Raw genomic sequence first — 112,235 nt, forward strand, 5'->3', positions numbered from 1 at the left:
TTTCCCCTCGTCGGCGCCACGGGATCCGGTCGATGAGGATTGTGGCGCGCTGCCGCAAGTATGCGCTAGGTCTCCTCACCGCCACAAAGCTTCGGTTGAGACCGGCTGCAAGTCAACCCTTCATGATCCACTTTGGCACGGACGAAAGTGGCATTCCGGCCTTTCATTTTCCACCGCCAGTCCCTATATTCGCTTCGTCGGCTCGACCGACTATGGCGATAAACAGGCGATGAAATAAGCCGTTCGGACCCGGGGGCGGTACCCGGCGCCTCCACCAAAAACCGCTGCTCAGGAGCGGTTTTTGCTGGGGGCGAAATAGGATCGACGAAGGTGTAAAGATCGTACTTTTGCCCGGCATTGTACCACCGTTATCGGGCTAAACTTATAGTTGCCAACGACAACTATGCGGAAGCACGTCTCGCCGCGTAAGCGGTGCGATAGCTTCAATTCAAGCCCTAGTGGTTCGCACTTCTAGGCGGGGTTCGGAGGTACCTGGCAACAGAAACCTCCATTTCTCCCCCTTTTTGATATGCGCAGCCGCAGGCTCGCCCGATATGTGCGGCTGCGGGCTTCGGCTTTTTACGCCCTGATACGCCCTGGCGCCGCGGCGTTCATACCAGTCCCTGGCTGATCGTTTCGATCGCGCTGCCAAAGGTCTCGTCGGTAGCCCCATATGACAGAAGCATCTCATTGTGCGCCCTGCCCGTCCTGATCATCGGAAAACAATTGGCGAGCTTGGCAACACGACAGTCAAGGAGCACCGGCCGGTCCACATCGATCATTTCCTGGATCGCATCATCAAGGTCGGCTGGTTTGTCGCAGCGCAGGCCGACCGCTCCGAACGCCTCGGCCAATTTGACAAAATCGGGCAAAGCCTCGGAATAGGAATGCCCGAGGCGGTTGCCGTGGAGAATTTGCTGCCACTGGCGAACCATGCCCATATATCCGTTGTTCAGGATGAAGACCTTGATCGGCGCGTCGTACTGGACTGCCGTCGACATCTCTTTCATGGTCATCTGAACCGATGCGTCGCCGGCGATATCGATGACGAGGCTGTCCGGATGTGCGATCTGCACGCCCAGCGCCGCCGGCAGGCCGTAGCCCATCGTCCCGAGGCCGCCCGAACTCATCCAGCGGTTCGGCTTTTCCAAGCCGTAGAATTGGGCCGCCCACATCTGATGCTGGCCCACTTCAGTGGTGATGTATGTGTCGCGATCCTTCGTCAGCGCGTAGAGACGCTCCACCGCGTATTGCGGCATGATCACATCCTTGTTCATCTCATATGAGAATGAATTGCGTGCTCGCCAGCCGGCGATCCTTCTCCACCAGTCCTGGAGGCGGCCTCCATCCGGTTTCTGAGACAATGCGCGCCATAGACGAACCATGTCATCCAGAACATTGCCGACATCGCCTTGTATGCCGATATCGACGTGGACGTTCTTGTTGATCGAGGACGGATCTATATCGATATGGATCTTGCTGGAGTTCGGCGAAAAAGCGTCCACACGCGAGGTCACGCGGTCATCGAAGCGCGCGCCGACACAGATCATGACGTCGCAATCGTGCATCGCCATGTTCGCCTCATAGGAACCATGCAGACCGACCATTTTGAGCCAGTTCTTGCCGGAGGCGGGGTAAGCCCCAAGGCCCATAAGCGTCGAGGTGATCGGAAAGTCGGTCAGTTGAACCAACTCCCGCAGCAATCTCGATGCTTCCGGGCCGGAATTGACGATGCCGCCGCCGGCATAAATAACGGGACGGCTGGCATTGGCCATCAGTGCTATCGCCTGGCCGATCTTGCCGATATCGCCCTGCAGCTTCGGTCGATAGTTCTTCAGCGCGACAACGTCTGATGGCGGCGTGTACACGCCGGACGCAAACAGAACGTCCTTTGGCATGTCGACGAGAACAGGCCCCGGTCGCCCCGACCGGGCGATGTGGAACGCCCTATGGATTGCTGACGCCAGGTCATTGACGTCTTTGACCAAAGAGTTGTGCTTGGTGCAGGATCGCGTGATGCCAATCGTGTCACATTCCTGAAAGGCATCGGAGCCGATCAATGTTGTCGGCACTTGTCCGGACAGACAGACGATCGGTACTGAATCCATCAACGCGTCCTGCAGGGGCGTCACGGCATTCGTCGTGCCTGGGCCTGATGTGACCAGCATCACGCCGACCTTGTCCGTGGACCGGGCATAACCCTCCGCGGCATGGCCGGCGCCCTGTTCGTGGCGCACGAGGATATGCTTGATGTCGTCCTGCTGGAATATCTCGTCGTAGATCGGCAATATGGCCGCGCCGGGATAGCCGAAAATATGCTCCACACCATTGTCTTTGAGTGCGCGGAGAACGATCTCCGCTCCTGTCATGCGGTTGCTCGTATGCTGAATGGAATTATCGCTTGTCATGGTTCTGTCCCGTAGCGTGATGAGGATGGGTTGACGGGGCGTCGCCGAAATCGGGCGTAAGAAGAATTTCGGGCATAAAAAAAGGCCCCGTCGGGAGCCTGTTTGTCGCGCACGGGTGGCTGTCGCCGGATGGTTACACCATCCTGCCCGTGCGCTTTCCTACCACTGCAAGAACCATTGCGATCTTCATGATGATCGCTGCTACACAGAAAATCGCGCATCGTCAACGTCTCAGGCTGAGGCGTCTCAGGCTGAGGCGAAAGCCCAAGGGCCTCCCATCATCGGAACCTCCGATGGCAGTATTCGTTTCTTCCCGTTTCCCTTCTTCCACGCCTTTGCGGGACAAGGCCTCAGTTTCTCGCCGCGTGTGGTCATGCCCGGCGAGCTGCCTCATGGAGAGATAAGATGAACCAGGAAACCACACCAAAACACGAACGCATCCTGATCGTTGGCGGCAGTTCCGGTATGGGGCTGTCGCTTGCCGAACAGCAGCTTGCCGCCGGCGCCGAGGTTACGATCGTCGGCCGCTCCGAGGACCGGTTGTCGGCCGCACGGCAGCGCTTGCCTCACCCGGAAAGGCTGAGGACGATCGCAGCCGACGTCACAAGCGAGGACGAGGTCCAGCGCCTGTTCCAGGATGTCGGCACGCTCGACCACATCGTCTCGACCGCCGCCGACGTTACCGGCGTCTATGTGTTGCTTCCCGAGATGGATATCTCGGTGGCGCGCAAAGTGATGGATTCCAAAGTCGTCGGACCGCTTCTTCTTGCCAAGCATGGCGCGCCTCGTCTGACGCCTAGGGGATCGATCACGCTGACCTCGGGCATCGCCGCCTATCGTCCGGCGGCGAAAGGCTCGGTGGTGGCAGCCGTTAATGGGGCACTTGGCTCACTCGCCTACGCGCTTGCCGTCGAACTGGCGCCGATCCGCGTCAACGTCGTTTCGCCCGGCTGGGTCGACACGCCGATTTGGGATGCCGTCGTCGGCAGCGGAAAGACAGCCGCGCTGGACGCCATGGCAAAGCGTCTGCTCGTCGGCCGGATCGGCCAGGCAGCCGACATTGCCCAAGCCATCACGTCCCTCATGCACAACGGCTTCATCACCGGAACCGTGCTTCATGTCGATGGTGGCCAGCGACTGGTCTAGCGATGGCCAAAATTTCGCGGACCATTGCAAGGAACAGCCGCAGCACCGGCGCTTGAATGCGGCGGTGGCGCCATACCATGGTGACCGGCGTCACCGGGCTGCTTCCGACCCAGGGCAGCACGACGATATTGGCGTCAGCCGCGGAAGCCACGAGACGCGGGACCAGCGCGCATCCAAGACCGCCTTCAACAAGGCTCCGTATCGCGCCCATGCTGGCGAACTCGCCGACGAGTTTTGGACGGTCAGGCAATGTTGCGGCAAACGTTTCGTCGAACATCCGCCTATAGACGCAACCGGGCTGGGTGACGAGGAAGGCCTCGTCGGCCAGATCGTCGGGCGTTATGGCAGAATATCCAGCCAACCGGTGATTTGCCGGCATTATGGTGACGAGCTCTTCTAATGCCACTTGCTCGCTTCGCAGCTCCGGCGCCGCCGCCGGGACGGCTCCGAAATGGAAAGATACGTCCAGCGCCCCGCTTGTCACGCCGGCACGCAACCCACTGCTATCGTCCGCCCTGAGGTTCAGTTCCACATCGGGATGGCGCCGACGGAATTCCGCCAGCAGAGCTGGCAAGCGTGTCGAGCAAAGCGTCTCCAGGCCGCCGACAGTCAGGCGACCGGCAACCGTGCCGCTCGCGTCGGCGACTGCGGAACGGGCTTCGTCCGCGAGGTCGAGGAGATTGCTGGCGTAGTCCAGCAGGCGTTGTCCCGCCGCCGTCAGCTTCAAGCCACGCCGTGATCTGTCGAACAGCGACGTGCCTAGATCGCTTTCCAGTGCCTGGATCTGTTCGGTCACGCTCGATTGGGCAAGATGAACCCGCTCGGAGGCGCGTGTGATGTTCAAGGTGGTGGCGACCGCCACGAAGGTTTTGAGATATCGAAGCTGCATGTTCTGAACCCGTCATATAGGCATAGGCTGCTTTGAACCGGGACCGCAAACGTGAAAAGGCCGGGAACATCGCCCGGCCTTTTTGTCTCGATAGGCGAAGTTTACTCCGCCGGCGCTTCCGCGACGTCCCGGCTGCGGCCGAGCGTTATTTTGGCCAGTGTGAAGGAGATCGCCGCGCAGAGCGTGATGCCCGCCACCATCGGCAGCGGCGTGCCGTCGAAAAACACGCCGGCGACGCCCATGGCGACCGCGCCGATGGCGAAGTGCAGCGTGCCCATCAGCGCCGACGCGGTACCCGCGATCTCGCCATGCTCTTCCATGGCCAGCACCGACGTCGTCGGGATGACCAGGCCGAGAAAGCCGTAGCCGATGAACAGCAGCGCCGCCATCACGTCGAGCCGGTCGACACCCGATGCCATCACCGCGAACAGCACCACCATCGTCGTCGCATAGCCGGTCACCGCGACACGCACCACGCGCTGCAGCCCGAACCGCTCCGACAGCAACCCGGTCAGCTGCGACATGCCGATAAAGGCAACCGCATTGATCGAGAAGAACACGCTGTAGACCGAAGGCGACAGGCCATAATGGTCGATCAGGATGAAGGACGAGCTCGACAGATAGACGAAGAAGCTCGCAATGCCGAAGCCGGCGATGGCCGTCAGGCCAAGGAAGTTGCGGTCGCCCATCAGGAAGCGGTAGCCGGAAAGTGCCGTCCCGAAGGACGACCCGGCGCGCTCCTCGACCGGCCGTGTCTCCTTGAGCGAGGTCGCCAGCAGGATGGTGGCGAGCACGGCCGCGCCCGTCACCGTCCAGAACACGGCGCGCCAGCCGAAATTCTCGATGATCTGGCTACCGGTCAGCGGTGCCAGGATCGGCGACACCGAAAACACAAGCATCAGCAGCGACATCAGCTTGGCGGCCTCGGTGCCGGTATGCAGATCGCGCACGATCGCGCGCGGCACGGCCATGCCGGCGCTGGCGCCGAGCCCTTGCAGGAAGCGGAAGGCAATCAGCCATTCGATCGAGGGAGCCAGCGCCGAGCCGACGCCGCCGACCATGAACAGCGCCAGGCCGCCGTAGAGTGGCAGCTTACGGCCGACCATGTCGGAGATCGGTCCGACGACGATCTGGCCGAAGCCCATGGAAAGAAAGAAGATCAGCAGGCTCATCTGCACCGCGGCAGTGCCGGCATGCAGATCCTCACCGATTGAAGGCAGGGCCGGAAGATACATGTCGATGGCAAACGGGCCGATCGCGGACAATAGGCCGAGCACGACCGCAATGCGGAGGAATTTGGCGTTCATGGTAGCAGGCTCTTTCGAATTCTGGTTGCCGCCGAGGACCGGCGTGTAACCCTAGGACGTTCCATCCCGTGGAGTTCCGACTCTTCTGCGGAACGAAACCCCCTTCGTGCAAGTCCACAAATTTAGACAGGCTTGTCTAATTCGTCAACCACCTCTATATAGTTTTGCATGAAGGCCAACGTCTCTCCTGACATTTTCCCGCCGCGGGGCCACGAGGCCAAGCGCATATCGATTGTCGATGCCGCCGCCTCGGTCTTCTGCCGCGAAAGCTTTGCCGGTGCCAATATCGACATGATTGCCGCCGAGGCCGGCGTCTCCCGCCAGACCATCTACAATCATCACGGCGACAAGGAAAAACTCTTCGTTGCCATCGTCCGCGACCTCACCGAACGTTGCAATGCCGGCATCTTTGCCACGATTTCCACTTTTCCCGATCAGCCGAAGGATCTCGAGGCCGACCTCATCGCCTTTGCTGTGCGGATGAACCACAACTGCATCTGCAACCGCGACGGCAAATTCCTGCGCAAGCTGATCCAGACCGAGGGCGGGCGCTATCCCGAGTTGTTCGCCGAATGGCGCGAAGAAGGACCGGGCAGGACATGGCCGGCGATCGCCGCCCGCTTCGCCCGCCTCGCTCATGCCGGCTTCCTTGATATCGACGATCCCGATGTCGCAGCGCGCCAGTTCATGGCGCTTGCCAATGCCGAGTTGCAGACGACATTCATGCTCGGCGGTACACCGACCGAGGACGAGGTGGTGCAATCGGCGACAAATGGCGTGCGCACCTTCCTGCGCGCCTTCGGCAAGCGGCAGCCTATGGCCCGGGCGAGCAAACAGGGCGCGCTCGCCAGCGCTTGACGATCAAAGCTGTTTGACGATCAAATCGTCGCCAATGGGCTTCGCTTCCGCACGCCGGCGATCTATATCCGGTTTACGCCGCGCTCAAGCTTGATTACAGCTATCAGGACGATTCAACGGAACCCGACAGCCACATGGCCGACGACCACATCCGCTACGACATTCTGGCCCAGGAGGCGTTGCGCGGCGTCATGCGCAAGGTCCTGGCCGAAGTCGCGCGCACCGGTCTCCCGGGCAACCATCATTTCTTCATCACCTTTCTCACCGGCGCGCCGGGCGTGCGCGTGTCGTCGCGGCTGCGCGAGCGCTATCCCGAACAGATGACCATCGTCATCCAGTTCCAGTATTGGGACCTGAAGGTGAGCGACACCGGCTTTGAGGTCGGGCTGTCGTTTTCCGACGTGCCGGAGAAACTGGAAATCCCGTTCTCGGCAGTACGCGGCTTTTACGACCCGTCCGTCAACTTCGAGCTCGAATTCGACGTCAAGACCGATACCCCGGCGGAACAGGAGACAAAGGCCAAGCCTGCTCCCGAACCGCTGGCCATCGTCGCCGAGAAAAAGCCCGAGACGAAGAAGAAAACCGCCGAGGCGGAAAAGAAGCCTGCCGCGGCCGACGCCGGCGCCAAGGGCGCCGACGTGGTGTCGCTTGACGCCTTCCGCAAGAAGTGACCCGACGGGCGGCGTGACATGGCCGAGATCGTCAATCTCCGTCAGGCACGCAAGCAGAAGGCGCGAGCCGAGAAGGAGCGCCTGGCCGAACAGAACCGGGCGCTGCATGGCCGTTCCAAACCCAGCCGGGATCGCGACCGCCTGATCGCCGACAAGGCCGATAAATTCGTCGCCGGCCATCGCCGCGAAAATTCGGGCGATTCGGACAAATCCGATGCTTGAAGTGTGAGTAGGATCGTCTCGTGAGCCCGGTGGAAAAGCGCTCGGTCACCATTCGCGGCCACCGCACCAGCTATTCGCTCGAAAAGCCTTTTTACGACGACCTGGTCGCCATCGCGGCCGTGCGAAAACTGACGCTCGCCGCCCTTGTCGCCGAAATCGACGAGAGCCGCCCGCGGGATGCCAATCTCTCCTCGGCGCTCCGGCTCTATGTGCTGGATTGGGCCAAGCGCGGCAAGTTGTAGCCTTCAGGCAACGCTATCCTGTTTCCTGCGCCGGATACGGAAGCCCAGCAAAGCCGAACGGTCGCGTTCTTCGGCCTGCCAAGCGGCGTATCCTGCAGTTTCAGGTCGGCGAGCGTGAACTGGCCAAAATAGGCGATGTTCGTGGCAAGCCGGATCAGCTTCAAGAGGGCAATGCCGGCAAACAACCCCGCCGTCGCAACCACCACCGCTATGCCGGCAATGAGCAGCACCCGGGCATCGGTGGTAAAATCGCGCAGATGGCTGGGGTTGGCGTGATCGGACTTCATTTGCAGACCTTGCTTTCTGGCGGCGTGCCGGCTTGCGGATGGGTCGCCGGCCGTGCCACCGAAGATGGCGGGCACGAGCGATGTTGGTGACACCACGCCAGCATCAGGCCCTGCTTGCAATCAAAGGGTTCCCCGGCGGAGGGCCAGTGACCATTGGCGACCTCGCGGAGCGCCTGCGCATCCGCCATCACAGCGCAGTGGAATTGGTCAACCGTCTTTGCGAAGCCGAGCTCGTCGCGAGGGACCACGACGAGGAGGACCACCGCCGCGTGCTGCTGCGGCTGACCGAGCGCGCCGACGACAGTCTCGCCGATCTGTCAGCCGCTCATCTCGACGAACTCGGGCGGATCGAGCCGACGCTGAAGCGCTTGCTTGCTGGACGCGACACATATGGGATGCGCCGTCACCCGCCATTCAACGATTTCAGCAGATCGTCGATCGACGAGGGATCGAGCTTGAGCTTTGGCGGGGGCTGCACTGGCGGTGGCACGTTATTTGCGGCCGGTGGCGCCCGTTCCGCGCGCTCCGCCGCGGCCTTGCGTTCGGCGTCGAGCCTTGCCTTCTCTTCCGAGGCGATCCGCAACGCCTCTTCCGCCCTCTGGCGTTGCTGTTCTTCGGCCTGCGCTGCTTCCTCGGCAGCCTGTTGCGCCGCCTTGGCTTTGGCTTCGGCATCCGCTTCGGCCTTTGCAGCCGCCTCGGCTTTCGCCCTGGCCTCGGCTTCGGCTTTCGCCGCTGCATCCGCCTTTGCCTTGGCTTCAGCCTGCGCCCTGGCCTCCGCTTCGGCTTGGGCCTGCGCCTCAGCTTCGGCCTTTGCCTTGGCGTCCGCTTCAGCTTTCGCTTCGGCCTCAGCCTGCGCCCTCGCCTCCGCATCCGCCTGTGCCTTGGCGTCCGCTTCAGCCTTCGCCTTGGCTTCAGCCTGCGCCCTCGCCTCGGCTTCGGCCTGGGCCTGAGCCTCGGCTTCGGCCTTTGCCTTGGCGTCGGCCTCGGCCTTCAGCCGCGCTGCTTCCTGTTGCCTGCGCAGTTCCTCCGCCGCTCTTTCACGCTCGGTTTGCAGCGCAGCGTAGTATCGCACCTCACGCCGCAGCCTTTGTTTCTCGAGCAGTGCGGCTTGCATGGCTTCGACCCGCTGCTGCTCCTTTTCCAGCGCACGCTGGGTCAGGAACTGTGCCAGCGGCTCGCTGTCGAACTGCCGTTTGGTGGCGCCAAACGGCCCGTCGACGCTGAAATTCAAAATCGGTTCGGAGCCGACCAGCGCCTCATCGCCGGGCCGGTAGGCGATCTCGCCCTTGGCATCGACGGTGCTGGTGTTCAGATCGGCGGTGATGTCAGCGGACAGCGTCGCGCCCGGGCTTTCGAATTTGACCGGCGGCGCCCTTAGCGTGCCGCCGGCGATGGTGAAGGCAATATCGGTGTCCTGCGCCGGAAAACTGCCCGCCGCGGCGATCTGCGGCACAAAGCCGGCAGTCTTCGAGGCGTCGATATCGCGCCCTATCGCATCGGCCTTGGCGATGAATGCGCCAAAGGCATCAGGATTGAAGCCGGCAATAGTCATGCCCTTGAGCGTTGCCGTGCCGGAACCGGACAGCGCCGCAACCATCGCGTCGACCGATTTGCCGCTGGTCGAAAGCGCCGTCGAGAACTCGCCGCTTCCGCTGATGCCGGCCTCCGGCAGTACGGCTGCCAGATCGGCGCCGGCGAATTTCATCTGACCGGAGAAAAGCCCGGTGCCGTCATTGTTCTTGAGCTCGAACAGGCCACTCAACGCGCCGCCGAGGAACTTTGCCTTGAGGTCAGACACGCGGATGCCCTCCTGGTCGAGCTGCAGCGACAACGCAGCGTCATAGGCGGTGGCAAGCGGGCCGGCGGCAAGCGACGCCGCCGTCAGATCGAGATCGGCGGTAAATGGCAGACTGGATTTCTGGCTGAACGGTGCCGTCGGCCAGGTCCTGTCATTGACAAGGAAGGCCTGGTCGCCGAACAGCATCACCGCCATCGGATCGAGGTCCAGCTCGTCCAGCGACAGCGCGCCGGCAAGATGCGGCAGCCCCTCTTTGATGTCGATATTTACGTCACCGGAAACCGCCGCTTCGTTGACGGCGCCGCTGAGGCCGCTCAGCACCAGGAGACCATTGCCGTAATCGGCATCGGCTGCAAGCGACGTCGACATGCCGGTGCCCATGCCGGGCAGGCCGACCCCGGTCGTCATCAGCCATGGCTCGATGTCGGCCGTTTCAAGGCTGACCTTGCCCTTGGCGGCCGCGCCTTGAGGCGTGTCGGCAATTGTCCCGTCGAAACCAGCTTTGAAGTCATTGCCGGCCAGGCTGAATCGTGTCGCCAGGCCGCCGCCAAGCGTGCCTTTGGCCGAGACCTCGGTGGTCGCCTCGCCGAGCATGCCGAGTGGCAGCGCCGGCAAACCGTAAAGCGCCAGCAGCGCCGTGGCGTCGGCATTCCTTGCGTTGAAGGTCAGCGTCACCGGCGCTTCGAGAGGCCGGTCGAGCGCCCCTTTGCCGGATAACGACGCCGAAAAGGCCGAGCCACCGGCCTTGCCCTGTGCGCTCATTGCCAGTCCAGTCGTACCATCGCCATTGTCTGCGGCACTCGTGACCGCATCGATACGCGCATCCTGGAACAGCTCGGGATAGGCAGCAGCACGCTCCGCCAGGCCCTTCAGCACTGCATTGCCGGGATAATGCTGGACGGCGACGTCGATCAGCGGCTTGAGGTCGACGGCGACTACCGAGGCGTCGAGCTTGCCGGTCGGGCTCGCCGGGAAATCCTTGATTCGACCGGTGGCGCTGATCGAGGCGCCGGCAAGTCCGCCGACCGACAGTCGGTCGATCTCAAGCAGCCCCTCGCGCAATCTAAGCGCGGTGTCGACGCTATCGGCGGTCAACCCGCCGGCGCTGACCGGCCCGGCCTTGATCTGGAAATCGAGGTCGCGGTCGGAAAAGCGGTTGGCGCCCTTGTCGCTGACGAAGATCGAGGCGAAGGCAGCGAGCCCATCGACATCGAGTTCGCCACCTTCCAGTTGCATAAGCACCGATGGCCTTGTGTCGTCGGGCTGGCTGGAATCGATGCGGCCGGAGAACTTCGCCTTGCCGAGGATGAGTTCGAGATCGCTGAATGCCTGGTGCTTCTCGCTCAAATCCACCTTGGCCTTGAAGCCGGCGGCCGGCAAGCGGCGGATCGCCTCGTCGACGTCCTTCGACAGCCATGCGGCGAAGCCGGAGGGCTGCGCCACCGCCAGAAGCAGCGATCCGGTGAAACCGAAATGGTCCTCGACGCTGACCATGCCGTTGGCTTCCAGCTTGGCGCGGCCGGGCAGCGTGGCGGCCAGCGATTTTACCGACCAGCCGCCCTCGGCTGGCTCGGCGGACAGGTGCACGTCGCGAACGGTGGTATCGCCTGCCACCACCGCCGGCAGTTTCACCTCGACCGTGCCCGGTATGGTCGGCTTCGGCAGATCGAGCAGCGCCTGCTCCAGCGCCGCCACCCGCTCGGACAGCGTCAATCCTTCACCGGCCGCCGCCCCCACGGCCTCGTCGAACTGCACCTGCGCGCCATTGGCCTCGATCGAGAAATGCGGCTTCAGCCCAAGGTCGACCGCAGCCTTGCCGTCGGCGGTGTAGGGATTGTCGCGTGGCCCGGTCTCGAAGCGGAATTCGTCGACGCCGAGCTTCTGGTGGTCGAGCGAAAACTTGCCGTTCAGCCTGAAGCCCGGGTCCGGTTTGCCGGCGCTGACTTTCAGCGCCTCGCCGCCGGTGCCCAGCTGCCGCGCCGCAGTCTGGTCTGCGCCCGATATCTTGAACTGGCCCGAATAGACGGCGGCGCCCTCGACGAGGCCCACATTGCCGTCGGTCTCGATGACCAGCGGATAGGCGTCCGGATCGGCCTTGAGCCTGAGCCGCATTTGCCCGTCCGGTTCGGCCTTGCCGGTGGAAGCGGCGATCGTGGTCCGCAACCCGTCCAGCAACAGCGAGCCGTCCAGCCGCCAGGGGCCGGCCAGCGACTTGGCCGAGATCGTCGAGTTGATCTCGGAAATAAGATGGCTGCGCCCGCCGGCGGCGTGGCTGAGCGCGATCTGTCCTTCCGTCACCGTCAGCTTCTCGATGGAGATCTGGCCGGGATCGAAGGGCGAGGACGGCCGTATCGTCCAGTCGACCGTGCCGTCGGCGGCGATGTCAATCGTCGCCTTCGGCCGCACTAGGCGCATGTCGAAGATCAGCACCTCGCCGCGCAGGAATGGCGCGAGTTCTGCATCCATCGAAAAAGTTTCGACGGTCATCGCCGGCTGGCCGTTAGGGCCACCGGCAACGGCGACGTTGGAAAAGGTCACCGAGGGGAATGGCAACAGCCTTGCCGTCGCATCGCCTCGCACGGTCACCTTGCGGCCCAGGACGGCACTGGCCTCGCGCTCGAAATCGGCACGGTAACCTGTCCAGTCGACAAAGTACGGCACCACCAGCGCCGCACACAGCACCAGCACGAGAAGCCCACCGAAGATCACGAACAGGCGTGCGAGCATAAACTCCTGGATAGTTGATTGAAAGTCAGTGGCACTCTACCCGCATCAGCGTGTCGATAAAGAGGCAATTCCCGCCAGACTGGGTCCAGAGCAAAAGAAGGTAGCCAAGAAACTCAGCGCGCGTCGCGCTTTGCTTGCGCCACCTTTGCCGCCTGCCGCTGCCGGCCGCGTTCCATCGGTCGGATCAGATTCTCTGGCCGCCGGCTCACGACCGCGCGCATGCCTTTGTGCGCGGTACGCGTGTTGAACTCGGGACCGTCCGCGGCAGCGCCTTGCTCATGGACAGCGCCTTGCGTGCATTCTCGACCAGCGAAACACGCGCCAACAGTTGGCGGCGGCGTTCGGTCTCGCCATTGAGCCGTCGCATGGCCATCGCCAGCACTGCAAGCTTCAACTGCGAGCCGCCATCAGCTTTGAGGCGGCAGTCCCCTTCGGCGAGCCTTTGCCGCGTATTTCGCGTCGGCGCCGATGCGCCTCGGTCTGCGCCTCGTCGCGCCGTTCTCTCAGCAGCTTGACCAGGCCGGCAAGCTCGGCGTCGGCATGACCCTGCACCGCCGGATGGTGCGATTCTGGACCAGACCGTGCTCGTCGGCGCTCAGTGCCCGAGCCTCTTCCTTGCACGAAATCGCCATGACACCGCTCCTCCGTTGGTGAAGACCGCTTCTTCCCGGTTCTCTTGGGCCGAAGTCTGCGACCAAACGGCGATGCGATCAAGACACATGGAAGTCTCGGCGATCAACCGCGTCTCAAAAGCCGTGTGAAAAATCCAGTTGGTTTGACACGATGCGCTGGAACAGAATGGCCAACGCTCTCCATCAGTGCGCTCAACACCGCTCCCTCGCGAACACTAGTCGAGAAACTCTTAGCGATGAATTCCAGCGTCGAATCTTGAAACGTCAGGATGAAATGGCGACAGCCTGAAAACAGCTCAGGGGGATGGGATGGGTGAACCCGATTTGCCCTTTGCAGAGAAGCGATCCAGGACGAGTTGAAAACTTCGAACGCGGAATATGGCTTCAACCCGAGCCCATAAAGCCGATGCCCGTTGATGGCTTCGTCATTCGGCGGGCCGAATTGCAGTGCCAGATAAGGATCCGCCGTCAGGATTGCGATGGGCTGGTTATCCGTTGCCGGCGAAACCGAACGCGGATTCGTGCCATCGAATGACGGCTCCGGCCTGTTGGCGAGGTAGGCGATGAGCAGCTTGCCTTCATCCGCAAAGACGTGAGGCAACGGTGCACCGGCGGACGACGGTGGCACCTCGATTGGCAGAAGTGTCTCAAGGGCGGCCATACCCCTTACTTCCCCACGCCCGGCAATATCTTCCCCGGGTTCATGATGTTCAGCGGGTCGAGCGCCTGCTTGATCGTGCGCATGATGTCGACGCCATGGCCGAGCTCATGCCGCAGGAAGCCGATCTTGCCCTGCCCTATGCCATGCTCGCCGGTGCAGGTGCCGTCCATGGCGATGGCGCGCAAATTGAGCCGCGCCACGAATTTTTCGGCCAATGCGATCTCTTTCGGGTCGTCCACGTCCATCAGCACCAGCACATGGAAATTGCCGTCGCCGGCATGGCCGACGATCGGCGCGATCAGGCCCATCTCGGCGATATCCGCCTCGGTCTCGGTGACGCATTCGGCAAAGCGCGAGATCGGCACACAGACATCGGTCGACAGGCCCTTGGCGCCCGGCCGTAGCGTCAGCGACGACCAGTAGGCATCGTGCCGGGCTTTCCACAATTTTGTCCGCTCTTCGGCGACGCTGGTCCACAGGAACGGACCGCCGCTATTTTCCTCGGCGATCATGCCGAAGGTCTCGGCCTGTTCGGCGACACTGGCATCGCTGCCGTGGAACTCGACGAACAGGCACGGGCTCTCCGGATAGTCGAGCTTCGAATAGGTCTTCATCGCCCGCATCTGCAGCGCGTTGACCAATTCTATGCGCGCCACCGGAATGCCCATCTGGATGGTCGCGATCACCGCGTTGCACGCCGCCTCGAGGCTGGGAAACGGGCAGACGCCGCCTGAAATCGCCTGTGGAATGCCCTGCAGCTTCAAGGTCAGCTGGGTGATGATGCCAAGCGTGCCTTCCGAACCGATCAGCAGCCGCGTCAGATCATAGCCGGCCGAGCTCTTCTTGGCGCGCTTGCCGGTCGTCACTGCCTCGCCATCGGCCATCACCGCCGTCAGCGACAGGACGTTCTCGCGCATCGTGCCGTAGCGCACCGCGTTGGTGCCCGACGCTCGTGTCGCAGCCATGCCGCCGAGCGAGGCATTGGCACCCGGGTCGATCGGAAAGAACAGGCCGGTGTCGCGCAGGTGCCGGTTCAGATCCTCGCGCGTCACGCCGGGCTCGACGGTGCAGTCGAGGTCCTGCGGATTGACTGCAATGATGCGGTTCATGCGTGACGTATCGAGCGAGATGCCGCCGCCCGGCGCATTGGTGTGGCCTTCCAGCGAGGAGCCGACGCCGAAGGCGATCACCGGCACGCGATGCGCCGCGCATGCGCGCACGATCTCCTGCACCTCCTCCGTCGTCTCGGCAAAGGCGACGCCGTCCGGCGCCTGCGTCGGAATATAGGTCGTGGTGTGCGCGTGCTGGGCCCGGATCGCCTGGCCGGTCTGGAATCGCTCGCCGAGCCGCTGCTTGAGGATGCCGAGTACGGCGGCAATGCCTTCTTCGTTGCGCTCGACCGGATTGAGGTCGCTTAGAGCCATCGATTCCTCCGCGAATGGACCAGCGTCCACCCTTGTTCTGCATCTACGGATGCGTAGTCTCACCAACCACGCTCTGTCCAGTCCACGCTCATCCCGGCATGACGAGAAGGAAGTTTCCGATGCCCATCCCCGCCCCTTTCGTCTCCCGCGCCATGGACATCGAGGAGGCCTGGATCGACTACAACGGCCATCTCAACATGGCCTACTACAACGTGCTTTTCGATCGTTGCTCCGACGAAGCCTTCGAGATGATGGGGATGGGGCCGGATTACGTGAAAGAACGACGGCTGACCATCTACACGGCGGAAGTCCATGTCTGCTACGTCCAGGAGTTGCATCTCGACCACAAGGTCACCGTTTCGTTCCAGCTGCTGGACCATGACGAGAAGCGGCTGAGGGCCTATCAGGAAATCCGTCATGTCGACGGTTGGCTCGCCGCCACTTCAGAAACATTGTCGCTGCACGTCGACATGGCTGGCCCGAAGGTAGCGCCCTTCCCCGCCGACGTCCTGGCCAGGGTGGAAGCGATGCGCGCCGCCCATGCCGCCCTGCCGATGCCGGAGCGCGCCGGCCGCTCGATCGGTATTCGTCGTAAGCCGGCTTGAACCGCAACCCAACCGCCGTTAACCTTACCGAGGTTTTAACGTGAACAAGCCGAATTGAGACGTTGAACGACTCAGCGCGGCGTTGGAAAACCGTCCGCATCGAATTGCGATACGGGCGGCGGAGCAGCAGCGGTTCGGGGAACGTGCATGAAAACCGACATCAAGGTCGAGGCGGACAGGCTGGCGGCTGATCCACGCATCACCGACTATGATTTCTGGCGCTCGCTGAAGAACCTCAACAACGAGATCTTCCACATCGCCAACAACAACGAGCCGATCCCCTTCGCCATGATCCGCTGGCGCGCCATCCTGAAGCAGGCGCGGATGAAACGCGGCCACGCCTGAACGGTGGGGGAAGAAACAGATCGGCCGTCCGGTTTGCATTTCTGACGACGTGCTGACGAACGATCCCAAGTGTCAAGGCAGCCGCTTCACCGCCCCCAGCGGCGAACGCGCCACGACAGGCGACGACTGGATAATCGCCGTATTGGTCATCGCGAACGGAATGATCCGGTCGATCACCCGCTCGAGCTCGGCCACCGAGGCGACATGCGCCAGCGCGATGAAACAGTCTTCACCGGCGACCCGGTCGCATTGGGCGATTTCCGGTAGGTCGCGGATGATTTCGGCCACGACAGCGAGCTGGCCCGGCACCGGCCTGATCCGCAGCCACGCCGACAATTTCATGCCGAGCGCGGCCGGATTGATGCGCACCGTGTAGGCCTCAATCACGCCGCTTTCCTGCAGCCGCTTGATGCGCTCGGCCACGCTCGGCGCCGACAGGCCGACCGACCGCGCCAGTTCGGCGGTGCTGGTGCGCGCGTCCTTTTCCAGCAGGCGCAGGATTTTCAGGTCCGCCGGATCCAGATCGCTATTTTCATTTCGAAGGCGTTTCAGCGGAATACTCCTTGCTTTCGGAAAGGAAATGGCCGCAATGCCCGGCCATCATCCATATCAATGGCAAAAATCGCCTGCGATACTGATCCCATGCAAGATCGGACGCAAGCCCCAGCGGCAAGTCCGGCACTCGCCGGCCCCGCCTTTACCTTGGCAAACGCGGTCCCGCCGCATCTCTGGTTCGGCGTCAGCGCCGTGTTCCACTATCTCGGACCGGCCTTCGCGGTGCTGCTCTTCCCGCATGTCGGCGTGCTGGGCATGGCTTGGCTGCGCATCGCCACCGCGGCACTCGTCTTTGCCCCATTGACCCGGCCATGGGCGGTCTTCGCCCGCGCCGATCGCTCGACGCGGTTGTTGCTTGTGGCTTTCGGCGTCTGCCTTGGGGTGATGAATTGCTCGTTTTACCTGGCGCTCGACCGGCTGCCGATCTCGCTGGTGGCGGCGATCGAATTCGTCGGCACCATCGCCGTTGCGCTTGTTGGCCTCAGAAGCCCGCGCAATCTCGCCGCCCTCGCAATCGCTGTCGCCGGCACCCTGCTGCTGATCGACGTCAAATGGTCGAGCGATCCCGTCGGCCTGTTCTGGGCCTTCCTCAACGGCACGCTGTTCGTTGGCTACATCGTGCTCGGCCACCGCGTCGCGCGCGGCGGCGCCGGCGATGGCATCGCCGGGCTGGGTGCCGCCATGGCGGTCGCCCTTCTCGTCGTTCTGCCGATCGGTTTCGCCGATGCTCTGCCGGCTTTCTCGGCGCCGCCGCTGCTGCTTGCGGCGGTCGGCGTCGGCATCTGCTCGTCGGTCATTCCCTATATTTGCGACCAGCTTGCCATGTCGCGGCTGCCGCGCTCCAGCTTCGCGCTGATGCTGTCATTGCTGCCGGTTACCGCAACGTTGATCGGCGTCATCGTGCTGCGGCAGGTGCCGAGCCTCACCGACTGCCTTGGCATCGCCCTGGTGGTGGCCGGCGTGGCGTTCCATAAGCCGGCGCCGGACTGATCAGGCCAGCTTCTCCTTGAGGAAAGCGATCGTCCGGCCCCATGCGAGGTCAGCCGCCTTCTTGTCGTAGCGGGCCGCCGACGTTTCGTTGTTGAAGGCATGGTTGGCGCCTTCATAGACATAGACCGAGTATGCGACATGGGCCGCGTCGAGTGCCTTCTTGAAGGCATCGATGCCGGCATTGGTGCGGGTGTCGAGCCCGGCATAGTGCAGCATGAGCGCGGCCTTGATCTTCGGCACGTCCTCGGCCTGTGGCTGCATGCCGTAATAGGCGACGGCGGCGGCGAGGTCCGGCGCGTTGACGGCCAGCATGTTCACCGTGCCGCCGCCCCAGCAGAAGCCGACAGCGCCGACCTTGCCGTTGCCGTCCTTGTAGCCTTTGAGGTAGGCGACGGTTGCCACGGCATTGGCGGCGACCTGTGCTGGATCGAGCTGGGAAAACAGGTCACGTGCCCTGTTTTCATCGTCCGGCGTGCCGCCGAGCGGTGTCATGAAGTCCGGCGCAAGCGCCACGAACCCTTCCAGCGCCACGCGCCGCGCCACATCGCGAATATGCGGGTTGAGACCCCTGTTCTCGTGCACCACGATGACCGTGCCAAGCTTGCCGGTCTGCTCCGCCGGCCTGACCAGATAGCCCTTCATCTCGCCGGCGCTGCCGGGATAGCTGATGTCCTCGCCTTTCACACGCGGATCGTCTTCCGCCACGATTGCCGCCTGGGCCGAGTTCGCCGCCAGCAGCGGCGCGATCGCGGCAGCTGCCGCACCCGATCCGGCAAGCCTGGTCAATTGCTCCATGAAGCGCCGCCGGTCGAGCGTCAGATGCGTGTATTCGTCATAGGCGTCGATCATCGCCTGGGTAATGACAGGCTCGGCGGCAGTGGGTTCGGCAGGTGTTGTCATGGCGCGCTCCTCGTCGGCGCCCCCCGCGGCAACATAGAGCCGAAGCTTGCCTGGTCCAGTCACGGCTGAGTGAGGCTGCCGTAAGTCCCTGCACGACGCCGTGATGCCGCGCGCCGCACTGTCGTTAAATTTTGGTCCTTTGTGGCAATGCTAAATGCACGCACCACAATGTAAAAAGAAGGGCTATGCCTCACTCGGGCCATTTGGCGAACGACAATGGCCATTTGGCGGGAAAAGAATGCCTGATTGACGACGAAGGAATACGCCCATGACCTTTCCCTCCCCGCTTCTGGCAAGTGGGTTCGCCCTCGCCGCTATGGCTTTGCTGGCGCTGCGGTTCACTGCCTTCACCGCATTCAAACGATCGTTGATCAAAATCCGCGCCAACCGGCACCCGCCCGCAAACACCAAAGCCTGAGGAAAGGTCATGGACGTTCAGGACATCATCAACACCGTCTCCCAGAAATCTGGTCTCAACCAGGCTTTGACGGAAAAGATCGCCGGCACGATTTTCTCGGTGCTCGAACACGAGGCGGAAGGCACGACCCTGTCCAGCTTCTTCGCCAAAATCCCGGGAGCCGACGCCCTGGCCAAGCAATATGATGTCATGGCTCCCGGCGCAGCTTCCGGTGGTGGCCTCCTGTCCTCGCTGGAGGGCGCGCTCGGTGGCGCTCTCGGCGAAAAGACCGGCGCGCTGATCAACGGCGTCGCCATACTCAAGGCATCAGGCCTCACGCTCGCACAGATCAGCCAGGCCGGCACAATGCTGGTCCAGCAGGCCGAGACAGCCGCCGGCCCGCATCTGACCAGTGAGGTACTTGCATCGGTACCCGACCTGAAAGGGCATCCCGGGCTCTGAAGGAACTTCTCTATTTCGGCAGCGTGTAGGCCATCACATAGTCGCCCGGCTTGGTACCGACCGAGCCGTGGCCGCCGGCAACGATGACGACCAACTGGCGTCCGTCGGCTACCGTGTAGGTCATCGGTGTCGACTGCCCGCCGGCCGGCAGCCGCGCCTGCCAGAGCTGTTTGCCGGTCGTCAGGTCATAAGCGCGCACATAGTCATCGACCGCCGCACCGAGGAAGGCGACGCCGCCGGCAGTGATCATCGGCCCGCCAATGCCGGGCACGCCGACCTTGAACGGCAGCGGCAGCGGCGTCATGTCGTAGACGGTGCCGTTGCGATGCTTGTAGACGATCTTGCCGGTCCGAAGGTCGGCACCCGCCACATAGCCCCAGGGCGGCGCCTGGCAGGGAATGCCGAGCGGCGACAGGAACGGCTTCAATATCACTGCGTAAGGCGCACCGTCATTGCGGTTCAGGCCTTGTTCGCTGCCCTTGGTGTCACCGGGCGGCGGCACGTCGGCGCGCGGCACCAGCTTGGAGATGAACGCCAGGTATGTCGGCATGCCGAACATCACCTGCCGGACCGGATCGACTGCCACGCCGCCCCAATTGAAGGTGCCGAAATTGCCGGGATAGATCAGCGAGCCTTGCAGCGACGGCGGCGTGTAGCGGCCCTCATAGCGCAGCTTCCGGAGCTCGATCCGGCAGGCCAGCTGGTCGAACATGGTGATGCCCCACATGTCGGCACCGGTCAGCGGTTTCGGACTGAAGCTCAGGTCCGAGACCGGCTGCGTCGGCGAGGTATGGTCGCCCTCGATCGCGCCGCCCGGTGCCGGCACTTCCTTGACCGGAACGATCGGCTCGCCGCTGCGCCGGTCGAGCACATAGAGGTCGCCCTGCTTGGTCGGCCCGACCAGCGCCGGCACCACGCCACTTTCCGTGGTGATGTCGACCAGCGTCGGCTGCGCCGGCACGTCCATGTCCCAGAGATCGTGGTGCACGGTCTGCCGCACCCAGCGCAATTGTCCGCTGTTGAGATCGAGCGCGGTGATCGACGAGGAGAATTTCTCGTCATTGGCGCTGCGCCCGGCGCCGAGCTGGTCCGGCGTCTTGTTGCCGAGCGGCACATAAAGCAGGCCGAGCTTCTCGTCGGCGCTTGCCGTCGACCACATGTTGGGCGAGTTGTTGGTGTAGGTCTGGCCCGGCGGCAGCGGCGTCGTCTGGTCCGGATTGCCGGAATCCCAGTTCCACAACAGCGCGCCGGTGTCGGCATCGTAGGCACGAATGACCCCGGACGGCTCCTGCGTCGAATAATTGTCGTTGACCGCGCCGCCGACGATGATCTTGTTGGCGACGATCAGCGGCGCCGAGGTCGAATAATAATAGCCCGGCTTCGGATATGGCATGTTGGCGACCAGGTTCAGCGTGCCGCCTTCGGCGAAAGTCGGGCAGACCTGGCCATTCGCCGCATCGAGCGCGATCAGCCGGGCGTCGGATGTCGGCAGGTAGATGCGTGTGGCGCAGGGCTGGCCAGCGGCGACCCTGGCATCGGCATAATAGGACACGCCGCGGCAGGTCTGGTGCTGGCGGTCCTTGTTGAGCTTGACCTGCGGATCGAAGCGCCATTTCTCCTTACCGCTCGCGGCATCGATGGCGATGGCGAAATTATGCGGCGTGCAGATGTAGAGCGTGTCGGCGATTTTTAGCGGCGTCACCTGATAGGTCGTCTCGCCGATGTCGTCGGGCCCTTTCACGTCGCCGGTGCGATAGGTCCAGGCCGGCTGCAGATTGGCGACGTTTTCGGCGGTGATCTGGTCGAGCGGCGAATAGCGCTGGCCATATTGCGTGCGACCGTAATAGTGCCATTCGCCAGCCGGCACGTTGCCGCCGAGATCGGCCGTCGGCGTCACCTTGTCGGTGTTGAGTTCACCCGCAATATCCTTTGGATCGGTCGTCATCGAATAGCCGGCGACCGCAAGCGAGGCCAGCACGGCGAGGATCAGCGGCGCGCGTCCGTCGGGACCGGTAAGCCCGCGCCGCGCCCATGGCGTCAACAGCCATAGCGCGACAAGCACGATGATGCCGCCGCGCGGGCCGAGCTCCCACCAGTCGAAGCCAATCTCCCAGACCGCCCAGGCGAGCGTGCCGAGCACGATCGCCGCGTAGAGCCACAGCGCCGTGGATCTGCGCCTGTAGAGCAGCCAGGCCGCGACAAGGAAAGCTAGACCGACGATGACGTAGTACCAGCTGCCGCCCAGCGTCACGAGCCAGATGCCGCCGCCGCCAACCGCCAGGCCGATGAGGAAAAGGATCAGGGAGGTAATGACCACAGCCAAGACGGTGCTCCTTCGACTGGTGCGCTCCGCGACGCGTCCATGGGCAACCCGGCATTGCGCTCCTGCCCCCACGCAACTTTCTCCGGCCCGCTTCCCCTGTCAAGCAAGCTCGGCGTTTTACGGTGCCGACCCATCGCAAGCCCGGCGTTTTGGTTAGCGGACCCATCCAGATTGTGAGTCCACCGAATGGACAGAGAACAAAACGGAGACACTTCTGGCCTTTCGCTGCCGAATCACTACATTCGGGGAGAGATGTCCGGCTTTTCGGAAGACATGCCTTTTTTTGACGAACCGAACGCGCGGCCCGTGGCCCCGTCGGGCATTGCCGCGCGCGCCATGGCTGCCCGCAGCAACCAGAACAATGCGCCCGACTATCTCAAGGGGTTGAACCCCGAGCAGCGGCTGGCGGTTGAGACCACTGAAGGCCCGGTTCTGGTGTTGGCCGGCGCCGGCACCGGCAAGACGCGCGTCCTGACCACCCGCATCGCCCACATCCTTGCCACCGGCAAGGCTTTCCCGTCGCAGATCCTCGCCGTCACCTTCACCAACAAGGCGGCGCGCGAGATGAAGCAGCGCATCGGCCTGTTGATCGGTGAAGGCAATGTCGAGGGCATGCCGTGGCTCGGCACCTTCCACTCGATTGGAGTGAAGCTGCTGCGCAGACATGCCGAGCTGGCCGGGCTCAAATCCGACTTCACCATTCTCGACACGGATGATGTCGTGCGCCTGATCAAGCAGCTTATCCAGGCCGAAGGGCTGGACGACAAGCGCTGGCCGGCCAAGCAGTTCGCCCAGATGATCGACGGCTGGAAGAACAAGGGCCTTGGCCCCGCCGACATCCCCGAGGGCGATGCCCGTGCCTTCGCCAACGGCAAGGGCCGCGAGCTCTACAAGGCCTATCAGGAGCGGCTGAAAACGCTGAACGCTTGCGACTTCGGCGATCTCCTGTGCCATCCGATCCGCATCTTCCGCGCCAATCCGGACGTGCTGAAGGAATACCACAAGCGCTTCCGCTACATCCTCGTCGACGAATATCAGGACACCAACACCGCCCAGTACATGTGGCTGCGGCTGCTGGCACAGCGGCCGCAATCCTCCCCCCTTGAGGGGGAGGTGCCCGCGAAGCGGGCGGAGGGGGTTGCCGCAGAAGGCACCGCTAGAGCGTCGAGCACTGCCGCCGGTAGGTCAAGCACTGCCGCACGGACCCCACCCGACCGGGCTTCGCCCGGCCACCCTCCCCTCAAGGGGGAGGGAAGCCCGCGCCTGTCCACCGTAAATATCTGCTGCGTCGGCGACGACGACCAGTCGATCTATGGCTGGCGCGGCGCCGAGGTCGACAACATCCTGCGCTTCGACAAGGATTTTCCCGGCGCCACCATCATCCGGCTGGAGCGCAACTATCGCTCGACCGCGCACATCCTCGGCACCGCCTCCCACCTCATCGCCCACAATGAGGGCCGCTTCGGCAAGACGCTGTTCACCGAAAAGATCGCCGAGGACGACGAGAAGGTGCATGTCCACGCCGCCTGGGATTCCGAAGAGGAGGCCCGCGCCGTCGGCGAGACCATCGAGGCTTATCAGCGCCAGAAGCACAATCTCAACGACATGGCGATCCTCGTCCGCGCGTCCTTCCAGATGCGCGAATTCGAGGACCGCTTCGTCACGCTCGGCCTCAACTACCGCGTCATCGGCGGCCCGCGCTTCTACGAGCGCCTCGAAATCCGCGATGCGTTGGCCTTCTTCCGCGTCGTCGCACAAGGCGCCGACGACCTCGCCTTCGAGCGCATCGTCAACGTGCCGAAGCGCGGCCTTGGCGAGGCCACCATCCGCCAGATCCACGACACCGCACGGGCGCTGCGCATCCCGATGCTGGAGGCGGCGGCAAAACTCGCCGAGAGCGACGAGCTGAAGCCGAAGCCACGCGCCGCACTTCGTGAGGTCGCGGCCAATTTCGAGCGCTGGCAGAAGGCGCTGGAAACCACCCCGCACACCGAGCTCGCCGAGACCATTCTTGAGGAGAGCGGCTACACCGATATGTGGAAGAACGACCGCTCGGTCGAAGCACCGGGACGGTTGGAAAACCTGAAGGAACTGATCCGCTCCATGGAGGAGTATGAATCGCTGCGCTCCTTCCTCGAACATGTCGCACTCGTCATGGACGCCGAGCAGAATGCCGAGCTCGACGCGGTCAACATCATGACGCTGCATTCGGCCAAGGGCCTCGAATTCGAAACCGTGTTCCTGCCCGGCTGGGAAGAAGGGCTGTTCCCGCACCAGCGTTCCCTCGACGAGGGCGGCCGCTCAGGGCTGGAGGAGGAACGCCGCCTCGCCTATGTCGGGCTGACCCGCGCCAAGAAGAACCTGCACATCTGGTTCGTCTCCAACCGCCGCATCCACGGCCTCTGGCAATCGACCATCTCGTCACGCTTCATCGACGAGCTGCCGGAAGCCCATGTCGAAGTTTCCGAGAGCGGCAACTCCTACGGCGGCTACGGCAATGCCTATGGCGGCGGCTCGTTCGTCTCCGGTCGTGGAGGCCAAAGTGCAGGCAGGCAGAACCCTTATGGGGCATCGCGCTTCGACAACATTGGCGGCAATAACGGTGCTGAAAAATCCGGCGCTTTCTCCAGCACCTATGCGACGCCGGGCTGGCAGCGCGCTCAAGCCAACCGCACCGAGGCGACCGACCGCAATTGGGGCACGCGCTCCGGCCACCAGGTCGAGCGCATCGGCTATGGCGAAACCGACTCCGGCTACGGCGCCGGTCGCACCTCGGTCAAGGGGCGCACCATCGACGGCGAGCTGGTCGCCAAATCCGTCGCCGACACGCCGTCCCCCTTCAGCGTCGGCGACCGCGTCTTCCACCAGAAATTCGGCAACGGCAACATCTCGGCCATCGAAGGCAACAAGCTGACCATCGACTTCGACAAAGCCGGCCAGAAACGCGTGCTGGACGGGTTTGTCACCGGGGTGTGAGGCCGCCGGGCGCTAGCGATACCGCGCCTGGTTCCACTTATGGCCGAGCAGCGACAGGATGATGATCAGCCCGTTGAAGAACTGGACATAGAAGCCGCTCAGGCCTGCCGCGACGACGCCGGTCTGGATGAACGAGACCGTGACCGCGCCGATCGCGCCGCCGACCACGGTGCCGATGCCACCCCAGGTCGGGGTGCCGCCGACGAACACCGATGCCAGCACCGGCAGCAGGTATCCGTCCCCCGCCGTTGGCCACCAGGTGAAGTTGATCATCACCGAAAACGTGCCGGCGATCGCAGCCCCGATGCCGACGAAGACGAACACTTTTACCCGCACGCGCTTGACGTCGATACCCATCTGCTGGGCGCTGTCGGGATTGTCGCCGACCACCTTGACCTGCGCGCCGAAGCGATGGCGGTTGTAAAGCAGCGCCGACAGCACGACGAACGCGATGGCCCAGAAGATCTGCACCGGAATGCCATAAAGCTGGCTGGAGAAGATCTTGTAGGCCCAGCTGTCGGCAAGACCGGTCAGTGCCGTCGACCTGCCCTCGTTGATGATCTGGATCAGGCCGCGCAGCAGGAAATTCATGCCGAGCGTGGCGATCAGCGACGACAACCCGCCATAGACGACCAGCGAGCCCACCAGGAAGCCGAGCAGCATGCCGGTTACCATTGCGGCGGCGATGCCGAGGAACGGGTCGTAGCCGGCCTGCACGACCAGCGCAAACACCCAGGAGGCAAAGCCCATCGTCGCCGGAAACGACAGGTCGATCTCGCCGCAGGTGACGACGAAGACCAGCGGCACCACCACGAACAGCGCCACCGGCAGCGTGGTCAGTACGGAGCTGTAGAGATACCAGGTGGTGAACACAATCGGGTTGGCGATCATGAACACCGCCATCATGACGATGAACACGGCAAGCGTGCCGAGCGCGGCGCGGTTGTCGAGGATGAACCCGCGCAGCCAATTGTCGGACGGGTGTCTCCACTCTTTCCCGGCGGCCTCACTATGCGTGCCGCCGAGGGGGCTCTGCAGATCGGGTTCCATGGTCTTGCTCATCGTGCCGCCCTCCCCGCATCGCCCGTGTCGTGCAACCCCGGCAATCCGCTGGGGTGGGCGACGTCTTCCATGAAATTGATCAGGTCTTCGGCCGATTTGACCTCGCTGCGGTCGGCGCTGAGCGCGACCTTGCCGCGATCCAGCACGACGAAGCGATCGGCAATATCGAAGACGTGGTGGATGTTGTGGCCGATGAACAGGATCGAGCGCCCGCTCGCCCGCACCTGGCGCACGAAGTGGAAGACCTTGGCGGTCTCGGTCAGCGATAGCGCGGTCGTCGGTTCGTCCAGGACTATCAGCTCCGCCTTCTTATAGATGGCCCGCGCGATCGCCACGCCCTGGCGTTCGCCGCCCGAGAGCTGGCCGACGATCGACTGTGGCGTGAACACTTTCGAGGTGAAGCCGATCTCGCGCATCAGCCGGCTCGCCTCCGCAATCTCCTTGTTGACCTTCAGCCAGCCAAGCCAGCCGGTGAGCTCGCGGCCCATGAAGATATTGCGCACGATCGTCTGCTGCACGGCGAGCGCCCGGTCCTGGAACACCGTTTCGATGCCGGCGTCGCGCGAGCGCGCAGGGTTCCATCCGGTCACCGGCTTGCCGCGGACGAGAATCTCCCCGCTGGTCGGTTTGACCACGCCGGACAGGATCTTGATCAGCGTCGACTTACCGGCGCCATTGTCGCCGATCAGGCCGACCACCTCGCCGCGGTCGACGCTGAGATTGACCCCGCCCAGCGCATACACCTGGCCGTAGGACTTGCTGATGTCGCGCAGTTCGATGATGCGTTCGGCCATGGCGATCCTCGCTTGATTGTCGCGTGCCGGCCTTTTCGCCGGCGGTCCCGCCGGCCGGGCTCGATCCCGGCCGGCGGCTTGGGAGGTCAGCGCAGCGCCTGCTTGGCGAGCTCGGCGACAATCTCGTAATTCTGCGGCGTGACGAAGCCGGCACCGGTGTCGACATTCATCGGCGCAAGACCCAGCACAACCTGCTGGCAGAGGCTGAGGATCGGCAGATAGCCCTGCAGGAACGGCTGCTGGTCGGCCGTCAGCTGCACCCAGCCGCCCTTGAAGCCCTCGACGATCTGCGGGCTGGTGTCGAAGCCGAAGTTGAAGATATCGCCCGGCTTCCTGCCCGCCGCCTGCATATAGGTGGGCACATTGCCCAGCATCTGTCCGCCGGGATAGCCAACCGCCTTGACGTCGGGATTGTTGAGCAGTGCCGCGGTGATCACCGGAAGGGCCAGATTTGGGTCAGAAGCCCATTCGCCGCTCGGTGGCGAGGAGAGCTGTATGACCTCGACGCCCGCTTCCTTGAGGGCAGCGACGGTGCCGCGTTCTCGCGCGCCGCGGCTCTCGTTCTCGAACGGGCCGATCATGATTGCCTTGTCGCCGGCCTTGAGCCCGGCCAGCTTGACCGCCTCGGCGCCGAGCGCGCGACCCTGCTGCTCCTGCTGGGCACCGACATAGCCGCCCCCGAACGCCGCCGTGACCGTCGGCACCGGCACGTTCTGGTACATCATCTTGATGCCGTCCTTGTGTGCCTGTTCGGCCAGCGGCATGATCGCGGCGTCGCCGGGGTGGCCCATCATGGCGATGCCTTGGGGCTTGACCGCGACAGCCTCGCGCAATTGCTGCACCATCTTCTCGACATCCCACTGGGAAAAGATGTAGTCGACCTTCGGCCCGAGATCGGCCGCCGCCTGCTTCGCGCCATTATAGACGATTGTGCCGAAGGCATCGCCCTCGGCGCCGCCGACGAAGAAACGGATATGGACATCCTTACACCACTGGGCATCGAGCGCCTGCGCCGGCAAGGTCGAGAGTGCGGCGGCGAGCGCCATCGCGGCCGCCGCGACGGTCGAGCGCAGAACTGTCCTTCTCATCGTAATGCTCATGCACTTATCCTCCCTTTGTTCCCTCGCTAGCCGAGGGGTTTTGACGATCGCTTCGGCATTGCGCCGCAATCTTTCGCTGGCCGGCACCTCCCGCCGGCTTGTCCTGTTTTTATGCATGTCGTTATCGCAAAACCGCTGGGCACTTTTGCGCGACATGCATTAGCCTCACACCGGGTTCGGCAGGTAGCTCGCGCCTCCCCGGCATTGTTGGAGATAGTCCAGCGCACGCGCCTGGCCGGTGATCTCGAGATCGCCGCGATAGACCGGGTCGTGCCAGCCCTCAATGTCGATGGCGCCCTTGTAGCCGGCCAGCCGCAGCTCGCTGATCACCCGCGTCCAGTCGCTATCGCCGAAGCCAGGGGTGCGCATCTGCACGAACGGCAGGCGGCCGAACACGCCATGTTCGCGGATCACGTCCCAGCGCACCGTCGCGTCCTTGCCGTGGACGTGGAAGATACGCGGCGCCCATTTGCGGATCTGCGGGATCGGATCGATCAGATAGACCAGCTGGTGGCAGGGCTCCCACTCCAGGCCGAGATTGTCGTCCGGCAATTCGTTGAACATCAGCTCCCAGGCGTCCGGATTGTGGGCGATGTTCCAGTCGCCGCTGGCCCAGTTGCCGTCCATGGCGCAGTTCTCGAACGCGATGCGCACGCCCTTGTCGGCGGCCCGCTTTGCCAGCTTCCCCCAGACCTCGCGGAAGCGCGGCAGGCTGTCGGGCAGCGGCTTGCCGCGGATGCGGCCGGTAAAGCCGCTGACCACATTGGTGCCGAACAGATGCGCGTCGTCGATGATCGTTTCCCACGCCTCGAGCACGCCGCGATCGATCTCGCCGCTCTCCAGCGGATTGCCGAACACGCCGATCGACGAGACGATGACATCGGCATCGCCGATCGCCTCGCGGATCTCGCCCGCCAGCCGCGGAATGTCCTTGCCGCCCAGCGTCTGCCAGAAGAACGGCTGGATGCTCTCGAAGCCGAGCGGCAGGATCTGCCTGACATAGGCGGCCGGGTCGTCGAGATTGGCCCGCACCATTGTGCCGATCCTGATGTCGAGCAGCGGGTTTGGCATCATGATCCTTCCTGTTGAGCGATAGCGACCCGGCGCCCGGTTTCGGCGCTCTCGATCGCAGCGAAAACCATGGCCAGGCTCTTGATGTTGTCGGCGCCGCGCGTCTCCGGCTCGGTGCCGGTCTCGACGGCGCGGACGAAATCCTGGAGGATGCCGAGATGGCCGCCGACGCGATCGGCCGGGTCGAGCGGCGGCACGGCTATCGGTTCAGTGCGGTCGAACAGACCTTCACGGACCGGCCGCACGACTTCCGCCTTCAACCCGTCCTCGCCGTCCCAGACAATGCTGCCGCGCTCGGCGACAATGCGCCATGTGCTGTCCCAGCTGGTGCGGAAGCCGGCCGCGCACCAGCTGCCGGCATAGGTGAACAGCTTGCCGCCGCCGAGGTCGAAGCTTGCAGTTGCCGACGACCCTTGCCGATACCAGGAATTGGCCGGCTCCCACTCCTGGCAATAGACGCCGGCCGGCTCGCCGGCCACCATGTAGCGGGCCGCATCGAATGTGTGGATCGCCATATCGAGCAGCAGCACATGGCGCATCTCTTCGCGAAAACCGCCGAAATGCGGCGCAACGAAGAAATCGGCGTGGATGCTGGTTGGCGCACCAATGGCGCCGGAATCGAGAAAGCGCCGGATGCGCCTGACATTGGCGACATAGCGGCGGTTCTGCACGACGGCATGGATGCGGCCGGCGCTGCGGGCCGCCTCGACAATGGCACGCGCATTGTCCGGGCTGTCGGCGAGCGGCTTTTCGGTCAAGAGATGGCAATGGTGGGCAAAGGCGGAAAGCGCGACCTCGCGGCGGGCGGCGGGAACCACGACGTCGAATACCGCGGCGGGCCTGGTCTGGTCGAGCACGGCGTCGAGCTCGGTTCCGATGACGGCGCCGGAAAGCTCGTATTCGCGCGCCCTTGCCCGCGCCCTTTCGGCGTCGAGATCAACTAGGCCGACAATGGCGAGCCCGTCGATCTGCTTGGCTGCATCGAGCCAGGCCTTGCTCATCGCGCCGCAGCCGACCAGGACGACATTGATCATCCAGCACTCCTCCCTCTCGGCCCCTCCAGACCGATCGCCACGGCGTTCACGGCAGAGCCGCAAACGTTCTTCCGTAAACGTTTACGAGAACACACCCGATGGCGTAGAATGTCAATTGGCCGGCTGTGAAAAATCGTGGCGTCGGCTTGGCCCGGAGAGCAGCCGGTGCTAGCCAAGCAAGGGGGAGAACTGTCCTTTGGCGTCCAGCATTCACGACCTTGCACGTCACCTGAATATTTCCATCGGCACGGTGTCGCGCGCGCTCAACGGCCGCGCCGACGTCAATGCCGACACACGCCAGCGCGTGCTCGATGCGGCCAAGAAGCTGAATTATTCGCCGAACCAGTCCGGCCGCAGCCTACGGCGCGGCGCCACCCATTCGATCGCCTTCATGCTGCAGCCTCATCCGGGCGACCAGGAATATGGCGAGCCGTTCTTCATTCCGTTCCTGACCGGATTGCAGGCCAAGCTCGCCGAAAGCGGCCTCGACCTGATCGTGGTGATGGGCGCGCCGGGCGACTATCAGCAGGAGCGCCTGCGCCGTGTCGTCGAGACGCGGCGGGCCGATGCCGTGGTGCTGGCCTGGACGCGGCGCGAGGACGAGCGCATCGACTATTTGACCCAGGCCGGTTTCCCGTTCGCGACGCTCGGCCGCAGCCGCTCCGGCGGCGATTCCTATCCCTCGCTCGACCTCGATTTCGAAAAAGCCGGGGCTGACGCGGTCGATCGTCTCGTCGCGCGCGGTCACCGCCGCATCGCCGCCATCCGCCCATCGCTCGACCTCAATTTCGGCTATCTGTTCCTCGCCGGCTATCGCAAGGCGTTGCGGCGGCACGGCATCGAATTCGACCCCGAGTTGATCGCCGACGGCTTCATCAACGAGGCCGGCGGCTACGCGGTGACGCCGAAGGTCATGCGCTCCAAGGACCCGCCGACCGCCATCATCTTCAACAACGACGCGATGGCGCTTGGCGGCTGCAAGGCTTTGGCAGAGGCGGGCATCAAGCCCGGCCACGACATCGCGGTGATCGTCATCGTCGACACCCCGCTCTGCCGCTATTTTTCCCCGGCGCTGACCGGCTTCCGCCCGGCGCTTGAGCCGATGGGCGAGCGGTTGGCCGAAATGCTGCTGGCATCGATCCCGGCTTACGCCGGCGCCGAAGGCGCACGCATCATCCGTGAAGTCTGGCCGCTGGAACTGATCGCGCGCGACAGCGATTGAATCGCGGCGCTCACTGAGCAGGCTCAGATTGATCAAGACCCCCGCGCTCGCGCTCCGGCGTTGCGACCAGCGAGGCAGCGGCGGCGTTGGCGGCGCCAAGTGCCGCCTCGACGGGCTCTCCACGCGCAAGCCACGCCGCAAAGGCGCCGACGAATTCATCACCGGCACCGTGGGTGCTGACCACCTCCACCGGCATCGCCGGCAAGGCGAATGCCTGGCCGTCGCGGTCGCGATAGGCAACGCCCTCGCCGCCGGCCGTGACGATTGCAGCCGGATAGAAACCGACGAGCATGCCAGCCGCCTTCGCAGCACCCTCGAGCGTGTCGACGACCGAAACGCCGGCCAGGAACTCCGCCTCGATGGCGTTGACGATGACGATGTCGGTCAGCGCGATCAGTTCGGCTGTCAGCTTTCGCGCCGGCGCCGCATTGAGAACGACGCGGCCGCCATGCGCCTTCACCGCTCGCGCCGCGGCAATGTTGGCGGCTTCCGGTACCTCGTTTTGCAGCAGCAGAACCGCCGTTTGCGCCATCAACTCGGCCGCCTCAATAATGTCCTTTTCGCCGAGAGTGAGATTGCTGCCCGAGACGATCACCGCGCCATAGTCGCCGCTGTCGTCGAAAATCGCTACGCTCATGCCCGAGCCGGCGCCCGAAGCCACTCCCACGAAGCGCTGGTCGACGCCGTTGCGATCGAGATTGTCGAGAAGCGCGCGGCCGAAATCATCGTCGCCGACAGCTCCGATCATCGCCGCATGCACGCCGGCCCGCGCTGCCGACACCGCCTGGTTGCCGCCCTTGCCGCCGCATTTCGGATGCCAGGCATGGCCGGTGACCGTTTCGCCCTTGCGCGGGCGATCGGGGGCTTCGACCATGATATCGTAATGCAGGCTGCCGAATACGGTCACCAGCGGCGGGGAAGCCGTCATGTGCCCTTGTCTTTCCGTTTCGACGTCACCGCAGACATGGTGCGGCCGAGATTGCGCTCCGCCGCCTGGTAGTCGCGTTGCGCGACCGCCACGAACAGCGCGTCGAGAATGTTGAGCTGGGCAATGCGCGCCGCTGCGTTCTCACCCATCAACGGCGAGCCTTGCGCGGTCGAGCAAAGCACGATGTCGGCGACGGCTGCCAATGGCGAGTTGTCATAGTTGGTGATGGCCAGCGTGCGCGCGCCGCTTTTGCGCGCAAGTTGGATGGCGTCGATGACGGCGCTGGTGTTGCCGGAATGCGAGAAGCCGACAGCAATGTCGTCGGCGCCGAGCAGCGAGGCCGACATTAGCATCATGTGCGAATCGTCGTAGACAGAGGTGCGGATGCCGATGCGCAGGAATTTGTGCGAAACGTCGCGTGCGATCTGCGCCGAGCCGCCGACGCCGTAGAAATCGCGATTCCTGGCGCGGTAAAGCAGATCGGCGGCACGGTCGAAATCGTCCATGTCGAGGATGGCGAGCGTCTCCTCCAGCGCCTGGATAGAGGTGCGGAACACCTTCTGCACGATCTCGGCCGAACTGTCGTCCACCGACAGCTCCTGATGCATCTCGGCGGTCGGCAGGCGACTGTATTCATAGACCGCCGTGCGGAAATCGCGATAGCCGGAAAAACCCAGTTTCTTGGCGATCTTGACCACCATCGCCTCTGAAACACCGGCCTCCTCGGCGATTTGCTTGAGCGGTATGGTCTCGTCGAAGCCGCGCCGTCCGAAGACGGTTTCCACCACCTTCGCCTCGAGCGGCGTCAGATGCGGCATCATCATGCGGATGCGCGGTCCTACTGCTTTTAGATCCAGCCCGGTCAAGGTCATCCACGTCCCCTCGTCACGCGATCGATAAGCATCGCGGCGAGGATTATAAGGCCAGTTGCCAGGAGCTGATAGAAGGACTGCACGTTCATCAGCGTCAGGCCGTTGCGCATGCTGCCAAGGATGACGGCACCCAGGATGGTGCCGACGACGCTGCCCTTGCCGCCCATCAGCGAGGCGCCGCCGATCGCCGCCGCTGCTATGGCGTCGAGCTCCCAGAGATTGCCGAGAATGGGTTCGGCGGCACCCAGCCGGCCGATCAGGATCTGCGCTGCAAGCGCTGCCAGCAGGCCCGAGATCATATAGGCGGCGATCTTGGTGCGGGCGATTGGCACGCCGGCTATGTAGGCCGCTTCCTCATTGCCGCCGACGGCGAGCAGATATTCGCCAAACGGTGTCTTCTTGAGGATGATCCAGGCAATCAGCGCGACCACGGCCACGATGATGACCGCCAACGGCAATCCGAACAGCGAGCCGTTGAAGATGGCACGGAAGCCGGCAGGCAGGCCGAGCACCGGATTGCCGCCGGTATAGATCAGCGCCAGCGCCCGGTAGGTGCTGAGCGTTCCCAGCGTGACGATGAAGGGCTGCAGCCCGACATAGGCAACCAACACGCCGTTGAGCAGTCCGCAGGCGAGGCCGATGGCGAAGCCAGCGGCGATGGCCAGCGGAAACGGCACTCCGGCAACCAGCATCGAGGCCGAGATGACCGCCGAAAGGGCTGCCGTCGGCCCGACGGACAGGTCGATGCCGCCCGAGATGATGACCAGCGTCATGCCCAACGCCAGGCAGGCATTGATGCTCGACTGCTGCAGGATGTTGATAAGGTTACGCTCGGCAAAAAAGCCGGGGACCAGCGCCCCGAAGACGGCAAGGATCACCACCAGGCCGATCAGCGTGCCGGCGTCGCGCACGGAAAACCGGTGCAGGAAATCTGCCCTTGGGCGCGCTGCTGTGTGTTGGGTTATATCGGTCATCCGCTGGTCCTGTCCGTTATGCACCGGCCCGATGGCCTTGCGCCTTGCCGGCCTCAATCTCCGTTTGGGGTATGGCGTACGCGGCGATCGCCTGTTCGCTGAGACTTGCGCGGCCCAGTTCGGCGGCGACCGTGCCGTCGCGCATGACCAGCACGCGGTCGGCGAGCCGGATCACCTCGGGGAGTTCGGACGACACGACGATTACCGAATGGCCTTCGGCGGCGAGTTCCTCGATCAGGTGGTAGATCTCCGCCTTGGCGCCGACATCGATGCCGCGCGTCGGCTCGTCGAACAGAAGGATCCGCGTTCCCGCCGCCAGCCAGCGGCCGATGATCGCTTTCTGCTGGTTGCCGCCGCTGAACAGCCGAATTGGCCGGTCGAGCAGGAACGGCCTGAGATTGACCCGCTTCATCTTCTCGGCCGCGACCCGTTTCAGCCTTTTGTGATCGATAACGCCGCGCGGCGCGAACACGCCCATCGAGGCCAGCGCCATGTTGCTGGAGATCGACCGCAACGGCACGATGCCTTCGCGCTTGCGCTCCTCCGGCACCAGGCCGATTCCGGCCGCGATCGCGTCGCGCGGACTGGAAAGCTTTACCGCCTTGCCGTCGATCTCTATTGCGCCTGATGAGGTCCGGTCGGCGCCGGCCAGCAGCCGCAGCAGCTCGGTGCGGCCGGACCCGACCAGGCCGGCAATGCCCAACACCTCGCCGCGATGCAGGTCGAACGAAACGTCACGGACCTTGGTTGCCGAGGCGAGGCCACGCACGCTCAGCCTGATCTCGGGGGAAGCATGCGAGCGGTGTTGTTCCTGGGCAAGCTCGCGGCGGACCATCATCGAAACGACGGCCTTTTCCGACACCTGCGCGAGATCGACGGTTTCGACCACAACGCCGTCGCGCATGAGAGTGGCGCGCTCGCAGATGCCGAACACCTCGTCCAGCTTGTGCGAGACATAGATGACGGCGACACCGTCGCGTGCCAGACCGGCAATGACTTCCGCCAGCCGTTCGAACTCGCTCGGCGTGAGGCTCGACGTCGGCTCGTCCATCGCCACGATCCTGGCGCGGTCGAGCAGCGCCCGGGCGATCTCGACGATCTGCCGCTGCGCCACCTTCAGCGAGCCAAGCGGGGCTGCCGGATCGATGGTCGGGTCGATGGCGGCCAGCGCTTCCGCAGCGCGGCTTTCCTGCTCGCGCCGTGCGACGAAGACGCCGCCGCGCGTCAACGGATGGCCGAGGAACATGTTCTGGGCGACGCTGAGGCGTGGCACCTGCTGTAATTCCTGATGGATCATCGCCACGCCGGCGGCGCGCGCCGCGACCGGGTTGTTCAGCGTCACCGGTTTGCCGTCGATCAGCACGCTTCCCGCCGTCGGCCGGTAGACGCCTGACAATATGCGCAGCAGCGTCGATTTGCCGGCGCCGTTTTCACCGAGCAGGCCATGGATTTCACCGGCGCCGACCGAAAACGACACTTCGCTCAGCGCCCGCACAGCCGGAAACTCTTTGGAAATGTCCTCGAATTGCAGCCGCGCTGACATTGCTTCGGTTCTCCAGGCAAGGTGCCGACCCAAGGCCGGCACCTGCCGGCCCTGCTCTACTGGCCCGCTGCCGCGTCCTCGAGCAGCGCCTTGCGCACGGCATCGCCGCCACCGGAGTAACGGTCGGCATTGTCCTTGGTGATCAGCGCCTGCGGCGTGGCAACGACGCGCGGCAGCTTCTGCCCGGCCACCAGCCGCAGCGCCGATTCCAGCGCCACCTCGCCGGTCAGCACCGGGAACGAATCGACGGTGCCGGTCAGCTCGCCGGCGCGGATCGAGGCATAGGCGTCGGAGATGCCGTCGGTGCCGAAGACCGCAACCTTGTCCTGCAGCCCGGCAGCCTTGACCGCCTCGACGATGCCCAGCGCCATGCCGTCATTGTTGGCATAGAAGCCGATCAGGTCGGGGTGCTGCTGCAGGATGTTGGTGGCCGCGTCGTAGGAGGTCTGGCGATCCCAGTTACCGGGGACGCTGGCGACGACGTCGAACTTGCCGGCCTCGGTGATCGTGGTCTTGAAACCGTCGGTACGCTGGACGGCGGCGTAGACGCCGGCCTGGCCTTCGACGATGGCGACCTTGCCGCCGTCCGGCCGGTTCTTGATGAACCATTTGGCGACGCGCACGCCATTGTCGCGCTGGACATTGCCGACATAATGCTCGGCCTGCGGGATGACAGCATCATTGACGTTGACCACCGGCACGTTGGCCGCCTTGGCCTGTTCCATGATCGGCTGCAGGTTGGAGTCGGTCTGCGGCGAGACGAGCAACACGTTGTAGCCCTGTGTGACCAGGCCTTCGGCGATGGTGAGCTGGCCGAGCTGGTCGCCCTCGCTCTGCGCTGCCTGGTAGACGACGGGCACGCCGATGCGGTCGCCGAACGACTTGTAGCCCTCTCCCAGCGAGCGCCAGTATTCATTGGTCAGCGTCTTGGAGACCGCACCCGCCTTGGTACCCTCGGGCAGCTTGGGGAACGCCCCGAACTTGGCCTCGAGCTGCGACCAGTCGATGCGATCCTTCTCGGTGTCGGAATTGAGCGGCGCGAGGTCCGCGGAAAAAGCCGAGTCGATGGACAGCGCCATCAGGGCAGCGGCAGCGATGGCAAGTAGAAATTTCATGATCTTCCTCCCTTGTTGAAAAACGGTCTATGCCGCCGGCCTCAGCTGTCCGGCCCGAGCATGGCTTCCTGGATGATGGCCTGCGACGCGACTGCGTCCTGACGGCCGACGGCGGCTGACAGGCGGTTGTCCCCGTCCAGCCGATCGACGACGCGCAGCATGCGCTTGACGGTCGCGATGTTGACTTCGCATTCGTGGATCGGGTCGAGCCCGGTCATATCGGGAAACGTGTCGAAGTAGATGGCGCCGGCATAGCCGTCTCGACGGATCTGCCTGAGCAGCTCGATCGTTTGCAGCGTGTGCACGGCGCCGACCATCAGGCCGTCGTCGCGCTTGGCGTAGCCGTCGTTGAGATGCACGCCGAGCAGCTTGCTATGGCGCGCCACGAGTGCTGCGGCAAAGGCCGGCTGCTCGTCGGCATAGAGCACATGGGCGAAATCGAGCGTCACGCCGAGATTGGGCAGGCCGATCTCGCGGATCGCCAGCAATGTAGTCGCCGCATCTGGCATCAGGCTGTAGGAGCGCGGCTCGTTGGGTTTGTATTCAAGGCTGATTTGGCAGCCCGGATCATGCGCCGCAACTTCACGAATGCCATCGATTTCGTGTTGCCAGAGCGCTGCGTAGTCCACCTGGAAGGCATAGTCGAAGCCATCCTGCCCGAGCCACAAGGTCATCAGGCTGGCGCCCGCCTCGCGGGTGGCGTCGATGCCGGCCTTGGTCAGGTCGATGGCTTCGCGGCGAATGGCAGGATCCGGGTTGGTGAAGGCGCCGAGCTTGAAAGCCGGATTGGAATAGTAGCGCATGGCGAAACCATTGATGGAAAGCCCGATATCGCCGAGTTTGCGCGCTATTTCCGCAGGCTTTTCATCGACATGGTCGGGGAAGTTGAGGTCGAGATCGGTCAACTCCGCAACCTTCGCTGCACGTGCCGCCATTTGCAGCATGGACGGTTTGCCGACAAGATCGGGCCACTCGGACTGTGGCCGCGAGGCAAAGGAATTGAGGCGGGTGGCGAAACGATAGGCAGTCATCGGGGACCTTCCCTTGTCATAACTTTACATTAGAACGATTATTTGTAAAGTTGTTAATTGCTCGCTCGGCGACGACGAATTCGCCATACCCAGGCCAGTTGCGACCACGGGGGACAAGCAAGCGCGGCACTGTCACGCAAGTATCATGTTCGCGTCCTAGATCGCTTCTCCGAAGGCTTTCGCGGCATCCTCGATGCCACGCGGCGCTTTTTCAGATCCCGGCAGCTTTGTCTCAAAAGAGGATATCCATGAAAAACCTGCTCCGAACCGCGTCCCTCGCCGTCGCGCTGGCGATGTTCACCGCCTTGACCCCGGCCTTGGCAGAAAACGCCGCGACCGTCGGCGGCGTCGGCTTCGTCAACAAGGGCCTGGTCGGTGTCGGCCGCATCCCGGCCAGCCAGAAGGACAAGTTCGGCGAGACGTTTGGCTCCGGCTCGGGCATGTCGATCGACGCTGCCGGCTGGACACATGGCGCCGATGGCTACAAGGGCTCGTTATGGCTGTTGCCGGACCGCGGCTACAATGTCGTCGGTACCACCGATTACCGCCCGCGCCTCAACACGATCGCCCTCGAGTTCGCCCCGATCGCGCCGGGTGCAGTGCCGGCCACCGGCCAGGAACAATCGGGCCTCAAGGCGACGCTTGCCGACACCATGCTTTTGACCGACGACAAGGGCGCCGACGCAACCGGCCTCGATCCGCTCAACGGGGTGCGTGCCGCGACCGACGACATGCCGATCCTGCCCGAAGCCAACGGCAAGCTCGCGCTCGATAACGAAGCGATCGCACGGCTGCCCGACGGCACGATGTTCATCTCGGACGAATACGGTCCGAACATCTACCGCTTCTCCGCCGATGGGCGTCTGATGTCGGCAACGCAGCCGCCGGCGGCGCTTGTCCCGATGCGTCACGGGACGCCAGACTTTGCTTCCAACAATCCGGGACTTGGCGCGGCAGACCCGGATCCGAAGGATCCCGAAACCGGCCGTCAGAACAACCAGGGCCTCGAAGGCATGGCACTGACGCCGGACGGGAAGTTCCTGATTGCCGTGCTGCAGTCGGCCCCAAGGCAGGATGGCGGCGATTCCGCCTCGACGCGTCAGAACACGCGCGCGCTGGTCTACGATGCCTCGGATCCCGGCCAGCTCAAGCTCGCGCATGAATATGTCGTGCCGCTGCCGGTGTTCACCGATGCCAAGGGCAAAACCAAGATCGCCGCGCAGAGCGAAATCGTGGCGCTGTCGGACAAGACCTTCCTGATGCTGGCGCGCGACAGCGGCAATGGCCAGGGGCTGAAGGGCGACACCTCGCTCCACCGCGAGATCAGCGTCGTCGATCTGTCTGCGGCAACCGATGTCGCCGGCACAGAATTCGACAAGGACAAGCCGCTGGCGCCCAAGGGTGAGCTCGATCCATCGGTGACGCCGGCCAAGCTGACGCCGCTCATTGGCATCAACGACAAGACCGAGCTCGGCCGCTTCGGGCTGCACAATGGCGCGCCCAACGACCGCAACAACCTTTCGGAGAAGTGGGAGGCGATGTCGGTGGTGAGCGTCCTCGATCCGACACTGCCCGACGACTATTTCCTGTTCGTCGCCAATGACAATGACTTCCTCACGCAGGACGGCTTCCAGGTAGGCGCGGCCTACAAGGCCGAGGATGGCGCCGATGTCGACACCATGTTCCTGGTCTATCAGGTCACGCTCCCAGGCCTCGCCAAGAAGTAGCGGCACCCATACAGGCGGACGCGCGGAACGCGTCCGCCTGAGCTGGCGCGATTGAGCGGTCGTGCCCTTCAGTTGCGGCTCGCCCGCGCAAGGACGGAGTCCTGGTGCGTTGCAAAACCTGCGACTGACGATCCAGTCGAAGGCACTTACCTCAACATCTCCGCGTCCTTTGGCACGCCGGCATCGATCGGCTCGGCCGTCCTGTTCGACACGGCGGCGATCTTCCCGGCGGCCGACAGGTTCGGGCGCACGAAGACCGGCGCGACGCCGTCGACGCGGCTGTAGAGGTCGATAATGTCCTGATTCATGAAGCGCACACAGCCGGAGGAAGCGTTCTTCCCAATGGAATCCCACTCCGGCGTGCCGTGCAGCCTATACATCGTGTCCTTGCCGTCACGGAAGAGATACAGCGCGCGGGCACCAAGCGGGCTCTGCGGGCCGGGCGGCATGCCGTCCTTGTATTTCGCCAGTTCCGGCCGGCGTTGGATCATTTCCGGCGGCGGCGTCCAGACCGGCCACTTCTTCCTCGCCTGAACCACGGCGCTGCCGGTCCATCCGAAACCGGCCTTGCCGAGGCTGACGCCATAGCGAATTGCCTTGCCGCCGTCGCGCACCAAATAGAGGAAGTGCTCGGAAGTATCGACGACGATCGTGCCGGGTTTTTCTCCAGTCGGGTCGGCCACGATTTGACGCACGAATTTCGGATCGACCTTGGCTACCGGGATTGCCGGCAGTTGATAGCCCTCGTCGATGCGCGCGCCATACATGCTTGCGGCATCGCCGAAAGCCGGATCGCTTGGTGCCGCGGGCACCGGCGCCGCCACGTCCGTCGTAGTGCACGACGAAAGAGCCACGGAGGCCGCGCCCAGAGCGGATGCACCAAGAAAGGCGCGCCGGTTCAGGCGCTCAAAAAACAACGGAATATCGGACATGAGCCCCCCGGCCTACCCATGAGATCCAGGAAAATGCGGCCCCACGCGTGCGGGATCAATATACGATTCCGGAAGGTTGAGAAATGCTTAGATCAAGGCACGCCAGGCGGAATTTACAGCGCCGCATCGACCTCTCCCGTTAAATCGGCAATCATTGCGGACTCAGACAAGCCTTCGCCGAGTTGCCTGCCATGGACGACAACATGCCCCCGCGCCGGCAGACCGGCGACCTCACCAGTGGGCCTATCCCGCGCACCCTGTTGCTGTTTGCCCTGCCGGTGCTCGGCTCCAATGTGCTGCAGTCGCTCAACGGCTCGATAAATGCCGTGTGGGTCGGCCGTTTCCTCGGTGAAGCGGCGCTGACCGCCACGTCCAATGCCAACCTCGTGCTGTTTCTCATCCTCGGCACCGTGTTCGGCATCGGCATGGCGGCGACCATCCTGGTCGCACAATCCGTCGGCGCTCGTGACCTGCCCGAAGCCCGGCGCATCGTCGGAACCAGCGCCACCTTCTTCTTCCTCGTCTCGGTGGTGTTCGCGGTCTGCGGCTGGATCTGGGTCGATGCGATCCTCGATGCGCTCGGCACGCCGGCCGACGCGTTGCCGCTGGCGCGCTCCTATCTGCGCATCATCTTCCTCGCCGTGCCGATGATGAACCTGCTGTCCTTCGTCATGACGGTGCTGCGCGGCGCCGGCGATTCGCGCACGCCTTTCCTTTTTATGGCGCTGGCCGTCATGCTCGACGTCGTTTTGAACCCGTTGCTCATCCTCGGCATCGGCCCGTTCCCCGAACTCGGCATCGCCGGCTCGGCCACCTCGACGCTGATCGGCCAGACGGTAAGCGTGGTTGCCATCCTGATCGTGCTTTATGCGCGCAAGCACCCGCTGCGGCTGGCCGGCGCTAATCTCGCTCTGCTGCGGCCGGACCCGGCGCTGCTGCGCATCGTCGTCTTCAAGGGCGTGCCGATGGGCCTGCAGATGATCGTCGTTTCGGCCGCGGCGCTGACGGTGATGGGCATGGTCAACTCGTACGGCTCGCAGGTCGCGGCTGCCTACGGCATAGCCGCACAGCTCTGGACCTATATCCAGATGCCGGCGCTCGCCATCGGCGCCGCGGTGTCGTCCATGGCGGCGCAAAATGTCGGCGCCAGGCGCTGGGACCGGATTGGACGCATCGCCACCTCCGGCGTCGGCTTCAACCTTGTGCTCACCGGGATGCTCGTCGCGCTGCTGTTCGTATTCGATCGCGCGGTGCTCAGCCTCTTCCTTGGCAGCGACAGTGCAGCAATCGACATCGCCACTCACATTAACAAGATCGCGTCGTGGTCCTTCATCCTGTTCGGCATCACCATCGTGCTCTTCGCCACCGTGCGTGCCACCGGCGCGGTGATGCCGCCGCTGATCATCCTGGTGATCTCGGTGCTGCTGGTGCGCACCAGCTTCGCCTATTTCTTCCGAAGCGTGATCGGCGAGGAAGCTCTGTGGTGGAGCTTTCCGGCTGGCTCTGTAACCTCGCTCGTGCTGGCCGCGGCCTATTATCGCTTCGGCCGCTGGCGCAGCCTGCACATGATCGAGAGCCGGCCGGCTGCCGGCGAACCGCCGGATACCGGCCTCGGCGTACCGCGCCAGCGCGCGCACCTTTCGCCCGAGACACCGAACGGCTGAAAGGTCGGCTCAGCGCGCGTATTTCGCGCCAAACCCGAGAGCGACCAGGGAAAAGACGACAATCATGCCGGCAAAGGCCAGGCTTGCCGCGGTCGCACCTGCCACCGTCGACAGAACGCCGATGCCGATGACCGGCAGCGCGTTGCCGCAAAAACAGCAGATGAAGAAGGCCGAGACGACTTCGGCGCGCCGGTCCGCCGGCGCGATCTCGTTCACCACTTGCAAGCCGCCGCGATAGCCGAGCGCTGCCGCCACGCCGCACAAGGCGGTGCCGGCAATCATTATGGTCATCGAGGCGAAGACCTGCGCCGCAACAATCAGCGCGACGGTTGGGATCATCAGCGCAAGCGCCGCGAACATCGCGGCTCGGCTCGAAAGACGTGCCGTCGCTACAATGGTGGCGGCCGTCACGATCGCCAATTCAAAGAACAGAGCGCCGGCTTCGGCATGGTTGGTTACCTGCAGTTGCTGCGCCAAAATGCTCGGTGCGAGTGCTGCATAAAAGCCGACCAGCGCCATTGCGCCAAAGCCGGTCACCGCCGGCGCAACGAAATTTGCGCGGATGGCATCGGGCACGGAAAGGCGCGGCCGCATCGAAACGTCAGCCAGTTTCCCCGGCCGCGAAACGGTTTCCCGCGTGCGCCAGACCAGCAGGGTTACAGTCGCGAGCATCGCCAGGTAGACGACGAATGTCAGCCTGAGCGGCCAAGGCGCGTATTCGGCGAGCAACCCGGCTCCCAGCGCACCGAGGCCGAGGCCGAGAAAATTGGTGCTGGTGGCAATCGTCGCCGCCTGTGACTTGTCGTCGGTCGGGAGCAATTCGGCGAGCCAGGCGGTGCCGGTGCCCGCGCCGACGCCGATTCCCAGTCCGCTCAGAATTCGGGCGATGTCGAGCCATGCGACATTTTCGGCGAACAGGAAAACCACCGCGCTGACCACGGCCACCGCCATCCCGGCCAATGCCATTGGACGGCGCCCGATGACATCGGACACACGCCCCAACATCAGCAGCGCCGCCAGATTGCCGATGACATAGACGGCGTAGACCAGCGTCAAAGTGATCTGTGAGAAGCCGAAGACCTGCTTGTAGATGATGTAAAGCGGCGTCAGCGCCGTGCTGCCGGCGAAAAGAGCCGCGATCATAGCGGCCACGGTGGCCGCTGCAACGCGGCCGCCGAGTTCGTAATCGCGCGTCATGACTTGAGCGTGAGCGGTCATTTTTTCGACCTTTTGCTGTTCGGGATCTGACATCCTAACGCCTTTTTCGCGTCAGCCGTTCCCCCTCCCCGGCTTGCTCCTGACAAGTTTGGCAGCTTTGCCGATGGCGCTGAGCGAGATCCTCTTTTAACTTCAGCGGATTGTCAGGGGAGATTCATGGGCAAGGGACGAGTCGAGGCATTCACCGATGGCGTGGTCGCCATCATCATCACCATCATGGTGCTGGAATTGAAGGTGCCGCATGGCGAGGATTTTTCCGCGCTGGCACCACTCTGGCCGATCTTCCTCAGCTATGTGCTGTCCTTCATCAATGTCGGCATCTACTGGAACAATTTGCACAACATGTTCCATACCGTGCAGCGGGTCGACGGCCGCGTGCTGTGGGCGAACCTCAACCTGCTGTTCTGGCTATCGCTGATGCCGGCGACGACAGCCTTCATGGGTGAGAACCATTTCGCGCCGGTGCCGGTTGCCGTCTATGGCGTCGACCTGGCGCTCTGCGCCATCGGCTTCAACATCCTCACCATGGCCCTGCATCGACTGCACGGCAACGAGACTCTCTTCGCCAGGGCGTTGGGCAATGACCTCAAGGGAAAGATCTCGCTGGTCCTCTATCTTTCCGCCATCGCGCTGACCTTCGTCAATCACTGGATCGGTGTCTCGATCTATGTCCTGGTGGCGATGATCTGGTTCGTGCCGGACAGACGCTTCGAGCGGCTGATCGAGAAATAGGCCCCGTCTAGCCTCGCATTGCTTTCAGCTTTTCCGCTACCGAAGCGGCAAGGTCGGCGTAGCGCTCCTCCAGCCGCTCGGCCGCCTTGATCACTGAAAAATCATGGCCGAATTTTTCCAGCGCCATGCGCAGCTTTTCGACGAATTCGGCCTGTTTTTCGAGCGCCGAAAACAGCGTTTTCACTTGCGCTTCGCTGATGTCGGGATTGGCAAGCATTTGCGGCACTTCGCGGCTCATCTGGTCGCCGGTGGCGGTCTGTTCTTTCAGGATCTCGATCCAGTCGGTCAATCGTCAGTCTCCTTTTTCGATATCAGCATGCGCAGCGCCCGCCGATGCGGTCAACCCGAAGATGCCGGGACCGGCTTGCGCGAGCCTTTTTCCGCGCTAAGTTCGCCGCGGCCAGAACAGGAGAAAATCATGACCACCGACGCCGAGATCCAGACCGCCCTGCCTGCACTTGCCTCCGGCAATGTCGCCGTCATTACCGGCGCGGCCAGCGGCATCGGCCTTGCCGCCGCCAAACGGCTGGCGGCGATGGGCATGAAGATCGTGCTGGCCGATATCGGCGGCGAACGCCTTGATGAGGCTGCCCGCGCCGTCGCTGCTATCGGCGGGCAGAGCGCCGTACTTGCCGTCGCCACCGATGTCTCGAAGGCCGAAGACCTCGACCGGCTGGCCGAACGGACATCCGGCACTTTCGGCGACGTGTCGCTGCTGATGAACAATGCCGGCGTCGGCAATAACCCCGGCAAGCCCTGGGAGAACCGTGACGCCTGGAAGCGGCTGCTGGACATCAATTTCTGGGGTGTCGTCCATGGCGTAGAGGCGTTCGCGCCACGCATGCTGGCGGCGGGAAAGCCCGGCCTGATCGTCAACACCGGCTCCAAGCAAGGTATCACCACGCCGCCCGGCAACCTCGCCTACAACGTCTCCAAGGCTGGCGTGAAGACCTATACCGAGGGCCTTGCACACGCGCTGCGCAACGAGCCCGGCGCCAATGTCGCGGCGCATTTGCTCATTCCCGGGTTCACTTTTACCGGCCTGACCGAAGGTGCGACCGAAAAGCCGGCCGGCGCCTGGACCGGCGAGCAGGTCATCGACTTCATGCTGGCCTCGCTGCTGCGTGGCGATTTCTACATCCTGTGTCCCGATAACGAGGCGACCCGGCCCATGGACGAAAAGCGCATGGCCTGGGCAATTGGCGATATCATTGAGAACCGTCCTGCTCTGTCGCGCTGGCATCCGGACTACAAGGATGCTTTCGCGGCATTCATGACACGCAGCGCATGATCCCGAACCGAAGATCACCAGAGCAAAGAATCGGATCCGATCTTCGCAGGTATGCGCCGGACCTTTATATCACGCCGCTGCGTGCTTCTTCGTGTTCCGCTTCTTCGCCATGGCTTTCTCGGCTGCCAACTCGGCAAGCTTCTGATCATGCCGCTTCGCTGCCTGTTCGCATTTCTTGCGGATCTCTTCGACCTCGGTCTCAGTCAGGTGTTCGATACCGATGAAGGTGTTCTGGGCTGTGCTGACCCGGATCAATTCGTCGAGCTTCGCCTGGATCGCGGCGCCATCGCGGTTCTGGGTGTTCTGGATGAGAAACACCATCAGGAAGGTGACGACCGTCGTGCCGGTGTTGATGACGAGCTGCCAGGTGTCCGAAAAGCCGAACATCGGCCCGCTTGCCGCCCAGACGACGATGATCAGGAAACAGACGGCAAACGTCGGCGGCAGGCCGGCAAAATGGGCGACGTTGTTGGCGATCCTGGTGAAAAGCTTCTCAATCATTCAAACTCCCTCAACAGCCGGGCGACGAACCCGGACGGAAGCCGAGTTCATTGTGTCTGCAGAAACAGTTGGCAGCCGCTCCTGGTTCCCTCGTGGCGGAAGATCGCGGGTACATTGTTGGAGGAGCAGATCGCGCAGGCCGTCGGACCGCTTGCAGATACGCCCCGAAGTCAGGGGGCGCCGTTTTCCCAGCGGTCGAGGAAAGCCTCGATGGGCAAGGCCTGCATGTCGGGGACTGCCCTGGCCAGTTTCTCGACCGGCCAGTCCCACCAGGCAAGACGTTCGATCCGGGCCGCAGTTCCCGCGCTGAAGCGCTGCCGCAATGGCGTGGCCGGAACGCCGGCGATGATTGCATAGGCCTGCACGTCGCGCGTCACCACCGAGTTGGCACCGACGATCGCGCCATTGCCGATCGCCACGCCCGGCATGATCACGGCGCCATGGCCGATCCAGACATCGTGGCCGATGCTGACGGCTCTCGCCCGCCGCCGGTCGCGGAATGCCTGATCGACACCCAGCCAGCGGAAGTACTCGTTGGGCCGATAGCTGATTTTGTGCTGCGTCAGCCGCTCGACCGGATGCTCCAGCGCATTGATGCGGCTGTTGGCGGCGATCGAGCAGAATTTGCCGATCGTCGTATAGATCGCCTCGGCGTGGCGCTCGACGTAGGAGAAGTCGCCAACCATGACTTCACGTAAGATGACGCGCTCGCCGATCGACGCATAGCGTCCAAGCTTGCACGCCTTCAGCTCCGCCGTCGGGTGGATGCGCGGCTCGGGATCTTTCAGGACAAGATGTTCGGGACGGTCCATGCGGGCGCTTTACGCCCGCGCGCAAAGTCTCGCAAGCCGAGTGCAGCGCCGCGCATCCGCTTGGACGCGCCAAGGCCCCCGTAGCACCTTCAGTCTCTATTTCGGCTTGCCGCTGGTCCACACTACGTTCTGGCCGTAGAGCGGCACGGTGGTGACCGACATTTTTGCCGAGCCATCCTGCACCTGGCGCGAATGCGACAGGTAGATCAGCGTCTCGTTGGCCTTGTCGTAGATGCGGTTCACCACCTGCTTTTTCCAGATCAGGCTGATGCCTTGCTTGAACACCTCCTCGCCGGCCTCGCTCATGTCGATGTCGCCAATGGTGATCGGCCCGGTCTGGCGGCAGGAGATCGAGGAATCGGACGGGTCCTCGAACCAGTTGCCTTTCTGCAGGCGGTCGATCATGCCACGGTCGAAATACGAGACGTGGCAGGTCACGCCCTCGACCTTCGGATCCTTGATCGCCTCGACGATGATATCGTTGCCGAGCCAATCGACGCCGACCTTGCCGACTTCCTCGGCGGCGGCCGCGCCGGCGCCAATGACCAGGCATGCGGCTAACACGCCGCCAATCAGTTTTCGCAAAGAGGCCTCCTGCGGTTCGAATTTTGCCGACCTCAGGTGGGACGAACGGCAGCGCTTTGCAAGCAGATCGCCTCCCACAGGATTGCCGGTTGCGGCAACGCGACATCTTTGCGTCGGCGCGACCGAACCGCTAAGAGTGTTCGCCAAGCCAGGGCCTTCACGGCGCCAACCCGGCGCCCGATGGAAATAACGACGGACTTCACTGATGATGCGTTCAATTCTGGTCGGTATTCTCGTCCTGATGGCCGCTGGCATCGGCTGGCTCACCTTCGACTGGTACCGCGGACATTATGGCGGCGAGCCGTTCGGAGCACCGTTCACGCTGGTCGACCAGAAGGGCGCGCCGGTCACCGAAGCCGCGTTTCGCGGCCACCCCAGCGTCGTCTTCTTCGGCTTCACGCATTGTCCGGAAGTCTGCCCGACCACGCTTTTCGAGTTGGCTGGCTGGCTGAAGACGATGAGCGACGACGGCAAGAACCTGCGTGCCTATTTCGTTACGGTCGACCCGGAGCGCGATACGCCCGAAATCATGAACACCTATGTCAGCAATTTCTCCGATCGCATCCTCGGCATATCAGGCGATCCGGATAAGGTCCACGCCATGGCCAAGTCCTTCGGCATCTACTGGAAGAAAGTCGACACGAACGACGGCGACTACACGATGGACCACACCGCTTCGGTGCTGCTGCTCAATGCCAAGGGCGAATTCGCCGGCACTATTACCTATGGCGAAAGCCCGGACGCCGCCATCGCCAAGCTCAAACGGCTGGCGGCGGAAGGTTGACACATCCGGTAATGACGCAGACGCGTTTGTATTTCACCGCGGGCAAGATCGAGGCTGATCACATTTTCGCGGCGCTTGGTGCGGCGTTCGACGATGAGGGCCTGCCGATTGCAGTGCTCGAGGTCGACGAGGACCGCGACATCCACGAAGTATCGCTCTATGCCGGCGACGACGTCGATGCGGTCGAGGCGCGGCTCAGGGATGTACTTGCCGGACTGTCGCTGTCGAAGCCTATAGCGCGCGAAACGCTGCCCGACATCGACTGGGTGGCGCGCTCGCTGGAGGGATTGAAGCCGGTGCGGGCCGGGCGCTTCTTCGTCCATGGCGCGCATGACCGCAGGAAGCGACACAGCGGCGAACTCGCCATCGAGATCGAGGCCGGCCTTGCCTTCGGTACCGGCCATCACGGCACCACCGCCGGCTGCCTCGAAATGCTGGAGCAGGTCATACGGCGCGAGCATCCGCGCAACGCGCTCGACCTTGGCACCGGCAGCGCGGTGCTCGCCATCGCGGTGGCCAAGCTCGCGCATATACCGGTGCTGGCGACCGACATCGACCCGGTCGCCGTCAAGGTGGCCGCCGCCAATGCGCGGCTGAACCACGTCAAGGGGCTCGTCGAAACAGTGACGGCGCCCGGATTCCACCACCCGATCTTTGCCGCGCGCGCGCCCTTCGACTTGTTCGTCGCCAACATATTGGCGCGGCCTCTGATGCGCCTGGCGCCGCAAATGGCGGAGTATATCGCGCTCGGTGGCTCGATTGTTTTGTCGGGCATCCTGGAGCGCCAGCGCGATGCGGTAATCGCGGCCTATGTCGGCCAGAAATTCCGGCACATCCGCACCTTGCACCGCGAGGGCTGGGTGACGATTCACCTCAAGCGCTGAGGCGCGACGCCTTCAACGCAAGCCGGAATCCGCTCGGACTTAGCGCGAGTTCGCCGCTTTCTTCAGCTGTTCGCGATCGTAGCCGTGAGCTTTCAGCGTTTCGTCGTCAAAGCCAAGCAGAACGCCGCTTACATACCGGCTCGCTTCGCGCTGGCGAGCTTCGATCAGCGCTTTCACAGCGTTTTTGAAAAATCCGCGTCTAGGTGAAATCGTGGACATGACGGTCTCCTTTGCAGGGCAACAGGACTTTTCCTCCACATTAAGAAGGTAAGCTCCGCTGACGCTTTTTGAAATCGTCGATTCTGCATGGCGTCCATGCGCAAAGAGACACGCAGCAACCGGGAACGATCGGTCCGAAAATCGATTCCGATTTTCGAAGTCATGCGCTACGGTCGCACCAGCATTCGAGGAGAGCCGACATGTTCCAGACCTTCGATTCCGCCGGCGATCCGGCCGTTGGCAAGCCGCGCGTGGCAATGCTGTGCCAATGGTTGGCGGCGAACGGGCTGGATGGCTTCATCGTGCCCCGTGCCGACGAGCACCAGGGCGAATATGTCGCCGACCGCTCGGCACGGCTGAAATGGCTGACCGGCTTCAGCGGCTCGGCCGGCGTCGCCATTGTGCTTGGCGAGCGCGCCGTCATGTTTGTCGACGGGCGCTACACGCTGCAGGTGCGCCAGGAGGTCGACCTCGACATCTTTTCGATCGAGAGCCTTGTCGACAACCCGCCGGCCAACTGGATCAAGGATAATCTCGGCAAGGGCGTGCGGTTGGGCTTCGATCCGTGGCTCCATACGATCAGTGACGTCAAGGCGCTGAAGGCCTCGGCCGAGAAGTCCGGCGCGACTTTGGTGCCGCTCGAACAAAATCCAATCGACGCCATCTGGCAGGACCAGCCCGGGCCGCCACTGGCGCCGGTCGAGATCCACCCGATCGGCTTTGCCGGCGAACTGGCCAAGGACAAGCTGGTGCGGCTGGCGGCGGCCATCGAGAAGGACGGCGCCACCCATGCCGTGCTGACCGACCCCTCCTCCATTGCCTGGGCGTTCGACATCCGTGGCGGCGACGTACCGCACACACCGCTGGCGCTCGGCTTTGCCGTGCTCGCCGCCGACGGCTCGCATCTGCTTTTCATGGACCAGCGCAAGTTTTCGCGCACCGTCGCGGCCTACCTGACGCAGCTCGCCGAATTGCACGAACCAGGTGAATTCGAATCGGCAATCGTCACCCGGGCCAAGGGCGGCGCAAAAATCGCGCTGGACCCGGTTCTCGCGGCGGACAAGCTCAGAATGCTGGTCGAGGATAATGGCGGCACCGTCATTGCCACGGCCGATCCGGCCCGCATTCCACGCGCAACAAAGAACAAAGCTGAGATCGCCGGCGCACGCGCCGCACATCGCCGCGACGGCGCCGCGGTCGCCAAGCTGCTGTGCTGGCTCGACCGCCAGAAGCCCGGCACGCTCGACGAAATCGCCGTTGTCACCAGGCTTGAGGAGACGCGCCGTCAGACCGGCGAAGAAACGCAGATGCCGCTGCGCGACGTATCGTTCGATACCATCTCCGGCGCTGGTCCTAACGGCGCTATCATGCACTACCGCGTCTCCCGCGCCACCAATCGCAAGCTGGGGGATGGCGAGCTGTTCCTGCTCGATTCCGGCGGGCAGTACCAGGACGGCACCACCGACATTACCCGCACGGTTCCGATTGGCGCGCCAACCGAGGAGATGCGCGAGCGCTTCACGCTGGTGCTGAAAGGCATGATCGGCATCTCCATGCTGCGCTTCCCCCAGGGCACGCGCGGCTCCGAAATCGATGCAGTGGCGCGCCTGGCGCTATGGAGACACGGCTGCGATTTCGCCCATGGCACCGGGCACGGTGTCGGCTCCTATCTTGCCGTGCATGAGGGCCCGCAGCGTATCGCCAAGACCGGTACCGAGAAGCTGCTGGCCGGCATGATCGTCTCCAACGAGCCCGGCTATTACAAGGAAGGTTCCTACGGCATCCGCATCGAGAACTTGATTCTGGTGACACCGGCCGAGGCAATCGAGGGCGGCGACATCGCCATGCACGGCTTCGAGACACTGACGCTGGCGCCGATCGACAAGCGGCTGGTCCGATCGGACCTTTTAACCCGCGACGAGTTGCATTGGCTTGACGAATACCATGCGCGCATACTGGCCGAGATCGGACCGATGCTCGACGGCGAAACGCTGGCCTGGCTGGAAAAGGCAACCGCGCCGCTGCCGCACGACTTCAAGCAATAGCCGCGGCGACAACGCCGGTTGACAGGCTTTGCTCCGCAAGCAGTCCCTGCAAAGCGGTGACGTTGGGAGAACCGGCTCCCTTGCGCCAGAACAACACCGTGACGGCATTGTCTTCGTCAGCGGGCAGTTCGTGCAGCTTTAGCCAGCGGCTTTCCGGAAAACCCGAAAGCACGCTTTTCGGCATCAGCGCTATGCCCATGCCAGCCACCACGCAACCAAGGATGGCATGGTATGAACCAAGCTCGATGGTTTTCTCGGCCATGAACCCTCTACGCGCGTACCATTGTTCCAGCCGCTTGCGGTGCGGGCAGCCGTGCTCGAAGGCTATCATGGTTTTGGGCATGTCCAGGTGGTCTTCGACCGAAACGCGCGATGCCGCCGAGACAATGACCAGCTGCTCGTGGAATGCCGGCAGCTTTTCGAACGGAACGTCAGCGATCGGCTCGGCGGCGAAGGCTGCATCGAGTTCGCCGGCAAGCATGGCGGTCGCGAGAACCTGCGGATTGCCGGTGCGCAACTGGATTTCCACTTCGGGATGCCGTGCATGGTATTCGGCGAGCAGACTTGGAAGCCGTGCCGCGGCGGTGCTCTCCATGGCACCTAGGCGAAGAGTGCCGCGCGGGCGTGGATCGAGCATCGCCGTTCGCGCCTCCTCCGCAAGCGCCAGCAGCCGATCCGCATAGCCGACCAATCTGTGACCGGCCGGCGATACGTGCAGGCGCTTGCCCTCCCGGATAAACAGCTGCACGCCGAGATCCTCCTCGAGCTGCCGGATGCGTGTGGTCACGTTCGACTGCACGCGAAACAGTTTTTCCGCCGCCCTGGTGATTCCGCCCTCGCGCACCACCGTGCGGAAGATGCGCAGATCGGCCAAATCCATACATCTCTCCTGGAGAACATAACGATCTTAATTATTCATTTTAACTGATTATGCCTTTCCCGTAAATCGCCGGTGTAGCTGCCGATCAACACGGCAAACCAGGGGAGATGGAAATGTCGCGTGAGCCCTTCGGCATCCAGCCGATCGATCTAAGCGCATTGACCCCGAAGCAGCGCGAAGCGCTCTATAGCGACGCCGTGCGTGGCGCCCACCAGGAGAGAGCGGAGGCGATCCGGCTGAGCCTGTCGCGGGTCGGCGCGGCAATAGTCGCTGCGGTAAAGCGCATGTGTGCTCTCGCCGCCAAGGCAAAAGTCGGTCAGCCAACGAGCTGCCGCGCGAGGATCAGCACGGCAGCACCCGCCAGGAACATCGCCATAAGGCCGCCGCGCAGTGAGACAAGGCCGGCGACGATCAAGGCTGCCCATTCCGCCGGCCCGGCGCTGAGCGCCGCCGGCGCCACCAGCGTGGTCAGCACCGCCGCCGGCACGGCGCTGAGCCCGGCTTCGACGCGCGGGTGGATTTGATCGAAACGCGAGATCACCAGATGACCGCCGATGCGGGTCAGATAGGTCGCGATGGAACCGGCGACGATGATCCACAAGGTCGTGCTCATGGCCGTGCCTCCACGCCGCTGTGGCGGGGCGGCAGGATGACGGCGAGCAGCACGCCGGCCAGCGCACCTATGGAGACATGCCAGGGCGAGCCGACCGTTTTGTATGCAATGATGGAGGCGGCAGCGCTGGCGACGACCACCGGCAGCCACAGCGGCCGCTTGCGGAAGCTCATGACCAGGCCGAGAAAATATATCGGCAGCAGGAAATCGATGCCCAACGCATGGGTGTCGGGAATAAGCTTGCCGAACATCGCGCCGAGCGCGCTTTCGATGATCCAGAACACATAGACCGGCAGCCCAAGCCCCATATACCAGGTGAACCCGACGGTCTCGCCGGCCTCCGCCTTGCGCTCGGCCACCGCGAACTGCGGATCGGTCAGCACAAAATAGCCTATCGCCTGCTGCACCAGCGGCCAATGCGCAATGCGCCGGCCGATGCCAGCCGAATAGAGCACATGGCGAAAATTCACGGCGAAGATCGACAGCACGATCAGCCACGGCGCGACATGCTGGCCGAACAGCTCGATGCCGACCATCTGGCTGGCGCCGCCGAACACCGTTGCGCTCATCAGGAACGCTTCGAGCACGGAAAACCCGTTGTCGACTGCGAGCGCTCCGAACAGCAACGCAAACGGCGCCGACGCCACCACGACGGGCATGCTGAGCCGCACGCCGTCCCAGAAATCGCTTTTCGCTCCGTTTTCGGAGATTGCTTCCGCCGACATCGATCGCTCCTTGGGAACGGCCGTATGTAGAGAGAGCGGCCCGGCTTGTCACACCAATTTGCTTGAGGCAAACGATCAGCGGAAATGATGGCTGAAGCGTCGCGGCAAGCTCGCTTCCGAGCCTAGCGCGGCGAAGCCTTGCCTTCGATCGCCCTGCCCCAGTCGAGCAGCGGTTTTGCCCGCATGGCGAAGTCGACAAGGTCGTCGACCAATCCAGCTCCGTAGATATCCGCCGGCTCGATTGCGTGCCGGACGGCAAAATGCCGGTTGCGGATCGCGGCAGCGAGATCGGGCTCGGCGATATGCTCGAAGCCGCGCGGCGTGCGCTTCATGCAGCCGTCCGGGTCGAGCTCGAGACCATTCTTCTTCAGCGCCGCGACGAGGCTGCGGAATTCAGCGGGCCGCTTCGCGATCGCGTTGCGCAGCGCCAGCAATAGCTCCGGTCCGGGCTGCCACCAGGCAATGGCGGCAAAGCATCGCTCGAGCCCGATATGGACGTAAAACACGCCCTGTTCCATCTTGGTGCCGTCGGGCGAAAGGATCGCCGACAGATGCTGGTTGTAAGGCCGTTTGTCTTTGGCAAAACGCACGTCGCGATTAATCCGGAACAGCGATTTCTTGCGGTCGCCGCGCAGGCCGAACCCCAATGCTGTGAAGCGCTCGGAGAGCGTCTCGACCAGATCGCCGAAGGGATCGCGCAGGTCGCGCTCGAAAAGATCGCGGTTTTCCAAAAACCACTCCCGGCTCTGATGAAAATCCAGCGCCTTGAGGAAGGGAATGGCCTTTTGCCCAAAACCATTGAACGCAGCAGCCATCACGCGCCCTTGCCGATCCGCTGCAACCAGGTGTCCTCGTCGATCACCTCGATGCCGAATTTGGTCGCGTCCTTCAGCTTGGAACCGGCGCCCGGGCCTGCCACCAGGAGATCGGTCTTCGCGGAAACCGAGCCGGCGACCTTCGCGCCGAGACGTTCGGCCATCGCCTTGGCCTCCGGGCGCGTCATCTTTTCCAGCGTGCCTGTAAACACGATTGTCTTGCCGGCGACCGCACTATCGGCTGAGACGTTCACAATGTACGGCTTCGGGTGGATCTGTGTGAGCAGCGCTTCAAGCACGGCGTCGTTGCGTTCATTGCCGAAGAAATCGCGAAGCGCGCCTATCACGGTGTCGCCGATGCCGTTGATTGAAGGAAAAACGGTGTGTGGATCGGCTGCTGCTGCTGTCTCCTTGCCAATGCGGATCAACTCCTCGATCGTCGAGAAGGTTCGGGCGAGCACAGCGGCCGTCGTTTCGCCGATATGGCGGATGCCCAGCGCAAAGATGAAGCGATCGAGTTCGGGTTCGCGGCGGGCGTCGATGGCAGCGAAGAGCTTGTCGAGGCCGTCATAGTTGCGTTCCTCGACGCTGCGTACATTCTTGCGCGTTTTGCCCGATGCGGCCTCACGCTGCCTGGCCTGCTCCTCCCGTCGCTCCGCCAGCGCCTTGGTGACGGCGGGACGGCGGTCCCGGAGGGTGAAGATATCGGCGGCAGTCTTGACCAACCCGGCATTGAAGAACAGGTCTATGTTTTCAGCGCCCAGGCCTTCGATATCCATGGCGCCGCGCGACACAAAGTGGCGTAATCCTTCCACGGCCTGCGCGGGGCAGATCAGCTCGCCGGTGCACCGTCGGCGGGAATCCTCCTTGCCGGTCTTCTCGTTGATCTCGCGCGTTGCGGGTGAGCCGCAGATCGGACATTTGTGCGGGAATTCGTAGGGCACGGCATCTGGCGGACGCTTGTCGACGACGACGCTGACGATCTGCGGAATGACGTCCCCTGCCCGCTGGATGACCACCGTGTCGCCGATACGGATGTCGTTGCCGTCGCGGATCGGCTGGCCGTTGCTGTCCAGACCCTTGATGTAGTCTTCGTTGTGAAGCGTGACATTTTCGACCACGACGCCGCCGACCGTGACGGGCGCAAGCCGGGCAACGGGCGCCAGCGTACCGGTACGGCCGACCTGAATGTCGATCCTGAGCACGGTCGTCATCGCCTGTTCGGCCGGAAATTTATGAGCGATCGCCCAGCGTGGTTCGCCGGTGACGAAGCCCCATCTGCGCTGCAACTCCAATTGGTCGACCTTGTAGACGACGCCGTCGATGTCGTAGCCGAGCGATGAGCGCTGGGCCTCGATAAGGTGATAATGCGCGATCAGTTCGTCGACCGACTTTGCCCGGACCATCAGCGGACTGACCTTGAACCCCCACTCCGCGAATTTTTGCACGGAATCGTATTGGGTCGGAGCTGGATCCTTTGAAGTATAGCCCCAGGCGTAGGCAAAGAATCTGAGGTTGCGGCTGGCGGTAACGGACGGGTCCTTCTGGCGCAGCGATCCGGCCGCCGTGTTACGCGGATTGACGTAATCCTGGCCGCCTATCGCCGCCGAACGCTGCTTCAGCGCCTCGAATTCCGCGTAGGTCATATAGACCTCACCGCGTATTTCGATGACCTCGGGCCAGTCCGATCCCTTCAAGGTCTTGGGAATATCGGCGATGGTCTTGAGATTGGCGGTGATGTCCTCGCCGACGACGCCGTCGCCGCGCGTTGCCCCCTGCACGAACACACCGCCTTCATACCGCAGGGAAGCCGATAGCCCGTCGATCTTCGGCTCAGCCGTGAAGGCGATGTTCAGCTCCTTGTCGCGATCAAAGAATCGCCGGCCGCGTTCTATGAAGTCCGCGACGTCCTGGTCGGTGTAGGCCTTGGCGAGGCTAAGCATCGGCACCGCGTGGCGCACCTTTGCAAAACCTTCCGCCGGCGGCGCGCCGACCCTGCGTGAGGGCGAATCCTCGCGCACAAGATGCGGGAACTGCTGCTCGATGGCGAGGTTGCGCCGGGTCAGCGCGTCATATTCCGCATCCGTGATTATCGGCGCGTCCTCGCCGTGGTAGCGCCGGTCGTGCTCGGCGATCTCCTGCGCCAACCGCTTCAACTCGCTTGCCGCCTCGCTTTCGCTGAGCGAATCGACTGGTTTTTCGTCCATGCACTGCTCCCTCCACGGTGGCGCGACACAATAGAACAGGATTCTCTCATGAGGGAGAGACCAGACACGGAAAATCATGCCTGAACAGCAGGATGGAGCCATACCCTGACTCAGGTCGCGAGCGCCGGAAACGAACTCGCCTGGAGCAATTCCAGGAAAAGTGTGAAACGGTTTTCCGTCCGGAATTGCGCAAAACAAAGAAGTAGAGCGGTTCGGCGTTTCCGTGGAACGATGAACCGCTCTACGCTGCCGCGGTGTTCTCCCGTAGCAGCCGCTCGGCCGCCGCGCGCGCCTCGTCGGTGATGGTGGCGCCGGCGAGCATGCGTGCGATCTCCTCCTGCCGTGCCGCCCGGTCCATCTCGGCGATGCCGGTCGAGACCCGGTCGGCACCGCCTGATTTGGAGATCAGGAAATGCGTCGCCGCGCGCGCCGCCACTTGCGGTGCATGCGTGACCGAAAGCACCTGCACGCGTTTTGCCAGCCGCGCCAGCCGCTGGCCGATGGCGTCGGCAACCGCGCCGCCGACGCCAGTGTCAATCTCATCAAATACCAAGGTCGGCGCCGAGCCCCGGTCAGCGAGTGCTACCTTCAACGCCAGCAGGAAGCGCGAAAGCTCGCCGCCGGAAGCGACCCTCATCATTGGGCCGGGCCTGGTGCCGGGATTGGTGCGCACCCAGAACTCGACCTGGTCGATGCCTTCTTCCATGCGGCTCTCGGCATCGCTTGCGATCTCGACGATGAACTCGGCGCGTTCGAGCTTCAGCGCCGGCAGTTCGGCCATCACCGCCTTGCTCAGCCCGACAGCCGCCGCATGGCGAAGCGACGACAGCTGGGCCGCCGTAGTGTCATAGGCCTGGCGCGCCGCCGCAGCCTGTTTCTCCAGCGCCTGCAGGCGCTCTTCGCCGGCGTCGAGATCGGCAAGGTCGGCAGCCATGGTGTCACGCAATTGCGCCAGGTCATCGACGGCGACGCTGTGCTTGCGCGAGGCGGCACGCAGCGAAAACAGCCGCTCCTCAGCCTTCTCCAGCCGCTGCGGATCATATTCGGTGGCGCGAAGTGCTGCTTCGACGCCCGACTGCGCCGCGTCGAGCGACAGCATCGCCTCGTCGAGCGACTTGACGACATCCTCGAGCAGCCCGGGCGCTTCGGTGACCTTGCGCTGCAGCCGCCTGAGCAGGCTGGCCAGTTGCGGCAAGGGCGAGGACGGACCCGAGAGCACATCCTGCGCATCGTGGATTTCCGAGGCGATCTTTTCGGCACGCATCATCAAGGCGCGCAATTCGGCCAGCTCGGTCTCTTCGCCAGGTTGCGGATCGAGCCTGGTCAATTCGGCGACCGCTGCACGCAGATAATCGGCCTCACGGGCAGCTGCTTCGACTTTGGCCCGGTGCCGTGAAAATTCCTGCTCGCAGGTACGCCAATGCCGCCACGCCTCGCCGGTTGCCCGAGCAGCGCCGAGATGGCCGCCGAAACTGTCGAGCAACTCGCGATGGGCGCCGGGATCGACCAAAGCGCGCTCGTCATGCTGGCCGTGGATCTCGACCAGCGCACGGCCGATGTCGCGCATCAGCGTCACGCTGGACGGCTGGTCGTTGACGAACACGCGCGTGCGGCCGTCAGCCGTCTGGACGCGGCGCAGGATGATTTCGCCGTCGTCCTCGATGGCATTCTCGGCAAGCAACATGCGAGCCGCGTGGTTGCGCGGCACGTCGAACACGGCGATGATCTGGCCTTGTGCCGCGCCATGCCGCACCAGCGAAGCGTCGCCGCGGGCGCCAAGCGCCAGCGACAAGGCGTCGAGCAGGATGGATTTTCCGGCGCCGGTTTCGCCGGTAAGGACCGAAAGGCCGGACGAGAAGTCGATGTCCAGCTTCTCGATCAGAACGATATCGCGGATCGACAGTCTGGAGAGCATGGTGACGCGCCGCTCAGGCGCCGGTGATCAGCTTCCCGGCCTTGGAGATCCACGATCCGGCATTCTCGCGCGGCTCGAGCCCACCACTCTGCAGGAGCTTGTAGGAGTCCTTGTACCACTGGCTGTCGGGATAGTTGGTGCCGAGCACGGCCGCAGCGGTCTGGGCTTCCGACGTCAGCCCCATCGCATAGTAGCTCTCGGTCAGACGCGCCAGCGCTTCCTCGACATGACGTGTGTTGGAATAGTTCTCCACGACGTTGCGGAACCGTTTAACGGCCGCGATATATTCGCGGCGCTCGAGATAGTAGCGGCCGATCTGCATCTCCTTGCCGGCGAGCTGATCGTTGGCGAAGCGGATCTTCTCCTTGGCATCATCAACATATTCGGAAGTCGGCCAGCGCGTTACCAGATCCTGCATCGTCTGCGCGGTAAGACGCGCTTCCTTCTGGTCCTGGGTGACGTCCTTGATCTGGCGGTAGTAGCTCAGCCCGATAATATATTGGGCATAGGCCGCATCGTCGGTCGACGGGTAGAGGGTCAGGTAGCGCTTGGCCGAACCGATCGCCTCATCGTAATTGCCCTGACGGTAGTCGGCAAAGGCACCCATCACCATCGATTTGCGGGCGAATTCGGAATATGGATGCTGGCGGTCGACGGCATCGAACTTGCGGCTTGCCTCCTGCAGTCGCCCGGCATTCAGATTGGCGAGACCCTGATTGTAGAGCACGTCGGCCGGCTCGGTCTGATCGACATAGGTCGACAGATCGACGTCCTTCTCGGACGACATGCAGGCCGACAGAAACAGCGATGGAACGACCACCGAAAGCGCCAGGAAAACAGCCCGCCGCGGCGCCTTCGATTGACCAACTCGCTTGAAAAACATGTTTGGATTCCGCCCTTTCGGCGTCATTTCAGTCGACGGCAGCAGCCATAAACCATAATTGCCTTGCCCGGCAACGCTATCCCCGGCCAATCGCACATTTTTGTGGCGCTTTGGCGCTACCTGGAAAGCTGTGTAATTTGGCAGGCCGGTGATGCATCCATGCAACACAGCTTGACCGCAACGGGAGCCGCAAGACCTTAAGAATCAGATCATCCAGGGCGCATAGAGGGGTGCGTTGACGGCGCTCATCTCGGCGGTACGCCCGCGCTCGCGGCGCGTCGTCTCAACGATCTCGAAAGCCGAACGGTCGGACAAGAGACGGCGCAGCGCAGCTGCGTTCAGCCTGTGGCCGCCACGATAGGAGCGGAAGCAGCCGATGAACCGGGCACCGGCGAGCGCCAGGTCGCCCATCGCATCCATCGTCTTGTGGCGCGCGAACTCGTTGGGATAGCGCAGGCCTCCCATATTGATCACGCGGTTGTCGTCGCCGATCACCAGGGAGTTTTCCAACGAGGAGCCGAGCGCATAGCCGGCCGCCCACAGCCGCTCGACGTCCTTCATGAAACCGAAAGTGCGGGCCCGCGCGACGTCACGCCGGAAAATGTCGGCGTTCATGTCGGATGCAAAAAGCTGGCGCCCGATCGCCGGGCTTTCGAAATCGATCTCGATCTCGAAGCGCGTGCCGTCATAGGGCCGGAACTCCGCCCAGCAGGCGCCGTTCTCGATGCGAACCGGCTTGACCACCCTGATATAGCGGCGCTTGACCGGCAGCGTTTCGATGCCTGCCTGGTCAATGGCCTCGACGAACATCACTGCGCTGCCGTCGAGGATAGGCACCTCATGGCCGTCGATTTCGATGACGAGATTGTCGATTCCAAGCCCGAAAAGCGTCGCCATCAGATGCTCGACCGTGGCAATGTGCTCGCCTTGCGGATCGCCAAGCATGGTGCAGAGATCGGTGGCGCCGACCTCGGAGACGAGCGCGCGAAATTCGTGGCTTCCGCTTGCATTCGAGAGCTGGAAGACGACACCCGTATCGGCATCCGCCGGCAGGAAATGGACGGTGACCGGATTGCCACTGTGAACGCCGATGCCAGTCAGCGTCGCGCGCGATTTAAGTGTCGTCTGATAGTCGTGCAAAACAATCCCCATAGCCCATGCTGCCTAGGTCCGCTTCTGCCCTGAGGGCGCGGCTCTTGATTGATCGGCAGGCAGGGCCACTTCCCCGAGACTCCCAGCAAACCGACTTTGGTCGGTGGCGAAGATAATGGTCCCGCGGGGAGACTCCAAATCACGGTTTCTTACTCTTTGTAACTGCGGTCCAGCGCGGGATTGCCCCATAAGTCCTTGTTTTACAATCACTTTAAGGTTAACAGGCGAACAGTTTCCTGCTCGCCTGTTAATAACTGTTACGAACCGTTAACAGATCAATTGGCCTGTCGGCGCAGGAAGGCGGGAATCTCCAACTGATCGTCTTCCTGGACAGCCCGGCTCTGCGGCGTCAGTCGGCCCTGCTCGTCCAGCTGGCCGCGGCGCGGCGCGTAAAGCTGCGGATCCTGGCTGGCAAGGCGGCGCACTTCCGCCGGCGCCTGGCGCAGTTTCGGTTCGCGCGGCTGCGCCGGCTGCAGCCTTGCAGGCTCCTCTTCGCGGCGGGTCAAGCCGTTGGTCAGGCGCTTGAGCAAGCCCATCGGGCCGCTGTTTTCGTGGTCGGCCGGGCGCGCCTTGGCTTCCACTTCGGCCTTCACCTGCGGCGGGAAATCCTCGACCCGCGGCATGCGCTGGGGTGCTGCGGCAACCGGCTGCGGCATTTCACGATGCGGAGCAGGCTGCATCGCTTGCTGAACCGCTGGCTGCATCATCGGCTGCGGCTGAGCCGGAGGCGCCTGGAAGATCTTGCTCTGCGGACGGAAGTCTTCCGCATGGGCGACCGGTGCCGGGCGGGCCTGCGCCATCGCTGCCGCATTCGCTTCGGCGAGCTGAATGGCCTCGGCGACCGGGTCGGCAGCACGTGGTTCATAGATTGGTTGCTGGACAGGCGCCGGGCGCATTTCCGTGACCTGGGCCGCCGGGCGGCTGACCGGCTTCGGCGGAGCCGCGCGGATGGCGATCGGCGCGGCAGCGATTTCGGCCGCCGATTTGTCGATGCCGGTGGCGACCACCGACACGCGGATGACGCCTTCGAGTTCCTCGTCGAAGGTGGCGCCCAGAATGATGTTGGCGTCCTGGTCGACCTCTTCGCGAATGCGGGTTGCAGCCTCATCGACTTCGAACAGGGTCAGGTCACGGCCGCCGGTGATCGAGATCAGCAGGCCCTTGGCGCCCTTCATCGAGGTCTCGTCGAGCAGCGGGTTGGCGATGGCGGCTTCCGCCGCGGCCATTGCGCGGCCCTCGCCCGAAGCCTCGCCGGTTCCCATCATCGCCTTGCCCATTTCGCGCATGACCGAGCGGACGTCGGCGAAGTCGAGATTGATCAGGCCTTCCTTGACCATCAGGTCGGTAATGCAGGCAACGCCCGAATAGAGCACCTGGTCGGCCATCGCGAAGGCATCGGCGAAGGTGGTCTTGTCATTGGCCAGCCGGAACAGGTTCTGGTTGGGAATGACGATCAGGGTATCGACGCATTTCTGCAGTTCCTCGATACCCATGTCGGCCGTCTTCATGCGGCGCTGGCCTTCGAAGTGGAACGGCTTGGTGACGACGCCGACGGTGAGGATACCCTTTTCGCGGGCAGCGCGGGCAACGACGGGAGCCGCCCCGGTGCCGGTGCCGCCGCCCATGCCGGCAGTGACGAAGCACATATGCGTGTTGGAGAGATGATCGATGATCTCGTCGATGCATTCCTCCGCCGCCGCGCGCCCGACTTCAGGCTGCGATCCGGCGCCGAGACCTTCGGTGACATGCGCGCCGAGCTGGATCAGCCGCTCGGCCTTCGACATCGTCAGTGCCTGCGCGTCGGTGTTGGCCACCACGAACTCGACGCCGCGCAAGCCGGCGGTGATCATGTTGTTGACGGCATTGCCGCCGCCGCCGCCGACACCGAACACGGTGATGCGCGGCTTGAGCTCGGTGATGTCCGGCTTCTGCAGATTGATGGTCATTGTCTTCGTCCTTTGCCTTTCCCGCCGCTTCGCCGCCGCGGCCGCCTATGGGGCTGTCCCCGTCAAAATTAAAAACTGTCTCTCAACCACTGACTCATTCGATGCAGTTTTCCGCCTGTTCCGGTCATCCGAAGACCGGAAATTCCCTTCGCCGGCCGGCTCTCGAAGCTCGCCATCTGTGGATAGATCAGAAGTCCGACCGGGGTCGAGAAAGCCGGCCCCTTGGCCGCCTCGGGCAAGCCTGCCACGCCAAGCGGGCGTCCGATGCGCACATTGCGGCCGAGAATGCGGCGTGCAGCTTCTGGCAGGCCGGCAAGCTGGCTGGCACCGCCGGTCAGCACCACGCGCTTGCCGACGGCGTTGCCGTAGCCGGATTTGTTCAGCCGGTCGCGCAACAATTCCAGCGTCTCGTCGATGCGGGCGCGGATGATGCGCGTCATCACCGAGCGCGGGATCTGCAACGGCACCTCGCCGTCCTCGCCGATCGGATGGATGGAAACCAGGTCGCGGTCGTCGGCACTGCCAGGCAGCGCCGAGCCATGCATCACTTTCAGCCTTTCGGCGGCATCGAGCGAGGTCGACAGGCCCTTGGCCATATCCAGCGTGACGTGGTTGCCGCCGATCGCGATGGCATCGCCATGGACGAACTTGCCTTCCGAAAACACCGAGATCGTCGTCGTGCCGCCGCCCATGTCGATGCAGGCCGCGCCCATTTCGAGCTCGTCGTCGACGAGCGCAGCAAGCCCACTGGCATAGGGCGTCGCCACCATGCGTTCAACCGACAGATGCGAGCGGTTGATGCAGAGCTCCAGATTGCGCAAGGGCGCTGCGTCGCCTGTCAGCACGTGCATGTCGACGCCAAGCTGGTCGCCAACCATGCCGCGCGGATCGCGCACACCGCGCTCGGCATCCAGCGAAAAGGCTACGGGAAGCGAATGGATCACCTCGCGCTCGGCCCGCAACGCCTGCTTGGCGCCGGCGGCAAGCACGCGCTTGATGTCGGCCTCGTCGGCCTCATGGCCGCCGAGATTGATGGTGGCCGAAAAAGCCTCGCTCTTCAGCCGGCCGGCAGTCATGTTGACGATCAGCGAATCGACCGTCAGTCCCGCCATGCGTTCGGCGGCGTCGACGGCAAGACGGATGGCGTGCTCGGCACGGTCGAGATCGATGACGACGCCGGATTTCACGCCTTGCGATTTCTGGTGGCCGATGCCGATCACCTGGACGCGATGCGAGCGTCCGCGCAGCAGCTTGCCATCCTCGCGCGGCTTGAGTTTGGCCACCACGCAGCAGACCTTGCTGGAGCCGACATCCAGCACCGTCAGGATGCCGGACCGGCGCGACGAGGCATCGCTATTGCCGCCAAGCCAGCTCATATCTTCGTCTCCGGCTTGCGCTTCAGCATCTTGGGCTTTTCGTCGAGCGCGGCTTGGCGCTGTGTCGCCGCTTCCGGCGTCAACTGGACGACCAGACGATCGGAAAGGCGCATGTCGACGGCGGCGATGTCGCGCGTCAAAAGCCCGTTCTCGTGATCCATCCTGACCAGGTCGGCAATCGCCTGATCCTCACCGTCTTCGGGAAGCTTGATCGTGATGCCGTTTTCAAGCTTGAGATCCCAGCGCCGTTCGCCGATGCGGATATAGCCCTTGATCCGCGCGGCGAGCTCCGGATAATTCTTGATCTTGGCCAGGAAATCCGGCGCTGTGGCCGGCGCGCCGGTGCCGATGATCAGCGGGAGCAATATCTGCTTGCCGCCGGAGAACGGCGCAATGACGGTGCCGGATTTCTCGATGACCGAAAGCGCGCTGCCTTGCTGCCACAACGCGAACGGCTCGCGCTCCTCGACGCGCACTTCCAGCGTATGCGGGTAGACCTTGCGCACTGCCGCGGCTTCGACCCAGGGTAGCGTGGTGATGCGTTCGCGCGCCGCTTCGGCATCGAAGCCGATCAGCGAGGTCCAGCCGTCGAGTTCCAGCCTGTCGAGAATATCGATCTCGGACGTTTCGCGGTTGCCGACGACCTTGACCTGGTCGACGGCAAAGCCGGTGCGGGCGGTGACACTCTGGACGATGGCGTCGGAATATCCGCCGAGATAGGCGCCATAGGCACTGCTCGAAACAAGCAGTGCCGCCGACAGCATGGCAGCGCAATAGGGCGGCGCTTCGAAGTCGCCTTCGCCGAGGCGCGCCAGCACGCGCACCGGCCGGCGGAGCAGGCGCGGCAGCACGAAATGGTCGAACGACAACGGCATGCCGAACAGCGCCGGCCCGGCCGCGCCCTTCCCCTTGCCCTGTCCCCACTTCAACGCAGACACGAAGCGTCCTCCACCATCCAACTCAACAAATCGCCGAACGAGTGTCCCGCTTGCGCGGCGATTTCCGGCACCAAAGACGTCGGCGTCATGCCCGGCTGGGTGTTGACCTCGAGCCAGACAATTTCGCCGTTTTCGGAGTGACGATCGTCATAACGGAAGTCCGACCGGGAAACGCCCCGACAGCCGATAGCTTGGTGAGCCTTGAGCGTCAGTGTCTGTATTTTTTGGTAAATATTCGGTGAAAGTTTTGCCGGGCATTCGTGTTTTGATCCTCCCGCGACGTATTTTGAATCATAGTCGTAGAAGGAATGGCCGGTCGGGATGATCTCGCAGACACCGAGCGCCACATCGCCCATCACCGCGCACGTCAATTCCCGCCCGTGCACATAACGCTCGACCATCACCGTATCGCCATATCTCCACTCGGACGAGCCGATGATCTGCGGCGGATGCGACTGGCCTTCATGGACGATGACGACACCGAAGCTCGACCCTTCGTTGACCGGCTTGACGACATAGGGCGGCTTCATCGGGTGCTTGTTCTGGATGGCGAAGCGATTGGCCACCTTCGATTCCGCCACCGGAATGCCTCCCGCCTTGGCGACCTTCTTGGCCTGTTCCTTGTTCATCGCGAGCGCCGAGGCAAGCACGCCGGAATGGGTGTACGGAATGGCGAGGTACTCGAGGATGCCCTGGATGGTGCCGTCCTCGCCGAAAGGGCCGTGCAGCGCATTGAAGACGACGTCAGGCTTGAGCGCGCTGAGCACCGAGCCGATGTCGCGCGAGACGTCGACGCGGGTGACTTGGTAGCCCTCTCCCTCGAGCGCATCGGCGCAGGCCTTACCCGACGACAGGGACACGGGCCGCTCGGACGAGAATCCCCCCAGAAGAACGGCCACATGCTTGCTTGTCATTCCCCGTCATTTCCTCTCACAGCAGGCCTGCACCATCGTGCATACCCCGAAAAGCATCGCGCGCACTCAAATGCGCCCGAGCAACTTCGCTCCCGTGTTTCCGCAACATTGAGTCCGAGTCTCCCGGCAGGTTGCCCCCCAGACGGAAACGCGAGTAACGCGTCGAAACGACTCAAATCAGGAAACGCTTCAGGGCAGAGAATCAGAGAGTTGATTCGCTGGCAAGTGCTTACGATTCCGATGGATTCACTTTCCGCAAAAACGGCAGCAAAATGTGAATTCATGAGTCCGAAAGGCAACGGCGGTCAGCTTGCCTAAAGCAACTGCCCGAGAAATTCCTGGACGGCATGGCCCGGCCGAAAATTACCGATGCGCTTGATCTCCCACTGCAGCCGGATGCCTGATCTTTCGAGCACGCGCGCACGCACCGTCTCACCGAGATATTCAAGCTCGTAGCCCGTGGCCGTTCCGGTGTTGATCATGAAGTTGCAATGCATCGGCGACATCTGCGCCCCGCCGACCATCAGGCCGCGGCAGCCGGCCTTGTCGATCTCCTTCCAGGCGGAGGTGCCCTCAGGATTCTTGAAGGTAGAGCCACCGGTCTTTTCGCGGATCGGCTGCACGGTCTCGCGATGGTTCTGGACAGCATCCATCGCGGCCTTGATCGCCGCCTTGTCCTCAGGAATGCCTTCGAGCAGCGCCGACGTGAAGATCAGCCCGGACGGCGCCGCTGAATGGCGATAGGCATAGCCCATATCGGCATTGCTCAGCGTATGAACATTGCCCTTGCGGTCGAGTGCCCGCACCTCGACCACGCGCTCGCGCGTCTCGACGCCATTGGCGCCGGCGTTCATCCTCAGCGCTCCGCCAATGGCGCCGGGAATGCCGTGGTAGAAATGAAAGCCACCGATGCCGGCCTCGTAGGCAACGGCCGCAAGGCGCTTGTCGGGTGTCGCGGCACCCGCCTTGATCGTGGTCGGCGCAATCACTTCGGTCTCGCCAAAGCCTTTGGCCGAAAGCCGGATGACAAAGCCCGCAATGCCGCCGTCACGGACAAGCAAGTTCGAGCCGACGCCGACGATGGTCAGCGGAATTTCCTCCGGCACCGCCTTCAGGAACGTGGCAAGATCGTCCTCGTCGGCCGGCTGGAACAATGCGTCCGCCAGCCCGCCGGCTCGAAACCAGGTGATCTTGTCCATCTCGGCATTGGGCATGATGCGGCCGCGCAGTCCGGCAAGCCGGTCGCCAAGCTTCTCGATCAACGCCTGGCCGCGCATCATGAGATGGTCCCGCCGAGTTCCCTGGGCAGCGCATAGGCCCATTGCGTGATGTTGCCGGCGCCGAGGAAGACGACGAAATCGCCCGGCTTCGCCACCTCGCGCACGATCGGCGCAATCGCCGCCGGACCTTCGATGTAGCGTGCGTCGCGATGGCCGCCGGAGCGGATGCGCGACACCAGTGCGTCGGACGTAACGCCGTCGATCGGCTCCTCGCCGGCCGCATAGACGGGCGCCACCATTACCGTATCGGCATCGTTGAAGCAGACGGAAAACTCGTCGAACAGATCGCGCAGCCGGGTGAAGCGATGCGGTTGGGTAACGGCGATGATGCGACCCTTGGTAGCGCTGCGCGCAGCCTTTAGTACCGCCGTGATCTCGACCGGATGATGGCCGTAATCGTCGAACACATCGACACCGTTCCACGAACCGGTATGGGTGAAACGGCGCTTGACGCCGGCGAAGGACGACAGGCCCTTCTTGATTGCCTCAGCCGAAAGGCCGAGCTCATGCGCGACGGCAATCGCCGCCGTCGCATTGGAAACATTGTGGCGCCCGGGCATAGGCAGCCGCAGGCCTGATATCGTTATCTGGCCGTGCGTCTTGCGGTCGCGGATCACCACGTCGAATTCCGAAGTCGGGCCGTCCATGCGGTGATTGGTGAAGCGCACGTCGGCCTGCGCATTTTCGCCATAGGTGATGACGCGCCGGTCCTCGATGCGGCCGACCAGCGCCTGCACCTCGGGGTGGTCGGTGCACATCACACCGAAGCCGTAGAACGGCACATTCTCGACGAACTGACGAAACGCTTCGCGCACTTTGTCGAAGGAGCCGTAATGGTCGAGGTGCTCGGGGTCGATATTGGTGACGACGGCAATCTCGGCCGGCAGCTTGAGGAAGGTGCCGTCGCTCTCGTCGGCCTCGACCACCATCCATTCGCCGTCTCCCATGCGGGCATTGGTGCCATAGGCATTGATGATGCCGCCATTGATTACCGTCGGGTCGAGCCCGCCGGCTTCGAGTAGCGTCGCCACCATCGAAGTCGTCGTCGTCTTGCCATGCGTGCCGCCGATCGCCACCGCTTGCCGGAAGCGCATCAGTTCGGCCAGCATTTCGGCGCGCCGCACGATCGGCAGCAACTTCTCTCTCGCCGCCTTCAGCTCCGGATTGGATTTCTTGATTGCGGTGGAGACGACGACCACTTCGGCCTCGCCGAGGTTTTCGGCCTGATGGCCGACGAAGCATTCGATGCCCTTGTCGCGCAGCCGCTGCACATTGGCGCTGTCGGCCTGATCGGATCCCTGCACCTTGTAGCCGAGATTGTGCAGCACCTCGGCGATGCCGCTCATGCCGATGCCGCCAATGCCGATGAAATGCACGAGGCCGATCGTCTGTGGCATCTTCATGCGTGCGTCTCCTTCCTGAATTCCGAAACGGATTTCCTGGACGCAATAGCCTCTGTCAGATCGGCGAGCAACCGCGCGGCATCCGGTTTTCCGGACGATTTCGCCGCCGCGGCCATTGTCGCCGCCTTGCCTGGATCATCCATCAGCCCGCCGACAAGCACGGCGATCCGCTCCGCCGAAAGCGTGGATTGCGGATGCACCTCGGCGCCGCCCGCTGCCGCAAGGGCCGCCGCATTCGCCGCCTGGTCGTGGTCGAGCGCGTGCGGATAAGGCACCAGCAGCGCCGGCCGGCCGATCACCGCGATTTCCGATACGGTCGATGCGCCGGAGCGCGACATCACCAGATGCGCCGCCGCCAGCCGCGCCGCCATGTCGGTGAAGAAGGGCGACACCTCGGCCTCGATGCCAAGCGTGGCATAGGCGGCTTTCACCCGCGTCACATCGTCGGCGCGCGCCTGCTGGGTGATCGCCAGCCGCCTGCGCTGTGCATCGGAAAGCCGGGCGATCGCCGCCGGCACCGCATCGGAAAAGAACTGCGCGCCTTGGCTGCCGCCAAACACCAGAAATCGGAACGGCTCTTCACCGGCCGATGCGGCATAAGGCGTCTTCGCCGCTTCCAGCACTTGCGGCCTGACCGGATTGCCGGTGGTCACCGTCTTGACGCCTGTAGCACTTGTGTCTTCCGGTAGGAAACCACCGGCAATAGCGTCGACGCGGCCGGCGAGCGCCCGGTTGGCACGGCCCATCACCGCGTTCTGCTCGTGGATCAGCGTCGGCACCTTGCGCCGGGTCGCGGCATAGAGCGGCGGCAGCGTCGGATAGCCGCCGAAGCCGACCACGATGGCGGGCTTGACGCTGGCGATGACGGCCGATGCCTGCCGCACCCCGCGCCAGATTTTCCAAAATGCGGCGAGCACGGCAAAAGGATTTTTCGACCCCATCGTCGCCGACTGGATCGGATGGATGGCGGCCGCCGGGAACTGCCCGGCAAAGCGCTCGGCGCGTTCGTCCGTCGCCAGATGCACCGCCCAGCCGCGCCCGGTCAGTTCGTGCGCCAGTGCCTCGGCCGGGAACAGATGTCCGCCCGTGCCGCCCGCCGCCAGAAGGATGACCCCCTTGGCCATCTCACTCCGCCGGCATCGCACGCGGCGACGGCATGAAGCCCAGCTGCTTGCGCTTTTCCGGGCGCTTGCGCGTCAGCGCCAGCACCATGCCCATCGAGATGGCGATCGCGATCTGCGAGGAGCCGCCGTAGGAGATGAACGGCAGCGTCATGCCCTTGGCCGGCATCAGCTGCAGATTGACGGCCATGTTGATGACCGACTGCAGGCCGAAGACCGTGACCAGGCCGCCAACCGCATAGCGGGTGAAATCGTCCTGCTCCTTGAGTGCCGTGTTGAGGCCGCGCAGCACGATGAAGCCGAAGATGGACATGATGAAGAAGCACATGATCAGCCCGAATTCCTCGCCGGCGACCGAGAAGACGAAGTCGGCATGGCTGTCGGGGATGACCCGTTTGACGGTGCCCTCGCCCGGCCCGACGCCGAACCAGCCGCCATTGATCAGCGCCTCGCGGCCCATGTCGACCTGGAACGTGTCGCCCTCGCCTGTCATGAAGCGGTCGATACGGCCGGCAACGTGCGGGAACACTGCATAGGCGGCGAACACGCCGCCGACGCCTGCAGCACCCAGCGCGACGATCCACAACCACGGCAATCCGGCCATGAAGAACATCACCCCCCAGGTGCCGAGCACCAGCATGGTCTGCCCAAGGTCAGGCTGCGCCACCAGCAGCGAGATGACCAGTGCAAGCAGCAACATGGCGAACAAATTGCCCGGAATGTCGGGCTGGCGCTTGTGCTCGGCGAACAGCCAGGCGCAGATGATGACGAAGGCCGGTTTCAGGAACTCGGACGGCTGGATCGACAGGCCGGCTAGCGACACCCAGCGCCGCGCGCCCTTCACCTCGACGCCGATATAGAGCACCGCCACCATCAGGAACAGCATGATGCACAACATGACCAGCGCCATGCGCCGGATCTGCCTGGATTCAAGGAACGAGACGGCCAGCATTACCCCAAGTGCCGGAATGGTGAAGATAATCTGGCGTGTCGCGAAGTGGAAACTGTCTAGGCCGATGCGCTCGGCCACCGCCGGGCTTGCGGCGAAGGACAAAACGATGCCGAGCCCCATCAGCGACAGGAACGCCGCCAGGAACCAGCGATCGATCGTCCACCACCAGGTCGCCACGGGGCTTTTGTCGAGACGGCTTTGCATTATCGTGTCCCTCCGATGGGCTTCACGCCATCAATGGCGGTTGCGGCTTGCCTGAACGCCTCGCCGCGGACTTCGAAATTCTTGAACTGGTCGAAACTGGCGCAGGCCGGCGACAGCAGCACCACTGCCTCGCCGCTACTATCCCTGGCCGCATCGCGGGCGGCGTGTTCGACTGCCGCCGCCAACGTGCCTGATATCTCGTAGGGCACCGCTTCGCCCAGCGTCGCCGAAAAGGCCGGTGCGGCTTCGCCGATCAGATAGGCCTTGGCGATGCGCGGGAAGAAGCCGCGTAACGGCTCGATGCCGCCCTCTTTCGGCAGGCCGCCGGCAATCCAGTAGATACGCGCAAAGCTCGACAGCGCCGGTGCAGCGGCATCGGCATTGGTCGCCTTGGAATCGTTGACGAACAGCACATGCCCTTTGCGGCCGACCTGCTCCATGCGGTGCGCCAGCCCAGGGAAACTCTCCAGTCCGGATTGGATCTCGCCGAGCTCGAGCCCGACCTTGAGGCAGGCGGCGGCGGCGGCCAGCGCGTTCTGCGCATTGTGCTGGCCGCGCAACGAGCCGATGCCTTCGAGGAAGGCGACACGGCTGTAGCGGCCGTGCACGGCTTCCATTAAGTTGGTGCCGTCAGCGAAATAGCCGTCGGTCAGCGGCAGCCGCTTGGAGATGCGGATGACCTGCCGGCCGGCCCGCTCCAGCCGATCGGCGATCTGGGCGCACCAGGAATCGTCGACACCGATGATTGCCGTCTCGCTGCCGGCCACCAGCCGCTCCTTGATCGAGGCGTAGTGTTGCATCGTGCCATGGCGGTCGAGATGGTCCGGCGTCAGGTTGAGCAGCACACCGGCCGTCGGGTTGATCGAAGGGGCAAGATCGATCTGGTAGGAAGAGCACTCAACCACATAATGCCGTTCAGGCTGCGGCGGATCGAGCGTCATCACTGCGCGGCCGATATTCCCGCCCATCTGCGTGTCGCGCCCAGCCGATTTTAGGATGTGCGCCGTCAGTGCCGTGGTCGTCGACTTGCCGTTGGTGCCGGTAATGGCAATGAAAGGTGCTGCCGGTGCCAGCAGCATCCGCTCGCGGCAGAAAAGCTCGATGTCGCCGATGATCTCCACGCCTGAGCCCCGCGCCAACTCGACGGTCCAGTGTGGCTTGGGATGCGTCAGCGGCACGCCGGGCGACAGCACGAAGGCGGAAAACCTCGCCCAGTCCGCACCGCGCAGGTCCGCTGTCGTGATGCCGACCGCGCCGGCCTTGGCGACGCTGTCGGGATTGTCGTCCCAGGCCAGCACATCCGCGCCGCCCTCGATCAGCGCGCGCGCCGTGGCAATCCCCGAGCCACCGAGCCCGAAGAGCGAAACGCGCTTGCCTGAAAAGGATGCGGCGGGGATCAAGCGGCCTCCTATCTGAGCTTCAGGGTCGACAGGCCGACCAGCGCCAGGATGACGGCGATGATCCAGAAGCGGATCACCACCTGGCTTTCGGTCCAGCCGAGCTTTTCGAAATGATGGTGGATCGGCGCCATCAGGAAGACGCGCTTGCCGGTCATCTTGAAGTAGCCGACCTGGATGATGACCGAGAATATCTCGACGACGAACAGGCCGCCGACGATGACCAGCACGATCTCGTGCTTGGTCGCCACCGCGACCGTGCCGATCAGCCCACCCAGCGCCAGCGAGCCGGTGTCGCCCATGAAGATCGCCGCCGGCGGCGCATTGAACCAGAGGAAGCCGAGACCGGCGCCGATCACCGCTCCAAGGACCACCGCAAGTTCACCGGTGCCGGGCACGAAATGGATCTGCAGATATTCGGCGAACACCGCGTTGCCGGAGAGATAGGCGATGACGCCGAAGGATGCGGCGGCGATCATGATCGGCACGATCGCCAGCCCGTCGAGACCGTCGGTCAGGTTCACCGCATTGCCGGCGCCGACGATGACGAAGCACGAGAACGGGATGAAGAACCAGCCGAGATTGACGAGAAACTCCTTGGCGAAAGGGAATGTCAACGATGACGAGAACGGCGCCTGGCCGTTATGCATGATCACCCAAGCGGCGATGCCGGCGATGACGAATTCGAGCCCCAGCCGCGCCTTGCCGGAAAAGCCGAGATGCGATTGCTTGGTTACTTTGAGATAATCGTCGTAAAAGCCGATCGAGCCGAATCCCAGCGTCACCAGCAGGACCACCCAGACGTAGATGCTCGACAGGTTCGCCCACAGCAGCGACGAACCGACGATGCCGGACAGGATCATCAGTCCGCCCATTGTCGGCGTTCCCGCCTTCTTGAAATGCGTCTGCGGCCCGTCGGCACGGATCGGCTGGCCCTTGCCTTGCCGCAGCCGCAGCGAATTGATGATGGTCGGTCCGAAAATGAACACGATCAGTGCCGCTGTGATCAGCGCTCCGCCGGTGCGGAAGGTTATGTAGCGGAAGACGTTGAAGACCGAGATCTTGTCCGCAAATTCGACGAGCAGTGTTAGCATGCGCTTGCGTCCCCCGGACCGATCCTAGGTCTGTCTGCTGGTTGTGGCTTCCGCCGGAAACTTGCCGAGCAACGCCTCGACCAGCTTTGAAAAGCCTATGCCCTTCGACGATTTGATCATGACCACGTCGCCGGGCTTCAATTCCGATAGAAGAACCGGTTTCAGATCTTCCGCACCGGCGCGGTATTCCGTCCTGATCTCGTCGGGCAAAACGTCGGCCAGCGCCCGCATTTCCGGGCCTCCGAGAAAGACCGTGCGCGTGTCGGTGCCGACGATCAGACCGGCAAGCGCGGCATGCAATTTCGCCGAATGGCTGCCGAGCTCGAGCATATCGCCGAGCACGGCAATGCGCCTGCCCTCGCCCGACACCGGCGTCGTGTTGAGCAGTGCCATTGCAGCGCTCATCGACGCGGGATTGGCGTTGTAGCTCTCGTCGATCAGCGTGATCGGCCCGTTGGGATGACGCAACACATAGCGCTTGCCGCGTCCGCGTTCGGGCGAAAGATCGGCCAGCGCCTGCGCAACCCTGTTAACGTCGGCACCGACCAGATGCGCGGCACCAAGCACCGCGAGCACGTTCTGCACCATATGGCGGCCCGGCGCGCCGATCCTGGCGACAATCTCGTGCCCGCCAATCTTGGCGGTGATGACCGAGTGATCGGCATTGAGCTCGCATTTGATCAGTTTGAAGGTCGCCCGGGCATTCTCGCCGAACCCGTAGACATGCTCGACGCCGGCCTCTTTGGCCATCTTCTCCAGCAGCTTCCAGCGCGCATCGTCGCGGTTGAGAAGGGCGGCGCCACCGGGCTCCAGTCCCTCGAAAACCTCTGCCTTGGCCTTGGCGATCTCGTCCAGGTTGCGGAAGAAGCCGAGGTGAGCCGCCGCGATCAACGTGACGATGGCGACATGCGGCCGGACCATCTTGACCAGCGGCCGGATCTCGTCGGGATGGTTCATGCCGATCTCGAAGACGGCATAGTCGCAATCCTGCGGCATGCGCGCCAGCGTCAGCGGCACGCCCCAGTGATTGTTGAACGACTGGGCCGATGCATGCACCGTACCGACCGCGGAGAGAGCGTGGCGTAGCGCTTCCTTGGTGGTGGTCTTGCCCGCCGATCCGGTCACGGCAATCACCCTGGCCTTTGAGCGTGCGCGCGCCGCAACGCCGAGCTTTTCCAGAGCGACAAGCACGTCCTCCACGACGATCATCGGTGCAGTCAGCCGCCCCAGCGACGGCAGCTTGCCCTCGGCGACGACCAGCACGCCGGCGCCCGCCTTGATGGCGGCGGTGACGAAATCATGGCCGTCCATGGCCTCGCCCTTGATGGCGAAGAAAGCGTCTCCCGGCTGCAGGCTGCGGCTGTCGATGGAAATGCCGGCGATGGCTTCAGGCATCGGACCGAGCGGCCGGCCATCCATGGCGGCAACCAGCGCCTCGGAGGTCCACAGATAGCTCACGCCGCTTGCTCCCGCAGCGCCGAGCGAACTTCCTCATGATCGGAAAAATGCAGCGTCTCGGTGCCGATGGTCTGGCCTTCCTCATGGCCCTTGCCGGCCACGATCAGCGTGTCGCCAGCGTGAAGCATCCCGACCGCCTCGTGGATGGCCTTGCGCCGGTCGCCGATCTCGATGGCGCCAGGTGCGGCTTCCAGGATCGCGGCGCGGATCGTCTCGGGTACTTCCGAGCGCGGATTGTCGTCGGTGACGATGACCACCTCGGCCAGCCTTGTGGCGATCTCGCCCATGATCGGCCGCTTGCCTCGGTCCCGGTCGCCGCCGCAACCGAATACGACGATGACGCGGCCGGTGGTAAAGGGGCGCACCGAAGCCAGCACGTTTTCCAGCGCATCCGGCTTGTGCGCGTAGTCGACATAGACCGGCGCGCCGTTGGCGGCCGTCCCGACAAGGTCGAGCCGTCCCGGCGCGCCCTTCAATTTCTCCAGCGCCATCAACGCCTTGGCAACAGATGTACCAGTCGAAATGGCGAGGCCGGCCGACACCAGCGCATTTGCAATCTGGAAGTCGCCAGCCAGCGGCAAGTCGACTTCATGGAGAACGCCGTCCGCTTCGACCTCGGCGCGCTGGCGGTGGCGCTCGTGCTCGACCCGCTTCAGCCGCAGGAAATCGCCGTGGCGGCCGACCGTCAGCACATTCAGTCCCGCTGCCCGCGCCGCCTTGATCGTCGGCTCCGACCACGGGGCGTCGGCAAAGATGACCGCCGGCGCGCCCTTCGGCAGCAGCGCGTCGAACAGACGCAATTTGGCGCGATGATAGTCCTCGACCGTCGGATGATAGTCCATATGGTCGCGGCCGAGATTGGTGAAGCCGCCGGCCGCGAGCTTGACGCCGTCGAGCCGGCGCTGGTCGAGGCCATGGCTGGACGCTTCCATCGAGGCGTGGGTGACGCCGGCCTCCGCCAGCTCCTTGAGCAGCCTGTGCAGTGCCACCGGATCCGGCGTGGTCAGCGAGCCATATTCGTTGCGGCCCGGCGCCACCACGCCGGTCGTGCCGATCGAGGCGGCGGCAAAACCCGCCTGCTCCCATATCTGCCGGGTGAATGCGGCGACCGAGGTCTTGCCGCTGGTTCCGGTCACCGCGACCATGGTTTGCGGTTGCATGCCGAAAAAACGTGCAGCACTCAGCGCCAGTGCAAGGCGCGGATCGTCTACGACAAGAACCGGGACTGGCAGCCCGGCGACCGCACTGCCTTTGCCGACCACGATCGCGGCAGCGCCGCGGCTTGCGGCATCGGCTGCGTAGGCTGCGCCATCCGCCTTGGAGCCGGTGAGCGCGAAAAAGACGACGCCCCGTGTTACCTGGCGGGAATCCGACGAAATCCCTGTAACCTCCATGTCGAAGGAAGCTGTCCCCTCGACAGGCAGGATACCGGCTAGATTTTTCAGCTTCATCGAACCCCGTTCATCGCAACAAAATAGCGCGCAGTTGCCGGCGCGCCCCAAGAATCACTGATAGGAAACCAGCGTTGCACCATTTTCATGGCTGAAATCTGGCTTCACGCCAAGCATGGAAGCCGCACGTCGGATGATGTTTGCAGCCATGATGCCCGCGTTCGAGGCGGCCGTACCACCCATGCCGGGCTTTTCCGGCTTCGGTTCGTCGGCGATCGTAAGCACTATGTATTGCGGATCGTCCATCGGGAAAGCCGCAACGAAGGCGTTGAAATTCTTTTCCTTCGAGTAACGGCCGTTGACAACCTTCTCCGCCGTTCCCGTCTTGCCGCCCACCCGGTATCCTGGCACCCGTGCATTGCGGCCGGATCCCTTTTCGGCATTGAGTGCATAGAGATAGCGCATGCCCTCGACCGTCTTGTCGCTGACCACTTTCTTGGCCACCGCCATCGCCTGCTCCTGCGTGCGCGGCAGGAAGGTCGGGTCCATCAGATAGCCGCCATTCATCAGCGCGGCGCAGCCGACCGCTGTCTGCAGCGGCGTCGTCGACACACCGTGGCCGAAGGCGATGGTGATCGAATTGACCTGCTTCCAGACCTTGGGCTCGGTCGGCCGAGCGACTTCCGGCAGTTCGGTCTGCATCTTCTCGAGGATTCCCAGGCGATGCAGGAATTCGCGGTGTCCGTCGATGCCAACCGCTTCGGCTTCCTTGGCAGAGCCGATATTGGAGGAGTAGATGAACACTTCCGGCACCGACAGTACCCGGCCCTTGCCATGGAAATCATGGATGGTTTGATGGCCGATCCTGATCGGGCGCGACGCGTCGAAACGGCTTTGCAGCGTTATCTTGCCGGAATCGAGCGCCATGGCGGTGGTGAAGCTCTTGAAGGTCGACCCCATTTCATAGAGGCCGGCCGACATACGGTTGAGCCGGTCCTTGTCCTGCGCGTTATAGGGGTTGTTCGGATCGAAATCCGGAACCGACGCCATCGCCAGCACCTCGCCGGTCTTGACGTTGAGCACGACGGCGCCCGCCGCGATCGCGTGGTACTTTTCCATGCCGGTGGCGACCTCATCGCGCACGATATGCTGGACGCGCAGGTCGATCGAGAGCTGCACCGGCTTCAAATCCTTGGCCACCGCCAGACCCGACGCCTGAAGGTCGCTCAAGCCTTGTTCGTCGATGTATTTCTCCATGCCGGAGATGCCCTGATTGTCGATGTTGGTGAGGCCGACAATGTAGGACGAGGTTTCGCCGGCCGGATAGAACCGGCGCTTTTCGGTGCGAAAGCCGAATCCGGGGATGCCGAGTTGCATGATGTCGGCCTGCTGCTTCGGCGTCAGTTGACGCTGCAGCCAGACGAACCCGGCGCCGCTCTTCAGCTTGTTGTATGTCTGCTCGTAGTCGATCTCGGGAAGCACCGTCGACAGCTTTTCGATCGCCTCGTCGGCATCGACGATGCGGCGCGGTTCGGCAAACAGCGACGCGGTCTTGATGTCGGTCGCCAGCACTTCGCCGTTACGGTCGACGATGTCGGGTCGCGATGCCGTCACCCGGCTCTGCGGGCCGCCCGACAGGTCGGGATTCTGGAAACCCAGATAGACCAGCCGCCCGGCAATGGTCGAATAGATGCCGAAGAACACTGCCATGGTCATGACGATGCGAGTCCTGCCCTTGCCACCGGTCGCCTTGCGGGCACCTTCGACCACGATCGATCCGCCTGCACCCGGCTTCGAACCGCGCTTCAGCAGCCTGCCAATCTTTGGAAATCTGGCAGCCATTGGAAATCCGGTGATCATTGGACGATGCCTCCGGTCACCACGGGATCCTTGCCGCCGATATCGGCCATGCCGCCCAGCCGCTGCGATGAAAGGTCCTCGATGTTGACGGGTTTCGCCGGCAGATCGTCCAGCCCGACGATCTGCCGCGCATTGACCGGCTCGAGTCCGAGTTGCGATTTGTAGATTTCGGTGAGCTTCTGCAGGCGCGACGGCTGGGTAAGCAGGCTCCAGTCCGCCTTGAGCAGGTCGATCGTGTCCTCCTCATAACGGATCTGCGCCTGGATCTTGTGCACTGCCGCCAGTTGCTCCTCGGCCTCGCGCTTGGTCTTGTAGGTCAGGGCAGCCGCTGAAACCATGACGGCGATCAGGACTATGTCGCTGGTACGAAACACGTGCTCACCTCTCTCCCGGTCGATCGGCGCCGGGAAGCTTTGGGCCAGGCAGTTTTGGCAGGCCGAAAATCGAAAAATCGCCGGCGCGCGCCGGCGCCTCTGTACGGATCGCAGCGCGCAGCCTTGCCGAGCGCGCCCGCGGATTTGCCGTTATCTCGGCATCGCCAGGCGTCACGCCGCCGCCCTTCTTGGTGAAGGTGGCGGTGCGCGCCTGCGCCTCGGGCAGGTGCCGCGATCCGGTCGCTGAATCGGCTCTGTCGGCGATGAAGCGCTTGACGATGCGGTCCTCCAGGGAATGGAAGGTCACCACGACAAGCCGCCCGCCCGGTTTCAGCACGCGCTCTGCGGCAAACAGTGCCTTGGCCAGTTCGCCGAGTTCGTCATTGACGAAGATGCGCAGCGCCTGGAAAACGCGGGTGGCCGGATGGATCTTGTCCTTTGGCGCGCGACCGATATGCGTCTCGATGGCATCGGCAAGATCGAGCGTGCGCTCGAAGGGGCGTTTTTCGCGACGGCTCTCGATCATGCGGGCGATGCGCCCGGCATGGCGTTCCTCGCCGAGAAAACCGAAGATGCGGGCAAGATCGCCCACCTTGAAGGTGTTCACGACGTCGGCGGCGCTCAGGCCCGCCTGCGCCATGCGCATGTCGAGCGGCCCATCGGCCCGGAACGAAAAGCCGCGCTCCGGCTGGTCGATCTGCATGGAGGAGATGCCGATGTCGAGCACGACGCCATCGGCACTTTCAACCTGTTCGTCGAGCGTCGAGAACGGTGCCTGGACAAGCCTGAGCTTGCCGCCGGACTGCTGTTCAAGGGCCCGCCCCGCCGCGATCGCATCCGGATCGCGGTCGATGGCGACGACCGAGGCTCCGCTTGCCAGAATGGCCTTCGTGTAGCCGCCGGCACCGAACGTGCCGTCGACGATCACCTCGCCTTTTGTCGGCGCCAGCGCCTCCAGAACTTCGGCAAGGAGGACCGGAATGTGACGGGCTGGTCCGCCAGCGGCATGAACTTCATCGCCGTCGCCCGCCATCATTCCGGCCGCTCCCCGGGCTTCGTCCCCTGCCGAAGTTGCAAAAGCCGGGCGCGTGCTTCCGTCCCATAGGCGCTGAGCCGTCCCGGCTCCCAGATCTGAAAGAAATTGCCGCGGCCAACGAAGGCCACTTCCGCTGAAATGCCGGTATGCTCGCGAATGAAATCGCTCATCGTGATACGGCCGTCCTGGTCGAGCTTCAGAAACGTTCCATCGCCATGGCAGAAGAACGACATGTCGTCCGCCGTCTGCAGGAACGGGTCTTCCTGGGCGATGCGCTGCTCGTAGCGATCGAGCAGGTCGAGCCCACCGACATCCATCGCCGGGCGATCCAGGCAGCGTAGCGCATAAAGTTCCGAATAGCCGCGTTTCTGCACAACGGCACGGAAATGCGCCGGCACGGACACCCGTCCCTTCGCATCGATCCTGTTCACCGCGTTCGACAGAAACCGGTCCATTACGCGTTACGGCCGCTTGCGCCGCCGCACCCCTCTGCATCTTCCTGTCCGCGCCGCCCCAGCCCGGTCGGCGTCCAAAACCCACTTCGTTATAACGGGCGAACGCAGGCAAACGCGCAGCCGCCGCGGCTGCCCGATTGGCGTACGCTTCACCCTGACACGAAACGAAGGCTTGAGTATCGGAATGGGATATCATGGGGTGTTATGGGCGTCAACGGGAACAGTCTTCAAAACGCGCCTGCCACGACTGGGGAGAGCAGCTTTGACGGCACTCCCGTCTTTATCGTCTATTAAGCCTAACGAAGCGTTTAGAGCCGTGTGGCCCAACCGGAGCCGGCTTGCTGCGGATCGCTGCCGCGCATAGCCTCGGCATGTCCTTTTCCGGTCAGTAACGAGGTTGAAACCATGTCCGAAACAGCCAAGTCACGCGCCGCGGCACTTCCCCATCTGCGCCGCGGCGGGCTGGCCAAGGGCGACCCGATCCCCTTGCCCCTGACCATGGCCGCCATCTTTCATGCGCCCGGCGACGCCACCGGCTATGATCAATATGGCCGCTTCAGCAATCCAACCTGGGATGCGGTCGAGCACATGCTGGCGCATCTGGAAGACGCCCCATGCGTCGCCTTTCCCTCGGGGATGGCTGCCATCTCGGCGGTATTTTTCGGCCTGCTCAAAGCCGGCGACCGTATCCTGCTGCCGTCCGACGGCTATCACACGACGAGAGCGCTGGCAGAGCGCTTCCTGAAGTCCTTCGGCGTCGCTTATGATGTCCGGCCGACGTCGAGCTTCCTCGACGGCGGCTTCGACGGATACCGGCTTGCCTTCGTCGAAACGCCCGCCAACCCGGGACTGGATATATGCGACATCGCAGCCGTCGCCGAAGCCGTGCACAAAGCGGGTGCGGGGCTTGTGGTCGACAACACGACGATGACGCCTTTCGGCCAGCGCCCGCTCGATCTCGGCGCAGATATCGTCATTGCCGCCGACACCAAGGCACCAAACGGCCATTCCGATGTGCTGTTCGGCCATGTCGCCAGCCGCGACGCGGACATTATCTCGAGGGTGACCGACTGGCGCGAGACGTCGGGCGCCATCCCCGGGCCGTTCGAGGCATGGCTGGTGCATCGCGGCCTCGAAACGCTGGACGTGCGCTTCGACCGCATGTGCGCTTCCGCCGAAATGATAGCGCGACGACTGAAAAACCATCGCGCGATCAGCGGCTTGCGCTTTCCGGGACTGGAGAGCGATCCATCGCACAATCTTGCCCGCGCCCAGATGGAGCGCTTCGGCTTTCTCATCTCCTTCGTGCTCGCCTCGGAGGACAAGGCCGAGGATTTCATCAACAATTGCGCCTTGATGCAGGCTGCGACATCGTTCGGCGGCGTGCACACTTCGGCGGAACGGCGATCAAAAAGGGGAGATGCCGTTCCGCCCGGCTTCGTTCGCCTGTCGGTCGGCTGCGAGCCGGTGGAAGAGCTTTGGCAGGCGATCGAGGCGTCGCTAGACGCAATCGGTGGCTGAATCGGCAATCACGAATTCAGATCGTCGGCATCAATCTTGCGCCGGCCGTGCAGCACGCGAACGATTTCGATCGCCTCTTCACTGACGCGGTACAGGGTGAGGTATTCGCCGACGATCAGGTGACGGATTCCGGTTGCGATGTCTTCGCGCGGCGCACCTGAGAAGGGGTGCAGGGTCAGCAAATCCCACCGCCTTTGCAAGAGATCCACGAGCCGAACCGCCGCATTTGGATTCTGTTCGGCAATGTAGTCGCCGATGGCTTCGAGGTCGATCAATGCCTGAGGAAGCAGGCGGTATTTCACTCCTCAAGGCCTTTGGTTCCGGCCATTTTCAGATATTTGGCGCGCAGCCGTTCCATGATTGGCGGCCCGTCCAGCCCCGGCCCGCTGTCGATCCCTTCCTGCACCAGCTTGCGCAATTCCTCGACCGTGTAGCCGAGCAGGTCGCGCCGGTCCTTCCATTGCCGCAGCGCGTCGCGGATCACCTCGCTCGCCGAGGCATATTCGCCGGCGGCGACCACGTCGTCGACCACCGCCGCCAATTCCGGCGACAGCGTGATGCTGCGTTTATCGACCTGTCCCATGACGCGCTCCTGAATACCGTCATCCAAATGGTACGATTTAATCGCACCATTTTCAAGGAATGCCGCGCTTAATTGCGGGTCGAAAACTGAACCAACGGCTGCGCCCGAAGACGCAACCTGCTGATATCAGGAGATTTCCTTTTATCGGGGAAAACTGCCAGCTGGCCTGTAAGCCGGGTTCTGTATGGCCCTCGCCGCTTACACGGCGAGAACGTGGCGGCCATTCATCTTGGGCGCATGTTGCCATACGCCTCACGCAACCTACCCGGACGGTGAGCCGGAAACAGCCCTCGAGGGTTTCCCCTCGCACCGCCCCTATTCGGTCTTGCTCCCGGTGGGGTTTACCGTGCCGCTCCTGTTGCCAGTCGCGCGGTGGGCTCTTACCCCACCCTTTCACCCTTGCCACGATTGGATCGTGGCGGTTTGCTTTCTGTGGCACTTTCCCTGGGGTCGCCCCCGCCGGCCATTAACCGGCACCGTGTCTCCATGGAGCCCGGACTTTCCTCACCCGCAGCCTTTCGGCTTCGCGGGTGCGGCCGCCCGGCCAGCTGGCAAGGCGTATAAAGGGGTTCAGGCCCGAAAACGCAAACGAAAAAGCAAGTTGTCGCTTGTCAGGCGGGCGCTCCAAGTGCAGCCAGCTGGACCTTGACCTTGCCGCAATAGGCTGCGGACACCGGGTTCATCCGTGTGGCGGCATGGCCGGCATTGTATTTCAGGATCGTGCCGCAGGTCGTGCCGCCGCCGAGATCCCGCGCCATGGCGAGGTACTTCATGCCGTATTTGATGTTGGTATCTGGATCATAGAGGCCCTGAACCGAACCGCTATAGCCCATCATCCGCGCCGTCGCCGGCTTGATCTGCATCAGGCCGATCTCGCCGGCGCTGCCGACCTGGTTCGGTTGGTAGTTGCTTTCGATCTTGATGACGGCGTTGGCGAGCGACACCGGGACGCCATAGCTGGCGGCATAACGCGCAATGATCGCCGAATACTGTCCGCTGGCGCCGACTACCACCGCCTGAGGCGCTGGCCTGCTCTTCGGAGCGACTGACGCCGTTGCCATGTGGTCGATGCTTTTGCGGTTACGCTTCACATAGTGTTTTGAGATTGTCTTTCTTGCAGCGGTTGGCTTTTTCGCAGGGGCCGGCTTTTTCGTCCTTACCGCGGTTGCTTGTTCCACTTTTGCGGTGGCGGTCTTCTCTACTTTTGCACCAAGGGTGGCTTTCGGCACGGCGGTTTTGCCGGCTGCGGCACTGAAGCCCTGATCGGCCCGCTGGCTCAGCGGTGCGCTGTTTGCCGCACTGAAGGCAAAAGTCATTACGCCGGCAGCAATGGCTGCCGTTAAAACGGTCAATTTCTGCATGTGATCCTGTTCTGTTTGATCTGCACAAAGAACTTCGCGCAGATACCCTCAATCAACATCGGAACATTTGGGGGGATAGACGTCCGACAATCTGTACGGATCGCCTTTGACGACGGAATTGGCGCCAAAGAAGGCGACGCAAGTCACTTTGAGTAACAGATTGTAATTTTTAAGCTGGCAAAAGATTATTTGAGAGAGGCTATCCTTACGGAAGCGAGCAGCCTTTCCAGCGTGCGGATCGTCGATCCATCAGCCATGCCATCGACCAGGCGCTGCCGGAAATGCCGCTGAAATGCCTCTACCACGATTTCGGTCTGCCGATCGAAGGCGCCGGTGATCTCGACGCCATAACCATAGAGCGCCAGCATCGACTGCAGCGCCTCTACCTCGGCGCCGGTATCGCCTGGCTTCAGCACGGCGCCGCGCCGGATCGGTGCTGCCGGCACAACATGGCCGATACCGACGGCAAACAAGGCCTTCCATGGAAATTTCTCGCCTGGATCGACCTTGCGCCCCGGTGCCACGTCGGAATGGGCAAGCACCCGCTGCGCCGGAATGGAATGGCGCTCGATGATGCCGGCGCACAGGCCGATCACCGCACCGATCTGCGGTTTTGCAAAGTTGCGATAGCCGAGCGTATGCCCCGGATTGACGATCTCGATGCCGATCGAACAGGAGTTGATGTCGCTCTGTCCGAACCACGAGCTCTTGCCGGCATGCCAGGCGCGGTCGCTTTCCCTGACCATCTGAACAATGCGGCCGTCCTCATGGACCAGGTAGTGCGACGAGACCTCGCTTGCCGGATCGCACAACCATGCCTCGGCACCGGCGCCCGTAGCCATGCCGGTGTAGTGCAGCACGATCATATCGGGTCCGAGCGTCCCGCGCCGTGGTCCGAAATTCGGCGATACCCTGACCTCGGCGCTCGGCTCATCGGGCGGAAAGCCGCTCATGCGTGCCGCAGGCCTCGCTCGATCATTTCATAGGCCGCGTTGATCGCCGCCAGCCTGGTCGTCGCGATCTTGATGAATTCCTGCGGCAGGCCGCGTGCGATCAGCCGGTCCGGATGATTGTCGGAGACCAGCTTGCGGTAGCGCCTGCGGACCTCCTCGAACGGCTTCCCGCGCTCGATGCCGAGCACAACATAGGGATCGGCGGCACCCAGATCGACATGCCGGGCCAGGATGCTCTGGTAATGCGCCTCATCGATGCGGAATATCTCGGCGATGCGATGCAGGAATTCGCCCTCGCGCTCATGCACCAGCCCGTCGGCCTTGGCGATGTGGAACAGCCCGTCGAGTATATCCTCGAGCATCAGGCAGTTCGAATGGCCCGAACCGCAAAGCTGCGCCATCCGCTCGGCATAGGTCTCGAAACCGGCAATGTCGCGTTTGGCCAAATCGTAGAGCCGCGCCACATTGCGCCTCTGTTCCTTCGGCACCTCGAATATTTCCTGGAAGGCGCGCACCTCGTCTTGCGTGACGATGCCGTCTGCCTTGGCCATCTTGGCCGACAGGGCGATCATCGCCACCGAGAAGGCGACACGCCGGCGCAGATCGGCATCGCCGGAGAAAACCGTGCGCACGGCCTCGACCACTTCGGCGACGCCTGACGACGCTGAAGATGAAACGCGTGTGACGAAGTCGCCAAGGCGGTCCCAAATCGACATGGGGGCTTCATAGGACCAACCACCCATCGCTATCAAGCCAAGACAGTGCCGCAGGGGCTGGCCCAATCGATTTGGCGCAATGCCTGAGGCGGCTGGCGCCAGCGCTCACGTCGTCGCACTCGGCCGCCAGGCGCTGGTATCGTAAGCAGCAGAAAGGCCGGCCTGTGAGGCCAGCCTTTCCTTGGCTGTCACATTGACTACTGTGCCGGAGCAGCCGGCGCAGGTGCCGGAGCCGGAGCCGGCTCGGCAGGCTTGTTGGCGTCAGGAGCAGCCGGCTTCATCGTCTGGTCGGATGCCGGCGGGTTGGTGCTCTGCGTCGTGGTGTTGTCGGTGCCGCTGTTGCTGCAGGCGGCAAGGCCAAGCAACGCAAGCGCCGACACCGACGCAAGAATGAGTTTCTTCATGATATCTCTCCTCTAATCACGCCTCCGTTACCGGCGGCGGTCGAGGACACAATGCGTAAGCTGCGCATGAGTTTCGTAACGTTGCATTTCTGCCTGTAACATATTCCAATCACTTGACGATTGCCGGTCAGGGCCTCGCGAGCTAACAGATCGAACAGGGAAAAATCCCGGGAGCGCCGCTGTGACTGCAAAATGGGATTTCTGGATCGACCGCGGCGGCACCTTCACCGATGTCATCGGCCGTGACCCGCAAGGCGCGCTGCACCCGCGCAAGCTGCTGTCCGAGAATCCCGAAGCCTATGCCGACGCTGCCATCCAGGGCATTCGCGATTTGCTCGGCGTCCAACCCGGCGCTCCAATCCCCTCCGCTCTGATCGGCGATGTCAAGATGGGCACCACGGTTGCCACCAATGCGCTTCTCGAGCGCAAGGGCGACCGTGTGCTGCTGCTCATCACCAAAGGCTTCCGCGATGCGCTGAGGATTGCCTATCAGGCCAGGCCAGATATCTTTGCCAAGCAGATCATCCTTCCCGAACAGCTCTATGAGCGCGTCGTCGAGATCGACGAAAGGGTTCGCGCCGACGGCAGCGTCGAGCGCCTGCTCGACATTGCTTCGGTACGCCCGGCTATTGAGCAAGCCAAGGCGGACGGCATCGATGCGGTCGCGATCGTCTTCATGCATGCCTGGAAACATCCCGAGCACGAAAAGGCGGTCGCCAAAGTCTGTCGAAAGCTCGGATTCTCGCAGGTCTCAGTCAGCCACGAGGTCTCGCCTCTGATCAAACTGGTCGGCCGCGGCGACACCACGGTGGTCGACGCCTACCTGTCGCCGATCCTGTCGAGATATGTGCAAAGAGTGGCAAAGGAACTGGGCGTCCTCTCCCCCCTTGAGGGGGAGATGTCGGCGGAGCCGACAGAGGGGGTCGTTGCGGCAGTGCTCGACGCCCCTGTGGTGCCTTCTGACAGGACCCCCTCTGGCCGCTTTGCGGCCATCTCCCCCTCAAGGGGGGAGAGTAGGTCGAACCCAGTCGAGCCGACCCCACCCGGCGGCTTCGCCGCCACCCTCCCCTCAAGGGGGAGGGAAAGCCCTCGCCTCATGTTCATGATGTCGTCGGGCGGCCTCACCGCCGCCGAAATGTTCCAGGGCAAGGACGCGCTGTTGTCCGGCCCGGCCGGCGGTGTCGTCGGCATGGTCGAGACGGCAAAACTCGCCGGTTTCGGCAAGGTCATCGGCTTCGACATGGGCGGCACCTCCACCGATGTCGCCCATTACGATGGCGACTACGAGCGCGCCTTCGACACCGAGGTCGCCGGCGTCCGCATCCGAGCGCCGATGATGCGCATCCACACCGTCGCTGCAGGCGGCGGCTCGATCCTGCATTACGAGGCCGGCCGCTTTCGCGCCGGGCCGGATTCGGCAGGCGCCAATCCCGGCCCAGCCGCCTATAGGCGCGGCGGCCCGTTGGCCGTCACCGACGCCAATGTCATGCTGGGCAAGCTGCAGCCCGAGTTCTTCCCGGCTATCTTTGGACCGGGCCAGGACGAACCGCTCGACGTCCAGACGGTTCGCGAAAAATTCACCGCACTTGCCGCCCAGATCGGCGACGGCCGCTCGCCGGAAACCGTCGCCGAAGGGTTCATCACCGTCGCCGTCGAAAACATGGCCAACGCCATCAAGAAGATTTCGGTGCAGCGCGGCTACGATGTCACCGAATACCTCCTGAACTGCTTCGGCGGCGCCGGCGGCCAGCACGCTTGCCTGGTCGCCGATGCGCTGGGCATGGAGGCGGTGCTGATCCATCCGTTCTCAGGCCTGCTCTCGGCATACGGCATCGGCCTATCCTCTGTATTTGCGTCACGCCAGCAGGCGCTGCTGAAGCCGCTGGCGGACAATTCCGGGCCAGCGATCGATGAACTCATCGCAACGCTGCGCAAAGCCGTCATCGACGAACTCGCCGCGCAAGGCATCAGCGAAGACGCGGTCGTCTCGAGACCGGTGCTGCAGATCCGCTACGACGGCACCGATACCGCGCTGCCTGTGAACTTCGGGCACGGCTCGATTGCGCAGGCCAAGGCGGACTTCGAACTGGCGCACAAGGCGCAGTTCGGTTTCGTCTACGACGACAAGCCGATGATCGTTGAGTCGATCGGCGTCGAAGGTACCGATACCGGCGGCACCGGCCGCGACGAAAGCGATTCAGTTGTTGAAGACATGGCCGCAAGTCCTTCCGGGAACCGGAAAATCTTTGTCGACGGCGTCTGGCGCGACGCCGGCATTTTCCCCCGCGAAACGCTGAAGCCTGGTAACAAGATCGCCGGCCCCGCTTTGATCATCGAGCCAAACCAGACCATTGTCGTCGAGCCGGGCTGGCAGGCCGAGATCACCGCCAAGGATCACGTGTTGATGCGGCGCGTCGAGAAGAAGCGCCGACACGCCGCACTCGGCACCGAAGCCGATCCGGTGATGCTGGAGGTCTTCAACAACCTGTTCATGTCGATCGCCGAGCAGATGGGCGTGACGCTGCAGAACACCGCCTATTCGGTCAATATCAAGGAGCGCCTCGACTTCTCCTGTGCCGTCTTCGACCGGAATGGCGCGCTGGTCGCCAACGCGCCGCATATGCCGGTGCATCTCGGCTCGATGGACCGCTCGGTGGAAACCATCATCCGGTTGAACTCCGGCGACATCCATCCCGGCGACGTCTTTGCGCTGAACGCACCTTACAATGGCGGCACCCATCTGCCTGATATCACAGTGGTGACGCCGGTGTTTTCCCTCCCCCTTGAGGGGAGGGTGGCCGCGAAGCGGCCGGGTGGGGTCCTCGCAGAAGGCACCACAAGTGCGTCGAGCACTGCCGCAACGACCCCCTCCGGCGGCTTCGCCGCCACCTCCCCCTCGACGGGGGAGGAGATCCTCTTCTACGTCGCCTCGCGTGGCCATCATGCCGACATCGGCGGCACCGCGCCCGGCTCGATGACGCCGCTTGCCACAACCGTCGACGAGGAAGGCGTGCTGTTTGACAATTTCCGCATCGTCGATCGCGGCCGGTTCCGCGAGAAGGACCTGGAGACGCTGCTCACCGACCACCCCTACCCGGCGCGCAATCCGCACCAGAACATCGCCGACCTCAAGGCGCAGATCGCCGCGAACGAAAAGGGCGTCGCCGAGCTGCGCAAGATGGTCGCCCATTTCGGCCTCGATGTGGTCGAAGCCTATATGGGCCATGTCCAGGACAATGCCGCCGAAAGCGTGCGCCGCGTTCTGGAGCGGCTGCCCGACAGTTCCGAATACGAATACCCGACCGACACCGGCCAAATGATCAAGGTGAAGATATCGGTCGACCGGCGGAAGCGCGAAGCGACCGTCGACTTCACCGGAACGTCGCCGGTGATGAAGAACAATTTCAATGCGCCAGAGCCGGTCGCCCGAGCCGCTGTGCTTTATGCCTTCCGCGTCATGGTCGAAGACAACATCCCGATGAATGCCGGATGTCTGCGGCCGATCAACATCATCATTCCCGACGGCTCGATGCTGAAACCCGCCTATCCCGCGGCAGTCGTCGCCGGTAATGTCGAGACCTCGCAACACGTCACCAACGCGCTATTCGGCGCCATGGGCGCGATGGCCAATGCGCAGGGCACGATGAACAATCTCACCTTCGGCAACAAGCAGTACCAGTATTACGAGACGATCTGCTCGGGCTCGCCGGCCGGCCGGATGAACGACGGCCGCGGTTTTGCCGGCACCTCCGGCGTCCACACCCATATGACCAATTCGCGCCTGACCGATCCGGAAGTGCTGGAACTGCGTTTCCCGGTATTGCTGGAGGATTTTCATATCCGCGAAGGCTCCGGCGGCGAAGGCAAATGGAATGCCGGCGACGGCACCAGGCGCACTATCCGCTTCCTCGAAAAAATGGAATGCGCGATCCTGTCCTCGCATCGCAACCGCCCGCCGGGGGGACTGGACGGAGGCGGCGATGGCGAGGCCGGTTCGACCAAGGTCCGCCGCAAGACCGGCGCGATCGAGACGCTGAAAGCCTGCGATCAGACCATCCTCGACGCTGGCGAGGCGGTCATCGTGACGACGCCGACCCCAGGTGGATTTGGCAAGGCCTGAACTCGCGTCAACAGGCTGTCACTGGCCTGTCATCACCCTGCGCTACCGGCTTGCGCCAAAGCAAACGGGGAATCGCCTTGCCATGACGGACATTTCTGGGGACCTGGTTTTTCGCCGCGGCAAGGAAGTCGGCAAGGCCGTCTACCAGAACCGCCCGCTGTCGAAAGCCGGCATCTCCGAGCGCCTGTTCGCCTTCCTGTTCTCCGGCCTCGTCTATCCGCAGATCTGGGAAGACCCCGAAATCGACATGGACGCGATGCAGCTCGGGACGGGCCACCGCATCGTCACCATTGCCTCCGGCGGCTGTAACATCCTTGCCTATCTCACCCGCTCGCCGGAAAGGATCGATGCCGTCGACCTCAACGCTGCCCATATCGCGCTGAACCGCATGAAGCTCGAAGCCGTCCGTCACCTGCCGTCGCAGGGCGACCTGTTCCGTTTCTTCGGCGCGGCTGAGACCGGGCACAATTCACAGGCCTACGATCGCTTCATCGCACCGCATCTCGACCCGGTCAGCCGCCATTATTGGGAGCGCCGCAACTGGCGCGGCCGTCGCCGCATCGCTGTCTTCGACCGCAATTTCTACCAGACCGGCCTGCTTGGCCTGTTCATCGCCATAGGCCACCGCACCGCAAAATTCTTCGGCGTCGACCCGGCCGGCATCATGGACGCTAAGAGCATCGCCGATCAGCGCCGCTTCTTTGACGAAGAGCTGGCGCCGGTCTTCGAAAAACCGCTGCTGAAATGGGCGACCTCGCGAAAAGCCTCGCTGTTCGGCCTCGGCATTCCGCCGGCCCAGTACGATTCGCTGATCACCTCGGGTGACGGCACCATGGCCAGCGTGCTGAAGGCACGACTGGAAAAGCTCGCCTGCGATTTTCCGCTGAAGACCAATTATTTCGCCTGGCAGGCTTTCGCCCGCCGCTACCCTGATCCGGGCGAGGCCGCCCTGCCCGCCTATCTCGAAAAGCGCAACTACAAGACGATCCGCAACAATGTCGATCGCGTTGCCATCCACCACGCCAATCTGATCGAGTTCCTTGCCGGCAAGGATGCCGGCTCGGTGGATCGCTTCGTGCTGCTCGATGCACAGGACTGGATGACCGACCACCAGCTCAATGGTTTGTGGGCCGAGATCACCCGAACCGCCTCCACCGGCGCCCGCGTCATCTTCCGTACCGCCGCGGAACCCAGCCTGCTGCCCGGCCGCGTCTCGAATTCGCTGCTCGACCAGTGGCGCTACGAGAACGACGCCTCGCGCGAGTTTTCGGCGCGCGACCGCTCGGCCATCTATGGTGGCTTCCATCTCTATGTGAAGCGGTCCGCATGAGCACGACCGAATTGCCGGCCAGCCATGCCCAGCTGATGGACGGCGTCTACCGCTGGCAGCGTCATATCTACGACCTGACCCGCAAATACTATCTGCTCGGCCGCGACCGGCTTATCGCCGGACTGGATGTGCCGGCCGGCGGCACCGTGCTCGAGCTCGGCTGCGGCACCGGCCGCAACATCATCCTCGCCGCCCGCCGCTATCCCGGCGCGCGCCTCTTCGGCCTCGATATTTCGGCCGAGATGCTGGAGACGGCGACTGCCGCCCTCGCGCGCGAAGGCCTCTCCGGCCGCGTCACGCTGGCGCGCGGCGATGCCACGAATTTCGACGCGAAAGCGCTGTTCGGCGTCGAAAGTTTCGACCGCGTCTTTGTCTCATATTCGCTGTCGATGATCCCCGGCTGGGAAAAGACGGTATCCGCGGCTCTTGCTGCTCTGTCACCGGGCGGCTCGCTGCATGTCGTCGATTTTGGCCAGCAGGAAGCCTTGCCCAGCTGGTTCCGCAAGCTGTTGCGCGGCTGGCTGAAAAAATTCCATGTCGAGCCGCGTGAAGTCCTGCGCGACGTCCTGGAATCGGAATCTGCGAGAGTTGGTGCAAGCCTTCGATTCAGAACACTTTATCGCGGCTACAGCTGGCTCGCCGTGATCAAGATCGCCATCTAACATCAATTTTGGCGTGGAAGGTTTTGGGGCTCCAATCCTAAATGGGGGCCGTGGCTGAAATCAGCTAATTTGGCTAAATCACACATTGCCATGTGACCCAAGGAGTGGTACATTATCTCCTCGCCGGAAGCATGGGATGATCATCGGATTTAGAGATGGATGGCTGCGGGCTTTCTTCGTGGACGACACCCATTCCCGCAATATTCCGCCCGATCTCGAAAGCCGCTTGTTCCGCAAGCTCCAGATGATTGACGACGCGGCGATCGATCAGGATTTGCGTGTGCCGCCCAGCAACCATTTCGAGAAGTTGCGCGGCAATCTCGAAGGCTTCCATTCGATCCGTGTCAACAAACAATGGCGGCTCGTCTTCCGCTGGGACGGGGGCCGGGGCGAGGCGTCGGACATCTATCTCGACGACCACAGTTATATATAAGTGAGGTGAGACATGTTGATGACCGCACGCAAGCCAGCAACGGTTGGCGAAATTCTTACGGAAGAATTCATGCAACCACTCGGCCTGACACAGGCGGCTTTGGCCGAAGCTATGAGCGTCCAGCGCAAGCATGTGAACGAATTGTGCAACGGCCGCCGCAACGTGACGGCGGCTACCGCGCTCATTCTGGCGCGGGTGTTTGGCAACAGCCCGGATTTCTGGTTGAACGTCCAGCGCCGTAACGATCTTTGGACGGTTATGAACTCACCCGACGAGCGGGCGCGTGTTGATCGCGCCAAGCCTTTGGCGACAGCCGCATAGACAAGACTGCGACCGCCGCATTCCTCAGTGCAGCGCCTTGACCAGCCCCGCTACCATCGCCTGCGGCCGATAGCCGAGCCTGGCCGGCGTCAGCCCGAGCCGCACCACAACCAGCTGCTCCGAGGGGATGATGGCAACCGTTTGCCCATCATGCCCCTCCATCCAATAGGTGTCCTTGGGCAGGCCGGCGGTAGTGCCGGCGCCGGGGTTTTCTTCGTCGCCCGGTCCTTCTATCCATAATTGCCCCTTGCCGTAGACTTTCGAGGCAGTTGCCGGTTCCCGCATCCAGTCGACGAAGCCGGCGGGCAGCATCTCCTTGCCGTTCCAGACGCCGCCCTGCAGCAGGAACTGGCCGAAGCGCGCCCAGTCGCGTGCCGTGGCGTAGAGGTAGGACGAGCCGACGAAGGTGCCGTGCTCGTCGGCCTCCAGCACTGCACTCTGCATGCCGAGCGGATAGAACAGCGCGGTCCTAGGCCACGCCAGTGCCTTGTCCTTGTCGCCGATCGCGTCCTGCCACAATCGGGACAGCATCACCGCCGTGCCGCTCGAATAGGAAAACACCTTGCCGACCTCGCCGGTCAGCGGCTTGGATCCGGCAAAGCCCGCCATGTCCGGTTCGAGATAGAGCATGCGCGTTACGTCGGCGACGTCGCCGTAATCCTCGTTGAATTCCAGCCCGCTCGACATCGCCATCATATCGGCGAGGCTGATCACGGCGCGGCCATCTCCCTTCCAGGGACCGAACAGACCCTGGTTGGTCATCGCCAGCTTGCCCTCCTTCACCAGCGTGCCGACGATCGCCGCATTCACCGTCTTGGTCATTGACCAGCCCAATAGCGGCGTCTTTTCGGAAAAGCCGTCGCCATAGCGCTCAGCGACGATGCGGCCGTTCTTGACCACCACCACCGCCCGCATGCCGGCGCCGGTCATGGCTGGATCGTCGAGGACTTTCGCGACCTCGGGATCCTGCGAGGCATCGGCCTTGTCGCCCTCCGGCCAGATCAGATCGGGCAGCGGCGCCGGCGTCGGTGCAGCTCCGGCGACAGCCTTGGCGGCGGCAATATCGCCGTCGGGAACCGAGGCGCAGCCGAGCCCGTCGCGGGCGACCGCGACACTTTTGCCGAGCGCGCCGAACAGGCCCGCCGAAACCGTTCCCTTCTCCTTGTCCACCGACACTCTCATCAGCTTCAGCAGCGGATGACCCGGCGCCTGCACATCGACGGCGAGCACGTCGTTGGCGTCTCGCCCGGCGATGAAGACGTTCGAGCAGACGATCTTGGCGGCATAGCCGGAACCGACGCGGATCAGTTCCGGCGGCGCGAAATACAGCCAGCCGGCGAGTATCGCAGCGGCCAGCACAGCCAGGCCGAGCAGCCATTTGACGAACTTCAGGAGGATCTGCATTTTTTCGAATTCCCCTGAGCGCGATCTATGTCATCGATTTGCCGCCATTGTTTCGGCAAAATCGCGGCTCTTGTCGAGCGCCGTCAACCGAATATCAACCATGATCGGCGATCACAGGTGCATGTCGCCCAGAAGTGCGCAGCGGTTTTGGGACAACGACATGCATAGACAAAAGAGCTAAGCGCGTCGAAGCGACGCGCTTGGGACAGACCGGGCGATCCTGTGGGGTGACCGTCCGGCGGGGCTTGAATGCATGCGTCCCAAAACTGCGTAACGGTTTGGGAATGCATGAAACGAAGATCCAGGTGCGTCGCGTAAGTCGGTTTCAGACACGCTGCGCCCGGTCGAGGGGCACCCGCGGAAAGACCCATCAGCGGCCGGCTGAAACCGGCTCGGGAAGTAGCGATGCGCCGTTTCGCGGTTCTCATCACGCTGACGCTGCTTGGTGCCTGCTCGACGGTTGAGGATCTGACGCCATCGCTGTCGTCGTCCAGCGCCTCGATGGTTGCGGTACGCGCGCCGCGTTTTGCCGATTCCGACCCGCATGAATGGGACAGCGGCGCACCGTGGAGCTATGCCGTCCACGGCACCGACGTTTCCAAATACCAGACCTCGATCGACTGGCCGGCCGCCAGGGCCAGCGGCATTTCCTTCGCCTTCATCAAGGCAACCGAGGGCGGAGACCGGTTCGATGAAGCTTTCAGCGAGCATTGGAGCCGCACCAAGGCCTCGGGCATTCCCCGCGCCGCCTATCACTTCTTCTACTTTTGCACGCCGGCCGCTACCCAGGCGCGCTGGTTCATCCAGAACGTGCCCAAAGACAGCTCGGCGATGCCGCCGGTTCTCGACATGGAATGGAACCCGAAATCGCCGACCTGTAAGCTGCGGCCCGATCCGGCCACGGTACGCAGCGAGATGAGCACGTTCCTCGAAATCGTCGAAAAATACTACGGCAAGAAGCCAATCATCTACACGTCTGTCGATTTCTTCGAAGATAACGGTTTATCGGGCTTCCGCAATTACCCCTACTGGCTGCGCTCCGTCGCCGGGCACCCGCGCCAGAAATACGGCAGCCATCCCTTCACCTTCTGGCAGTATACCGGAACGGGTGTCGTGCCGGGCATGGCCGGAAACGCCGACATCAGCGTCTTCAACGGCTCCGAAGCCGCGTGGAAGAAGTGGTTGCGGCAGAACACCCGTTGACACCAGGCCTGCCGCCTGCTTTTCGACACAGCCAACGACGAATGCCTGCAACCGCCGGTAATCTTCTTGGAAGGATAGCGATGCGATTGCGCTTTGGACTTCTCGCGGCGCTGCTCCTGACCGCCGTGCCGGCCGCGGCACAGCAATGCGGCGGGGATTTCGAGTCATGGAAGCACGGCGTGGCGGCGGAGGCCAGGGCGGCCGGCGTCGGCGCTGCCGGCCTTGATGCGCTGGAAAACGCCACCCTCGATGAGAAGGCGTTGGCACGCGACCGCGCCCAGGGCGTCTTCACCCAGACCTTCATCGAATTCTCGAACCGCATGATCTCGTCCCATCGGCTGAAGCAAGGTGCGGCCAATCTGCAAAAATATGCCGAGGTCTTTGTCCGCGCCGATCGCGAATACGGCGTGCAGGCGCCGGTCATCGCCGCCTTCTGGGCCCTGGAGACCGATTTTGGCGCCGTGCAGGGCGATTTTCATACGCTGAACGCGCTGGTGAGCCTCTCGCATGACTGCCGCCGTCCGCAGCTGTTCCGGCCGCAGATCGTGCCGCTGCTGATGTTGATCGATCGCGGCGTGGTGCCGGCCGACGTGACCGGTGCCTGGGCCGGCGAGATCGGCCAGACGCAGATGTTGCCTTCCGACTATCTCGGCCACGGCGTCGACGGCGACGGCGACGGCCTGGTCGACCTGCGCGGCAGCGCGCCGGACGTGATCATGAGCACGGCCAGCAAGATCCAGTCGCGCGGCTGGAAGCGCGACCAGCCCTGGATCGAGGAAGTCCGTGTGCCTGACGATTTGCCGTGGGAGCAGACGGGACGCACCAACAAGCTGCCGTTGACGCAATGGAGCCAGTGGGGCGTTACCAGGCCCGACGGTACGCCGCTTCTCGACAACGGCCTGAAGGCCGGCCTGGCGCTGCCCATGGGTCGCAAGGGGCCAGCCTTCCTGACCTACGACAATTTCGACGTCTATCTCGAGTGGAACCAGTCCTTCACCTATGCCCTGACCGCGGCAAATCTTGCCGCCCGACTGGGGGGCGCGCCGCGATTCGATCCGCGCAACCCCGAACCCGGCCTCGACGCCGACCAGATGAAGGCGCTACAGACCAAGCTCGAAGCGAAAGGCTATGACGTGGGCACCGTCGACGGCATCCTGGGCACCAACACCCGCGAAGCCATCCGTAAGGAGCAGATGCGTCTGGGCCTGCCGGTCGACGGCTGGCCGACTCCGGAGCTGCTGGCCAGGCTGTGAAGGAGGTGAATGGTGAATGGTGAATGGTGAATGGTGAAAAGAATAGCACCGGAGCCGCATTGAGCACCAGAGCTACCACCATTCACTATTCACTATTCACTATTCACTATTCACTATTCACTATTCACTATTCACTATTCACTATTCACCATTCCACCATTAACTAATCCGCCATCGTCTCCAGGCTGGCGAACCCCTGCGGTGCATCGCCTTCGTCGAACGGCGTCGCCACCTCGACGAAGGTGTCGGGATAGAAGCCGTTGAACCGTGTTCTGAGCGACAGCGAATAGGCCCCGATATGGCCGATCTCGATCCAGTCGCCGGTATCGACTGTTTCGGGCAGCCAGAACGGCCGCGACAATATGTCGACGGAATCGCAGGTCGCGCCACAGACCTTGAACGGCACGATGGTCTTGTCCTCGCCATTGCGCGAGCGGATCGCCGGATCGGGGATGAAGCGTGCCGGCAGCGTGATCTTGCCGGTCCATGAATCCGACAGCGATGCCCAGATGCCGTCATTGATGTAGAGCCTTTTGCCCTTGCGCAGCAGCACGCGCACGATCAGCGACAGGCAGCGCGCCACGATCACCCGGCCGGGCTCAGCCACCAGCGGCAACTGGTCGAACTGGTACTCCTGGAGGTCACCCGACAGCCGCGACATGATCTGGCCGAGCGACGGCATTTCCGGCTTGCGGCTGTTCGGATCGTGACCGTATTCGGCGGGAAAGCCGCCGCCGACATCGAGCCCGGCAATGTCGAAGCCGACGCGGTTGCGCACCCAGTCGGCGGAGGCCAGCGCCCGCTCATAGGTGTCGGGATCCTCGATCTGGCTGCCGACATGAAAGCACAGCCCGACCTTGTAGCCCGTCCGGTTCAGCCGTTCGGCGAGTTCGACCGCATTGGCCGGTCCGGCACCGAACTTCTTCGACAGTTCGTAGGCTGCCGAGCCTTTCGTCTGGATGCGCACGAACACGGTAATCGCGCCTGGATCGATGTCGAGCGCCCGCACCACCCTGGTCAGCTTGGTGATCTCGTCCTCATGGTCGAGCGAAATGACGCGGACGGCGTATTTTTCCAGCGCCAGCCTGATGTCCGACTGCGCCTTTACGGGGTGCATGTAGAGCATCTCGGCGTCCGGCGAGACGGCGCGCACGGCGGCGAATTCGCCGGGCGAGGCCACATCGAAGGCACTGACGCCGGCCTCGACCAGGGCGTTGAGCACGATCCGCTCGCCATTGGTCTTGACCGCATAGGCGGTCTTGCCGGGAAACATGCCCATGAACTGTTTGGCATCCGCCTTCAGCACCTGCGGGCGGAAGCAATAGATCGGATCGTCCGGGCGAAGCGCCAGCGCTGCCTCGCGGGCATTTTCGAATCGCTGCATGGACGAATCCCTTGACTGAGGCTGCGCACAATTAATCCAAGCTAGCGGCTAATGAAAACAATTCTATGTCTCGCCGCCCTAGCTTCGCGGCGCTACGCCGGTGCTGCACGCCGGTTATGAGCGAGCTAGGCCATCGCTCAGGTTTCGGGTGGCCCTTGCGGCCGGATCGGGTATGGCGTGAACAGACGCCTGAAGAGCAAGGCATCTCGTCTGGGAGGACGACCAATGGCGATAGCTGCCACCACCACGATGCGCGGTCCGATGGTGCTCAAGGACTGGGCGCAGCTTCTGCTGCTCGGCGCCATCTGGGGCGGCTCGTTCTTCTTTGCCCGTATTGCGGTAGCGGAACTTCCGCCGCTGGTGCTGGTGCTGTTCCGCGTCACCATAGCTGCGATCGCGTTGCAGCTCTATCTTGCGGTCCGTGGCCCGTCGTTTCGTCTCGCCTTGCCGCATGCCGGCCTGTTCTTCCTGCTGGCGCTCGCCAACAACGTCATCCCTTTCTCGCTGATCTTTGCCGGCCAGACCGAGCTTGGCGCCGGTGTCGCCTCGGTGCTCAATTCGACGACGCCGTTCTGGACGCTGATCCTCGCCAACGCCCTGACCAGCGACGAAAAGCTGTCGTGGAACAAGCTTGCCGGCATCGCCCTCGGTATCGCGGGAACGGCGGTGATGATCGGCCCCGGCCTCGTCGCCGGGCTCGGCGGTCCGGTCTGGGCGAAATTCGCGCTCATCGGAGCATCGCTATCCTATGCGGTTGCGCTGATGATCGCCCGCCGCTTCAAGGGTGTGCCGTCACCGGTCATTGCCACCGGCCAATTGACCTGCTCGACCATCATTATGATCCCGGTCGTTCTGTTCACCTATGATGCCGCCAATCTGTTTTCGGCCTCGCCGCCGGTGTGGGCGGCGGTGCTGGCACTGGCGCTGCTGTCGACGGCCTTCGCCTACATCCTCTATTTCAATCTCGTCGCCTCGGCCGGCGCCACCAACGCCTCGCTGGTCACGCTGATCGTGCCGGCCAGTGCCATCCTGCTCGGTTTCCTGTTCCTGGGCGAGCGGCTCGAACTGTTCGAACTCGGCGGCATGGCGCTGATCGCCCTCGGCCTCGTCACCATCGACGGTCGCCTGTTCGGGCGGCGTTAGAGATGGCGCAGCGAAGTTGTCGCTCCCGATCGTGCGCTATATGGGCGTGATCGCGGGAACAGATGAACCCTGCCATTCCAGACGCCAGATACCGCCTTGCCTGAGATTCTGAACGAGATCGGGATGAAAGGCGGCAAGGCAGGTCCCGCCGACATGTCTCGCGGAAGGATAGACAAAGCCGCTCGCGGCGTCTTGCTTGCGGAGTTGCTTCGCCAGCGCCTGACCGGCAGGATAGGCTAAGACAGTATCCGGATCGAGCACCGGGTCCTTGCTGAACTCAGCACCGCGCAGATCGTGAAACGAGCCTATGAAGTCGGCAACGAGCTCCGCGTAGTCGGTGACGTTTTCAAACCGTTCGATTGCGGCAAGCTCGCGCGTCAGATGAAAAGAGACCTCGCCGAGTGCAGTTTCCGCATCGAACCCACAGTACCAGACGCCCCTGGCATCATCGTTGAAACGATTGCCGCCCGGACGGGTGTAAGCGAACGCCGCATTGATGAAGGTGTAGCCCGGCCTCCCGAAAACCAGTTCGCGCGGATCGAGGTCGGGCAATCCCCCTTGCTGCGCCTGAAGACGGCCGCTGGTGGCTCCTTCGAGCTCAGCAAGGTCCTCCAAATCTCCATGATTCCTGGCCAACGGCATCAGGACCGGTTCCTTGAGCCTGCCTGTCGAAATGAGCCGGATCGTGTCGCGCTGGGAAATGTCAGCGCGCGGCGGGATCTGCATTCAAAGTCCACCGCGCAAAGCGTCGATATGTTGGCGAACCTGCAGCAGCTTCGGAATGCCGCCCTCGATCATTACGTCCAGGGGGCGCCGGCCACCATAAAGAGGTCCTTTGTTCGGCAACCGCACCCATTCATCGGCAAGCGCTTCGGAGAACAGAAGCCGCAGTCCCTTGAAGATGCCGATCAGGGCGCTGATGCGTGTCAGCGAATCCTGGGAGAGAGCGCCCTCCCACTGGCCTTTCTTCATGCGGAACCAGGTTCTCTCCGACACGTCGCCGATTAAGGTACAGATCTCGGTGCTGGTCAGATGCCAGATGTCTGCGAGCCTGACGATGCCGGCAACAGCCGCTGGCGTGAGCCGTGCCCGTGCCGAGGCATCCGCCAGATTTGCCGGCAAAGCCTGATTTGCAGGATCGCGAACCGCATAACCGACACTCATTCCGGCCTCCATCACTTGGCAGACAATATACTGCCAATTGGCAGAAAATTCAAGTCCTGGCTATCTCACAACGCTGCCGGTTGCCCACCGCATTCGTATAGCGTGCAGCACCCGGTTGGACATGCAAAGGGCGCTCCGACGCTCCGAATCTTCAGTCGTTCCGAAAATCGATTCCGATTTCCGCCGCGGTAGCGCTGCCATTCTCGCTGCTGCCACGGCTTTGCCATAAATTATTCACAGGTCCCGGGCCGGCTTTTGACAAAGAGTTTCAATGCCTAACGGCAAACGGCAGGTCGCAAATTCCACAATCTCGTCGCATTGCAGCAAAGTTTCTGCTTGCCTGTGGCACAAATGACCCTAGACTCTCGCCATAGCTCTTTAAGAGGAGGCTATGACATGGGACTGACGAGGCCGATCAACGCATTGATGATTTGTGCTGCGTTTGCATTCATCGGCGCCCTCATTATGGGCGTCCTTCCATAAGGCCGCTGAGCGGGGGAAGACCAGCACCGAATACTCCAAACCATTTGAAAAGGCCGGGCATTTTGCCCGGCCTTTTGCATTCCCCCGATCTTTGACATTTCAAAAAGGAGCTTGCCGCCTTACGCCGCGGCTGATCCCGCCGCCTCGACTTCGTGCGACCTGATGCCGATCATGTGGCAGATGGCGAAGACCAGATCGGCTCGGTTCATCGTGTAGAAGTGGAAATCGCCGACGCCGCGCTCGACAAGGTCCAGCACCTGCTCGGCGGCCACGGCAGATGCCACCAGCGCATGCGTTTGCGGATCGTTCTGCAGCCCATCGAAACGCTCGGCCAGCCATGCTGGCACCAAGGCGCCGCACCGCGCCGAGAAGTTGGCGACTTGGGTGAAATTGTGCACCGGCAATATGCCCGGCACGATGGGTATGTAGATGCCGGCCCGCCGTGCCCGCTCGACATAGCGCTCATAGAGATCGTTGTCGAAGAAGAACTGGGTGATCGCCCGCGTCGCTCCGTTGTCGGCCTTGCGCTTCAGCATGTCGAAATCGGTGGCGAAATCCGGACTCTCCGGATGTTTTTCCGGATAGGCCGAGACCGATATGTCGAAATCGCCGGCGCCCTTCAGCGCATCAACCAGTTCGGCGCCATTGGCATAGCCCTCCGGATGCGGCCGGTAGGCCGCGCCGACGCCCTCGGCCGGATCGCCGCGCAGGGCGACGAACCGCTTGACGCCCATATCGGCGAACTCCCGGATCACCGAATCGACCTCGTGACGCGCCGCATCGACACAGGTCATGTGCGCCGCCGGCGTCAGCGTCGTTTCATTGAGGATGCGCTTGACGGTGCGGGCCGTCCGCTCGCGGGTCGAACCACCGGCGCCATAGGTGACCGAGACGAATTTCGGCTTAAGCGGCTCAAGCCGGGTGACCGTGTCCCACAGCCTTGCTTCCATCTCATCGTTTTTCGGCGGAAAGAACTCGAACGAAACCCTGACCTTGTCGCCGATGTCGGGGCGGCGGGAGAAGCGGAACTGGTTCATCAGGCGGTTTCCCCTATCGGATACGCATTGGCCGGTTGTCTGTCGTTGGAAGGCTCGGCAATCAGCATGCGCCGATCGCGGCCGAGCCAGAGTTTGACGGTGAGCTTGGCCTCGTTGCCGCCGCGCGGCTCGAATTCCTGGCTGTCCTCGAGGTCGAGGCCGGCCTCGGAAAACCAGTCGCCAATCTGCCGGTCGGAAAAGCCGAGACGCATATGCGCGTGCTCGTCGCGTAAAAACTCCAGCGTGTGCGGCGCGAAATCGACGATCACCAGCCGGCCGGCCGGGCGTAGCAGACGCGCTGCCTCGCGGATGGCGCGGGCGGGATCGTCGAGATAGTGCAGCACCTGATGGATGGTAACGAGATCGAAGGCGTCGCGTTCGACCGGCGGCGCGAAAATGTCGCCCTGGCGCACCTGCGCATTCGAAACGCCGGCCTTGTCGAGATTGGCGCGCGCCACCGTCAGCATCTCGCGCGACATGTCGATGCCGACACCGCGCCGATAGAGCGGCGAAAAGATCTCGAGCAGCCGTCCGGTGCCGGTGCCGAGATCGAGCATCGACTGGAACGGCCGCTTGCCGACGAGCTTGATGAGGGCCGCTTCGACGGCGCGATCCGGCACGTGCAGCGAGCGGATATGGTCCCAGCTTGCGGCGTTTACCGAGAAATATTCGGCAGCCCGGTCCTGCCGCTTGCGCTTGACCGCGGCCAGCCGTTCGAGATCACGCTCGACCTGCGGATCGGCGCCGCGGATGCCGGAGACCAGCCTAAGCACGAAATCGCGCGACGCATCGGAATCCGATAGCCGGAAGAACGCCCACGAGCCCTCCTGGTAGCGGCCGATCAGCCCGGCCTCCAGCAGCAATTTCAAATGGCGCGAGACGCGCGGCTGCGACTGGCCGAGGATCTCGGTGAGATCGGACACGGTCAGATCGCCGCGCGACAGCAGCGCCAATATGCGCAGCCGGCTGGATTCCGCCGCCGCCTTCAATGTATCTACCATCGTGTCGAGAGCGACATGCATGCGAGCATTCTCTTTGAAAAGATATAAACATATGTTTATGTCGGTTTGGATAGGCTTGCAAGCGCTATGTCGCTTCCGGACAAGAAAATGACGCATGCGTTGGCGGATCGCGCAAAAACGGACGCATGATCGGGGCGAGAACCATGTTCGAGACGCGCAGCGGCGAAAAGCTCCTGGAAACCGACCCGGCAACGATGCCGCCGGATGGCCATGTCGTCTTCATCGGCCGCATCGCTTCGCCTTGGATCACGCGGGAGGCTTGCCCCAAAAACATGAAGGCCGCGCGGGAGACGGAACAGCCGGCGGTTCTCACGATCGATCCGCTCTATCGGGACGGCCTGCTTGGGCTGGAACGCGCCAGCCATGTGATCGTCCTGTCCTGGCTGCACCATGCACCGAGGCGACTGATTGTCCAGAAACCCCGCCATGCCACAGAGCCGAAAGGCGTCTTTTCGCTGCGCTCCCCTGCCCGGCCAAACCCAATTGGGCTGCATGTCGCCAGGCTGGTCGCCGTCGACATCGACACCGGCCGCGTCGATCTCGATGCCATCGACGTGCTCGACGGCACGCCGGTCATCGACATCAAGCCTTATTTCGCCTCGACCGATGCCTTTGCCGATGCGACCATCGCCGGGCGGGACGAGCCAGGGCCGGTGGAGTGATGAGCGCGCCGACCGGCCGCCGCCGCGCCATCGCCAAGGCACTGACAGCGCTGCTGCCGCTGGCGCCCTATGCCGACATGGAAAAGATCCGTGCCGATGCCGGCGCCGTGCACATGAAGACCTTGCCGCCGAGCATTGCCGTGTGGCTGGCGACAATAGCCCACATTCGCCATATGCACACCGACTACGAAAAGCTGCTGGCCGAAGGCTATGACCGCGATTCCGCGCGCTTCTTCGTCATCGAACAGACCAACAATGTGCTCACCCGCTGGCGCGCCACCCGTCTGCTCGACGATGGGGATGAGGCGTAGAGCGATGGCAGGCACACGCGTCGAGTTCTGCGCTCCTCACTGCTGTGATTAGCGAAATCGAGAGGTGACGGCCAATCTCCCCCCTCGTGGGGGAGATGTCCGACAGGAGAAAGGGGGGCGCTGTCCCGCCAACCTCACGTCGGCAGCATCGGAACTTTCAAAGCCTGAAATAAAAAACCCGCCTCGCGGGCGGGTCGTTGGAGCCCAATTGGCACCATACCCAAATTAATAGCATAGCTGCCGGCACAAAGCAAGAACAAAATACGCCGTGACTAGAGGTCGCGTTCTGGACTAGGCCCGGTAAATCCACTGCTCGGGCACGCGCACCGAAATCTCCTCGCCGGCCGCGATCGTGCCGGGCTTCTCGACCCAGGCGACGAGCCCGCGCAACCGCTTCGCCGCCTTCGGGAACAGCAGCGCGCCGGCCTCATGGTCGGCCATACCGGCATTCTCGGCGACCGACCTGCCCGCGATCCGGCAAGGCCCGTTCTGCGCGTCGACTTTGACGGTCGCGCCGCCTTTGAAGAACAGCAGCGTGCCGGACGGCAGCATGGAGAGGCGCGGCAGGCCATCGATCAGGAGATTGGCGCCGATCCATTCCGGCTTGATCTCGGCGATGCCCATCCGTTCGGCGACGATTGCCAGTTCGTCCGCAGCCACGATCGACAATTGCCGTTCGTTGCGCATCTCAGTGTCGCGCGGATACCAGGGTTCCCGCCCGCCGGAGCGCCGCGTCGTGCCGGCATGGAAATCGCCGTCGATGCCGTCGAAACCGAGTTGCAGCGTATCCACCGCTCGTGTCTCAAAACGATCGAATGATGCGAGATAGAGCGCCGCCACCCTGGCGGCGAGTTTTCGCGACGGGACGATCTCGACCGGAGTTTCGGCTTCGGGAAACATATCCGGCATTGGTTTCATTCCTAGCTGCCGGATGCAGTTAGCCGAAGTCGATTCATAGGGTCCAGTCGAAAGCGTTGATGCTCCAATCAAGACGGCTGATACGGGTCGGCACCACCAGCGTCATGGTTGAACCAGCCTCATGCAAAAGCGTGCCGCATTGCTGCCGCGCTGCATCGGTTGATAATATCGATCAGGTCAAGCCCGCGGAGGTTCATCATGCATCCCGCATCGGCAATCGCACAGCTCTGGCTGCTCTGGGTGGTTTCATGGGCCGCGGCAGCCTTCTGGGCCGACCGGGCCGAAAAACGCGCCGGCTTCGGGGTGGAGCTTCCATCCCGCGCCGTCATGGTGCTCGGCACAATCCTGCTCTTCATCCCGGCGCACGGTTATGCCGGCCCGCTGAGGCTTTGGACGCCGAACCTTGCCGAAGCGTGGATCTGCGTCGCGCTGATTGCCGCCGGCCTGGCATTTGCCTGGTGGGCGCGGCTGCATCTTGGCCGCCTGTGGTCGGCCACGGTCACCGCCAAGGCCGCGCATCGCGTCGTCGACACCGGCCCTTACCGGCTGGTCCGCCACCCGATCTATACCGGCCTGCTTCTGGCGATCCTCGCCACCATGGCGGCGAAAGGCACTGTCTGGGGCGTTGCCGGCGCCATCCTCATCACCGTCGGCATCGTCATGAAGGCAAGGCTGGAGGAGCGTTTTCTGCGCGGCGAACTGGGTAGCGCTTACGACGACTATGCCAGGCGCGTTCCGATGCTGGTGCCGTTCGCGCCGAGCTAATGCATGTCGCCCAAAAGCATGCCCTCGGGCTTGAACCGAGGGTGTGCAGCGGTTTTGGGACAACGACATGCGTAAAACAAAAATCTAAAGCATGCGCAATAGCGCGCCGCCGATCGAGTAGCCGGCGCCGAAGGCGCAGAGCAGGCCGTAGTCGCCGGCCTTCATGTCGGCATGATTCTCCGACAGGGCGATGATGGCGCCGGCGGCGGCGGTGTTGCCGAGGCGCTCCAGCACCATCGGCGCGCGGTCGTGGTCGACGTCATGGCCGAACGACAGTTTCAGGATCATGGCGTTCATCCGCGCATTGGCCTGATGCAGCCAGAAGCGCCGGATCGCTTGCGGCGTCAGCCCGTGCTCGGCCAGGAATTCGACGATGAACTTGTGGCCGGCGACGGTGACTTCCTTGAACACCTTGTTGCCGATCTGCTTGATCAGATTGCCTTCCAGATCGATCATGTACGGATCGTCCTGGGTGGCGCGGGTATAGTAACCGAGATTGGTGCGGATGCTGTTCGACATCTGCGTCCAGGCGCGCGTATCGAGCACCTCAAAGCGGCCCGGCCGCTTCTCGCCCTGGGCGAGCCCTTCGACGACCATCGACACGGAAGCGTCGCCGAAGATGAAATGCGTCTGCCGGTCGCGAAAATTGAGGTGCCCGGTGATGATCTCCGGCGTCGTCACCAGCACGCGTTTATGCGCCCCTGCCCGCACCAGATTGACCGCGATGTGCAACGCCGCCGCTGCCGAAGAGCAGCCAAGCCCCATATCGAAGCCGGCTCCTTTCGTGCCCAGCGCCTGCTGCATTTCGATGGCGATCGCCGGATAGGGCCGCTGATGGTGCGAGGCCGAGCAGATCACCAGGTCGATGTCGCCAGGCGTCAGCCCGGCATGATCGAGCGCCTTGCGGGCCGAAGCGATGCCGAACTCGGCCTCCAGCGACAGCGCATCGTCGGGCCGCGCCGGGAAGCGCGGCGCCATGCGGGTCGGATCGAGGATGCCTTCCCGTTCGATGACATGGCGGGTCTGGACGCCCGAGGCATGGACGATGAAGGCACTGTCCGATTTCTGTACCAGCGGCTCGCCCGACACCTCGCGGCGGACGTTTTCCATATCCACCCAGCTGTTGAAGCTGGCGACGAGTTCCTCATTGGTGATCAAGGCTTCGGGGATTTCAACGCCGATGCCGCTGATGATGACGCGATGCATTTCCAGTTCGTCCCGTGCGCAGGCGTTGCGGCTTCATGTCGACGCCGCAGAAAGCTCGGCGCAACCTCTTTTGCACCTAGCCAGTTTATGCCGGCTTAAATCAAGTCCCTGGGACGGGTCTTTACCAGGCGCAGAGCTTGGTATTGGTCTGCGGGTTGTTCCAGCAGGCACCGTCATCGCGGCTGCGCACGAATTGCCCGGGCAGCGGCACGTTGCGGCGGCCGAGATTGACATAGCCATAGGCAAAACCCGGTCCGTCGATTTCCAGGACGTAGGTCGGATAACCCGGCGCCGAGATGCGAAAGCTGCCGGCATCGTCCAGCGCCCGATAGCTGCACGAGAAATAGCCGTCGTCGCTGGTGAAGCAGCGCGCTCGCTTGGCCTCCGCCGATAGAGACAAGGCAAGCACAGCGGCCGCACAAATGCTGCCGCCGAAACCCATCTTTTTCAGTGTCATCATCCACCCCCATGGCCCATAAAGGGCCGTGCCCCAGCGAGATGCGCATGACGGCGAAAGCCGGTCAAGCATCCGCTGCTGGCTGTTTTTGGGTGTAGCTAAGAGTTTCTAAGCGGAACGCCGCGCCACGATGAAGAGACGGGGAAAGCGCAGCAACACCTTGCCGCTTGCCGTTTTCGGATAGGCTTCGCTGATCCCGGCCGCGTAGCGCTTCAGGAAAAGCTGCCGCTCGTTTTCGTCGAGCGGATCGAGGAACGGCTTCAGCCCCGTCGATTTCACCCACTCGACGATCGCCTCGGCATCGGCCAGCGGATGGTTGTAGATCGTGTGCCAGATATCGAGCCGATCCGAGAATGGCGACAAAAGGTCGTAATAGAACGCGACCGGCGGCAGCGGCGCGCGGGCCGCGCGCTCGAGCTTTTCGGCAAACGGCATCTCGGCCGCGGTCTCCCGCATCAGCCGGTGCGAAGGTTCGGCCATATTGTCCGGCATCTGCACGGCAAGGGCGCCGCCGGGCGCCAAAAATCCCATCAACCGCTGGAAGACCGCCGGATGCTCCGGCAGCCATTGAAACACCGCATTGGCAAAGATCACGTCGACCGGTTCGTTCGGCTGCCACGCCGCCGCATCCGCCAAGGCAAAGCTGACGCCGGGCAGGCGCGCCCTGGCCTTCTCGATCATGTCGGGCGAGGTATCGAAGCCGCTGATCTGCGCCCGCGGCCAGCGCTCGACCAGCAATTCGGTCGAATTGCCCGGCCCGCAGCCGATGTCGACCACCCGGCGCGGTTCCGGCACCGGCACCTGCGCGACGAGATCGCGCGCCGGCCGGGTGCGCTCATCCTCGAATTTCAGGTAGAGGGCGGCGGACCAGTCGGGTCTCACCTTCGCGACTGTATTCATCGATAGACCTCGCGACGGTCGCCTACTTGAACCACCCAAATCGCGACAGCGCTATCATCGATCCTTGTCAGAACTCGGAATGAGCCCACACGATATTTCCAGAGACCTGCCAGTGGTCCTGTTAGCGCTTCGCCAAGTTCGCGTGGATTATCGCGCGAGGCGAGCCTGTTTTCCAGGAAGTCCACAATCCGACGCTGATCGGACCTTTGCAATCTGGAGATATCCTTCAGTGCACGCTTCTCGACACGAATTGTCCACACGATCAACCGTCACTGCGGTCGCTTGCGTCCAATCCCAGTCGTTCCTTAGCTTCGGCCAGAGAAAGCCATTCACCTTCACCATCGTTAAGGCGCTCGAGGGCGATTAGTCCGTCTTCCAGATCCTGAATTTGCTCGACAATGGCCTCAACGACTACGTCATGTTTTGTCCGGCCAGTTTTCCTTGCGACGATCTCGAGGCGTTTTTCCAGCGCGGTAGGAAGCTCGACATTAAGCATGTTTATCTCCTTCCGGTAATTCTACGAGCAGCCTGGGGCGCTTGCAACCAATCCGTTGTTACCGCGTCAGCCGCTTATACGTCATCCTGTGCGGATTGACCGCCTCAGGCCCAAGCCGGCGGATCTTGTCCTGCTCGTAGTCCTCGAAATTGCCTTCGAACCATTCGACATGGCTGTCGCCTTCGAAGGCGAGGATGTGCGTCGCCAGGCGATCGAGGAACATGCGATCGTGCGAGATGATGACGGCGCAGCCGGCGAAGCTCTCGAGCGCGTCTTCGAGTGCGGCCAGCGTTTCGGTATCGAGATCGTTGGTCGGTTCGTCGAGCAGCAGCACATTGCCGCCGGTCTTCAGCATCTTGGCCAGATGCACGCGGTTGCGCTGGCCGCCGGACAGGTTGCCGACCTTCTGCTGCTGGTCGCCGCCGCGGAAATTGAACGACGCGCAATAGGCGCGGGTGTTGGCTTCGAACTTGCCGAGCTTGACCACTTCGGCGCCGCCCGAGATCTCTTCCCAGACCGTCTTGGTCGGGTCGAGCGCGTCGCGGCTCTGGTCGACATAACCGAGCTTGACCGTCTCGCCGACGCGAATGGTGCCGGCATCGGGCTTTTCCTGGCCGGTGATCATGCGGAACAGCGTCGTCTTGCCGGCGCCGTTCGGGCCGATGACGCCGACGATGCCGCCCGGCGGCAGCTTGAATTCGAGATCGTCGATCAAAAGCGTGTCGCCAAAGCCCTTCGACAGGCCCTCGACCTCGATCACCACATTGCCGAGCCGCTCGCCATGCGGAATGACGATCTGCGTGTCGCTCGGACGCCGCTTGTCGGCTGCATCCAGCAGATCCTGGAACGCCTGGATACGGGCTTTCGACTTGGTTTGCCGGGCTTTCGGGCTGGACTGGATCCACTCGCGCTCGCGGCCGATCGCCCGCTGGCGCGCATCGTCCTCGCGGCCTTCCTGCTTGAGCCGCTTGGCCTTGGCTTCGAGATATTTGGTGTAGTTGCCTTCGTAGGGGATACCGCGGCCGCGATCGAGCTCGAGGATCCAGCCGGTGACATTGTCGAGGAAGTAGCGATCGTGGGTGATGATCATCACCGCGCCCGGATAGGCCCGCAGATGCTTTTCCAGCCACGCCGTCGTCTCGGCGTCGAGATGGTTGGTCGGCTCGTCGAGCAGCAGAAGGTCGGGCTGGCGCAGCAAGAGCTGGCAAAGCGCGACGCGACGGCGTTCGCCGCCCGACAGCTTGGTGACATCGGCCTCCTTGGGCGGGCAGCCGAGTGCCTCCATCGCCATCTCGACCTGCTGTTCGAGATCCCAGAGGTTGAGCCGGTCCATCTCGTCCTGCAGCTTGGCCGACTCGTCCGCCGTCTCGTCGGAATAGTTCATCATCAATTCGTTGTAGCGCTCGATGATGGCGGTCTTGGCGGTGACGCCTTCCATGACGTTTTCGAACACGTTCTTGTTCGGATCGAGCGCCGGCTCCTGCGCCAGGTAACCGACGGTAGCACCCTCGGCCAGCCAGGCCTCGCCGCTCCACTCCTTGTCGATGCCGGCCATGATCTTGAGGATCGTCGACTTGCCGGCGCCGTTGGGGCCGAGGATGCCGATCTTGGCGTCCGGGTAGAAGGACAGATGGATGTTCTCGAGCACCTTCTTGGTGCCGTAGGCCTTGTTGAGGCCGGCCATGTGATAGATGAACTGGCGTGCCACGCGCGCTTTCCCTGAAAAGTCGACTGATGTCGGATTGGATGGAAGTTGGGGGCTATGTAAGCGATGCAGCCGCGAACGGCAAACAGTTTTGGCCCTAAAGCAATTCCAGGAAAAACCGTGAAACGGTTTTCCGTCCGGAATTGCGTCAAAACAAAAAAGATGGAGCGGTTCAGCGGTTCCGTGAAACGATGACCCGCTCCAGGCGGATTTGGTCGCAGCCGCAAACGCTTAGCCGCTTCATTTCGTGCCGGCGCCCAGGCGAAAGCTCCGGTTAATCATTCCGCGTCAAACAATGTTGGATTGGAAATCGCTGGCAGCCGCGATTTCGGGGAGAGAGATCGGGCCGTGTTGAACAGTTTCCTGCTTTTTGCCGAAGCGGTTCTCTATTTCGGCATCATGGTCACGCTTTTCCGGTTCAGGGGCCGCATCGGCCTCGGCGTCTTTGTTTGCGCCCTTGGCGTCATGCATTTCCTGGAAACCTATCTCGCCAGCGTCTTCTACGTCGCGCTGCCGTTCGGCATGGTATCGCCGGGTTCGGCCGTGCTGTTTTCCGGCAAGCTGGTGATGCTTCTCCTGCTCTACATCAAGGAGGACGCGGCAACTGTCCGGCAGCCGATTTACGGCCTGCTGCTCGGCAATGCCCTGATGGTCGGGCTCGTGCTGATCCTGCGCCTGCACGACATCGCACCGCTGCCCGACGGCAAGCTTCCCGACATCGGCTTCATCGATGAGATGGGCTGGCTGATGGTGTGGGGCACGACGCTGCTGTTCGTCGATGCCATCCTGATCATTCTGCTCTATGAAAAGCTCGGCAAATACCTGCGCAAGGCGCTTTTCACCCGCATCCTGGTCTCCGTCGCCTGCGTGCTCACCTTCGACCAGGCAGGCTTTTTCACGGCGCTGCATTTCGTCACCGGTGCGACGGTCGCGGTGTTCTTCGGCGGCTGGTTCGCCAAGATGGCAGCGGCCCTGGTCTACAGCACCATGCTGGTCGCCTATATCAGGTGGTTCGAGGCGCGGCAGGTGCCGGCGCCGCGCGGGCTTTCCGACATTTTCGACACGCTGACCTATCGCGAGCGCTATGAGGCGCTGGTCGAGCATGTTGGTCGCGACGGCCTCACCGGCCTCCTGCACAGGGGGCGCTTCGACAGCGATGGCGAGGCCGCCGTTGCCGCCAGCCTGCGGACCGCCAGGCCGCTCAGCCTGCTGATCATCGATGTCGACCACTTCAAATCGATCAACGACCGCTTCGGCCACGCCGAGGGAGACAAGGTGCTGAAAGCCCTGGCGATTTTGCTTGGCGAACTTGTCGGGACCGAAGATCAATTGTTCAGGATCGGCGGTGAGGAATTCGCCATCCTCGGCTGGCGTCCGCAGCCGCTTGCCAGGCTGCTGGGTGAAACCGTCAGGCAAGCGGTCAAGACGTCCGCGAGCACCAGCCGGTTCGACATTACCGTCAGCGCCGGCATCTCGACGGTCAGCGAGACGACCCGTTGCCTTGCCGATCTCTTTGCGCTGGCCGACCAGCGTCTCTACAAGGCCAAATCCACGGGACGCGATCGCGTTGTCGGGGAACCGGGCGGCAACGAAGCAGACGCCCGCAACACATGGACCAGGCCGGAGCGCAGCGCCGGGGCGTAACGCTGCCCAGGCCTGCGATTGGCTCAATCAGGATTGTTTGCGCCGCTGCCATCCGCCGATCGCAACCGAAACCGCCATCAGCGCGATCGCCAGCCATTTCAACGCGGTAATAATCGGGCCGGCTTCGATATCGTAGGCAATGAACAGAAGAATGCCCGGTACCAGCAGGCCGCAGAGCACGAGCGTGATCCGATTGATCTGCCATGACACTTTTGCCGCAAGCGCCTGGTCGCCGGGCACGGCGACAAGCGCGGCCCGCATTGCCTTCGGCGCCACGAGCGTGGTCGAAAGACGCAGCGAAATCGGCAGGCCGATGCCGATGATCAGGAAGGCGCATGCCGCCAGGAGCAGCGAAAACTTGAGCGCACTGGTTTCGGCCGGTACCGGGAACAGCAGCGCCGCCAGCGGCAGGAAGACACAGAACATCCCGAGCGCGGCGATGGCGATGAAGATCGCCGCGTTGACCAGCGTAAACAATTGGTAGGTGCCGCCGCCGACGGGTTTGGCGAGCGTGGTCATGCGAGCCCACTCCACTTCGGTGTAGGAAAAGCCCGGCCACTCCATATGGCCGTCGCGGATCGCCGTCATGCCCTTGGCCCAAAACGCCAGCCGCGCCAGCGCGCCGCCCGTCATGCCACTCATCGCCACCCCCTATGATGCCCCCGGGATCATACCATCCCCGGTGCAAAGCGACAGTCGCGTACGGCCTGTTTACTGGAACCCGACGGCATCGACCGCGCCCTTCGGGCAGCCAGCCTTGGCGGTCGGCGCCGAGGCAAGCAGCAGGGCACCGAGCGAAGCGTTCGAAGCGATCGGGCCGGTCAGGCCGAGCGTCAGTTCGCCGATTAGCCGCCTGCCGTTCGAAGGATCGACGACGCAGGACACGCGGACCCGGTCGCCCGCGCCTTTGCCGAAGGCACTGTCGAAGGTGCTGCGGATCTGATCGGACGTGAGCTGCTTGCCGACGCTCTTGGTGAAGAGATCGCGCACCGGCGACGCGTTCACCGCGTGCATCAGGTTCAACGCGTCGGCGAAATACTCCTGCTGGCTCTTGCCGTAGCAGGTGCCGTGCTTGATCCATTCATGCCTTTCGAGGGCGGATGCGGTGCCCGGCATCACCTGGTCGAGTTCCGCTCGCGTTTTCGGGTCAAGGGTGACCGGCGGCAAGTCTCGCCAGTGCGCCGGATCGTCGTTCGCCTTGTCGCTTGCGGCGACCTGGCAATAGAAATTTCCGTTCGGCTGCGGCCACAACCCATGCAAGGTGAAGTGGGTCGCCTCGAAACCGGCGGCGGTCTGCGTACGGCATTCGGCCTTGCTGGA

The 112,235-nt window shown here is 63.2% G+C and carries 104 protein-coding genes, 2 other RNA genes and 2 pseudogenes (1 of these 108 running past the window's edge); 33 read left to right on the forward strand and 75 right to left on the reverse strand.

Annotated elements, in window-relative coordinates; genetic code table 11:
* Positions 1-157: 157 nt before the first annotated feature.
* Positions 158-513: a transfer-messenger RNA gene (ssrA, locus tag NKJ15_RS11695) on the forward strand.
* A 98-nt stretch (positions 514-611) separates the two neighbouring features.
* Here ssrA and NKJ15_RS11700 read toward each other — a convergent pair.
* A complete protein-coding gene (locus tag NKJ15_RS11700) occupies positions 612-2,408 on the reverse strand; it encodes an acetolactate synthase 3 large subunit (RefSeq protein ID WP_352815390.1) in 1,797 nt (598 codons plus the stop codon).
* Between the two features lie 405 nt (positions 2,409-2,813).
* Between NKJ15_RS11700 and NKJ15_RS11705 the strand changes: the two genes are divergently transcribed.
* Positions 2,814-3,554, forward strand: a complete 741-nt coding sequence (locus tag NKJ15_RS11705; RefSeq protein WP_352815392.1) for an SDR family oxidoreductase — start codon at positions 2,814-2,816, stop codon at positions 3,552-3,554.
* Here NKJ15_RS11705 and NKJ15_RS11710 read toward each other — a convergent pair.
* Both NKJ15_RS11710 and NKJ15_RS11715 read right to left on the reverse strand, forming a co-directional pair.
* Positions 3,508-4,443, reverse strand: coding sequence for a LysR family transcriptional regulator (locus NKJ15_RS11710; protein WP_352815394.1), 936 nt, complete (start codon positions 4,441-4,443; stop codon positions 3,508-3,510). The genes NKJ15_RS11705 and NKJ15_RS11710 overlap by 47 nt on opposite strands.
* A gap of 101 nt (positions 4,444-4,544) precedes the next feature.
* Positions 4,545-5,750 carry a multidrug effflux MFS transporter gene (locus tag NKJ15_RS11715; RefSeq protein ID WP_023676705.1) on the reverse strand — a complete coding sequence of 402 codons (1,206 nt, stop codon included), beginning with the start codon at positions 5,748-5,750 and terminating at the stop codon, positions 4,545-4,547.
* 168 nt (positions 5,751-5,918) lie between these two features.
* Here NKJ15_RS11715 and NKJ15_RS11720 point away from each other — a divergent pair, with 168 nt between their 5' ends.
* The 4 genes from NKJ15_RS11720 (at position 5,919) to NKJ15_RS11735 (ending at position 7,743) form a co-directional block, all read left to right on the forward strand.
* Positions 5,919-6,608 (forward strand): TetR/AcrR family transcriptional regulator, encoded by a 690-nt coding sequence (locus tag NKJ15_RS11720; RefSeq protein ID WP_352815396.1) that lies wholly within the window; start codon positions 5,919-5,921, stop codon positions 6,606-6,608.
* 134 nt (positions 6,609-6,742) lie between these two features.
* Positions 6,743-7,279, forward strand: a complete 537-nt coding sequence (locus NKJ15_RS11725; RefSeq protein ID WP_023676707.1) for an SspB family protein — start codon at positions 6,743-6,745, stop codon at positions 7,277-7,279.
* An 18-nt stretch (positions 7,280-7,297) separates the two neighbouring features.
* On the forward strand, positions 7,298-7,501 hold the full coding sequence (locus tag NKJ15_RS11730) for a DUF4169 family protein (protein WP_023676708.1): 204 nt from the start codon (positions 7,298-7,300) through the stop codon (positions 7,499-7,501).
* Between the two features lie 20 nt (positions 7,502-7,521).
* Positions 7,522-7,743 (forward strand): ribbon-helix-helix domain-containing protein, encoded by a 222-nt coding sequence (locus tag NKJ15_RS11735; protein ID WP_352450079.1) that lies wholly within the window; start codon positions 7,522-7,524, stop codon positions 7,741-7,743.
* Here the strand turns inward: NKJ15_RS11735 and NKJ15_RS32950 are convergent.
* Positions 7,707-8,030: a hypothetical protein gene (locus NKJ15_RS32950; protein ID WP_502895654.1), complete on the reverse strand. Its 324-nt coding sequence runs from the start codon at positions 8,028-8,030 to the stop codon at positions 7,707-7,709. The genes NKJ15_RS11735 and NKJ15_RS32950 overlap by 37 nt on opposite strands.
* An 86-nt stretch (positions 8,031-8,116) precedes the next feature.
* Between NKJ15_RS32950 and NKJ15_RS11745 the strand changes: the two are divergent.
* Positions 8,117-8,404, forward strand: a pseudogene (locus tag NKJ15_RS11745) (MarR family winged helix-turn-helix transcriptional regulator); the annotation flags it as partial.
* Positions 8,405-8,433: 29 nt separating this feature from the next.
* Here the strand turns inward: NKJ15_RS11745 and NKJ15_RS11750 are convergent.
* The 4 genes and pseudogenes from NKJ15_RS11750 to NKJ15_RS11765 form a co-directional block, all read right to left on the reverse strand.
* Positions 8,434-12,555 (reverse strand): AsmA family protein, encoded by a 4,122-nt coding sequence (locus NKJ15_RS11750; RefSeq protein WP_352471605.1) that lies wholly within the window; start codon positions 12,553-12,555, stop codon positions 8,434-8,436.
* Between the two features lie 113 nt (positions 12,556-12,668).
* A pseudogene (locus NKJ15_RS11755) lies at positions 12,669-13,187 on the reverse strand (hypothetical protein).
* 103 nt (positions 13,188-13,290) lie between these two features.
* Positions 13,291-13,848 (reverse strand): hypothetical protein, encoded by a 558-nt coding sequence (locus NKJ15_RS11760; protein WP_352815398.1) that lies wholly within the window; start codon positions 13,846-13,848, stop codon positions 13,291-13,293.
* A gap of 5 nt (positions 13,849-13,853) precedes the next feature.
* Complete coding sequence (locus NKJ15_RS11765; RefSeq protein ID WP_352471603.1) at positions 13,854-15,272, reverse strand: FAD-binding oxidoreductase; 1,419 nt, start codon at positions 15,270-15,272, stop codon at positions 13,854-13,856.
* A gap of 119 nt (positions 15,273-15,391) precedes the next feature.
* Between NKJ15_RS11765 and NKJ15_RS11770 the strand changes: the two genes are divergently transcribed.
* Both NKJ15_RS11770 and NKJ15_RS11775 read left to right on the forward strand, forming a co-directional pair.
* On the forward strand, positions 15,392-15,877 hold the full coding sequence (locus tag NKJ15_RS11770) for a thioesterase family protein (RefSeq protein ID WP_352471602.1): 486 nt from the start codon (positions 15,392-15,394) through the stop codon (positions 15,875-15,877).
* A gap of 147 nt (positions 15,878-16,024) precedes the next feature.
* Complete coding sequence (locus tag NKJ15_RS11775; protein WP_023676715.1) at positions 16,025-16,222, forward strand: hypothetical protein; 198 nt, start codon at positions 16,025-16,027, stop codon at positions 16,220-16,222.
* Positions 16,223-16,294: 72 nt separating this feature from the next.
* Here the strand turns inward: NKJ15_RS11775 and NKJ15_RS11780 are convergent, their stop codons facing one another.
* Positions 16,295-16,774, reverse strand: a complete 480-nt coding sequence (locus NKJ15_RS11780; protein WP_352471646.1) for an Lrp/AsnC family transcriptional regulator — start codon at positions 16,772-16,774, stop codon at positions 16,295-16,297.
* A 90-nt stretch (positions 16,775-16,864) separates the two neighbouring features.
* Here NKJ15_RS11780 and NKJ15_RS11785 point away from each other — a divergent pair, with 90 nt between their 5' ends.
* The gene (locus tag NKJ15_RS11785; protein WP_352815399.1) at positions 16,865-17,767 is read left to right on the forward strand and encodes an EamA family transporter; all 903 of its coding nucleotides are present in this window, start codon (positions 16,865-16,867) and stop codon (positions 17,765-17,767) included.
* Here the strand turns inward: NKJ15_RS11785 and NKJ15_RS11790 are convergent, their stop codons facing one another.
* Positions 17,768-18,667: a dienelactone hydrolase family protein gene (locus NKJ15_RS11790; protein WP_352815401.1), complete on the reverse strand. Its 900-nt coding sequence runs from the start codon at positions 18,665-18,667 to the stop codon at positions 17,768-17,770.
* A 427-nt stretch (positions 18,668-19,094) separates the two neighbouring features.
* Here NKJ15_RS11790 and NKJ15_RS11795 point away from each other — a divergent pair, with 427 nt between their 5' ends.
* Positions 19,095-19,526 carry a hypothetical protein gene (locus tag NKJ15_RS11795; protein WP_352815403.1) on the forward strand — a complete coding sequence of 144 codons (432 nt, stop codon included), beginning with the start codon at positions 19,095-19,097 and terminating at the stop codon, positions 19,524-19,526.
* Between the two features lie 10 nt (positions 19,527-19,536).
* Here the strand turns inward: NKJ15_RS11795 and NKJ15_RS11800 are convergent, their stop codons facing one another.
* On the reverse strand, positions 19,537-21,849 hold the full coding sequence (locus NKJ15_RS11800; protein ID WP_352815405.1) for a glucose/quinate/shikimate family membrane-bound PQQ-dependent dehydrogenase: 2,313 nt from the start codon (positions 21,847-21,849) through the stop codon (positions 19,537-19,539).
* 252 nt (positions 21,850-22,101) lie between these two features.
* Between NKJ15_RS11800 and NKJ15_RS11805 the strand changes: the two genes are divergently transcribed.
* The gene (locus NKJ15_RS11805; protein ID WP_352815407.1) at positions 22,102-24,825 is read left to right on the forward strand and encodes an ATP-dependent helicase; all 2,724 of its coding nucleotides are present in this window, start codon (positions 22,102-22,104) and stop codon (positions 24,823-24,825) included.
* 12 nt (positions 24,826-24,837) lie between these two features.
* Here NKJ15_RS11805 and NKJ15_RS11810 read toward each other — a convergent pair whose 3' ends face one another.
* The 5 genes from NKJ15_RS11810 to NKJ15_RS11830 all read right to left on the reverse strand — a co-directional run bounded on the left by NKJ15_RS11810 (position 24,838) and on the right by NKJ15_RS11830 (position 29,886).
* On the reverse strand, positions 24,838-25,887 hold the full coding sequence (locus NKJ15_RS11810; RefSeq protein ID WP_352815409.1) for an ABC transporter permease: 1,050 nt from the start codon (positions 25,885-25,887) through the stop codon (positions 24,838-24,840).
* Positions 25,884-26,681, reverse strand: a complete 798-nt coding sequence (locus NKJ15_RS11815; RefSeq protein ID WP_352815411.1) for an ATP-binding cassette domain-containing protein — start codon at positions 26,679-26,681, stop codon at positions 25,884-25,886. Before NKJ15_RS11815 ends, NKJ15_RS11810 begins: the two co-directional genes overlap by 4 nt.
* 86 nt (positions 26,682-26,767) lie before the next feature.
* Positions 26,768-27,781, reverse strand: a complete 1,014-nt coding sequence (locus NKJ15_RS11820) for a substrate-binding domain-containing protein (protein WP_023676725.1) — start codon at positions 27,779-27,781, stop codon at positions 26,768-26,770.
* A gap of 165 nt (positions 27,782-27,946) precedes the next feature.
* On the reverse strand, positions 27,947-28,852 hold the full coding sequence (locus tag NKJ15_RS11825) for a sugar phosphate isomerase/epimerase family protein (protein WP_502906894.1): 906 nt from the start codon (positions 28,850-28,852) through the stop codon (positions 27,947-27,949).
* Positions 28,852-29,886 carry a Gfo/Idh/MocA family protein gene (locus NKJ15_RS11830; RefSeq protein WP_352815414.1) on the reverse strand — a complete coding sequence of 345 codons (1,035 nt, stop codon included), beginning with the start codon at positions 29,884-29,886 and terminating at the stop codon, positions 28,852-28,854. Before NKJ15_RS11830 ends, NKJ15_RS11825 begins: the two co-directional genes overlap by 1 nt.
* A 196-nt stretch (positions 29,887-30,082) precedes the next feature.
* Here NKJ15_RS11830 and NKJ15_RS11835 point away from each other — a divergent pair, with 196 nt between their 5' ends.
* On the forward strand, positions 30,083-31,108 hold the full coding sequence (locus tag NKJ15_RS11835) for a LacI family DNA-binding transcriptional regulator (protein ID WP_352815416.1): 1,026 nt from the start codon (positions 30,083-30,085) through the stop codon (positions 31,106-31,108).
* A gap of 10 nt (positions 31,109-31,118) precedes the next feature.
* Here NKJ15_RS11835 and NKJ15_RS11840 read toward each other — a convergent pair whose 3' ends face one another.
* From NKJ15_RS11840 to NKJ15_RS11865, 6 genes are read right to left on the reverse strand one after another with little or no spacing between them, the layout of a single operon-like run.
* The gene (locus tag NKJ15_RS11840; protein WP_352815418.1) at positions 31,119-32,036 is read right to left on the reverse strand and encodes a ribokinase; all 918 of its coding nucleotides are present in this window, start codon (positions 32,034-32,036) and stop codon (positions 31,119-31,121) included.
* Entirely contained in the window at positions 32,033-32,908 is an 876-nt protein-coding gene (locus NKJ15_RS11845) for a MurR/RpiR family transcriptional regulator (protein WP_023676730.1), read from the reverse strand. The genes NKJ15_RS11840 and NKJ15_RS11845 overlap by 4 nt, the downstream gene beginning before the upstream one ends.
* The gene (locus tag NKJ15_RS11850) at positions 32,905-33,882 is read right to left on the reverse strand and encodes an ABC transporter permease (RefSeq protein WP_352456543.1); all 978 of its coding nucleotides are present in this window, start codon (positions 33,880-33,882) and stop codon (positions 32,905-32,907) included. Before NKJ15_RS11850 ends, NKJ15_RS11845 begins: the two co-directional genes overlap by 4 nt.
* Positions 33,883-33,898: 16 nt before the next feature.
* Positions 33,899-35,425: a sugar ABC transporter ATP-binding protein gene (locus tag NKJ15_RS11855; RefSeq protein WP_352815420.1), complete on the reverse strand. Its 1,527-nt coding sequence runs from the start codon at positions 35,423-35,425 to the stop codon at positions 33,899-33,901.
* Between the two features lie 56 nt (positions 35,426-35,481).
* On the reverse strand, positions 35,482-36,540 hold the full coding sequence (locus NKJ15_RS11860; protein ID WP_352815422.1) for a sugar ABC transporter substrate-binding protein: 1,059 nt from the start codon (positions 36,538-36,540) through the stop codon (positions 35,482-35,484).
* A 41-nt stretch (positions 36,541-36,581) separates the two neighbouring features.
* Entirely contained in the window at positions 36,582-37,571 is a 990-nt protein-coding gene (locus NKJ15_RS11865) for a TIM barrel protein (protein WP_352815423.1), read from the reverse strand.
* A 248-nt stretch (positions 37,572-37,819) separates the two neighbouring features.
* Here NKJ15_RS11865 and NKJ15_RS11870 point away from each other — a divergent pair, with 248 nt between their 5' ends.
* Positions 37,820-39,298: an esterase-like activity of phytase family protein gene (locus NKJ15_RS11870; protein ID WP_352815425.1), complete on the forward strand. Its 1,479-nt coding sequence runs from the start codon at positions 37,820-37,822 to the stop codon at positions 39,296-39,298.
* A gap of 146 nt (positions 39,299-39,444) precedes the next feature.
* Here the strand turns inward: NKJ15_RS11870 and NKJ15_RS11875 are convergent, their stop codons facing one another.
* Positions 39,445-40,230, reverse strand: a complete 786-nt coding sequence (locus NKJ15_RS11875) for a L,D-transpeptidase (protein WP_352815429.1) — start codon at positions 40,228-40,230, stop codon at positions 39,445-39,447.
* 191 nt (positions 40,231-40,421) lie between these two features.
* Between NKJ15_RS11875 and NKJ15_RS11880 the strand changes: the two genes are divergently transcribed.
* A complete protein-coding gene (locus NKJ15_RS11880; RefSeq protein ID WP_352767769.1) occupies positions 40,422-41,894 on the forward strand; it encodes an MATE family efflux transporter in 1,473 nt (490 codons plus the stop codon).
* Positions 41,895-41,903: 9 nt separating this feature from the next.
* On the opposite strand, the gene NKJ15_RS11885 is transcribed toward NKJ15_RS11880, so the two are convergent.
* Entirely contained in the window at positions 41,904-43,112 is a 1,209-nt protein-coding gene (locus NKJ15_RS11885) for an MFS transporter (protein ID WP_352815432.1), read from the reverse strand.
* Positions 43,113-43,268: 156 nt separating this feature from the next.
* Between NKJ15_RS11885 and NKJ15_RS11890 the strand changes: the two genes are divergently transcribed.
* Positions 43,269-43,844, forward strand: a complete 576-nt coding sequence (locus tag NKJ15_RS11890) for a TMEM175 family protein (RefSeq protein WP_023676740.1) — start codon at positions 43,269-43,271, stop codon at positions 43,842-43,844.
* 7 nt (positions 43,845-43,851) lie between these two features.
* Here NKJ15_RS11890 and NKJ15_RS11895 read toward each other — a convergent pair whose 3' ends face one another.
* The gene (locus NKJ15_RS11895) at positions 43,852-44,133 is read right to left on the reverse strand and encodes a hypothetical protein (protein ID WP_029351415.1); all 282 of its coding nucleotides are present in this window, start codon (positions 44,131-44,133) and stop codon (positions 43,852-43,854) included.
* 129 nt (positions 44,134-44,262) lie between these two features.
* Here NKJ15_RS11895 and NKJ15_RS11900 point away from each other — a divergent pair, with 129 nt between their 5' ends.
* Positions 44,263-45,135, forward strand: coding sequence for an SDR family NAD(P)-dependent oxidoreductase (locus NKJ15_RS11900; protein ID WP_352815434.1), 873 nt, complete (start codon positions 44,263-44,265; stop codon positions 45,133-45,135).
* Between the two features lie 69 nt (positions 45,136-45,204).
* Here NKJ15_RS11900 and NKJ15_RS11905 read toward each other — a convergent pair whose 3' ends face one another.
* The 3 genes from NKJ15_RS11905 to NKJ15_RS11915 all read right to left on the reverse strand — a co-directional run bounded on the left by NKJ15_RS11905 (position 45,205) and on the right by NKJ15_RS11915 (position 47,033).
* Entirely contained in the window at positions 45,205-45,636 is a 432-nt protein-coding gene (locus tag NKJ15_RS11905; protein ID WP_031211766.1) for a low affinity iron permease family protein, read from the reverse strand.
* Positions 45,637-45,806: 170 nt separating this feature from the next.
* Complete coding sequence (locus NKJ15_RS11910) at positions 45,807-46,448, reverse strand: DapH/DapD/GlmU-related protein (protein WP_352815436.1); 642 nt, start codon at positions 46,446-46,448, stop codon at positions 45,807-45,809.
* A 96-nt stretch (positions 46,449-46,544) separates the two neighbouring features.
* A complete protein-coding gene (locus NKJ15_RS11915; RefSeq protein WP_502898861.1) occupies positions 46,545-47,033 on the reverse strand; it encodes a CreA family protein in 489 nt (162 codons plus the stop codon).
* A 205-nt stretch (positions 47,034-47,238) separates the two neighbouring features.
* On the opposite strand from NKJ15_RS11915, the gene NKJ15_RS11920 reads away from it, so the two are divergent.
* The gene (locus tag NKJ15_RS11920; RefSeq protein ID WP_352815438.1) at positions 47,239-47,817 is read left to right on the forward strand and encodes an SCO family protein; all 579 of its coding nucleotides are present in this window, start codon (positions 47,239-47,241) and stop codon (positions 47,815-47,817) included.
* An 11-nt stretch (positions 47,818-47,828) separates the two neighbouring features.
* On the forward strand, positions 47,829-48,701 hold the full coding sequence (locus tag NKJ15_RS11925) for a 50S ribosomal protein L11 methyltransferase (protein ID WP_352815440.1): 873 nt from the start codon (positions 47,829-47,831) through the stop codon (positions 48,699-48,701).
* A gap of 39 nt (positions 48,702-48,740) precedes the next feature.
* Here the strand turns inward: NKJ15_RS11925 and NKJ15_RS11930 are convergent, their stop codons facing one another.
* A complete protein-coding gene (locus NKJ15_RS11930; RefSeq protein ID WP_352450114.1) occupies positions 48,741-48,920 on the reverse strand; it encodes a hypothetical protein in 180 nt (59 codons plus the stop codon).
* 200 nt (positions 48,921-49,120) lie between these two features.
* On the opposite strand from NKJ15_RS11930, the gene NKJ15_RS11935 reads away from it, so the two are divergent.
* Positions 49,121-50,965, forward strand: coding sequence for an aminopeptidase P family protein (locus NKJ15_RS11935; protein ID WP_352815442.1), 1,845 nt, complete (start codon positions 49,121-49,123; stop codon positions 50,963-50,965).
* On the opposite strand, the gene NKJ15_RS11940 is transcribed toward NKJ15_RS11935, so the two are convergent.
* The 24 genes from NKJ15_RS11940 to mraZ all read right to left on the reverse strand — a co-directional run bounded on the left by NKJ15_RS11940 (position 50,955) and on the right by mraZ (position 79,354).
* Positions 50,955-51,845 (reverse strand): LysR family transcriptional regulator, encoded by an 891-nt coding sequence (locus NKJ15_RS11940; protein WP_352539528.1) that lies wholly within the window; start codon positions 51,843-51,845, stop codon positions 50,955-50,957. The genes NKJ15_RS11935 and NKJ15_RS11940 overlap by 11 nt on opposite strands.
* Positions 51,846-52,161: 316 nt before the next feature.
* Positions 52,162-52,458 carry an AzlD family protein gene (locus NKJ15_RS11945; protein WP_352767756.1) on the reverse strand — a complete coding sequence of 99 codons (297 nt, stop codon included), beginning with the start codon at positions 52,456-52,458 and terminating at the stop codon, positions 52,162-52,164.
* The gene (locus NKJ15_RS11950; protein WP_352769021.1) at positions 52,455-53,183 is read right to left on the reverse strand and encodes an AzlC family ABC transporter permease; all 729 of its coding nucleotides are present in this window, start codon (positions 53,181-53,183) and stop codon (positions 52,455-52,457) included. The genes NKJ15_RS11945 and NKJ15_RS11950 overlap by 4 nt, the downstream gene beginning before the upstream one ends.
* A gap of 122 nt (positions 53,184-53,305) precedes the next feature.
* Entirely contained in the window at positions 53,306-53,998 is a 693-nt protein-coding gene (locus NKJ15_RS11955; RefSeq protein ID WP_352815445.1) for a DUF2461 domain-containing protein, read from the reverse strand.
* Positions 53,998-56,205, reverse strand: a complete 2,208-nt coding sequence (ligA, locus tag NKJ15_RS11960) for an NAD-dependent DNA ligase LigA (protein WP_352815447.1) — start codon at positions 56,203-56,205, stop codon at positions 53,998-54,000. Before ligA ends, NKJ15_RS11955 begins: the two co-directional genes overlap by 1 nt.
* A 241-nt stretch (positions 56,206-56,446) precedes the next feature.
* Positions 56,447-58,120 (reverse strand): DNA repair protein RecN, encoded by a 1,674-nt coding sequence (recN, locus tag NKJ15_RS11965; RefSeq protein ID WP_352681793.1) that lies wholly within the window; start codon positions 58,118-58,120, stop codon positions 56,447-56,449.
* 13 nt (positions 58,121-58,133) lie between these two features.
* Positions 58,134-59,003: an outer membrane protein assembly factor BamD gene (locus NKJ15_RS11970; RefSeq protein WP_352501057.1), complete on the reverse strand. Its 870-nt coding sequence runs from the start codon at positions 59,001-59,003 to the stop codon at positions 58,134-58,136.
* 204 nt (positions 59,004-59,207) lie between these two features.
* Positions 59,208-60,155, reverse strand: a complete 948-nt coding sequence (gene lpxC / locus NKJ15_RS11975; RefSeq protein WP_254818982.1) for a UDP-3-O-acyl-N-acetylglucosamine deacetylase — start codon at positions 60,153-60,155, stop codon at positions 59,208-59,210.
* A 275-nt stretch (positions 60,156-60,430) separates the two neighbouring features.
* Positions 60,431-62,101, reverse strand: a complete 1,671-nt coding sequence (gene ftsZ / locus NKJ15_RS11980; protein WP_254818983.1) for a cell division protein FtsZ — start codon at positions 62,099-62,101, stop codon at positions 60,431-60,433.
* Positions 62,102-62,169: 68 nt separating this feature from the next.
* Positions 62,170-63,477 (reverse strand): cell division protein FtsA, encoded by a 1,308-nt coding sequence (gene ftsA / locus NKJ15_RS11985; protein ID WP_352471565.1) that lies wholly within the window; start codon positions 63,475-63,477, stop codon positions 62,170-62,172.
* Positions 63,474-64,415 carry a cell division protein FtsQ/DivIB gene (locus NKJ15_RS11990; RefSeq protein ID WP_352471564.1) on the reverse strand — a complete coding sequence of 314 codons (942 nt, stop codon included), beginning with the start codon at positions 64,413-64,415 and terminating at the stop codon, positions 63,474-63,476. The genes ftsA and NKJ15_RS11990 overlap by 4 nt, the downstream gene beginning before the upstream one ends.
* Positions 64,403-65,329 (reverse strand): D-alanine--D-alanine ligase, encoded by a 927-nt coding sequence (locus NKJ15_RS11995; RefSeq protein ID WP_352471563.1) that lies wholly within the window; start codon positions 65,327-65,329, stop codon positions 64,403-64,405. The genes NKJ15_RS11990 and NKJ15_RS11995 overlap by 13 nt, the downstream gene beginning before the upstream one ends.
* 314 nt (positions 65,330-65,643) lie before the next feature.
* Positions 65,644-66,609, reverse strand: coding sequence for a UDP-N-acetylmuramate dehydrogenase (gene murB, locus NKJ15_RS12000; protein ID WP_352767746.1), 966 nt, complete (start codon positions 66,607-66,609; stop codon positions 65,644-65,646).
* The gene (gene murC / locus NKJ15_RS12005) at positions 66,606-68,012 is read right to left on the reverse strand and encodes a UDP-N-acetylmuramate--L-alanine ligase (RefSeq protein WP_352471560.1); all 1,407 of its coding nucleotides are present in this window, start codon (positions 68,010-68,012) and stop codon (positions 66,606-66,608) included. The genes murB and murC overlap by 4 nt, the downstream gene beginning before the upstream one ends.
* Positions 68,009-69,136 carry an undecaprenyldiphospho-muramoylpentapeptide beta-N-acetylglucosaminyltransferase gene (murG, locus tag NKJ15_RS12010; protein ID WP_352539519.1) on the reverse strand — a complete coding sequence of 376 codons (1,128 nt, stop codon included), beginning with the start codon at positions 69,134-69,136 and terminating at the stop codon, positions 68,009-68,011. Before murG ends, murC begins: the two co-directional genes overlap by 4 nt.
* A gap of 1 nt (position 69,137) precedes the next feature.
* Entirely contained in the window at positions 69,138-70,289 is a 1,152-nt protein-coding gene (ftsW, locus tag NKJ15_RS12015) for a putative lipid II flippase FtsW (protein WP_023676765.1), read from the reverse strand.
* Positions 70,289-71,689, reverse strand: a complete 1,401-nt coding sequence (gene murD, locus NKJ15_RS12020; protein WP_352570481.1) for a UDP-N-acetylmuramoyl-L-alanine--D-glutamate ligase — start codon at positions 71,687-71,689, stop codon at positions 70,289-70,291. The genes ftsW and murD overlap by 1 nt, the downstream gene beginning before the upstream one ends.
* Positions 71,690-71,697: 8 nt before the next feature.
* Positions 71,698-72,780, reverse strand: coding sequence for a phospho-N-acetylmuramoyl-pentapeptide-transferase (gene mraY, locus NKJ15_RS12025; RefSeq protein WP_023676767.1), 1,083 nt, complete (start codon positions 72,778-72,780; stop codon positions 71,698-71,700).
* A 24-nt stretch (positions 72,781-72,804) separates the two neighbouring features.
* Positions 72,805-74,238, reverse strand: a complete 1,434-nt coding sequence (locus NKJ15_RS12030) for a UDP-N-acetylmuramoylalanyl-D-glutamyl-2,6-diaminopimelate--D-alanyl-D-alanine ligase (protein ID WP_352539518.1) — start codon at positions 74,236-74,238, stop codon at positions 72,805-72,807.
* Entirely contained in the window at positions 74,235-75,689 is a 1,455-nt protein-coding gene (locus NKJ15_RS12035) for a UDP-N-acetylmuramoyl-L-alanyl-D-glutamate--2,6-diaminopimelate ligase (protein WP_352815452.1), read from the reverse strand. Before NKJ15_RS12035 ends, NKJ15_RS12030 begins: the two co-directional genes overlap by 4 nt.
* Before the next feature lie 54 nt (positions 75,690-75,743).
* Positions 75,744-77,471 (reverse strand): peptidoglycan D,D-transpeptidase FtsI family protein, encoded by a 1,728-nt coding sequence (locus tag NKJ15_RS12040; protein ID WP_352471555.1) that lies wholly within the window; start codon positions 77,469-77,471, stop codon positions 75,744-75,746.
* Between the two features lie 14 nt (positions 77,472-77,485).
* The gene (ftsL, locus tag NKJ15_RS12045) at positions 77,486-77,863 is read right to left on the reverse strand and encodes a cell division protein FtsL (protein ID WP_023676771.1); all 378 of its coding nucleotides are present in this window, start codon (positions 77,861-77,863) and stop codon (positions 77,486-77,488) included.
* 4 nt (positions 77,864-77,867) lie between these two features.
* Positions 77,868-78,899, reverse strand: a complete 1,032-nt coding sequence (gene rsmH, locus NKJ15_RS12050) for a 16S rRNA (cytosine(1402)-N(4))-methyltransferase RsmH (protein WP_352539515.1) — start codon at positions 78,897-78,899, stop codon at positions 77,868-77,870.
* Positions 78,896-79,354 (reverse strand): division/cell wall cluster transcriptional repressor MraZ, encoded by a 459-nt coding sequence (gene mraZ / locus NKJ15_RS12055; RefSeq protein ID WP_254818997.1) that lies wholly within the window; start codon positions 79,352-79,354, stop codon positions 78,896-78,898. The genes rsmH and mraZ overlap by 4 nt, the downstream gene beginning before the upstream one ends.
* A 405-nt stretch (positions 79,355-79,759) precedes the next feature.
* Between mraZ and NKJ15_RS12060 the strand changes: the two genes are divergently transcribed.
* Positions 79,760-80,875 carry a cystathionine gamma-lyase gene (locus NKJ15_RS12060; protein WP_352501066.1) on the forward strand — a complete coding sequence of 372 codons (1,116 nt, stop codon included), beginning with the start codon at positions 79,760-79,762 and terminating at the stop codon, positions 80,873-80,875.
* An 8-nt stretch (positions 80,876-80,883) separates the two neighbouring features.
* On the opposite strand, the gene NKJ15_RS12065 is transcribed toward NKJ15_RS12060, so the two are convergent.
* The 7 genes from NKJ15_RS12065 to NKJ15_RS12095 all read right to left on the reverse strand — a co-directional run bounded on the left by NKJ15_RS12065 (position 80,884) and on the right by NKJ15_RS12095 (position 84,892).
* Positions 80,884-81,177: a type II toxin-antitoxin system RelE/ParE family toxin gene (locus tag NKJ15_RS12065; RefSeq protein WP_352501067.1), complete on the reverse strand. Its 294-nt coding sequence runs from the start codon at positions 81,175-81,177 to the stop codon at positions 80,884-80,886.
* Positions 81,174-81,458, reverse strand: a complete 285-nt coding sequence (locus NKJ15_RS12070; protein ID WP_352501068.1) for a type II toxin-antitoxin system ParD family antitoxin — start codon at positions 81,456-81,458, stop codon at positions 81,174-81,176. Before NKJ15_RS12070 ends, NKJ15_RS12065 begins: the two co-directional genes overlap by 4 nt.
* Positions 81,459-81,611: 153 nt before the next feature.
* Positions 81,612-82,010: RNase P RNA component class A (gene rnpB, locus NKJ15_RS12075), an RNA gene on the reverse strand.
* A 59-nt stretch (positions 82,011-82,069) separates the two neighbouring features.
* Positions 82,070-82,819, reverse strand: a complete 750-nt coding sequence (locus tag NKJ15_RS12080) for a lytic transglycosylase domain-containing protein (RefSeq protein ID WP_352815455.1) — start codon at positions 82,817-82,819, stop codon at positions 82,070-82,072.
* A 185-nt stretch (positions 82,820-83,004) separates the two neighbouring features.
* Entirely contained in the window at positions 83,005-83,772 is a 768-nt protein-coding gene (locus tag NKJ15_RS12085; protein ID WP_352471548.1) for an N-acetylmuramoyl-L-alanine amidase, read from the reverse strand.
* Positions 83,769-84,488 carry a TerB family tellurite resistance protein gene (locus NKJ15_RS12090; RefSeq protein WP_352471547.1) on the reverse strand — a complete coding sequence of 240 codons (720 nt, stop codon included), beginning with the start codon at positions 84,486-84,488 and terminating at the stop codon, positions 83,769-83,771. Before NKJ15_RS12090 ends, NKJ15_RS12085 begins: the two co-directional genes overlap by 4 nt.
* A gap of 197 nt (positions 84,489-84,685) precedes the next feature.
* On the reverse strand, positions 84,686-84,892 hold the full coding sequence (locus NKJ15_RS12095) for a hypothetical protein (protein WP_023676780.1): 207 nt from the start codon (positions 84,890-84,892) through the stop codon (positions 84,686-84,688).
* A gap of 181 nt (positions 84,893-85,073) precedes the next feature.
* On the opposite strand from NKJ15_RS12095, the gene NKJ15_RS12100 reads away from it, so the two are divergent.
* The 5 genes from NKJ15_RS12100 to NKJ15_RS12120 all read left to right on the forward strand — a co-directional run bounded on the left by NKJ15_RS12100 (position 85,074) and on the right by NKJ15_RS12120 (position 91,758).
* The gene (locus tag NKJ15_RS12100; protein WP_352815457.1) at positions 85,074-89,012 is read left to right on the forward strand and encodes a hydantoinase B/oxoprolinase family protein; all 3,939 of its coding nucleotides are present in this window, start codon (positions 85,074-85,076) and stop codon (positions 89,010-89,012) included.
* An 82-nt stretch (positions 89,013-89,094) separates the two neighbouring features.
* Complete coding sequence (locus NKJ15_RS12105; protein ID WP_352681816.1) at positions 89,095-90,342, forward strand: BtaA family protein; 1,248 nt, start codon at positions 89,095-89,097, stop codon at positions 90,340-90,342.
* Positions 90,339-91,004 carry a class I SAM-dependent methyltransferase gene (locus tag NKJ15_RS12110; RefSeq protein ID WP_352815459.1) on the forward strand — a complete coding sequence of 222 codons (666 nt, stop codon included), beginning with the start codon at positions 90,339-90,341 and terminating at the stop codon, positions 91,002-91,004. Before NKJ15_RS12105 ends, NKJ15_RS12110 begins: the two co-directional genes overlap by 4 nt.
* Before the next feature lie 136 nt (positions 91,005-91,140).
* Positions 91,141-91,437 (forward strand): type II toxin-antitoxin system RelE/ParE family toxin, encoded by a 297-nt coding sequence (locus tag NKJ15_RS12115; protein ID WP_352471542.1) that lies wholly within the window; start codon positions 91,141-91,143, stop codon positions 91,435-91,437.
* A gap of 12 nt (positions 91,438-91,449) precedes the next feature.
* Positions 91,450-91,758 (forward strand): HigA family addiction module antitoxin, encoded by a 309-nt coding sequence (locus NKJ15_RS12120; protein ID WP_352453138.1) that lies wholly within the window; start codon positions 91,450-91,452, stop codon positions 91,756-91,758.
* A 24-nt stretch (positions 91,759-91,782) separates the two neighbouring features.
* On the opposite strand, the gene NKJ15_RS12125 is transcribed toward NKJ15_RS12120, so the two are convergent.
* Complete coding sequence (locus NKJ15_RS12125; RefSeq protein WP_352815462.1) at positions 91,783-93,162, reverse strand: serine hydrolase domain-containing protein; 1,380 nt, start codon at positions 93,160-93,162, stop codon at positions 91,783-91,785.
* A gap of 405 nt (positions 93,163-93,567) precedes the next feature.
* On the opposite strand from NKJ15_RS12125, the gene NKJ15_RS12130 reads away from it, so the two are divergent.
* Together NKJ15_RS12130 and NKJ15_RS12135 are read left to right on the forward strand one after the other, a co-directional pair.
* Entirely contained in the window at positions 93,568-94,365 is a 798-nt protein-coding gene (locus tag NKJ15_RS12130) for a glycoside hydrolase family 25 protein (RefSeq protein WP_502896455.1), read from the forward strand.
* A gap of 80 nt (positions 94,366-94,445) precedes the next feature.
* Entirely contained in the window at positions 94,446-95,618 is a 1,173-nt protein-coding gene (locus NKJ15_RS12135; RefSeq protein ID WP_352501074.1) for a lytic murein transglycosylase, read from the forward strand.
* Positions 95,619-95,781: 163 nt separating this feature from the next.
* Here the strand turns inward: NKJ15_RS12135 and NKJ15_RS12140 are convergent, their stop codons facing one another.
* Entirely contained in the window at positions 95,782-97,002 is a 1,221-nt protein-coding gene (locus NKJ15_RS12140) for an alanine racemase (RefSeq protein WP_352815464.1), read from the reverse strand.
* A 225-nt stretch (positions 97,003-97,227) separates the two neighbouring features.
* Here NKJ15_RS12140 and NKJ15_RS12145 point away from each other — a divergent pair, with 225 nt between their 5' ends.
* Complete coding sequence (locus NKJ15_RS12145; protein WP_352501075.1) at positions 97,228-98,145, forward strand: DMT family transporter; 918 nt, start codon at positions 97,228-97,230, stop codon at positions 98,143-98,145.
* Positions 98,146-98,181: 36 nt separating this feature from the next.
* Here the strand turns inward: NKJ15_RS12145 and NKJ15_RS12150 are convergent, their stop codons facing one another.
* From NKJ15_RS12150 to NKJ15_RS12165, 4 genes are all read right to left on the reverse strand, one after another.
* Positions 98,182-98,871 carry an RES family NAD+ phosphorylase gene (locus tag NKJ15_RS12150; RefSeq protein ID WP_352769070.1) on the reverse strand — a complete coding sequence of 230 codons (690 nt, stop codon included), beginning with the start codon at positions 98,869-98,871 and terminating at the stop codon, positions 98,182-98,184.
* Entirely contained in the window at positions 98,872-99,321 is a 450-nt protein-coding gene (locus NKJ15_RS12155) for an antitoxin Xre/MbcA/ParS toxin-binding domain-containing protein (protein ID WP_352815500.1), read from the reverse strand.
* Positions 99,322-99,911: 590 nt separating this feature from the next.
* Positions 99,912-100,829, reverse strand: a complete 918-nt coding sequence (gene metF / locus NKJ15_RS12160) for a methylenetetrahydrofolate reductase [NAD(P)H] (protein ID WP_352471534.1) — start codon at positions 100,827-100,829, stop codon at positions 99,912-99,914.
* A complete protein-coding gene (locus NKJ15_RS12165; RefSeq protein WP_352501078.1) occupies positions 100,829-101,851 on the reverse strand; it encodes an ArsR/SmtB family transcription factor in 1,023 nt (340 codons plus the stop codon). Before NKJ15_RS12165 ends, metF begins: the two co-directional genes overlap by 1 nt.
* 143 nt (positions 101,852-101,994) lie before the next feature.
* Here NKJ15_RS12165 and tsaA point away from each other — a divergent pair, with 143 nt between their 5' ends.
* Both tsaA and NKJ15_RS12175 read left to right on the forward strand, forming a co-directional pair.
* The gene (gene tsaA / locus NKJ15_RS12170) at positions 101,995-102,513 is read left to right on the forward strand and encodes a tRNA (N6-threonylcarbamoyladenosine(37)-N6)-methyltransferase TrmO (RefSeq protein WP_352815467.1); all 519 of its coding nucleotides are present in this window, start codon (positions 101,995-101,997) and stop codon (positions 102,511-102,513) included.
* Positions 102,513-102,824 carry a DUF2293 domain-containing protein gene (locus NKJ15_RS12175; RefSeq protein ID WP_352492727.1) on the forward strand — a complete coding sequence of 104 codons (312 nt, stop codon included), beginning with the start codon at positions 102,513-102,515 and terminating at the stop codon, positions 102,822-102,824. The genes tsaA and NKJ15_RS12175 overlap by 1 nt, the downstream gene beginning before the upstream one ends.
* Positions 102,825-103,115: 291 nt before the next feature.
* Here NKJ15_RS12175 and NKJ15_RS12180 read toward each other — a convergent pair whose 3' ends face one another.
* Positions 103,116-103,733, reverse strand: coding sequence for an MOSC domain-containing protein (locus tag NKJ15_RS12180; protein ID WP_352815470.1), 618 nt, complete (start codon positions 103,731-103,733; stop codon positions 103,116-103,118).
* Between the two features lie 207 nt (positions 103,734-103,940).
* Here NKJ15_RS12180 and NKJ15_RS12185 point away from each other — a divergent pair, with 207 nt between their 5' ends.
* Positions 103,941-104,507: a methyltransferase family protein gene (locus tag NKJ15_RS12185; RefSeq protein WP_352492729.1), complete on the forward strand. Its 567-nt coding sequence runs from the start codon at positions 103,941-103,943 to the stop codon at positions 104,505-104,507.
* A gap of 84 nt (positions 104,508-104,591) precedes the next feature.
* Here NKJ15_RS12185 and NKJ15_RS12190 read toward each other — a convergent pair whose 3' ends face one another.
* The 6 genes from NKJ15_RS12190 to ettA form a co-directional block, all read right to left on the reverse strand.
* A complete protein-coding gene (locus tag NKJ15_RS12190; protein WP_352815472.1) occupies positions 104,592-105,713 on the reverse strand; it encodes a beta-ketoacyl-ACP synthase III in 1,122 nt (373 codons plus the stop codon).
* A gap of 121 nt (positions 105,714-105,834) precedes the next feature.
* Positions 105,835-106,170, reverse strand: a complete 336-nt coding sequence (locus NKJ15_RS12195) for a hypothetical protein (protein WP_352471527.1) — start codon at positions 106,168-106,170, stop codon at positions 105,835-105,837.
* 108 nt (positions 106,171-106,278) lie between these two features.
* On the reverse strand, positions 106,279-107,070 hold the full coding sequence (tam, locus tag NKJ15_RS12200; RefSeq protein WP_352501083.1) for a trans-aconitate 2-methyltransferase: 792 nt from the start codon (positions 107,068-107,070) through the stop codon (positions 106,279-106,281).
* Entirely contained in the window at positions 107,067-107,330 is a 264-nt protein-coding gene (locus tag NKJ15_RS12205; RefSeq protein WP_352501113.1) for a type II toxin-antitoxin system RelE family toxin, read from the reverse strand. Before NKJ15_RS12205 ends, tam begins: the two co-directional genes overlap by 4 nt.
* 2 nt (positions 107,331-107,332) lie before the next feature.
* The gene (gene relB, locus NKJ15_RS12210) at positions 107,333-107,566 is read right to left on the reverse strand and encodes a type II toxin-antitoxin system RelB family antitoxin (RefSeq protein WP_352471524.1); all 234 of its coding nucleotides are present in this window, start codon (positions 107,564-107,566) and stop codon (positions 107,333-107,335) included.
* 58 nt (positions 107,567-107,624) lie between these two features.
* Positions 107,625-109,274, reverse strand: a complete 1,650-nt coding sequence (gene ettA, locus NKJ15_RS12215) for an energy-dependent translational throttle protein EttA (protein WP_352501084.1) — start codon at positions 109,272-109,274, stop codon at positions 107,625-107,627.
* Between the two features lie 345 nt (positions 109,275-109,619).
* Between ettA and NKJ15_RS12220 the strand changes: the two genes are divergently transcribed.
* Positions 109,620-110,915, forward strand: coding sequence for a GGDEF domain-containing protein (locus NKJ15_RS12220; protein WP_352815475.1), 1,296 nt, complete (start codon positions 109,620-109,622; stop codon positions 110,913-110,915).
* Between the two features lie 27 nt (positions 110,916-110,942).
* On the opposite strand, the gene NKJ15_RS12225 is transcribed toward NKJ15_RS12220, so the two are convergent.
* Together NKJ15_RS12225 and NKJ15_RS12230 are read right to left on the reverse strand one after the other, a co-directional pair.
* A complete protein-coding gene (locus NKJ15_RS12225) occupies positions 110,943-111,557 on the reverse strand; it encodes a hypothetical protein (RefSeq protein WP_352471520.1) in 615 nt (204 codons plus the stop codon).
* 69 nt (positions 111,558-111,626) lie between these two features.
* On the reverse strand, positions 111,627-112,235 hold the 3' portion of the coding sequence (locus NKJ15_RS12230; protein ID WP_352471519.1) for a ribonuclease T2 family protein. It continues 405 nt past the right edge of the window; the window shows 609 of its 1,014 coding nt (coding positions 406-1,014); its start codon lies beyond the right edge, outside the window; its stop codon occupies positions 111,627-111,629.

Origin of the sequence: Mesorhizobium sp. M0207, from assembly GCF_040321995.1 — a bacterium.
Lineage (GTDB): Bacteria > Pseudomonadota > Alphaproteobacteria > Rhizobiales > Rhizobiaceae > Mesorhizobium.

Excerpts from the sequence above, each read along its gene's own strand:
- NKJ15_RS11700 (WP_352815390.1), bottom strand. The coding sequence starts at position 2,408 with ATGACAAGCGATAATTCCATTCAGCATACGAGCAACCGCATGACAGGA.
- NKJ15_RS11705 (WP_352815392.1), top strand. The coding sequence starts at position 2,814 with ATGAACCAGGAAACCACACCAAAACACGAACGCATCCTGATCGTTGGC.
- NKJ15_RS11710 (WP_352815394.1), bottom strand. The coding sequence starts at position 4,443 with ATGCAGCTTCGATATCTCAAAACCTTCGTGGCGGTCGCCACCACCTTG.
- NKJ15_RS11715 (WP_023676705.1), bottom strand. The coding sequence starts at position 5,750 with ATGAACGCCAAATTCCTCCGCATTGCGGTCGTGCTCGGCCTATTGTCC.
- NKJ15_RS11720 (WP_352815396.1), top strand. The coding sequence starts at position 5,919 with ATGAAGGCCAACGTCTCTCCTGACATTTTCCCGCCGCGGGGCCACGAG.
- NKJ15_RS11725 (WP_023676707.1), top strand. The coding sequence starts at position 6,743 with ATGGCCGACGACCACATCCGCTACGACATTCTGGCCCAGGAGGCGTTG.
- NKJ15_RS11730 (WP_023676708.1), top strand. The coding sequence starts at position 7,298 with ATGGCCGAGATCGTCAATCTCCGTCAGGCACGCAAGCAGAAGGCGCGA.
- NKJ15_RS32950 (WP_502895654.1), bottom strand. The coding sequence starts at position 8,030 with ATGAAGTCCGATCACGCCAACCCCAGCCATCTGCGCGATTTTACCACC.
- NKJ15_RS11750 (WP_352471605.1), bottom strand. The coding sequence starts at position 12,555 with ATGCTCGCACGCCTGTTCGTGATCTTCGGTGGGCTTCTCGTGCTGGTG.
- NKJ15_RS11760 (WP_352815398.1), bottom strand. The coding sequence starts at position 13,848 with ATGGCCGCCCTTGAGACACTTCTGCCAATCGAGGTGCCACCGTCGTCC.
- NKJ15_RS11765 (WP_352471603.1), bottom strand. The coding sequence starts at position 15,272 with ATGGCTCTAAGCGACCTCAATCCGGTCGAGCGCAACGAAGAAGGCATT.
- NKJ15_RS11770 (WP_352471602.1), top strand. The coding sequence starts at position 15,392 with ATGCCCATCCCCGCCCCTTTCGTCTCCCGCGCCATGGACATCGAGGAG.
- NKJ15_RS11775 (WP_023676715.1), top strand. The coding sequence starts at position 16,025 with ATGAAAACCGACATCAAGGTCGAGGCGGACAGGCTGGCGGCTGATCCA.
- NKJ15_RS11785 (WP_352815399.1), top strand. The coding sequence starts at position 16,865 with ATGCAAGATCGGACGCAAGCCCCAGCGGCAAGTCCGGCACTCGCCGGC.
- NKJ15_RS11790 (WP_352815401.1), bottom strand. The coding sequence starts at position 18,667 with ATGACAACACCTGCCGAACCCACTGCCGCCGAGCCTGTCATTACCCAG.
- NKJ15_RS11795 (WP_352815403.1), top strand. The coding sequence starts at position 19,095 with ATGGACGTTCAGGACATCATCAACACCGTCTCCCAGAAATCTGGTCTC.
- NKJ15_RS11805 (WP_352815407.1), top strand. The coding sequence starts at position 22,102 with ATGTCCGGCTTTTCGGAAGACATGCCTTTTTTTGACGAACCGAACGCG.
- NKJ15_RS11810 (WP_352815409.1), bottom strand. The coding sequence starts at position 25,887 with ATGAGCAAGACCATGGAACCCGATCTGCAGAGCCCCCTCGGCGGCACG.
- NKJ15_RS11815 (WP_352815411.1), bottom strand. The coding sequence starts at position 26,681 with ATGGCCGAACGCATCATCGAACTGCGCGACATCAGCAAGTCCTACGGC.
- NKJ15_RS11820 (WP_023676725.1), bottom strand. The coding sequence starts at position 27,781 with ATGAGCATTACGATGAGAAGGACAGTTCTGCGCTCGACCGTCGCGGCG.
- NKJ15_RS11825 (WP_502906894.1), bottom strand. The coding sequence starts at position 28,852 with ATGCCAAACCCGCTGCTCGACATCAGGATCGGCACAATGGTGCGGGCC.
- NKJ15_RS11830 (WP_352815414.1), bottom strand. The coding sequence starts at position 29,886 with ATGATCAATGTCGTCCTGGTCGGCTGCGGCGCGATGAGCAAGGCCTGG.
- NKJ15_RS11840 (WP_352815418.1), bottom strand. The coding sequence starts at position 32,036 with ATGACGGCTTCCCCGCCGCTGGTGACCGTATTCGGCAGCCTGCATTAC.
- NKJ15_RS11845 (WP_023676730.1), bottom strand. The coding sequence starts at position 32,908 with ATGACCTTGACCGGGCTGGATCTAAAAGCAGTAGGACCGCGCATCCGC.
- NKJ15_RS11850 (WP_352456543.1), bottom strand. The coding sequence starts at position 33,882 with ATGACCGATATAACCCAACACACAGCAGCGCGCCCAAGGGCAGATTTC.
- NKJ15_RS11855 (WP_352815420.1), bottom strand. The coding sequence starts at position 35,425 with ATGTCAGCGCGGCTGCAATTCGAGGACATTTCCAAAGAGTTTCCGGCT.
- NKJ15_RS11860 (WP_352815422.1), bottom strand. The coding sequence starts at position 36,540 with ATGAAATTTCTACTTGCCATCGCTGCCGCTGCCCTGATGGCGCTGTCC.
- NKJ15_RS11865 (WP_352815423.1), bottom strand. The coding sequence starts at position 37,571 with ATGACTGCCTATCGTTTCGCCACCCGCCTCAATTCCTTTGCCTCGCGG.
- NKJ15_RS11870 (WP_352815425.1), top strand. The coding sequence starts at position 37,820 with ATGAAAAACCTGCTCCGAACCGCGTCCCTCGCCGTCGCGCTGGCGATG.
- NKJ15_RS11875 (WP_352815429.1), bottom strand. The coding sequence starts at position 40,230 with ATGTCCGATATTCCGTTGTTTTTTGAGCGCCTGAACCGGCGCGCCTTT.
- NKJ15_RS11880 (WP_352767769.1), top strand. The coding sequence starts at position 40,422 with ATGGACGACAACATGCCCCCGCGCCGGCAGACCGGCGACCTCACCAGT.
- NKJ15_RS11885 (WP_352815432.1), bottom strand. The coding sequence starts at position 43,112 with ATGACCGCTCACGCTCAAGTCATGACGCGCGATTACGAACTCGGCGGC.
- NKJ15_RS11890 (WP_023676740.1), top strand. The coding sequence starts at position 43,269 with ATGGGCAAGGGACGAGTCGAGGCATTCACCGATGGCGTGGTCGCCATC.
- NKJ15_RS11900 (WP_352815434.1), top strand. The coding sequence starts at position 44,263 with ATGACCACCGACGCCGAGATCCAGACCGCCCTGCCTGCACTTGCCTCC.
- NKJ15_RS11905 (WP_031211766.1), bottom strand. The coding sequence starts at position 45,636 with ATGATTGAGAAGCTTTTCACCAGGATCGCCAACAACGTCGCCCATTTT.
- NKJ15_RS11910 (WP_352815436.1), bottom strand. The coding sequence starts at position 46,448 with ATGGACCGTCCCGAACATCTTGTCCTGAAAGATCCCGAGCCGCGCATC.
- NKJ15_RS11920 (WP_352815438.1), top strand. The coding sequence starts at position 47,239 with ATGATGCGTTCAATTCTGGTCGGTATTCTCGTCCTGATGGCCGCTGGC.
- NKJ15_RS11925 (WP_352815440.1), top strand. The coding sequence starts at position 47,829 with ATGACGCAGACGCGTTTGTATTTCACCGCGGGCAAGATCGAGGCTGAT.
- NKJ15_RS11930 (WP_352450114.1), bottom strand. The coding sequence starts at position 48,920 with ATGTCCACGATTTCACCTAGACGCGGATTTTTCAAAAACGCTGTGAAA.
- NKJ15_RS11935 (WP_352815442.1), top strand. The coding sequence starts at position 49,121 with ATGTTCCAGACCTTCGATTCCGCCGGCGATCCGGCCGTTGGCAAGCCG.
- NKJ15_RS11940 (WP_352539528.1), bottom strand. The coding sequence starts at position 51,845 with ATGGATTTGGCCGATCTGCGCATCTTCCGCACGGTGGTGCGCGAGGGC.
- NKJ15_RS11945 (WP_352767756.1), bottom strand. The coding sequence starts at position 52,458 with ATGAGCACGACCTTGTGGATCATCGTCGCCGGTTCCATCGCGACCTAT.
- NKJ15_RS11950 (WP_352769021.1), bottom strand. The coding sequence starts at position 53,183 with ATGTCGGCGGAAGCAATCTCCGAAAACGGAGCGAAAAGCGATTTCTGG.
- NKJ15_RS11955 (WP_352815445.1), bottom strand. The coding sequence starts at position 53,998 with ATGGCTGCTGCGTTCAATGGTTTTGGGCAAAAGGCCATTCCCTTCCTC.
- ligA (WP_352815447.1), bottom strand. The coding sequence starts at position 56,205 with ATGGACGAAAAACCAGTCGATTCGCTCAGCGAAAGCGAGGCGGCAAGC.
- recN (WP_352681793.1), bottom strand. The coding sequence starts at position 58,120 with ATGCTCTCCAGACTGTCGATCCGCGATATCGTTCTGATCGAGAAGCTG.
- NKJ15_RS11970 (WP_352501057.1), bottom strand. The coding sequence starts at position 59,003 with ATGTTTTTCAAGCGAGTTGGTCAATCGAAGGCGCCGCGGCGGGCTGTT.
- lpxC (WP_254818982.1), bottom strand. The coding sequence starts at position 60,155 with ATGGGGATTGTTTTGCACGACTATCAGACGACACTTAAATCGCGCGCG.
- ftsZ (WP_254818983.1), bottom strand. The coding sequence starts at position 62,101 with ATGACCATCAATCTGCAGAAGCCGGACATCACCGAGCTCAAGCCGCGC.
- ftsA (WP_352471565.1), bottom strand. The coding sequence starts at position 63,477 with ATGAGCTGGCTTGGCGGCAATAGCGATGCCTCGTCGCGCCGGTCCGGC.
- NKJ15_RS11995 (WP_352471563.1), bottom strand. The coding sequence starts at position 65,329 with ATGACAAGCAAGCATGTGGCCGTTCTTCTGGGGGGATTCTCGTCCGAG.
- murB (WP_352767746.1), bottom strand. The coding sequence starts at position 66,609 with ATGATGCGCGGCCAGGCGTTGATCGAGAAGCTTGGCGACCGGCTTGCC.
- murC (WP_352471560.1), bottom strand. The coding sequence starts at position 68,012 with ATGAAGATGCCACAGACGATCGGCCTCGTGCATTTCATCGGCATTGGC.
- murG (WP_352539519.1), bottom strand. The coding sequence starts at position 69,136 with ATGGCCAAGGGGGTCATCCTTCTGGCGGCGGGCGGCACGGGCGGACAT.
- ftsW (WP_023676765.1), bottom strand. The coding sequence starts at position 70,289 with ATGCAAAGCCGTCTCGACAAAAGCCCCGTGGCGACCTGGTGGTGGACG.
- mraY (WP_023676767.1), bottom strand. The coding sequence starts at position 72,780 with ATGCTAACACTGCTCGTCGAATTTGCGGACAAGATCTCGGTCTTCAAC.
- NKJ15_RS12035 (WP_352815452.1), bottom strand. The coding sequence starts at position 75,689 with ATGAAGCTGAAAAATCTAGCCGGTATCCTGCCTGTCGAGGGGACAGCT.
- NKJ15_RS12040 (WP_352471555.1), bottom strand. The coding sequence starts at position 77,471 with ATGGCTGCCAGATTTCCAAAGATTGGCAGGCTGCTGAAGCGCGGTTCG.
- rsmH (WP_352539515.1), bottom strand. The coding sequence starts at position 78,899 with ATGATGGCGGGCGACGGCGATGAAGTTCATGCCGCTGGCGGACCAGCC.
- mraZ (WP_254818997.1), bottom strand. The coding sequence starts at position 79,354 with ATGGACCGGTTTCTGTCGAACGCGGTGAACAGGATCGATGCGAAGGGA.
- NKJ15_RS12060 (WP_352501066.1), top strand. The coding sequence starts at position 79,760 with ATGTCCGAAACAGCCAAGTCACGCGCCGCGGCACTTCCCCATCTGCGC.
- NKJ15_RS12070 (WP_352501068.1), bottom strand. The coding sequence starts at position 81,458 with ATGGGACAGGTCGATAAACGCAGCATCACGCTGTCGCCGGAATTGGCG.
- NKJ15_RS12080 (WP_352815455.1), bottom strand. The coding sequence starts at position 82,819 with ATGCAGAAATTGACCGTTTTAACGGCAGCCATTGCTGCCGGCGTAATG.
- NKJ15_RS12085 (WP_352471548.1), bottom strand. The coding sequence starts at position 83,772 with ATGAGCGGCTTTCCGCCCGATGAGCCGAGCGCCGAGGTCAGGGTATCG.
- NKJ15_RS12090 (WP_352471547.1), bottom strand. The coding sequence starts at position 84,488 with ATGTCGATTTGGGACCGCCTTGGCGACTTCGTCACACGCGTTTCATCT.
- NKJ15_RS12095 (WP_023676780.1), bottom strand. The coding sequence starts at position 84,892 with ATGAAGAAACTCATTCTTGCGTCGGTGTCGGCGCTTGCGTTGCTTGGC.
- NKJ15_RS12105 (WP_352681816.1), top strand. The coding sequence starts at position 89,095 with ATGACGGACATTTCTGGGGACCTGGTTTTTCGCCGCGGCAAGGAAGTC.
- NKJ15_RS12110 (WP_352815459.1), top strand. The coding sequence starts at position 90,339 with ATGAGCACGACCGAATTGCCGGCCAGCCATGCCCAGCTGATGGACGGC.
- NKJ15_RS12115 (WP_352471542.1), top strand. The coding sequence starts at position 91,141 with ATGATCATCGGATTTAGAGATGGATGGCTGCGGGCTTTCTTCGTGGAC.
- NKJ15_RS12120 (WP_352453138.1), top strand. The coding sequence starts at position 91,450 with ATGTTGATGACCGCACGCAAGCCAGCAACGGTTGGCGAAATTCTTACG.
- NKJ15_RS12125 (WP_352815462.1), bottom strand. The coding sequence starts at position 93,162 with ATGCAGATCCTCCTGAAGTTCGTCAAATGGCTGCTCGGCCTGGCTGTG.
- NKJ15_RS12130 (WP_502896455.1), top strand. The coding sequence starts at position 93,568 with ATGCGCCGTTTCGCGGTTCTCATCACGCTGACGCTGCTTGGTGCCTGC.
- NKJ15_RS12135 (WP_352501074.1), top strand. The coding sequence starts at position 94,446 with ATGCGATTGCGCTTTGGACTTCTCGCGGCGCTGCTCCTGACCGCCGTG.
- NKJ15_RS12140 (WP_352815464.1), bottom strand. The coding sequence starts at position 97,002 with ATGCAGCGATTCGAAAATGCCCGCGAGGCAGCGCTGGCGCTTCGCCCG.
- NKJ15_RS12145 (WP_352501075.1), top strand. The coding sequence starts at position 97,228 with ATGGCGATAGCTGCCACCACCACGATGCGCGGTCCGATGGTGCTCAAG.
- NKJ15_RS12150 (WP_352769070.1), bottom strand. The coding sequence starts at position 98,871 with ATGCAGATCCCGCCGCGCGCTGACATTTCCCAGCGCGACACGATCCGG.
- NKJ15_RS12155 (WP_352815500.1), bottom strand. The coding sequence starts at position 99,321 with ATGGAGGCCGGAATGAGTGTCGGTTATGCGGTTCGCGATCCTGCAAAT.
- metF (WP_352471534.1), bottom strand. The coding sequence starts at position 100,829 with ATGAACCAGTTCCGCTTCTCCCGCCGCCCCGACATCGGCGACAAGGTC.
- NKJ15_RS12165 (WP_352501078.1), bottom strand. The coding sequence starts at position 101,851 with ATGCATGTCGCTCTCGACACGATGGTAGATACATTGAAGGCGGCGGCG.
- tsaA (WP_352815467.1), top strand. The coding sequence starts at position 101,995 with ATGTTCGAGACGCGCAGCGGCGAAAAGCTCCTGGAAACCGACCCGGCA.
- NKJ15_RS12175 (WP_352492727.1), top strand. The coding sequence starts at position 102,513 with ATGAGCGCGCCGACCGGCCGCCGCCGCGCCATCGCCAAGGCACTGACA.
- NKJ15_RS12180 (WP_352815470.1), bottom strand. The coding sequence starts at position 103,733 with ATGCCGGATATGTTTCCCGAAGCCGAAACTCCGGTCGAGATCGTCCCG.
- NKJ15_RS12185 (WP_352492729.1), top strand. The coding sequence starts at position 103,941 with ATGCATCCCGCATCGGCAATCGCACAGCTCTGGCTGCTCTGGGTGGTT.
- NKJ15_RS12190 (WP_352815472.1), bottom strand. The coding sequence starts at position 105,713 with ATGCATCGCGTCATCATCAGCGGCATCGGCGTTGAAATCCCCGAAGCC.
- NKJ15_RS12195 (WP_352471527.1), bottom strand. The coding sequence starts at position 106,170 with ATGACACTGAAAAAGATGGGTTTCGGCGGCAGCATTTGTGCGGCCGCT.
- tam (WP_352501083.1), bottom strand. The coding sequence starts at position 107,070 with ATGAATACAGTCGCGAAGGTGAGACCCGACTGGTCCGCCGCCCTCTAC.
- relB (WP_352471524.1), bottom strand. The coding sequence starts at position 107,566 with ATGCTTAATGTCGAGCTTCCTACCGCGCTGGAAAAACGCCTCGAGATC.
- NKJ15_RS12225 (WP_352471520.1), bottom strand. The coding sequence starts at position 111,557 with ATGAGTGGCATGACGGGCGGCGCGCTGGCGCGGCTGGCGTTTTGGGCC.